Origin of the sequence: Luteimonas sp. RC10 (genome assembly GCF_014192745.1) — a bacterium.
GTDB lineage: Bacteria > Pseudomonadota > Gammaproteobacteria > Xanthomonadales > Xanthomonadaceae > Luteimonas.
The window spans coordinates 1-114,048 of sequence record NZ_JACHYJ010000003.1 but is presented as its reverse complement, the minus strand read 5'-3'; the positions used below and the strand labels follow the sequence as shown (position 1 = coordinate 114,048).

Annotated in this window: 96 protein-coding genes, 3 tRNA genes and 1 pseudogene (1 of these 100 only partly in view); 58 read left to right on the top strand and 42 right to left on the bottom strand. The window is 68.6% G+C overall.

Annotated elements, in window-relative coordinates:
* On the top strand, positions 1-1,055 hold the 3' portion of the coding sequence (fabV, locus tag FHW73_RS07445; RefSeq protein ID WP_183426086.1) for an enoyl-ACP reductase FabV. 157 nt of this gene lie to the left of the window's left edge; the window shows 1,055 of its 1,212 coding nt (coding positions 158-1,212); its start codon lies off the left edge, out of view; its stop codon occupies positions 1,053-1,055.
* A gap of 61 nt (positions 1,056-1,116) precedes the next feature.
* Here the strand turns inward: fabV and FHW73_RS07440 are convergent, their stop codons facing one another.
* Together FHW73_RS07440 and FHW73_RS07435 are read right to left on the bottom strand one after the other, a co-directional pair.
* Positions 1,117-1,332, bottom strand: a complete 216-nt coding sequence (locus tag FHW73_RS07440) for a hypothetical protein (RefSeq protein ID WP_183426085.1) — start codon at positions 1,330-1,332, stop codon at positions 1,117-1,119.
* A 1-nt stretch (position 1,333) separates the two neighbouring features.
* Positions 1,334-1,900: a TlpA disulfide reductase family protein gene (locus tag FHW73_RS07435; RefSeq protein ID WP_183426265.1), complete on the bottom strand. Its 567-nt coding sequence runs from the start codon at positions 1,898-1,900 to the stop codon at positions 1,334-1,336.
* Between the two features lie 457 nt (positions 1,901-2,357).
* Between FHW73_RS07435 and FHW73_RS07430 the strand changes: the two genes are divergently transcribed.
* Positions 2,358-2,984: an alpha-ketoglutarate-dependent dioxygenase AlkB gene (locus tag FHW73_RS07430; RefSeq protein ID WP_183426084.1), complete on the top strand. Its 627-nt coding sequence runs from the start codon at positions 2,358-2,360 to the stop codon at positions 2,982-2,984.
* On the opposite strand, the gene FHW73_RS07425 is transcribed toward FHW73_RS07430, so the two are convergent.
* Both FHW73_RS07425 and FHW73_RS07420 read right to left on the bottom strand, forming a co-directional pair.
* Positions 2,981-5,569 carry a penicillin acylase family protein gene (locus FHW73_RS07425; protein WP_255492799.1) on the bottom strand — a complete coding sequence of 863 codons (2,589 nt, stop codon included), beginning with the start codon at positions 5,567-5,569 and terminating at the stop codon, positions 2,981-2,983. The two genes, FHW73_RS07430 and FHW73_RS07425, sit on opposite strands and share 4 nt — an antisense overlap.
* Before the next feature lie 81 nt (positions 5,570-5,650).
* Complete coding sequence (locus tag FHW73_RS07420) at positions 5,651-7,027, bottom strand: Hsp70 family protein (RefSeq protein WP_183426083.1); 1,377 nt, start codon at positions 7,025-7,027, stop codon at positions 5,651-5,653.
* A 138-nt stretch (positions 7,028-7,165) separates the two neighbouring features.
* Here FHW73_RS07420 and bfr point away from each other — a divergent pair, with 138 nt between their 5' ends.
* A complete protein-coding gene (gene bfr / locus FHW73_RS07415; protein ID WP_183426082.1) occupies positions 7,166-7,663 on the top strand; it encodes a bacterioferritin in 498 nt (165 codons plus the stop codon).
* Positions 7,664-7,695: 32 nt separating this feature from the next.
* On the opposite strand, the gene FHW73_RS07410 is transcribed toward bfr, so the two are convergent.
* Positions 7,696-8,346, bottom strand: a complete 651-nt coding sequence (locus FHW73_RS07410; RefSeq protein WP_183426081.1) for a thiopurine S-methyltransferase — start codon at positions 8,344-8,346, stop codon at positions 7,696-7,698.
* A gap of 45 nt (positions 8,347-8,391) precedes the next feature.
* Positions 8,392-10,635, bottom strand: a complete 2,244-nt coding sequence (gene parC, locus FHW73_RS07405; protein WP_183426080.1) for a DNA topoisomerase IV subunit A — start codon at positions 10,633-10,635, stop codon at positions 8,392-8,394.
* Positions 10,636-10,765: 130 nt separating this feature from the next.
* Between parC and FHW73_RS07400 the strand changes: the two genes are divergently transcribed.
* The 3 genes from FHW73_RS07400 to FHW73_RS07390 all read left to right on the top strand — a co-directional run bounded on the left by FHW73_RS07400 (position 10,766) and on the right by FHW73_RS07390 (position 16,086).
* Positions 10,766-11,539 carry a Crp/Fnr family transcriptional regulator gene (locus FHW73_RS07400; protein WP_183426079.1) on the top strand — a complete coding sequence of 258 codons (774 nt, stop codon included), beginning with the start codon at positions 10,766-10,768 and terminating at the stop codon, positions 11,537-11,539.
* 117 nt (positions 11,540-11,656) lie between these two features.
* The gene (locus FHW73_RS07395) at positions 11,657-15,766 is read left to right on the top strand and encodes a chemotaxis protein CheB (RefSeq protein WP_183426078.1); all 4,110 of its coding nucleotides are present in this window, start codon (positions 11,657-11,659) and stop codon (positions 15,764-15,766) included.
* Between the two features lie 104 nt (positions 15,767-15,870).
* Positions 15,871-16,086, top strand: a complete 216-nt coding sequence (locus FHW73_RS07390; protein ID WP_183426077.1) for a hypothetical protein — start codon at positions 15,871-15,873, stop codon at positions 16,084-16,086.
* Between the two features lie 32 nt (positions 16,087-16,118).
* On the opposite strand, the gene FHW73_RS07385 is transcribed toward FHW73_RS07390, so the two are convergent.
* Positions 16,119-16,352 (bottom strand): hypothetical protein, encoded by a 234-nt coding sequence (locus FHW73_RS07385; protein ID WP_183426076.1) that lies wholly within the window; start codon positions 16,350-16,352, stop codon positions 16,119-16,121.
* A gap of 250 nt (positions 16,353-16,602) precedes the next feature.
* Between FHW73_RS07385 and FHW73_RS07380 the strand changes: the two genes are divergently transcribed.
* The 8 genes from FHW73_RS07380 (at position 16,603) to FHW73_RS07345 (ending at position 24,763) form a co-directional block, all read left to right on the top strand.
* Positions 16,603-16,689, top strand: a tRNA-Leu gene (locus FHW73_RS07380).
* Between the two features lie 192 nt (positions 16,690-16,881).
* The gene (locus tag FHW73_RS07375) at positions 16,882-18,174 is read left to right on the top strand and encodes an MFS transporter (protein ID WP_183426075.1); all 1,293 of its coding nucleotides are present in this window, start codon (positions 16,882-16,884) and stop codon (positions 18,172-18,174) included.
* Between the two features lie 72 nt (positions 18,175-18,246).
* Positions 18,247-18,333 (top strand) — tRNA-Leu (locus FHW73_RS07370).
* Positions 18,334-18,956: 623 nt separating this feature from the next.
* Positions 18,957-21,437 (top strand): ribonuclease R, encoded by a 2,481-nt coding sequence (gene rnr / locus FHW73_RS07365; RefSeq protein ID WP_255492798.1) that lies wholly within the window; start codon positions 18,957-18,959, stop codon positions 21,435-21,437.
* A 78-nt stretch (positions 21,438-21,515) separates the two neighbouring features.
* The gene (rlmB, locus tag FHW73_RS07360; RefSeq protein WP_183426073.1) at positions 21,516-22,280 is read left to right on the top strand and encodes a 23S rRNA (guanosine(2251)-2'-O)-methyltransferase RlmB; all 765 of its coding nucleotides are present in this window, start codon (positions 21,516-21,518) and stop codon (positions 22,278-22,280) included.
* Between the two features lie 66 nt (positions 22,281-22,346).
* On the top strand, positions 22,347-22,613 hold the full coding sequence (locus FHW73_RS07355) for a hypothetical protein (protein WP_183426072.1): 267 nt from the start codon (positions 22,347-22,349) through the stop codon (positions 22,611-22,613).
* A gap of 166 nt (positions 22,614-22,779) precedes the next feature.
* The gene (sugE, locus tag FHW73_RS07350; RefSeq protein WP_183426071.1) at positions 22,780-23,094 is read left to right on the top strand and encodes a quaternary ammonium compound efflux SMR transporter SugE; all 315 of its coding nucleotides are present in this window, start codon (positions 22,780-22,782) and stop codon (positions 23,092-23,094) included.
* 538 nt (positions 23,095-23,632) lie between these two features.
* Positions 23,633-24,763, top strand: a complete 1,131-nt coding sequence (locus tag FHW73_RS07345) for a metallophosphoesterase (protein WP_183426070.1) — start codon at positions 23,633-23,635, stop codon at positions 24,761-24,763.
* On the opposite strand, the gene rnt is transcribed toward FHW73_RS07345, so the two are convergent.
* From rnt to pstS (FHW73_RS07310), 7 genes are all read right to left on the bottom strand, one after another.
* Positions 24,738-25,433 carry a ribonuclease T gene (gene rnt / locus FHW73_RS07340; protein WP_183426069.1) on the bottom strand — a complete coding sequence of 232 codons (696 nt, stop codon included), beginning with the start codon at positions 25,431-25,433 and terminating at the stop codon, positions 24,738-24,740. The two genes, FHW73_RS07345 and rnt, sit on opposite strands and share 26 nt — an antisense overlap.
* Before the next feature lie 64 nt (positions 25,434-25,497).
* On the bottom strand, positions 25,498-26,202 hold the full coding sequence (gene phoU / locus FHW73_RS07335) for a phosphate signaling complex protein PhoU (protein ID WP_183426068.1): 705 nt from the start codon (positions 26,200-26,202) through the stop codon (positions 25,498-25,500).
* A 159-nt stretch (positions 26,203-26,361) separates the two neighbouring features.
* Positions 26,362-27,189: a phosphate ABC transporter ATP-binding protein PstB gene (pstB, locus tag FHW73_RS07330; RefSeq protein WP_183426067.1), complete on the bottom strand. Its 828-nt coding sequence runs from the start codon at positions 27,187-27,189 to the stop codon at positions 26,362-26,364.
* Between the two features lie 52 nt (positions 27,190-27,241).
* Positions 27,242-28,135 (bottom strand): phosphate ABC transporter permease PstA, encoded by an 894-nt coding sequence (pstA, locus tag FHW73_RS07325; protein WP_183426066.1) that lies wholly within the window; start codon positions 28,133-28,135, stop codon positions 27,242-27,244.
* Positions 28,135-29,109: a phosphate ABC transporter permease subunit PstC gene (gene pstC / locus FHW73_RS07320; RefSeq protein WP_183426065.1), complete on the bottom strand. Its 975-nt coding sequence runs from the start codon at positions 29,107-29,109 to the stop codon at positions 28,135-28,137. Before pstC ends, pstA begins: the two co-directional genes overlap by 1 nt.
* Positions 29,110-29,312: 203 nt before the next feature.
* Positions 29,313-30,401 carry a phosphate ABC transporter substrate-binding protein PstS gene (gene pstS / locus FHW73_RS07315; RefSeq protein WP_183426064.1) on the bottom strand — a complete coding sequence of 363 codons (1,089 nt, stop codon included), beginning with the start codon at positions 30,399-30,401 and terminating at the stop codon, positions 29,313-29,315.
* Between the two features lie 497 nt (positions 30,402-30,898).
* Positions 30,899-31,933 carry a phosphate ABC transporter substrate-binding protein PstS gene (pstS, locus tag FHW73_RS07310; protein WP_183426063.1) on the bottom strand — a complete coding sequence of 345 codons (1,035 nt, stop codon included), beginning with the start codon at positions 31,931-31,933 and terminating at the stop codon, positions 30,899-30,901.
* Between the two features lie 295 nt (positions 31,934-32,228).
* Between pstS (FHW73_RS07310) and FHW73_RS07305 the strand changes: the two genes are divergently transcribed.
* A complete protein-coding gene (locus tag FHW73_RS07305) occupies positions 32,229-33,530 on the top strand; it encodes a porin (protein ID WP_183426062.1) in 1,302 nt (433 codons plus the stop codon).
* Positions 33,531-33,790: 260 nt separating this feature from the next.
* Positions 33,791-35,389 carry a M20/M25/M40 family metallo-hydrolase gene (locus FHW73_RS07300; RefSeq protein WP_255492855.1) on the top strand — a complete coding sequence of 533 codons (1,599 nt, stop codon included), beginning with the start codon at positions 33,791-33,793 and terminating at the stop codon, positions 35,387-35,389.
* Positions 35,390-35,537: 148 nt separating this feature from the next.
* Here FHW73_RS07300 and nth read toward each other — a convergent pair whose 3' ends face one another.
* From nth to FHW73_RS07285, 3 genes are read right to left on the bottom strand one after another with little or no spacing between them, the layout of a single operon-like run.
* Positions 35,538-36,230 carry an endonuclease III gene (nth, locus tag FHW73_RS07295; protein WP_183426061.1) on the bottom strand — a complete coding sequence of 231 codons (693 nt, stop codon included), beginning with the start codon at positions 36,228-36,230 and terminating at the stop codon, positions 35,538-35,540.
* Positions 36,227-36,610 (bottom strand): hypothetical protein, encoded by a 384-nt coding sequence (locus FHW73_RS07290; protein WP_183426060.1) that lies wholly within the window; start codon positions 36,608-36,610, stop codon positions 36,227-36,229. The genes nth and FHW73_RS07290 overlap by 4 nt, the downstream gene beginning before the upstream one ends.
* A complete protein-coding gene (locus FHW73_RS07285) occupies positions 36,610-37,392 on the bottom strand; it encodes an enoyl-CoA hydratase-related protein (protein ID WP_183426059.1) in 783 nt (260 codons plus the stop codon). Before FHW73_RS07285 ends, FHW73_RS07290 begins: the two co-directional genes overlap by 1 nt.
* A gap of 181 nt (positions 37,393-37,573) precedes the next feature.
* Here FHW73_RS07285 and FHW73_RS07280 point away from each other — a divergent pair, with 181 nt between their 5' ends.
* From FHW73_RS07280 to FHW73_RS07270, 3 genes and pseudogenes are all read left to right on the top strand, one after another.
* Positions 37,574-38,269 carry an FKBP-type peptidyl-prolyl cis-trans isomerase N-terminal domain-containing protein gene (locus FHW73_RS07280; RefSeq protein WP_183426058.1) on the top strand — a complete coding sequence of 232 codons (696 nt, stop codon included), beginning with the start codon at positions 37,574-37,576 and terminating at the stop codon, positions 38,267-38,269.
* A 119-nt stretch (positions 38,270-38,388) separates the two neighbouring features.
* Positions 38,389-39,197: pseudogene (locus tag FHW73_RS07275) on the top strand (NUDIX domain-containing protein).
* Positions 39,194-40,057 (top strand): sulfurtransferase, encoded by an 864-nt coding sequence (locus tag FHW73_RS07270; protein WP_183426057.1) that lies wholly within the window; start codon positions 39,194-39,196, stop codon positions 40,055-40,057. Before FHW73_RS07275 ends, FHW73_RS07270 begins: the two are co-directional and overlap by 4 nt.
* Positions 40,058-40,100: 43 nt before the next feature.
* On the opposite strand, the gene FHW73_RS07265 is transcribed toward FHW73_RS07270, so the two are convergent.
* The 3 genes from FHW73_RS07265 to uvrA form a co-directional block, all read right to left on the bottom strand.
* The gene (locus FHW73_RS07265; protein ID WP_183426056.1) at positions 40,101-40,856 is read right to left on the bottom strand and encodes an enoyl-CoA hydratase/isomerase family protein; all 756 of its coding nucleotides are present in this window, start codon (positions 40,854-40,856) and stop codon (positions 40,101-40,103) included.
* Between the two features lie 160 nt (positions 40,857-41,016).
* Entirely contained in the window at positions 41,017-41,421 is a 405-nt protein-coding gene (locus tag FHW73_RS07260) for a thioesterase family protein (protein WP_183426055.1), read from the bottom strand.
* Complete coding sequence (gene uvrA / locus FHW73_RS07255; protein ID WP_183426054.1) at positions 41,418-44,468, bottom strand: excinuclease ABC subunit UvrA; 3,051 nt, start codon at positions 44,466-44,468, stop codon at positions 41,418-41,420. Before uvrA ends, FHW73_RS07260 begins: the two co-directional genes overlap by 4 nt.
* 313 nt (positions 44,469-44,781) lie before the next feature.
* On the opposite strand from uvrA, the gene rplU reads away from it, so the two are divergent.
* The 4 genes from rplU (at position 44,782) to cgtA (ending at position 47,286) form a co-directional block, all read left to right on the top strand.
* Positions 44,782-45,102, top strand: a complete 321-nt coding sequence (gene rplU, locus FHW73_RS07250) for a 50S ribosomal protein L21 (protein WP_183426053.1) — start codon at positions 44,782-44,784, stop codon at positions 45,100-45,102.
* Positions 45,103-45,114: 12 nt separating this feature from the next.
* Complete coding sequence (gene rpmA / locus FHW73_RS07245; RefSeq protein WP_183426052.1) at positions 45,115-45,375, top strand: 50S ribosomal protein L27; 261 nt, start codon at positions 45,115-45,117, stop codon at positions 45,373-45,375.
* Positions 45,376-45,452: 77 nt separating this feature from the next.
* On the top strand, positions 45,453-46,259 hold the full coding sequence (locus FHW73_RS07240; protein WP_183426051.1) for a hypothetical protein: 807 nt from the start codon (positions 45,453-45,455) through the stop codon (positions 46,257-46,259).
* The gene (cgtA, locus tag FHW73_RS07235) at positions 46,246-47,286 is read left to right on the top strand and encodes an Obg family GTPase CgtA (RefSeq protein ID WP_183426050.1); all 1,041 of its coding nucleotides are present in this window, start codon (positions 46,246-46,248) and stop codon (positions 47,284-47,286) included. Before FHW73_RS07240 ends, cgtA begins: the two co-directional genes overlap by 14 nt.
* Positions 47,287-47,714: 428 nt before the next feature.
* On the opposite strand, the gene rpsT is transcribed toward cgtA, so the two are convergent.
* Entirely contained in the window at positions 47,715-47,987 is a 273-nt protein-coding gene (gene rpsT, locus FHW73_RS07230) for a 30S ribosomal protein S20 (RefSeq protein WP_047136305.1), read from the bottom strand.
* Positions 47,988-48,159: 172 nt separating this feature from the next.
* Between rpsT and murJ the strand changes: the two genes are divergently transcribed.
* From murJ to drt2, 7 genes are all read left to right on the top strand, one after another.
* A complete protein-coding gene (murJ, locus tag FHW73_RS07225; protein WP_255492854.1) occupies positions 48,160-49,704 on the top strand; it encodes a murein biosynthesis integral membrane protein MurJ in 1,545 nt (514 codons plus the stop codon).
* 114 nt (positions 49,705-49,818) lie between these two features.
* Complete coding sequence (locus FHW73_RS07220) at positions 49,819-50,814, top strand: bifunctional riboflavin kinase/FAD synthetase (RefSeq protein WP_183426049.1); 996 nt, start codon at positions 49,819-49,821, stop codon at positions 50,812-50,814.
* A gap of 68 nt (positions 50,815-50,882) precedes the next feature.
* Complete coding sequence (ileS, locus tag FHW73_RS07215) at positions 50,883-53,699, top strand: isoleucine--tRNA ligase (RefSeq protein WP_221187483.1); 2,817 nt, start codon at positions 50,883-50,885, stop codon at positions 53,697-53,699.
* Positions 53,696-54,187: a signal peptidase II gene (gene lspA / locus FHW73_RS07210; RefSeq protein WP_183426261.1), complete on the top strand. Its 492-nt coding sequence runs from the start codon at positions 53,696-53,698 to the stop codon at positions 54,185-54,187. Before ileS ends, lspA begins: the two co-directional genes overlap by 4 nt.
* Positions 54,188-54,605: 418 nt before the next feature.
* The gene (gene ispH, locus FHW73_RS07205) at positions 54,606-55,556 is read left to right on the top strand and encodes a 4-hydroxy-3-methylbut-2-enyl diphosphate reductase (RefSeq protein WP_183426047.1); all 951 of its coding nucleotides are present in this window, start codon (positions 54,606-54,608) and stop codon (positions 55,554-55,556) included.
* Between the two features lie 36 nt (positions 55,557-55,592).
* Positions 55,593-55,668 (top strand) — tRNA-Thr (locus tag FHW73_RS07200).
* A 626-nt stretch (positions 55,669-56,294) separates the two neighbouring features.
* Positions 56,295-57,563, top strand: coding sequence for an antiviral reverse transcriptase Drt2 (gene drt2, locus FHW73_RS17530; protein WP_183426046.1), 1,269 nt, complete (start codon positions 56,295-56,297; stop codon positions 57,561-57,563).
* Positions 57,564-57,742: 179 nt separating this feature from the next.
* Here the strand turns inward: drt2 and FHW73_RS07190 are convergent, their stop codons facing one another.
* On the bottom strand, positions 57,743-58,801 hold the full coding sequence (locus FHW73_RS07190) for a DUF4238 domain-containing protein (RefSeq protein WP_183426045.1): 1,059 nt from the start codon (positions 58,799-58,801) through the stop codon (positions 57,743-57,745).
* 713 nt (positions 58,802-59,514) lie between these two features.
* Here FHW73_RS07190 and FHW73_RS07185 point away from each other — a divergent pair.
* The 4 genes from FHW73_RS07185 to FHW73_RS07170 all read left to right on the top strand — a co-directional run bounded on the left by FHW73_RS07185 (position 59,515) and on the right by FHW73_RS07170 (position 62,651).
* Positions 59,515-60,780 (top strand): MvdC/MvdD family ATP grasp protein, encoded by a 1,266-nt coding sequence (locus FHW73_RS07185; protein ID WP_183426044.1) that lies wholly within the window; start codon positions 59,515-59,517, stop codon positions 60,778-60,780.
* Between the two features lie 110 nt (positions 60,781-60,890).
* On the top strand, positions 60,891-61,085 hold the full coding sequence (locus FHW73_RS07180; protein WP_183426043.1) for a hypothetical protein: 195 nt from the start codon (positions 60,891-60,893) through the stop codon (positions 61,083-61,085).
* A gap of 92 nt (positions 61,086-61,177) precedes the next feature.
* On the top strand, positions 61,178-61,882 hold the full coding sequence (locus FHW73_RS07175; protein WP_183426042.1) for a hypothetical protein: 705 nt from the start codon (positions 61,178-61,180) through the stop codon (positions 61,880-61,882).
* A 193-nt stretch (positions 61,883-62,075) separates the two neighbouring features.
* On the top strand, positions 62,076-62,651 hold the full coding sequence (locus FHW73_RS07170) for a nucleoside 2-deoxyribosyltransferase (protein WP_183426041.1): 576 nt from the start codon (positions 62,076-62,078) through the stop codon (positions 62,649-62,651).
* Between the two features lie 16 nt (positions 62,652-62,667).
* On the opposite strand, the gene FHW73_RS07165 is transcribed toward FHW73_RS07170, so the two are convergent.
* Entirely contained in the window at positions 62,668-63,723 is a 1,056-nt protein-coding gene (locus FHW73_RS07165; RefSeq protein WP_183426040.1) for a diguanylate cyclase, read from the bottom strand.
* Positions 63,724-63,857: 134 nt separating this feature from the next.
* Between FHW73_RS07165 and radA the strand changes: the two genes are divergently transcribed.
* Both radA and FHW73_RS07155 read left to right on the top strand, forming a co-directional pair.
* Entirely contained in the window at positions 63,858-65,246 is a 1,389-nt protein-coding gene (radA, locus tag FHW73_RS07160) for a DNA repair protein RadA (RefSeq protein WP_183426039.1), read from the top strand.
* A 40-nt stretch (positions 65,247-65,286) separates the two neighbouring features.
* The gene (locus FHW73_RS07155; protein ID WP_183426038.1) at positions 65,287-65,844 is read left to right on the top strand and encodes a hypothetical protein; all 558 of its coding nucleotides are present in this window, start codon (positions 65,287-65,289) and stop codon (positions 65,842-65,844) included.
* A gap of 29 nt (positions 65,845-65,873) precedes the next feature.
* Here FHW73_RS07155 and FHW73_RS07150 read toward each other — a convergent pair whose 3' ends face one another.
* The 5 genes from FHW73_RS07150 to ccsA all read right to left on the bottom strand — a co-directional run bounded on the left by FHW73_RS07150 (position 65,874) and on the right by ccsA (position 71,544).
* Positions 65,874-67,448, bottom strand: a complete 1,575-nt coding sequence (locus tag FHW73_RS07150; protein ID WP_183426037.1) for a DHA2 family efflux MFS transporter permease subunit — start codon at positions 67,446-67,448, stop codon at positions 65,874-65,876.
* Between the two features lie 25 nt (positions 67,449-67,473).
* Positions 67,474-68,661 (bottom strand): efflux RND transporter periplasmic adaptor subunit, encoded by a 1,188-nt coding sequence (locus tag FHW73_RS07145; protein ID WP_183426036.1) that lies wholly within the window; start codon positions 68,659-68,661, stop codon positions 67,474-67,476.
* Positions 68,658-70,148 carry an efflux transporter outer membrane subunit gene (locus FHW73_RS07140; protein WP_183426035.1) on the bottom strand — a complete coding sequence of 497 codons (1,491 nt, stop codon included), beginning with the start codon at positions 70,146-70,148 and terminating at the stop codon, positions 68,658-68,660. Before FHW73_RS07140 ends, FHW73_RS07145 begins: the two co-directional genes overlap by 4 nt.
* A gap of 2 nt (positions 70,149-70,150) precedes the next feature.
* Positions 70,151-70,612: a MarR family transcriptional regulator gene (locus FHW73_RS07135; protein ID WP_183426034.1), complete on the bottom strand. Its 462-nt coding sequence runs from the start codon at positions 70,610-70,612 to the stop codon at positions 70,151-70,153.
* A 143-nt stretch (positions 70,613-70,755) separates the two neighbouring features.
* Entirely contained in the window at positions 70,756-71,544 is a 789-nt protein-coding gene (gene ccsA / locus FHW73_RS07130; RefSeq protein WP_183426033.1) for a cytochrome c biogenesis protein CcsA, read from the bottom strand.
* 118 nt (positions 71,545-71,662) lie between these two features.
* Here ccsA and ffh point away from each other — a divergent pair, with 118 nt between their 5' ends.
* The 7 genes from ffh (at position 71,663) to rplS (ending at position 77,332) form a co-directional block, all read left to right on the top strand.
* Complete coding sequence (ffh, locus tag FHW73_RS07125) at positions 71,663-73,033, top strand: signal recognition particle protein (RefSeq protein ID WP_183426032.1); 1,371 nt, start codon at positions 71,663-71,665, stop codon at positions 73,031-73,033.
* The gene (locus tag FHW73_RS07120; protein ID WP_345776160.1) at positions 73,030-74,109 is read left to right on the top strand and encodes a nitronate monooxygenase; all 1,080 of its coding nucleotides are present in this window, start codon (positions 73,030-73,032) and stop codon (positions 74,107-74,109) included. The genes ffh and FHW73_RS07120 overlap by 4 nt, the downstream gene beginning before the upstream one ends.
* Positions 74,106-74,930 (top strand): aminotransferase class IV, encoded by an 825-nt coding sequence (locus tag FHW73_RS07115; protein ID WP_345776159.1) that lies wholly within the window; start codon positions 74,106-74,108, stop codon positions 74,928-74,930. The genes FHW73_RS07120 and FHW73_RS07115 overlap by 4 nt, the downstream gene beginning before the upstream one ends.
* A gap of 89 nt (positions 74,931-75,019) precedes the next feature.
* The gene (gene rpsP / locus FHW73_RS07110) at positions 75,020-75,280 is read left to right on the top strand and encodes a 30S ribosomal protein S16 (RefSeq protein WP_047136289.1); all 261 of its coding nucleotides are present in this window, start codon (positions 75,020-75,022) and stop codon (positions 75,278-75,280) included.
* Positions 75,281-75,316: 36 nt separating this feature from the next.
* The gene (gene rimM / locus FHW73_RS07105) at positions 75,317-75,844 is read left to right on the top strand and encodes a ribosome maturation factor RimM (protein WP_183426031.1); all 528 of its coding nucleotides are present in this window, start codon (positions 75,317-75,319) and stop codon (positions 75,842-75,844) included.
* A 145-nt stretch (positions 75,845-75,989) separates the two neighbouring features.
* Positions 75,990-76,745, top strand: coding sequence for a tRNA (guanosine(37)-N1)-methyltransferase TrmD (gene trmD, locus FHW73_RS07100; RefSeq protein ID WP_183426258.1), 756 nt, complete (start codon positions 75,990-75,992; stop codon positions 76,743-76,745).
* Between the two features lie 143 nt (positions 76,746-76,888).
* On the top strand, positions 76,889-77,332 hold the full coding sequence (gene rplS, locus FHW73_RS07095; protein ID WP_183426030.1) for a 50S ribosomal protein L19: 444 nt from the start codon (positions 76,889-76,891) through the stop codon (positions 77,330-77,332).
* A gap of 275 nt (positions 77,333-77,607) precedes the next feature.
* Here rplS and FHW73_RS07090 read toward each other — a convergent pair whose 3' ends face one another.
* Positions 77,608-77,934 (bottom strand): PepSY domain-containing protein, encoded by a 327-nt coding sequence (locus FHW73_RS07090; protein ID WP_183426029.1) that lies wholly within the window; start codon positions 77,932-77,934, stop codon positions 77,608-77,610.
* Positions 77,935-78,061: 127 nt separating this feature from the next.
* Between FHW73_RS07090 and FHW73_RS07085 the strand changes: the two genes are divergently transcribed.
* From FHW73_RS07085 to FHW73_RS07060, 6 genes are read left to right on the top strand one after another with little or no spacing between them, the layout of a single operon-like run.
* Complete coding sequence (locus FHW73_RS07085) at positions 78,062-78,373, top strand: PepSY domain-containing protein (protein ID WP_183426028.1); 312 nt, start codon at positions 78,062-78,064, stop codon at positions 78,371-78,373.
* Entirely contained in the window at positions 78,373-79,035 is a 663-nt protein-coding gene (locus FHW73_RS07080; protein ID WP_183426027.1) for a response regulator transcription factor, read from the top strand. Before FHW73_RS07085 ends, FHW73_RS07080 begins: the two co-directional genes overlap by 1 nt.
* On the top strand, positions 79,032-80,372 hold the full coding sequence (locus FHW73_RS17565) for a sensor histidine kinase (RefSeq protein WP_183426026.1): 1,341 nt from the start codon (positions 79,032-79,034) through the stop codon (positions 80,370-80,372). The genes FHW73_RS07080 and FHW73_RS17565 overlap by 4 nt, the downstream gene beginning before the upstream one ends.
* The gene (locus tag FHW73_RS07070) at positions 80,369-80,782 is read left to right on the top strand and encodes an RNA-binding S4 domain-containing protein (protein WP_183426025.1); all 414 of its coding nucleotides are present in this window, start codon (positions 80,369-80,371) and stop codon (positions 80,780-80,782) included. Before FHW73_RS17565 ends, FHW73_RS07070 begins: the two co-directional genes overlap by 4 nt.
* Positions 80,783-80,808: 26 nt before the next feature.
* The gene (locus FHW73_RS07065) at positions 80,809-81,534 is read left to right on the top strand and encodes a YafY family protein (RefSeq protein WP_183426024.1); all 726 of its coding nucleotides are present in this window, start codon (positions 80,809-80,811) and stop codon (positions 81,532-81,534) included.
* 48 nt (positions 81,535-81,582) lie between these two features.
* Entirely contained in the window at positions 81,583-82,209 is a 627-nt protein-coding gene (locus FHW73_RS07060) for a glutathione S-transferase family protein (protein WP_183426023.1), read from the top strand.
* 58 nt (positions 82,210-82,267) lie between these two features.
* Here FHW73_RS07060 and katG read toward each other — a convergent pair whose 3' ends face one another.
* The 4 genes from katG to FHW73_RS07040 form a co-directional block, all read right to left on the bottom strand.
* On the bottom strand, positions 82,268-84,523 hold the full coding sequence (gene katG / locus FHW73_RS07055) for a catalase/peroxidase HPI (protein ID WP_183426022.1): 2,256 nt from the start codon (positions 84,521-84,523) through the stop codon (positions 82,268-82,270).
* Positions 84,524-85,035: 512 nt separating this feature from the next.
* Positions 85,036-87,633: a DNA mismatch repair protein MutS gene (gene mutS, locus FHW73_RS07050; protein WP_183426021.1), complete on the bottom strand. Its 2,598-nt coding sequence runs from the start codon at positions 87,631-87,633 to the stop codon at positions 85,036-85,038.
* A 66-nt stretch (positions 87,634-87,699) separates the two neighbouring features.
* Entirely contained in the window at positions 87,700-88,770 is a 1,071-nt protein-coding gene (locus FHW73_RS07045) for a cytochrome c peroxidase (RefSeq protein WP_255492796.1), read from the bottom strand.
* A gap of 113 nt (positions 88,771-88,883) precedes the next feature.
* Entirely contained in the window at positions 88,884-91,478 is a 2,595-nt protein-coding gene (locus FHW73_RS07040; RefSeq protein ID WP_183426019.1) for a TonB-dependent receptor plug domain-containing protein, read from the bottom strand.
* A 218-nt stretch (positions 91,479-91,696) separates the two neighbouring features.
* On the opposite strand from FHW73_RS07040, the gene FHW73_RS07035 reads away from it, so the two are divergent.
* Together FHW73_RS07035 and FHW73_RS07030 are read left to right on the top strand one after the other, a co-directional pair.
* The gene (locus tag FHW73_RS07035) at positions 91,697-92,161 is read left to right on the top strand and encodes a CinA family protein (protein WP_183426257.1); all 465 of its coding nucleotides are present in this window, start codon (positions 91,697-91,699) and stop codon (positions 92,159-92,161) included.
* A complete protein-coding gene (locus FHW73_RS07030; protein ID WP_183426018.1) occupies positions 92,161-93,840 on the top strand; it encodes an AarF/UbiB family protein in 1,680 nt (559 codons plus the stop codon). The genes FHW73_RS07035 and FHW73_RS07030 overlap by 1 nt, the downstream gene beginning before the upstream one ends.
* Before the next feature lie 48 nt (positions 93,841-93,888).
* Here the strand turns inward: FHW73_RS07030 and metG are convergent, their stop codons facing one another.
* From metG to FHW73_RS07010, 4 genes are all read right to left on the bottom strand, one after another.
* Complete coding sequence (metG, locus tag FHW73_RS07025) at positions 93,889-95,949, bottom strand: methionine--tRNA ligase (protein WP_183426017.1); 2,061 nt, start codon at positions 95,947-95,949, stop codon at positions 93,889-93,891.
* Between the two features lie 116 nt (positions 95,950-96,065).
* Positions 96,066-99,089, bottom strand: coding sequence for a TonB-dependent receptor (locus tag FHW73_RS07020; RefSeq protein ID WP_255492795.1), 3,024 nt, complete (start codon positions 99,087-99,089; stop codon positions 96,066-96,068).
* Between the two features lie 295 nt (positions 99,090-99,384).
* Positions 99,385-99,813 (bottom strand): DUF2147 domain-containing protein, encoded by a 429-nt coding sequence (locus FHW73_RS07015; protein WP_221187471.1) that lies wholly within the window; start codon positions 99,811-99,813, stop codon positions 99,385-99,387.
* A gap of 132 nt (positions 99,814-99,945) precedes the next feature.
* Complete coding sequence (locus tag FHW73_RS07010) at positions 99,946-102,933, bottom strand: TonB-dependent receptor (protein WP_183426015.1); 2,988 nt, start codon at positions 102,931-102,933, stop codon at positions 99,946-99,948.
* A 177-nt stretch (positions 102,934-103,110) separates the two neighbouring features.
* Between FHW73_RS07010 and apbC the strand changes: the two genes are divergently transcribed.
* The 3 genes from apbC to FHW73_RS06995 all read left to right on the top strand — a co-directional run bounded on the left by apbC (position 103,111) and on the right by FHW73_RS06995 (position 105,172).
* A complete protein-coding gene (gene apbC, locus FHW73_RS07005; protein ID WP_183426255.1) occupies positions 103,111-103,971 on the top strand; it encodes an iron-sulfur cluster carrier protein ApbC in 861 nt (286 codons plus the stop codon).
* A gap of 75 nt (positions 103,972-104,046) precedes the next feature.
* On the top strand, positions 104,047-104,622 hold the full coding sequence (dcd, locus tag FHW73_RS07000) for a dCTP deaminase (RefSeq protein ID WP_183426014.1): 576 nt from the start codon (positions 104,047-104,049) through the stop codon (positions 104,620-104,622).
* Between the two features lie 34 nt (positions 104,623-104,656).
* Positions 104,657-105,172, top strand: coding sequence for an RDD family protein (locus FHW73_RS06995; protein WP_183426013.1), 516 nt, complete (start codon positions 104,657-104,659; stop codon positions 105,170-105,172).
* 7 nt (positions 105,173-105,179) lie between these two features.
* Here the strand turns inward: FHW73_RS06995 and FHW73_RS06990 are convergent, their stop codons facing one another.
* Together FHW73_RS06990 and FHW73_RS06985 are read right to left on the bottom strand one after the other, a co-directional pair.
* Positions 105,180-105,608: an HIT family protein gene (locus FHW73_RS06990; RefSeq protein ID WP_183426012.1), complete on the bottom strand. Its 429-nt coding sequence runs from the start codon at positions 105,606-105,608 to the stop codon at positions 105,180-105,182.
* 13 nt (positions 105,609-105,621) lie between these two features.
* Positions 105,622-106,296, bottom strand: a complete 675-nt coding sequence (locus FHW73_RS06985; protein WP_183426011.1) for a dienelactone hydrolase family protein — start codon at positions 106,294-106,296, stop codon at positions 105,622-105,624.
* A 176-nt stretch (positions 106,297-106,472) separates the two neighbouring features.
* Here FHW73_RS06985 and rimO point away from each other — a divergent pair, with 176 nt between their 5' ends.
* Positions 106,473-107,825, top strand: a complete 1,353-nt coding sequence (rimO, locus tag FHW73_RS06980; protein ID WP_183426010.1) for a 30S ribosomal protein S12 methylthiotransferase RimO — start codon at positions 106,473-106,475, stop codon at positions 107,823-107,825.
* On the top strand, positions 107,822-108,226 hold the full coding sequence (locus FHW73_RS06975) for a hypothetical protein (protein ID WP_183426009.1): 405 nt from the start codon (positions 107,822-107,824) through the stop codon (positions 108,224-108,226). Before rimO ends, FHW73_RS06975 begins: the two co-directional genes overlap by 4 nt.
* 43 nt (positions 108,227-108,269) lie before the next feature.
* Here the strand turns inward: FHW73_RS06975 and FHW73_RS06970 are convergent, their stop codons facing one another.
* The 3 genes from FHW73_RS06970 to FHW73_RS06960 all read right to left on the bottom strand — a co-directional run bounded on the left by FHW73_RS06970 (position 108,270) and on the right by FHW73_RS06960 (position 110,884).
* A complete protein-coding gene (locus FHW73_RS06970; RefSeq protein ID WP_183426008.1) occupies positions 108,270-108,800 on the bottom strand; it encodes a hypothetical protein in 531 nt (176 codons plus the stop codon).
* A 90-nt stretch (positions 108,801-108,890) separates the two neighbouring features.
* Complete coding sequence (greB, locus tag FHW73_RS06965; protein ID WP_183426007.1) at positions 108,891-109,397, bottom strand: transcription elongation factor GreB; 507 nt, start codon at positions 109,395-109,397, stop codon at positions 108,891-108,893.
* Positions 109,394-110,884, bottom strand: a complete 1,491-nt coding sequence (locus tag FHW73_RS06960; protein ID WP_183426006.1) for a helicase HerA-like domain-containing protein — start codon at positions 110,882-110,884, stop codon at positions 109,394-109,396. Before FHW73_RS06960 ends, greB begins: the two co-directional genes overlap by 4 nt.
* A gap of 117 nt (positions 110,885-111,001) precedes the next feature.
* Here FHW73_RS06960 and FHW73_RS06955 point away from each other — a divergent pair, with 117 nt between their 5' ends.
* Positions 111,002-112,315, top strand: coding sequence for a hypothetical protein (locus FHW73_RS06955; RefSeq protein WP_183426005.1), 1,314 nt, complete (start codon positions 111,002-111,004; stop codon positions 112,313-112,315).
* Between the two features lie 77 nt (positions 112,316-112,392).
* Complete coding sequence (locus FHW73_RS06950) at positions 112,393-113,952, top strand: transglycosylase SLT domain-containing protein (protein WP_183426004.1); 1,560 nt, start codon at positions 112,393-112,395, stop codon at positions 113,950-113,952.
* Positions 113,953-114,048: the final 96 nt, after the last annotated feature.

Genomic DNA, 114,048 nt, shown 5'->3' with positions numbered 1-114,048 from the left:
ACGGACTGGCGGCGCGCATCAGCGCGGCCTTCGGCTTCGGCGCCGACACGCTGGGCGTATTCTTCGAGAAGCCCGGCACCGAGAAGAAGCCCGGCACCGCCGGCTGGTACAACGCCGCGGCGTTCGACAAGGCCGCCAAGCAGGCCGGTCTCTATAGCCGCTCGATCAACGGCGACGCGTTCTCCGACGCCGCGCGCGAACAGGCGATCGCGCTGATCCGCGACGAGATGGGCGGGCAGGTGGACCTGGTGGTCTATTCGCTGGCCTCGCCGGTGCGCAAGCTGCCCGACACCGGCGAGCTCAAGCGCTCGGCGCTCAAGCCGATCGGCGAGGCCTACACCTCGACCGCGATCGACACCAACAAGGACCAGGTGATCCAGGCGACCGTCGAACCGGCGACCGAGCAGGAGATCGAGGACACCGTGACCGTCATGGGCGGTCAGGACTGGCAGCTGTGGATCGACGCGCTGCGCGATGCCGGGGTGCTCGCCGATGGCGCGAAGACGGTCGCCTTCAGCTACATCGGCACCGAGATCACCTGGCCGATCTACTGGCACGGTGCGCTGGGCCGGGCCAAGGCCGACCTCGATGCGACCGCGCGCCGGCTCGATGCGCAGCTCAAGCGCACCGGCGGCAGCGCCAACGTCGCCGTGCTCAAGTCGGTGGTCACCCAGGCCAGTGCTGCGATCCCGGTGCTGCCGCTGTACATCGCGATCGTCTTCAAGGTCATGAAGGAGCTCGGCCTGCACGAGGGCACGCTCGACCAGCTCGACCGTCTGTTCCGCGAGCGCATGTACCGCGCCGACGGCGCGCCGGCCGAGCTCGACGATGAACACCGTCTGCGTCTGGACGACTGGGAACTGCGCGACGACGTGCAGGCGCAGTGCAAGGCGTTGTGGCCGCAGGTCACGACCGAGAACCTGACCGCGCTGACCGATTACGCGGGCTACAAGCACGAGTTCCTGAAGCTGTTCGGCTTCGAGCGCGACGACGTCGACTACGACGCGGACGTCGATCCGGTGGTCGATTTCGACGTGATCGAACTGCGCGACTGAGCGCGCGCGACCGCGGCGCGTGCCCGGCGCCGGCACTGGCCGGCACCGGGCATGTCCGCACTCAGCCGCAGCAGTAGCACTGCAGCGGCTGGCCGGGGCCGCCGGGCCCGAGCTGCCCGCCGAACGGCGCGCATTCCTGGGCGCAGGCCCACGCGCTGCACGAGGCCTCGCGGTCCTCGCCGTCGTCGGCCATCGCCTGCATCGCACCGAAGCCCATGCAGCCCACGAACAGGGCGGCAGCCGCAGCGTTGCGCATCGTCTTCCAGTACCGTGTCATCTCATCGCTCCTCGACAGTGGCCAGGGCCGGCGACGCATCCGTGCGTTGCAGCGCGGCCAGAAGGTCCTGCATCCGCTCCTTGGTATCGAAGGTGCCCACGCGCGCGTAGCGCAGCCGGCCGTCGCGATCGAGCGCCAGCAGCGCCGGCACGTTGCGCGCGCGAAACAGCATCACGTGGCGCCGGTCGGTCAGTGTGGTCACCGCAAACGGCAGGCGATGGGCATCCGCATAGGCGCGGGCCTGCGCCGGCGTGCAATGGCACACGCCCAGCACCTCGACGTCCGGTCCATGCGCCTGGGCGATGCGCCGCGCGGCTTCGGCCACGCGCGGCAGCGAGCGTCGCGAGTACGGGCAGGTCGGGGTGAAGAAGTACAGCACCTGGAACGTGCCGGAGGGCGCGCCGAGCACGTGCGCGGCGCCGTCGAGCGTGGTCGCCTCGACCTGCGGCACGTACATGCCCAGATAAGGTTCGGTGGTGCGCGTCACGAACCAGCGCCGTTCCTCGCGCAGTTCTCGGTTCTGCCAGGCAAGCACCGCCACCAGCGCGCAGGCGCCCAGCAAGCCCAACCAGATCCATGGCATGCGACGTGGCATGCGACCGCCTCCTGCGTTCGATCGTGCCTAGACCCTGCGCACGCAGCGGCTCGGGGTCAATCGGTGGCTGCGCGATTGACCATCGAAATGGCCGAATTGCACAGGCAGTCACAGTTCCGATGCAATGGCATTGGCGGCCTTGTGACACGGGTGCGGCAGTGCGTCACGGACCTGGCGCTTCGCCACGGCGGGGGGGCGTGCGTTCCAGGTGATGATGGCTGGCATGGCGAAGCGCCGGGTCGATGGGGCCGGTGGGGGCGCCTGCTCGCCCATCGGCGAGGCGTGCTTGGACCCTGTGCGTCGACGATGGCGCGTCGGCACGGCGTGGGGATCGGGCGGATGCGATGTCGCGGGGCGCTGGATCCGATGCGATCGCCCGCGTCGGCCCGAGTGGCTTGCCCGGCGTGTCGGGCGGCCCCATTTCGGGACCATGGATCTGTTCCCGACCGCCGCGCCGCGGACCCTCGTCGACGACGACGAGGGCGGTATCCGCTACTGGGCCGATGCGGTCGATCCGGCAACTGCGGCGGCGTGGTTCGAGGCGCTGCGCGACGGGGCGCACTGGGAGGCCCAGCATCGGCCGATGTACGACCGCGTGGTCGCGGTCCCGCGGCTGCTGGCGTCCTATCGGCTCGATGCGCTGCCGCCTGGCTTGCCGCTGGCTGAGATGTGCGGCGTCGTGCAGCGGTTGGTGCCTGCGCCGTACACCGCGGTCGGGCTCAATCTCTACCGCGACGGCCGCGACAGCGTGGCCATGCACCACGACAAGTTGCACACGCTGGTGCCGGGCCAGCCGATCGCGTTGCTGTCGCTGGGCGGTGCGCGGCGGATGTCGATCCGCGCGAAGGCCGGGGGTGGCAAGGCGATCGCGATCGAACTCGCGCCCGGCAGCGTGCTGGCGATGAGCCATGCCTCGCAGCTGACCCACGAGCACGGGATCGCGAAGACCACGCGTCCGGTCGGACCACGGATCAGTGCAGTCTTCCGTGCGCGCCCGGCCGAGAAGATGGCGGCCGGGCTTTACGGCACCCATTGGCAGGGGGCGCTGGACCGCTAGTCGCGGCGCGCCGCGTCGGGTGGCGCCGCGCGGTGTGCGGGCTGCAACTGCAGCACGTGCGTGGCCGGGCCCGGCAGGAACGGTGAGGCGCGGCCCTGCACCCAGTCGTCATGGCCGGCGCCCCAGAACGGCGACAGGGGATGGCCGCTCTGGCCGCCGGGCATGTGCGCGATGCCGTCGGCTTCATGCCCGGGCGCGACCACCATGCGCTGCGAAGCACCGAACGCCGGCGCCTGCACGCGCGGCACGGTACCGTCGCCGGGCAGCGGCTGCGCCGGCATGCACAGCGCACGCCGGCCGATGAGCGGGATTGCGGCCGCGAGCGGATGACAGATCGCCGCGGTGTTGTGCTCGCCCCAGCTGCGCTGCGCCAGCGGCCCGTCGGCCTGCAGCGTGTCGCGGACCTCGCGCGCGGCGTCCTCCAGCAACGCAGTCCAGCCGTCGGCGATCGGCGCGCAGCGCCCCTGCTGAGTCTGCGGGGTGCAGGCGAAGCGGCGTGGCAGCAGGTGCTCGGGGCGCTGGCTCACCAGCGGCCAGACCACGCCTTCGAAGTTCGGCGGGTCCGGCCAGGCGATCGCGTCGCCTGCGGTTGCGCGTGCGGGTGCGAGCAGGCCGTCGGCGATGCGCGCATGCACCGCCAGCCGCCATGCGCGGACGATGCGGTAGGCGACCGAATCGACCGCGGCGCGGCCGCGCCAGTCACCGCTTGCGTCGGCAAGGGCGCGCAGCGCGGTGGCATCGGCACCGGCCGCGTCGGCTGCGCGGACGAGCAGGGCCTGCCACTGCGTCAGCAGCAGCGCGCGATCGTCGAGCTGGATCGCGAGCAGATCGCGCTCGCTGAAGCGGTTGCGGGCATCGAGTCCCTGACGGATCTGCCAGGCGCGGATGCCCAGGGCCGCACCGCCATCGCCGAGCCGGGCGAAGTCCGCGCCATCGACGACGCGGCTGTTCGCGGTCCACAGCCGCGTCGCGTCGGGCGTGCGCACGATCGGTGAGGTGTCGGTGGCGATCGGCCATGGTGCGCAGACGTTGCCGGCATCGCCCGACGCGCCGGCCCCGGGTGGATGCGAAACTGTGCGGCCATTGCAGCCGGGCGCACGCACCGGGACCGGCCCGAGCAAACGCCAGGCGACCGCGCCGTGCAGGTCGCCGATCACCAGGTTCTGGGTCGGGGTCGCGGTGCGGTCGGCGATCGCGAGTGCGTCGTCGAGGTCGCGGGCGTGGGCGAAGTCCGCCAGGCCGAAGTTCAGCGCGCCGGGCAGGTGCGCCGTCCAGCGCAGCGCCAGCGCGCTGCCATCAGCTTCGCGATGGACGACCGGTCCCCAGTCGCTGTCGTCCACGGTCAGCACCTCCGCCGCGCGACCGGCGATGGCGATGGGTTCGGCATGGCGCCGCAGCGGCGTGCAGCCGGACGCCGGCGGGACGGATGCGTCGCAGGGCACGATGCGTTGCCAGTCCAGCGTGTCGACGTAGCTGTTGGTGAAGCCCCAGGCGATGTGTCCGTTGCTGCCGACGATGACCGCGGGCAGGCCCGGCAGCGTGAAACCGGTGATATCGACGCGGCCGCCCGGCGCGCGGGCATCGGGATAGCGCAACCGCGCACGGAACCACAGGTTGGGCGCGCGCAGCCCCAGATGCATGTCGTCGGCGACCAGTGCGCGGCCGTCGGCGGTCAGTGCACCGCCGACCGCGAAGTTGTTGCTCCCTACGGCAAGATCGGCCGCCGCAGGCGGCCCGCCGTCGTCTCTCCCCCGCACCGCGGGGGAGAGGGGAACCGCTTGCGACGCGAGCGGTGGAGTGGGGGCCTGCGCGGACATCACCGCGGATCGCGCGCCGGCGCTGCCCCCGTCCGTCACGTCCAAGCGGCGCAGATCCACCGCGTCGGCGTCCGGCAAGAGCGCATCGCCGCGCGCTGCGCCCTCCAGTGGAGCATCCCAGCGGCTGCCGTCGTAGGCCACCAGTGCAAGCAACGCGGGTGGCAGGTGCGGGCGCAGCCGATGCATCGCCAGTTCGCGTGCGTTGCTGGCATCCTGCAGGTCGAAGTACATCGAGAAGCCGACCAGCGCCGAGTCGGCCGGCGTCCAGGGCGCCGGCTGCTGACGCAGCAGCAGGTACGGCCAGGGCCGGGCCCGCAGTGCGGCCAGCCCGGCGTTCGCGCCTTGCGTGTAGGCGCGCAGGTGCCGCATGCGCTCTCCGGCGATCTCGGCCAAGGCAGCGTCGACGCGGGCGCGCATGCGGTGCAGGCGATGGCGACGATCGGTGTCGAGCGCGCGCTCGCCGAACAGCGCCGAGAGTTCGCCTGCGGGCAGGCGCCGCATCAGATCCATCTCGAAGTAGCGCTCCTGGGCATGTACCCAGCCCAGCGCGCGCATCGCATCCGCCTCGCTGTCGGCGGTGATCGTCACCGTCCCCAAGGCGTCGCGCTGGATCGTCGCCTGCGCCTCGAGCCCGGGCAGCGTCCGTGTGCCCGCCAGGTCCGGCAGGCTGCCACGCAGTTGCCACCACAGCATCGTGGCGATCGCCAGTGCAGCGACTGCCAGGGCGAGCAGCGCCCGCAGGCTCCAAGTGCGCCACCGGTTGCGCATTGCCGAGCTCCCCTGTCGCGGCCGCCTGCCGCGGTCCGATTGTTTCAGGTTCCGCGCGATGGTGCGGGCGTGCCGCGGCGCTCAGCCCGCGGCGATGGGCGCGTTGTATGCGTGCTCGGCCAGACCCGACACCACGCCCAGCGACGGGTCGCCGCGGACGACCCGGGCCTGCGGGAACCGCGCCCGCGCGGCAGCCTGCACGTAGGGCGCACCGGACATGCCGCCGGTCAGGAACAGCGTGTCGGGCGGCTGCGGCAGGTCGGCGCGGACCTCGTCGAGCAGTCCGCCGATCTGGTCGAGGAAGCGCGCGGCGGCGGCCTCGAGATCGGCGCGCTCGGCGTCCACGCGCAGGCCCGGCTCGATGAAGTCGAGCGGCTGCACCGCCGTGGCGACGTCGCTGAGCCGGACCTTCATGGCCTCGATGCCGCGGTAGAGCCGGGTGGTGCCGCCCTCGTCCTGCAGCGCCTGCAGGCGCGCGCCGTACGGCGCCACGACGTCGCGGTAGTCGTGGCGGTGGAACTCGCGCTGGCGCGGCAGGTCCTGCACGGTCGCGGCCTCGACGAAGTGGTGCACCGGCGTACGCGTGACGCCCTTGCCGAACAGCGGCATCGCGCGGGCCAGGCTCAGCGCGATGTCGACGTCGGTGCCGCCATTGGCGATGCCCCAGGCGCGGTGCACCTGCGGCGCATCGTGGCCGCCGATGCTCGCCAGCGCGATGTCGGTGGTGCCGCCGCCGATGTCGACGACCAGGGTGGTCTGGCGCTGTGGGCTGATCGCGTGGTGATGCAATGCAGCGGCCGCCGGTTCTTCGAGAAAGTGCACGGTGTCGAAACCGGCGATGCCCGCGGCCTCGCGCAGGATCGCCAGCGCCTGCTCGCCGCCGGCCTCACCCATCGAGCTGCGGAAGCGCACCGGCCGGCCCAGTGTCGCCTCGCGCACGACGGTGCCCAACTGGCGGCTCGCGGTGAGCCGGATGTGCTCGAGGATGTGTGCGGCGATGCCGGCGATGGTGGCGCGGGCGCGCGGATGCAGATTGAAACCGAGCATTGACTTGGGCGACTGCACCAGGTTGCCAGTGCCGTCCTCGAGGTAGCGTTCGATCGCCTCCTCGCCGAACACCGCGTCCTGCAGATCGGCGACCGAGGTCTCGGCCTCGCGCATCTGCTGTTCCATCCATTGCCTGCGCACGATGCGCACCGCGTCGCCGCGCAGCTGTGCCTCGCTGCGTGCCGCGGTGCCGGCGCGGGTCTGCGCGGCCTTGAGGTCGCGCACGATCTCGGCGACCTGCGCCTCCATCGCGTCGGTCAGTGCGAAGTCGGCCACGTCGGGCACGGCGCGCGGGAAATACACCGCGGTGCGGAACTGCGCCTGCCCGCCGAAGCGGATGTGTTCGAGGCGGTCGCCGATGCGCGCGGCGGCGGCCGAGTAGCTGGTGCCGAAGTCGATACCGATCTTCATCTGCGCAGGTCGGGAGGCGGAGGGGCGGGCGAGTCTACGTGGCTGGCCCTGAGAATGCGAAATGCATGCATTTGCATCCGATCATCGTCGCGGCCGACTGGGCATACTGCGCCCATTCCCGGACCTGCGAGCCCCCCGATGAAAGGCCATCCCGAAGTCGTCGACTACCTGAAGTTCCTGCTGCGCGGCGAGCTCGCCGCACGCGACCAGTACTTCATCCATTCGCGCCGCTACGAGGATCTGGGGCTGCACCAGCTCTATGCGCGGATCAACCACGAGATGGAGGAGGAGACCCAGCACGCCGATGCGCTGCTGCGCCGCATCCTGTTCCTGGAGGGCGATCCGGACATGCGCCCCGAGGCGTTCGAGCCCGGTCGTACGGTCGAGGAGATGCTGCGCAAGGACCTCGCGCTCGAGTACGCGGTGCGCGACCACTTGGCCCAGGGCATCGCGCTGTGCGAGCGCCATGGCGACTTCGTCAGCCGCCAGGTGCTGGTGACCCAGCTTTCGGACACCGAGGAAGACCACACCTACTGGCTGGAGAAGCAGCTGCGCCTGATCGAGATGATCGGCCTGCAGAACTACCAGCAAAGCCGCATGGGCGAGGCGGAAGGCACGCACGCCGGCGTGGGCTGAAAGCGCCACGCATGCGCGCGCTGCGCGGCGCGTCAGTCGCGTCGCGCGACCTGCCAGACCGCGGTCGACAGCGCGGTCGTGCCGAAGTCCGGCTCGCTGGCGAGGATGTCGCGGTGCTCGACCAGGTTCACATGCCAATCGGCATCGAGCAGCGCATGCACCTCGTCGGCGTCCACCGAGAACGGCGGCCCGGCCTTTTCGTGCTGCGGATACACCAACGTGACCAGCAGTCCACGGCAACCGGCCGGTAGCCGGCGCCACGCGGTCGCGGCGTAGGTCGCGCGCAGGTCCGGCGGCAGCGCGATCATCGCGGCCCGGTCGTAGACCGCCGCGCAGTCGGCCAGCACGCTCGCATCGAGCGCAAAGGCATCGCCGACGATCAGCTCGAACGGGCCGGCGGTGTAGTGCCGGCCAGCCGCGGTGTCGTGGATCTGCGGCGTCAGCCCACGCCCGTCGAAGAACGCCTGGACAGCCAGCTCCGACAGCTCGACTCCGAGCACGCGATGGCCCTGTTCGGCCAGCCACACCATGTCCAGCGACTTGCCGCACAGTGGCACGAAGACGCGGGCGCCGGCCGGCAGGCGCAGGGTCGGCCAGTGCGCGACCAGCAGCGGCAGCGGCGCGTCACGGTGGAAACCGATGCGCTGCGTGCGCCAGCGCTCATGCCAGAACTCGGGATGCATGGCGGTCTTCCGAAAAAAATCGATGGTGGGTGACGGCGCAGGCCGTCACTCCACCGACAGGCCCTCGACCTTCTGCCAGCCGCGCGGCAGCAGGCCGCCGCGGCTGGCGCGCGCGCCGATGTAGGCGTCGAGGTCCTTGAACGCCAGGGTCATCGTGCGCGCGCCCGACTGCACCAGCAGCGCGCCGCCCGGCGACACCACGGCCAGCGCGACGACCTGCTCGGTCCCACGCTTGGCCTTGGGAATCTCGATGATCTTGTTGCCTTTGCCCTTGTCGAGTTCCGGCAGTTCGGCGACCGGGAACGCGAGCAGGTGACCGGCGCTGGTGACCACCACCAGCCGGTCGGCCTGGGCGTCGCGGACCGCCGCCGGCTGCAGCACGGCCGCGCCCGGCGAGAGCGAGAGCATCGCCTTGCCGGCCTTGTTGCGGCCGGTGAGGTTCTCGAACCGGGTCACGAAGCCGTAACCGTGCGAGGACGCAACGACGAAGCGACTGTCGTTGTCGCCAGTGGCGATCGTCTGGAACGCGGCGCCCGCGGCCGGCGAGAAGCGGCCGGTCAACGGCTCGCCGTTGCCGCGCGCCGACGGCAGCGAGTGGGCGATCGTCGAATAGCTGCGGCCGTTGGAGTCGAGGAAGGCGACCTGCTGCGTGCTGCGTCCACGTGCAAATGCCAGCAGGCGGTCGCCCTCGCGGTACGACAGCCCGGCCGGGTCGACATCATGCCCCTTGGCCGCGCGCACCCAGCCCTTCTCGCTGACGACGATCGTCACCGGCTCGCTGGGCACCAGGTCGGTCTCGGCCAGTGCCTGCGCGCTGCCGCGCACGACCAGCGGCGAGCGGCGGGCGTCGCCGAACTTCTTGGCGTCGGCCAGCAACTCGTCCTTGATCAGCTTGCGCAGCTTGGCCTTGCTGTCGAGCGTGGCGATCAGGCGATCGCGTTCGGCCTCCAGCTCCGCCTGCTCGCTGCGGATCTTCATTTCTTCCAGCCGCGCCAACTGGCGCAGACGGGTCTCGAGGATGTAGTCGACCTGCTCGTCGCTGAGCCTGAAGCGCGCCTGCAGCACCGGGCGCGGCTCTTCCTCCGTGCGGATGATGCGGATCACCTCGTCGAGGTTCAGGAACGCGATCAGCAGCCCGTCGAGCAGGTGCAGGCGGCGCTCGACCTTCTCCAGCCGATGGGTCAGCCGGCGGGTGACGGTGTCGGTGCGGAACTGCAGCCATTCGCTCAGCAGCGTCTTGAGATTCTTGACCTGCGGCTTGCCGTCCAGACCGATGACGTTGAGGTTGACCCGGTAGCTCTTCTCCAGGTCCGTGGTCGCGAACAGGTGGCCCATCAGCTGCTCGGCATCGACCCGGTTCGACCGCGGCACCAGCACCACGCGCACCGGGTTGGCGTGGTCGGACTCGTCGCGGATGTCCTCCAGCCACGGCAGCTTCTTGGCGCGCATCTGCGCAGCGATCTGCTCGATCACCTTCGACGGCGAGACCTGGTAGGGCAGGGCGGTGATGACGATGTTCGCGTGTTCCTTCTCGAACGTCGCGCGGGCACGCACGCTGCCGTGGCCGGTCTCGTACATCTGCAGCAGATCGGACGCCGGGGTGATGATTTCGGCGCTGGTCGGGTAGTCGGGCCCGCGCACGTGCTCGCACAGATCGCGCACGCTGGCGTCGGGATCGTCGATCAGGCGCACGCAGGCGCTGACGATCTCGCCCAGGTTGTGCGGCGGCACGTCGGTGGCCATGCCGACCGCGATGCCGGTGGTGCCGTTGAGCAGCAGGTGCGGCAGCCGCGCGGGCAGCCACGAGGGCTCCTCGAGCGTGCCGTCGAAATTGTCGGTCCAGTCGACCGTGCCGTGGCCGAGCTCGGAGAGCAGCATCTCGGCGATCGGGGTCAGCTTGGACTCGGTGTAGCGCATCGCCGCGAACGACTTGGGATCGTCGCTGGAGCCGAAGTTGCCCTGGCCGTCGATCAGCGGATAGCGGTACGAGAACGGCTGCGCCATCAGCACCAGCGCCTCGTAGCAGGCGCTGTCGCCATGCGGGTGGTACTTGCCGATCACATCGCCGACCGTGCGCGCGGACTTCTTGGGCTTGGCGGACGCACCCAGGCCCAGCTCGCTCATCGCGTAGACGATGCGGCGCTGCACCGGCTTGAGGCCATCGCCGATGAACGGCAGCGCACGGTCGAGCACCACGTACATCGAGTAATCGAGGTAGGCGCGCTCGGCGAACTCGCGCAGCGGCAGCTGCTCGAAGCCATGGAAGGCGGGGCGGACGGACTCGGTCATCGGGACTGCGGCTGCGGGGGAGCCGGCGATTCTAGCGGGTGCCGGTCGCAGGGGACGAGCCGCCCCCCTGGCTGGGCCGAACGGGGGGCGAATACAGGAATTGCGCCCGGTCGCGCTATGATGCGGTCCCATGGATACCAAGCTGCGCGCGCGCGGAGTCTCCGACCCCGCCTCCTCTGGCGCCCGCCATCCGCTGTCGGGCTCGCCCCGACGCGCCTCCCACTCGGGCTGCGAAGCCTGCCTGAGCCGGCATCTGGCGGTCTGCGCCGCGCTGCCGGCCTCCGAGACCCATGCCCTGGAGGCCGCGGCCGGCGAGGTCGTGCTGCCGGCCGGCGCCACGCTGGTCCACGAGGGCGGCCCGCGTCGGGACGTCTACACCGTGACCCGCGGCATGCTGCGCCGGGTGCGGCTGCTGCCCGACGGCCGCCGGCTGGTCGCCGGCTTCCTGATGGAAGGCGATTTCATCGGCTTCAGCAGCGCCGCGCACTACAAGCACACGATCGAGGCGATCACCGAGTGCGTGCTGTGCGTGTTCCCGATGCAGAACATGCGTCGGCTGTGCGAACGCTATCCCGAGCTCGAGGCCGGCATGCTCGCGCAGGCCTGCACCGAGCTCGACGCGACCCGCGCCAGTCTCATGCTGCTCGGCCGGTTGGGCCCGAGCGAACGGCTGGCGGGCTTCCTGGTCGACATGGCCGAGCGCCAGCAGCGCCGCGGCGGCCGCGTCGATCGTGTCGATCTGCCGATGACCCGTGCCGACATCGCCGACCACCTCGGACTGACGATCGAGACCGTCAGCCGCAGCTTCACCAAACTGCGTCAGGCCGGCGCGCTCGCCTTCGACGATCCACGTCGTATCGATCTGGTCGACCTGGCGACGCTGCGCGCCACCGCCGGGCTGTAACCGTCCGCAGGCGCCTCACAGGCGCTGCATGGCGATGGCCGCGTCGCGGCCGTGTGTTGGATTTTGACCGCGCTGGCAGCGCATGATGCCGGTCATGACGACCCCGCGTGATTCACGATGACCGACCGCTACACCGGCGTGCCGTACGGGCAGGACGCGGCATTGCGCAGCCACTTGAGCTTTCCGGTGGTGGGCATCGGCGCCTCTGCCGGCGGCCTGGTCGCGTTGCGTCGCCTGTTCGAGCAGGCGCCGGCGACCGGCGGCATGGCCTACGTGGTCATCCTGCATCTATCGCCGCGGCACGAGAGCCAGGCCGATCAGGTGCTGCAGCGTTGCACGCGGATGCCGGTGATCCAGGTCAACACGCCGACCCCGATCGAGCCCAACCACGTCTATGTGATCTCGCCGGCCAAGTCGCTGACGATGAACGACGGCTACCTGCGGGTGAGCGACGTCGACCGGCCGCCCGGGCGGCATATCGCGATCGACCGGTTCTTCCGCACCCTGGCCGATGCGCACATGGATCGGGCGATCGGCATCGTGCTCTCGGGCACCGGCAGCGACGGTACCGTTGGCCTGGCCCGTCTCAAGGAGCAGGGCGGGGTGGCGATCGCGCAACTTCCCGAGGACGCCGAGTACGAGGACATGCCGCGCAGCGCGATCGCCAGCGGCCGGGTGGATTTCGTGCTGCCGGCGGTCGAGATCCCGGGCAAGCTCGTGGAGCTGTGGCGCAATGCCAGCCGGATCCAATTGCCGCGGCCCGAGCCGCAGGCCGAGCACATCCTTCAGACGGCGCCGGCCACCGGCGAGGCCCCCGAGCGGGCGATCCGCGACATTCTGGAGATCCTGCACAGCCGTACCGGGCACGATTTCCGCCACTACAAGCGCGCCACCGTGCTGCGTCGGATCGAGCGGCGCATGCAAGTCAGCCTGCAGAGCGACCTGTCGGCCTATTGCGAGCACCTGCGCCGGGACATCGACGAGCCGCGGGCACTGCTCGACGACATGCTGATCGGCGTGACCAACTTCTTCCGCGATCGCGAGGCCTTCGAAGCGCTCGAGCGCGACGTGGTGCCCGGCCTGTTCGACGATCGCGAAAGCGGGCCACGGGTCTGGGTGCCCGGCTGTGCCACCGGCGAGGAGGCCTACTCGATCGCGATCCTGCTGGCCGACCATGCCGACAGCCTGGCATCGCCGCGGGGCTTCCAGGTCTTCGCCAGCGATATCGACGAACACGCGATCGCGACCGGCCGAACGGGTCTCTACCCCGAGGCGATCCTGACCGACGTGCCGCCGGCGCGGCTGCGGCAGTTCTTCTCCAAGGAACAGAACCGCTACCGGGTCAACAAGGCGATCCGCGACCGCGTGCTGTTCGCGCTGCACAACGCGCTGCGCGACCCGCCGTTCTCGCGCGTGGACCTGATCAGCTGCCGCAATCTGCTGATCTATCTCGATCGCGACATCCAGATGCGTCTGCTGGAGCTGTTCCACTTCGCGCTGCGTCCTGGCGGGCTGCTGTTTCTGGGCAGTTCCGAATCGGCCGACGCGGCGGCGCAGTACTTCGAGGTCGTGGACAAGCGCAATCGGATCTTCCGCGCGCGCGCCCAGGCCCGCGGCACGCGTCCGTTGGCGATGCCGCCCTCGCGGGTGGTCGAGGCCGGCCCGTTGCAGGAGGCGCCGCCACGGACCCGGCGCAAGGAATTCTCGTTCGCCGACGTGCACCAGCGTGTGCTCGAGGCCTATGCGCCGCCGAGCCTGATCGTCGATGCCGACTCCAACATCCTGCACATGTCGCCCGGTGCGGGCCGCTACCTGCGATTTGCCGGCGGCGAGCCCAGCAGCAACCTGATGGCGGTCATCGACCCGGCGCTGCGCCTGGACCTGCGCACGACCTTCTACCAGGCCCTGCACAGCAACGGCCGGGCCGAGACCATGGTGCGGCTCGACGCGGGCGAGACAGGCGATGCGCCGGCGCGGCAGCTGTGTCTGTCCGCGCAACCGTTCCGCGACCAGACCGCCGGTGCGGATTTCCTGCTGGTCATGTTCGACGAACGCGATGCGGCCCAGGCACCGCCGCCCGCGGACGATCGCCGGGCCGACGACGGTGGGGCCTTGCTGCACCTGGAGCAGGAACTGCAGCGCACCCGCGACCGGCTGCAGGCCACGATCGAGCAGTCCGAGGCCTCGAACGAGGAGCTCAAGGCCTCCAACGAGGAACTGCAGTCGATCAACGAAGAACTGCGCTCGGCGACCGAGGAACTGGAGACCAGCAAGGAGGAGCTGCAGTCGGTCAACGAGGAACTGATCACCGTCAACCACGAGCTGAAATCGAAGGTCGAGGAAACGGCGAAGATCAACGACGACCTGCAAAATTTCATCAGCTCCACCGATATCGCCACCGTGTTCGTCGATGCCGGGCTGCGCATCAAGCGCTACACGCCCAAGGCCGAGCTGATCTTCAACATCATTCCCGGCGATGTCGGCCGCTGCCTGCTCGACATCACCCACCGGCTGGAGTACCCGGAGCTGGCCGATGACGCCGGCAATGCGTTCGAGACCCTGCAACTGATCGAGCGCGAGATCCGCAGCACCGACGGCAAGTGGTACGTCGCGCGCGTGGTGCCCTACCGCACCGCCGAGAACCGGATCGATGGCGCGGTGCTGACCTTCGTCGACACCACCAGCCTGCGCCCGGCCGGCGAACGGCGCGGCCAGGCCGACGCCAGCGTCCTGGCCCCGACCGATGTCGCGGTGCTGGTCGCCGATGGCCAGCGACAGGTGATCTCCGCCAGCGGTGGCGTCGTCGATCTGCTGGGTTACGGCGAGCGCGAATTGCTGGGCATGCGGGTCGATGCGCTCTACGGCGAGGAGGAACGCGACAGCGGACAACCGGAGCACGACTTTGCCCAGGCTGGCGCCGGCATGGCGGTCGAGGGCTTGCGCTGGTACCGCAATCGCCGCGGCGACCGCACCCAATGCCGGGTCGCGCTCTCGGCGATCCGCGCGCAGGATGAGGTCGTCGCTTATGTATTGCTGCTCGGCGCCAGGCGCAAGGGCGGCGCGCCATCGTGGGCGGGGCGCTACGAGGCCGAGGCCTCGGTCACCTTGCGCGACGAGTTCCTGGCGGTGATGTCGCACGAGCTGAAGAATCCGCTGAACCTGATCAGCGTCAACACCGAGCTGATGGCCCGGCTGCCGGGCGTGCGCGAGTCGTCGAGCGCGATCGCCTCGATCGAAACCGTGCGACGTGCCATCCGCAGCCAGACCAAGATCATCGACGACCTGCTCGACATGTCGCGCATCCGCACTGGCAAGCTCGCGCTCAAGCCCGAGCCGGTCGACGTGGGCATGGTCGTCACCGAGCTGGTGGAGGTCGCGCGGCTCGATTCGGCGTCGGTGGGCATCGAGTTCCGGATGCAGATCCCCGACGCACCGATCATGGTGCGCGGCGATGCATCGCGGATCGAGCAGATCGTCTGGAACCTGCTCAGCAACGCGATCAAGTTCACCCCGCAGGGCGGGCAGATCTCGCTGGTAGTCGGAGTCGAGGAAAACTACGTGCGCCTGTGCGTGCAAGACACCGGGCAGGGCATCGATGCGCAGTCGCTGCCGCGGATCTTCGACCTGTTCGGGCAGGGGACCGGTCGCGCGGTCGGTCGGCGCGGTGGCCTGGGCATCGGGCTGTCGCTGGTGCGCCAACTCGTGGACCTGCACGGCGGCCGGATCGAAGCCCATTCCGACGGCCCCGGGCGGGGCGCCACGTTCACCTTGTGGCTGCCGCGTTTCACCTATCCGCTGTTCGGGCCGGGCGAGTCGGATGGTCGACACGATGCGATGCGCTGGGACGGACTGCGGCTCCTGGTCGTCGACGACGATGTCGGCACGGCCGACGGATTGGCGCAGTTGCTGGAACTGCAGGGCGCCTCGGTCGTGGTCTGCCACGATGCGGCCCAGGCGCTTGAACGGCTGGGAGCGCAGGCCTTCGATGTCGTGCTGTCGGACATCGGCATGGACGGCATGGACGGCTATGCCTTCGCCCGCAAGGCGCGCGCGCTGGCCGGTGCCGACCGGCTCGCGCTGGTGGCGCTGAGCGGCTATGCCCGGCCCAGCGACATCCAGGAGGCGAGTGCCTCGGGCTTTGATGCGCACCTGAGCAAGCCGCTGTCGATGGATGCACTGGCGGCGGCGATGCGCGACGTGCTGGCCAAGCGCCAACCGCAGGCCTGAACCTGCGCAGCAATTGCAGCCTGCGGCGGCGTCGGCGGCGCGCGTGTCACCTGCGCTCGCGCCGCCTGCCCGACGATGGCGGCTCCTGCCGACGGAGGTCCATCATGGGCCGTGACGAATCCAATGATGGCCGGCGCGGGCCGCTGGAACGCGACCGCGCGCCGGACGGGCCGCGCGCGCCCGGCGAGTCGCCCGCCAAGCGCGACCAGGACGACCACAACGATCCGGCGGTGCAGCCCGGTGCGGTCGACGGCGCCCCGCCGCGGGGCGATGCGGGCGCTGCACGCGGCCTGCGCAAGCCCACGCGCGACGCCGGCTGAGCCGTCGCGCCGGCCTGGCACGGCCGCGAGTGCTACGACGACGCGTCTGATTCGTCTTCGATCGGCGCGCGTACCAGGGCGAGCAGGTGCGCGCAGCCACGCTGCGCGCGCGCAAGGCTGCGGACGACGGCTGGGCGATCGTCGTGCTGGAGCAACAGCTCGATCATCTCCAGCGCGATGCCGACACCATTGGCCGCATTGCGCAGGTCGTGCAGCCAGGCGGCGTGCCTGGCTTGTGCATCCATCGGTGGCTGTGGCGGCGCCATCGGGTCGTCCTGTGGCCGGGGGGAGGGCGCGTCGCCGGCGGCGCGCGACGGCACATCCACCACTGCGGTGTAGCGGCGGCCATGTCGCCGGTGCGTGCAGCGCCGTTCGCGTGCACGGTGACTGCCGGAAGCCATTGCAAACCGACCTTCCGCGTGCGCCTTGCGCCGGGGCTGCGCGAGCGCGCTCGAACGCCGCGCGCAAACGCGTTGACAAGCCGTGCGCGGATCGACAACATACGCGCCCTGACCTGCCCAGGTGGCGGAATTGGTAGACGCACTAGCTTCAGGTGCTAGCGGGGGCAACTCCGTGGAGGTTCGAGTCCTCTCCTGGGCACCAGGTCATCGCAGCCTTACCGACTGCGACAACGAACCCGCCAAGTGCGGGTTTTTTTGTCCCTGCCGTTCCTGACACGCGCCTGCGGCGGCGGCCAGGAAGGGCGTCGCGACACGCGCCGGGCGTGTCCGACGGCGATCGTTCTGCCGACCGGTCCGCACGGTCCCGGCACCGGTGGACAGGAGCGCGCGCGTCGTGTCCCGAGATTTGCTGAAGCTGGTGCTGGGCCCCCTGCTGGGCTTGTTCATCGTCTGCCTGGGCAACGGCTTCGTCTCGTCGCTGACGGCGTTGCGGCTGGACGCGGCGGGCGTGTCGGACACGATGATCGGCATCGTGTCCTCGTCGTATTTCGTCGGCCTGGCGCTGGGCGCGATGTTCAGCGACCGGCTGATCGCACGGATCGGGCATATCCGCGCCTACAGCAGCTTTGCCTCGCTGACGGCGGTGACATTCCTGCTGCAGGGGCTGGTGTTCGATCCCTGGGCCTGGTTCGTGTTCCGGCTGATCAACGGCTGGGCGATCGTCGGCATCTTTCTGGTGGTCGAGAGCTGGTTGCTGCTCGCCGGCGATTCGCGCATGCGTGGGCGCCTGCTCGCGGTCTACATGATCGCGCTGTACGGCTCGGGCATGCTCGGCCAGCTGCAGCTGGGGATCATCAACGGCTGGGGGGCGATGGCGCCGTTCATGGTTGCCGGCATGCTCGGCTCGCTGTCGGTGTTGCCGGTGGTGATCCTGCCGCGGGTTTCGCCCGAAACCGGGGCGATCGAGCCGCTGACGCCGCGCGATCTGCTGCGGGTGACGCCCTCGGGCGTGCTCGGCTGCTTCGGCTCGGGCGTCGCGATCGCGGCGATCTACACCCTGCTGCCGATCTACTTGCAGCGCGTGGGCATGGACGTGGCCGAAGTCGGTCAGTTGATGGCCTGCACGATTCTCGGCGCGATGGTGCTGCAGTACCCGGTCGGCCGTTGGTCGGACCGGCAGAACCGGCAGGTGGTGTTGCTGGTGCTCAGCCTGGCGTGCGCGGTACTGGCGTTGGCGATCCTGTGGTTGCCCGACGCGCGTTGGTTGCTGGCGGCCTTGCTGTTCCTGCTCGGCGGTGGCGTGTTTGCGATCTATCCGGTCGCCGTCAGCCATTCGGCCGACCGCGCCGCGTCCGACGAGTTGGTGCGGCTGATCCAGGGCCTGCTGCTGGTCAACTCCGTCGGCGCCGCACTCAGCCCACTGGTCATCGCGCCGGTCATGAACCGGGTCGGCGCGCAGGGGCTGTTCTGGTCGTTCCTGGTGCTCAATCTGCTGTTGGCCTGCGTGTTCCTGTGGCGACGCAGCACGTCGCCGGCACCGCTGCCGGCCGCCCCGTTCGAGCCGGTGGTGCAGGTCTCGCCGATCGGTGCGGAGTTCCGGGTCAGCGAGGCGATGGTGCAGGCCTCGCTCGATCGCGAGCAGCAGGAGGAGGATGCGTCGCGGGCCGACGATGCACCGCGCGCCTGATGCCCTTGGCGAACCGGTCGACTTGGTGCGTTGACAGCAGCGCACGCGCACCGCAGAATGCGCGTCTGACCTGCCCAGGTGGCGGAATTGGTAGACGCACTAGCTTCAGGTGCTAGCGGGGGCAACTCCGTGGAGGTTCGAGTCCTCTCCTGGGCACCAGGTCACGCAGCCTTACCGACTGCGACAACAAACCCGCCAGGCGCGGGTTTTTTTGTGCCTGTCTCCCGGCGTTGGGGAGCGTTCGGTGGTTGCCCAAGCTTCTCCGGTGGCTCTGGTCCTTCTCCAGTGCCGGGGGACTTCGGTGGGGCATCGGCCCGCCGCCCGGTCGCCGCTCTCCCCTCGCTCAGAGCCACTTCGCGATCCGGCACGCGAAGTACGGGTGGCGTTCGCATCGGTGCGTTGGCGTGCGCGGAACGTCCTTCGCTCACGTGTGCCTGCTATCTCAGCTCGGCCCAGCACGGTTGCCGAAAAAGGCGCATGACGTCCGCCCCAGCATGCGATGTTTCATCGACCCGAAGTCGGGGGGGGCAGCCGTCCTGAGCAGCAGACTGACGGCCGGTGGCCGCGTCAAGCGCGCCAAGGATGGCGCGCGCCCGAGTCAAGGCAGGATGCCTTGACCGAGGGGAGAGCGGCTTCCGGCCGACAGGCGGCTGCCCATCCGAAGTGAACCCCTCCCGCACTCGAGAGCGGAAACTCACTTCTGTTCTTAACCGTATCCCCGCGCGCAGCGGCGAGGCCGCTCTCGACGCGGGCCTCGCAGCGCCGGGTGTACCATGGCCGGAATGGCAAAACCTCCCAGCAAGCACGGCAGCCGCCGCGATTCCGAACGTCCCGCCCCCGCCGCCAAGCGCGGCGACGCCGGCGGATCCTCACGTAGCGGCAAGCCGGCGGCCCCGCTGCCGCCATGGATGCCCGATCCCGGTCTGCAGCGTGCGTTGCGGTCGGGTGCGCGCCCCGGAGCGCGCCCGCCTGCCGAACCCACCCCGCCGGCTCCACGCCCGCCGGTGTCGCGTGGCGGCCGGATCGACGATCCGCATGCCAACCGCGAAGCGGCCCGCTATGCCAACCCGATCGCCAGTCGCGAGGCGATCCTGCAACTGCTCGCCGACGCCCCCGGACCGCAGACCGCGACCGAACTGGCACAGGCGCTCGATCTGACCGATCCGGAGCGCTTCGACGCGCTCGGCAAACGGCTCGCGGCGATGCTGCGCGAGGGCCAGTTGCTGCAGAACCGCCGTGGCGGGCTGGTGCCGGCCAAGCGGCTGGACCTGATCCCCGGCACGGTGATCGCCAACCCCGAGGGCTTCGGCTTCCTGCGCCCCGACAGCGGCAGCGGCGATGACCTGTTCCTGCCGCCGGCCGAGATGCGCAAGGTCATGCATGGCGATCGCGCGATGGCCAGCCTGACCAACGTCGACGCACGCGGCCGCCGCGCCGGGGTCATCGTCGAAGTGCTCGAACGCCGCACGACCCGGCTGATCGGCCGGTTCTCGGTGGAGTCGGGGATCAGTTTCGTGGTGCCCGACGACCGCCGGATCCAGCGCAACGTGCAGATCCCGCAGGACGCGCGGCTCGACGCGCAGGACGGCCAACTGGTGGTCTGCGAGATCGTCGCCCCGGGCGACGCGCGCCGACCGCCGATCGGCAAGGTGCTCGCGGTGCTCGGCGACGCGCTGACCCCGTCGCTGGTGGTCGAGGCCGCGATCCACGGCCACCATCTGCCGCACGAGTTCCCGCAGCCGGTGCTCGAGGAAGCCGCGGCGGTGCCGCTGACGGTCGAAGAACGCATGCTTGGCGACCGCGTCGATCTGCGCGCATTGCCGCTGGTGACGATCGACGGCGAGGACGCCAAGGACTTCGACGACGCGGTGTACTGCGAGCCCAACCGCGACGGCTTCCGTCTGGTGGTGGCGATCGCCGACGTCTCGAACTATGTGCGGCCGGGCACGCCGCTCGACGATGAAGCGCAGCTGCGCGCGACCAGCGTGTATTTCCCCGGTTTCGTCGTACCGATGCTGCCCGAGACGCTGTCCAACGGCATCTGCTCGCTGATGCCGCGGGTCGACCGCATGTGCTTCGTCTGCGACATGCAGGTCGGTCGCGACGGCGAGGTGAGCGGCGCGAAGTTCTACGAGGCGGTGATGAACTCGCACGCCCGTCTGACCTACACCCAGGTGTGGAAGGCAGTGGGCGAGCAGGACGAGGATGCGCGCGCGTCGATCGGCGCGCTGCTGCTGCCGCAGGTCGAGCACCTGCACCAGCTGTTCCGCGTGCTGGCCAAGGCGCGGGCCAAGCGTGGCGCGATCGAGTTCGAGAGCTCGGAAGTGCGCTTCGTGCTCGACAACCGTGGCGAGGTCACCCAGGCCGGCATGCTGGTGCGCAACGACGCGCACAAGCTGATCGAGGAATGCATGATCGCCGCGAATGTGGAGGCCGCGCGCTTCCTGCTCGAGGCCGGCATTCCGGCGCCGTACCGCGTGCACGACAAGCCGCCGGAGTCCAAGTACACCGATCTGCTGGAGTTCCTGAAGGAATTCGCGCTGCGCATGCCGCCGTGGGCGAAGGTGCAGCCCAAGGACTTCACCAATCTGCTCAAGAAGATCCGCGATCGCAGCGATGCGACGCTGCTCGAGTCGGTGCTGCTGCGCAGCCAGAGCCAGGCGGTCTACTCGACCGAGAACCTGGGCCACTTCGGCCTGGCGCTGGCGGCCTATGCCCACTTCACCTCGCCGATCCGCCGCTACCCCGATCTGCTGGTCCATCGCGCGATCAAGCACGTGCTCTCGGGCAAGCCGCTGGCGAAATTCGACTACACCCCGCGAATGATGGAAAGCCTGGCGCTGCAATGCTCCGAACGCGAGCGCCGCGCCGATGAGGCCGAGCGCGAAGTCGACGAGCGTTACCGCGCGGCGTGGATGGAAAAGCATGTCGGCGGCCAGTTCGACGGCGTCATCAGCGGCGTGACCAGCTTCGGGCTGTTCGTCGAGCTCGACCAGTCGAAGGTCAACGGCCTGGTGCACGTGACCCAACTGCCGAACGATTTCTACCGCTTCGATCCCATCCGCCGGATGCTGATCGGCGAGCGTGCCGGCCGCGAGTTCCGGCTCGGCGACCGCGTGCGCATCCTCGTGCTCAAGGCCAGCCTGGAAGACCGCAAGATCGACTTCCGTCTGGTCGAGGACGGCACGCCGCAGCCCGGCGAGCCGAGACCGCCGCCACCGCGCGGCAAGCCGGCGAAGCGCGAGAAGGCGCCCTACCGGTAGAATGGACGCCCTTTCGGGGCCGGGGCCCGCGCCTCGGCCCCGAAACGTTTGAGCCCTCCTGAGCCCGAAGCCCGACGCATGAGCAGCAAACAGACCCAGTGGATCGTCGGCATCAATGCCGTCGCCGCGGCCGTCGAACACGACGCCGAGAACGTACGCGAAGTGCTGCTCGAGGCGGGAGCCAAGAACCCGCGGATCGTGGAGATCGAGACCGCCGCGCGCCGGCGCGACATCGACGTGCGCCGGGTCGCGCAGCAGGCGCTCGACGGCGTCGCCGCCGGCCTGCGCCACCAGGGCGCGGTCGCACGCTACGCAGCGGCCCGGACCTGGGACGAGAACGAACTCGAGGGCTTGGTGGAAGCGGCCGAAGGCCGCGCGCTGCTGCTGGTGCTCGACGGCGTGCAGGACCCGCACAACCTCGGCGCCTGCCTGCGCAGCGCCGCGGCGGCCGGGGTCACCGCGGTGCTGATCCCCAAGGACAAGGCGGTCCAGGTCAACGCGACGGTGCGCAAGACCTCGGCCGGCGCCGCCGACCATGTTCCGGTCGTGCGCGTGACCAATCTCTCGCGCAGCCTGCGCGACCTGCAGAAGCTCGGCGTGTGGATCTACGGTCTGGCCGGCGAGGCGAGCGCCTCGTTGTATGGCCTGGACCTGCGCGGCAACGTCGCGCTGGTGCTCGGCGGCGAGGCCGATGGTCTGCGTCGGCTCACCCGCGAGCATTGCGACCAGTTGGTGACCATTCCGATGCCCGGCGCCGATGCCGCGGGCGGCGTGGAGAGCCTGAACGTGTCGGTCGCCTCGGGTGTGGTGCTGTTCGAAGCGGTGCGCCAGCGCCTGGGGTGAGCCGTGCTTGCCCGCCGGGGCAGGCAGGCGGATGATGCGGTCGGTTTCCGCGTAGAGGAGAACGGCATGGACCTGCTCTGGCACCAATGGTGCGGCATCGTCGGTGCGTCGCTGATCGTGCTGGCGTACTTCCTGCTGCAGGTCACGCGGCTGTCGGGCGCCGGCCTGCCGTATCTGCTGCTGAATCTGTTCGGCGCCATCGGCGTGGTGCTTTCGCTCTACGGCGGCTTCGATGTGACCGTGCTGGCGATGCAGCTGGCGTGGATCGCAATCAGCCTGTTCGGCATCGTCCGCACGCTGAGCGCCCGCAGCCGGGCGACCGGTCCGCACTGACGGCGACGCGTCCGATCACGGTGCGTCCGATCTTGGCGGCGGCGGGTCAGGCCGCGGTCATCCCTCGCGTCATGGCCTGCGCCAGAATGCCGCGCAGGAAGCGGGGACGACCCCGCCGCTCCATCCACATCCGGGGACGGCCCCATCGCCACGATGGAGGTGCATCATGTCCTGGATCATTCTTGTGCTGGCCGGTCTGTTCGAGATCGCCTGGGCGATCGGCCTGAAGTACACCGAAGGCTTCACCCGGTTCTGGCCCACAGTGGGCACGGTGGCATCGATGGTGATCAGTGTCGGTCTGCTTGGCATCGCGATGCGCGCGTTGCCGGTCGGCACCGCGTATGCGGTCTGGGTCGGCATCGGCGCGGTCGGCACCGTCATCCTGGGCATCGTGCTGATGGGCGATGCAGCGAGTCCGGGGCGCCTGATCAGCCTGGCGCTGATCGTCGCCGGCATCATCGGGCTCAAGCTCGCCAGCTGATCTGCGCGGTTCGCGTCGAAGTGAGGCGCTGCTCTTTAATGCGGGAGAGGGCGTTTCACTTCGAGTGGGCAGCTGCCTGCCAGCCGGAAGCCGCTCTCCCCTCGGCAAGGCCGCTTCGCGGTCCGGCCACGCGAAGCACGCGTGGCGTTCGCATGGATACGCGGCAGTGCCGCGCACGCCATCCATGCTCACCCTGCCTTGACTCGGGCGCGCGCCCGCTCCGCTTCTCGGATCGGTCCGGCCCGGCGCAGCGCGCCGGGCGTTCGCCCGCTCGCGCGGCATGCCGCGCGAGCTAAAGCGGGCTCACCCATGGCGCGCTCGACGCGGCCACCGACCGTCAGTCCGCTGCTGCGGACGTATACAACCCGACTTCGGATAGAGGCAAAGTCGCCCGCTGGAAGAAGTCGAGCGCCTTCGGCCTCAGTGCATCGCGATCGCCGCCGCGCCTCTGGCACCGGCGCCCCGCATCGAAGACCATAGCCAGCCCCCACGTCGGCACGTTGCGCACGCGCCGGCCCACCGCTGCCTGGAATCCGTCGTGCTCAGTGTCGTCGCCCTCCTGCTCGCGTCCTATCTTGCTCTGCGGCTGGTACTGCCCTTGCGCTGTGCTTGGCCGCTGCGCGTCGTATTGGCGGCGCTGATCTACGGGTTGGCGCTGCATCACCGCATCGTCGCGCGCTTCGCCGGCAGCATGGCGTCGCCCGAACTGCCGAAGCTGGTCATCGCCGCGCTCGGCACCGGTTTCGTGGCGCTGCTGCTCACCGCGCTGCTGGTGCTGCTGCTCGACCTCGCGACGCTCGCGAGCTGGGCATTGCGCCGTCGCCGTGCGTTGTCGGCATTGCGTGCACGCTGGCTGCGGCCGGGTGCGGCGGCGCTGGCGTTGCTGCTGTCGCTGTACGGCACCTGGCAGGCGATGGTGGTGCCGCAGGTGCGCCAGGTCGAGATCGCGATCGCCGACCTGCCGCCGGCCTTCGAGGGCTATCGTCTGCTGCAGCTGACCGATATCCACACCAGCCGCTTGCTGACCGGCGACTGGGTCGCCGAGGTCGTCGCGCGTGCGAATGCGCAACGCCCGGACCTGATCGTCATCACTGGCGACCTGGTCGACGGCAGCGTGCATGCGCGCAGGGACGACGTACGTCCGCTCGCCGACTTGCGCGCCCCCGACGGAGTCATCGCGATCACCGGCAACCACGAGTACTACGGTCAGTACCGCGCATGGATGGATGCGTTTGCTGCGCTGGGCATGACGGTGCTCGAGAACGCGCACCTGCGCATCGCGCGCGGGGATGCCGCGCTGACCATCGCCGGCGTGACCGATCCGGTCGCCGAGCGCTATGGCATGCCCAAGCCCGATGCTGCGGCTGCACTGGCTGGCGCCGATCCGGATGCGCCGGTGATCCTGCTCGATCACCGCCCGCGCGAGGCCCGCGGACATGCCGCGCGCGGGGTCGCGCTGCAGCTCTCGGGCCACACGCATGGCGGCCACATCATCGGCATGGATCGCGTGATCGCGCGCGCCAATGGCGGCTTCGTATCCGGGCTCTATCCAGTCGACGGCATGCAGCTGTATGTCAGCAATGGTGCCGGGCTGTGGCCGGGCTTTGCGACCCGGATCGGCGTGCCGTCCGAGATCACGCTGATCACGCTGCGTCGGGCGGCGGACTGAGCGCCGCCGGCGCGTCGGTGTCGGCGGGCGCGGCCATGGCCGGCCAGGCATTGGCGATGCGGCAGAACAGCTGCGCGGTCAGTGTCGTGTCGTACAGCGCCGAGTGCGCCTGCGACTGGTCCCAGGTCAGGCCGGCAGCCTGCACCGCGCGCGCCAGCACGGTCTGACCGTAGGCCACGCCGGCCAGGGTCACGGTATCGAACACGCTGAAAGGATGGAACGGGTTGCGCTTGTGGCCGCTGCGCTCGACTGCGGCATTAAGGAAACCCAGATCGAAATGCGCGTTGTGGCCGACCAGGATCGCGCGCTGGCACTGGTGCCGTCGCACCGCCGCACGCACGTGGGCGAACACGTGCTCGAGCGCATCGCGCTCGGGCTTGGCGAAGCGGAACGGGTGATGGATGTCGATCCCGGTCACTTCCAGCGACTTGGGATCGATCGTCATGCCCGGCGCCGGCTCGACGTGCGCATGTGCCGATTCGCCAGGGAACAGGCGACCGTCGGCGTCGAGGTCGAGCGGGATCGCGGCGATCTCCAGCAGCGCGTGCCGGCGCGCGTCGAAGCCGCCGGTCTCCACGTCGACCACGACGGGCAGAAAGCCGCGGAAGCGGCGGGCCATCGGCGGAAGGGTAGTGGGGGCGGCAGCGGCCGGCGCGTCGATCTCAGGCATGCGCGCAAGCCTAGCAGAGCGCCGCCCGCGGTTCGGCCGCCGCAGCGGTCCCGCCGCCCTCCGTTCAGACGACCGTGTTGGTCCCGTCGCGCTTCTCGCGCGGCGGCAGGCCATCGTCGCCGTGCTCGAGGAACCAGATGTTCTCGGCGATGTTGGTCGCGTGGTCGCCGATGCGCTCGATGTTCTTGGCCATGAACAGCAGATGGGTGCTCGGCGTGATCGCGCGCGGATCTTCCATCATGTAGGTCAGCAGTTCACGGAACAGGCTGGTGTAGACCGTGTCGATCTCCACGTCCTGGGCACGCACGCGCTGCGCCGCCTCGGCATCGGTGTCGCGGAACGCGGCCAGCACTTCGCGCACCTGGCGCACGGCCAGTTCGCCCAGCACCGCCAGGCCGCGGGTATGCGGCAGCGGCGGGGCGAGATTGAGCGCGGTCGAGCGCTTGGCCACGTTCGCCGCGTAGTCGCCGATGCGCTCGATGTCAGCGGCAATGCGCAGTGCGGCCAGGATTTCGCGCAGGTCGCGCGCCATCGGCCCGCGCAGCGCGAGCTTCATGACGTCCTGGCTGATCTCGCGCTCGAGGATGTCGATCGCATCGTCGTTGGCGACGATCCGGTCGGCCGCGCGGTCGTCGCGGCGCTCGACGACGTCCAGCGCCGATTCGAGCTGCGCGGCCGCCATCTCGCCCATGCGCAGGATCTCGCCGGTCAGCCGGCTGCGTTCTTCGTCGTAGCTCTTGACGATGTGGTCGTGCGGTTGGGTGGGCATGGTGGTTACCTGGAAAGGAAGGCGCAGAAGCAATCGTCTTGGGAAGGGCGTCGCCATCCATGGCGGGGTGTCGCCGGCGTCGGATCGACCGGCCCGGCCATCCCTGGCCAGGCGTTCGGGGCGCGGTCGAGGCCGGAGGGCCTCGACCACGCGCGCCCCTCACCCAAACCGGCCGGTGATGTAGTCCTCGGTCTGCCGCTTGGAGGGGTTGGAGAAGATCGTCTCGGTGGTGTCGTGTTCGATCAGATCGCCCAGGTACATGAAGGCGGTGTAATCGGACACGCGCGCGGCCTGCTGCATGTTGTGGGTGACGATGACGATCGTGTAATCGACCTTCAGTTCCTCGACCAGTTGCTCGATGCGGCTGGTGGAGATGGGGTCGAGCGCCGACGTCGGCTCGTCGAGCAGCAGCACGTCGGGGCGCAGCGCCACCGCGCGTGCGATGCACAGGCGCTGCTGCTGGCCGCCCGACAGGCCCAGCGCGTTCTGGCCGAGCTTGTCCTTGACCTCGCCCCACAGTGCGGCTTGGGTCAGGGCCTGCTCGACGCGGTCGGCGAGCTGGCCCTTGGAGAGCTTTTCGTGGTGGCGGATCGCATAGGCGACGTTCTCGAAGATCGTCATCGGGAACGGCACCGGCTTCTGGAACACCATGCCGACCTTGGAGCGCAGTCGGTTCATCGGGTAGCGCGGCGAGAGGATGTTCTCGCCGTCGAGCAGCACTTCGCCGCTGGCCACCAGCTTGGGGTACAGCGCATAGATGCGGTTGAAGATGCGCAGCAGCGTCGACTTGCCGCAGCCCGAAGGGCCGATCAGCGCGGTCACGCGCTTTTCGGGAATCTCAAGGTCGATGCCCTTGAGCGCGTGGAAGTCGCCGTAATGGAAGTCCAGGCCGCGCGCGGCGATCTTGACCGGCCGCGGGGCCAGCGCTTCGCGGGCATGGGTCGCCAGCTGGATGCGTTGCGACGGCGCGGTATGCAGGTCGTTCATGGCCGGATCCGGTGTAAAGGAGGGTGCAGGGTCGGGAAGGCGGGGCGCCACGTCAGTCATGCGTCACCCGGTTGCGCAGCAGGATCGCGCGGGCGCCCAGGCTCACCAGCAGCACGAAGCAGGTCAGCACCAGCGCGCCGGCCCAGGCCAGCTGCTGCCAGGATTCGTAGGGGCTGCCGGCGTACTGGTACATCACCACCGGCACGCTCGCCATCGGGCGCAGCACGTCGCTGTTCCAGTACTGATTGCCGAACGCGGTGAACAGCAACGGTGCGGTTTCGCCGCTGATGCGCGCCAGCGCCAACAGCACGCCGGTGACGATGCCGGCCGACGCGCTGCGGTAGAGCACCTGCACCACCACCTTCCAGTGCGGCACACCCAGCGACAATGCGGCTTCGCGCATCTGCGTGGGCACCAGTTGCAGCATCTCGTCGGTGGTGCGCACCACGACCGGCAGCACGATGAACGCCAGCGCGATCGCGCCGGCCAACGCCGAGAAGCGGCCGCCGGTCTGCATCACGAACAGCGTGTAGACGAACAGGCCGAGCACGATCGACGGCGCCGAGAGCAGGATGTCGTTGATGAAGCGCACGACCACGCCGGCCTTGCGTGCCCGGCCGTACTCCGACAGCCAGGTGCCGGCGGCCACGCCCAGCGGTGTGCCGATCGCGATCGCCAGTGCGCACATCACTGCACTGCCGAAGAACGCATTGAGCAGGCCGCCGTCCTGCATCGGCGGCGGCGTCATCTGCGTGAACAACTGCAGGTTGATACCGCCGGCGGCCTTGCTGACCAGCGTCCACAGGATCCAGCCCAGGAAGAACAGGCCGAACGCGGCGGTCAGACAGCCCATCAGAATCGCGATGCCGTTGCGCACGCGGCGGCGCGCGTACAGGTGGTCTGCGACCTGGCGTTCGCGCTCGGTGACGGTAGCGACAGCGGTCATCACTTGCCCTCCCGGCGGGCGAGTTGCATCAGCATCAGGCGGGCGATCGCGAGCACCACGAAGGTGACGATGAACAGCACGAAGCCCAGCAGCAGCAGCGCCGAGCGATAGGTCTCGGTGGCTTCGCCGAAGTCATTGGCGATCAGTGCGGCGATCGTCGTGCCCGGCTCCAGCAACGACGGCGTCAGCCGCACCGAGTTGCCGATCACGAAGGCCACCGCCATCGTCTCGCCGAGCGCGCGGCCCAGCCCGAGGAAGATGCCGCCGATGACCGCCGAGCGGGTGTAGGGCAGCACGATGTCCCAGCTGACCTCCCACTTGGTCGCGCCCAGTGCGTAGGCCGATTCCTTCAGGCGTGTCGGCACGGTCAGAAAGACTTCGCGCATTACCGCCGAGATGAAGGGGATCACCATGATCGCGAGCACGAAGCCGGCGGTCAGCGTGCCGATGCCCAGTGGCGGGCCCTGGAACAGCAGGCCGATGCCCGGCAGCGTGCCCAGGTGGTCGTTGAGCCAGGGCGTCACCCAGGTGGTCATCACCGGCACCAGCACGAACAGGCCCCACATGCCGTAGATGATCGAGGGGATACCGGCGAGCAGTTCGATCGCCGTGCCGACCGGGCCGCGCAGCCAGCGCGGCGCGACCTCGGTCAGGAAGAACGCGATGCCGAAGCTGACCGGCACCGCGATGATCATCGCGATCAGCGCGGTGACGATGGTGCCGGCGATCGGTGCGAGCGCGCCGTAGCGGTTCTCGACCGGGTTCCAGTCGGCGCTGGTGAAGAACGACAGGCCCTGCGAGGCGAGCGCATCGCGTCCGCCCCAGAGCATCGACAGCGCAGCGCCGGCCAGCGCGAGCATCACCAGCACCACGGTCGTGGTCAGGACGAAGCGGAACAGGCGATCGGCACGCGCGTCGCGCAGGTCGCGGTCGCTCGGAGCAGGAAGCGCGGCAGAAACAGTGGCGGCGTTCATGGGGAGGTCCGAAAGCAGGTGGGGCCGCAGGTGGCGGGTGCCGTCATGCCCGCGCAATGCGGGAAACGCGCTTCAACGGCTGGTCATCCAGGGACTTGGGGCATCGTCGCGACCGGCCCGCGTGGTATCGACACCCCGCGCGACCCGCATCGCCACGATGACGCGCCGTGTCCGCGCCCGCTCGCACGGGCGCGGACGGACCATCACTTGAACTCGGCGGCCCAGTAGGCCTCGATCTGCTGCACCAGTTCCGGCGGCAGCGGCACGTAGTGCAGTTCGCTGGCCTGTGCCTGCCCCGACTCGAATGCCCACTTGAAGAAGTCGCGCGTCGCCTGGCTGCGCGCCGCGTCCTTGGGCTGCTTGTGCATCAGCATGAAGTTGGTCGCGGTGATCGGCCAGGCGTCGGCGCCCGGCGCGTTGGTGATCACCAGGTTGAAGTCCTGCGCGCTGGCCCAGTCGGCGGTCGCGGCGGCCGCGGCGAAGCTCGCTTCGCTCGGCTGCACCCAGTTGCCGGCCGCGTTCTGCAGCGAGGCGTACGGCATGCCGTTCTGCAGCGCGTAGGCCAGTTCGACATAGCCGATCGAGCCCTTGATCTGCTGCACGTACGAGGCCACGCCCTCGTTGCCCTTGCCGCCCACTCCGGTCGGCCACTGCACCGAGGTGCCTTCGCCGACCTTGGACTTCCAGTCGGGGCTGACCTTGGACAGGTAGTTGGAGAAGTTGAACGTGGTGCCCGAGCCGTCGGAGCGGTGGACGATGCTGATCTTGCCGGCCGGCAGCGTCACGCCGGGGTTGAGCGCGGCGATCGCCGGATCGTTCCAGGTCGCGACCTTGCCCAGGAAGATGTCGGCCAGCAGGGCGCCGGTGAGCTTGAGCTGGCCGGGGGCCAGGCCCTCGACGTTGAGGACAGGCACCACGCCACCGATCGCCGAGGGAAACTGGCCCAGGCCCGCGGCCTGCAGTTCGGCGCTGTCGAGCGGCTTGTCGGACGAACCGAAATCGACGGTGCCGGCCTTGATCTGCGCGATGCCGCCGCCCGAGCCGATCGACTGGTAGTTGACCTTGTTGCCGGTGGCGGCGTTGTAGTCGGCCGACCACTTGGACACCAGCGGGTAGATGAAGGAAGCGCCGGCGCCCGAGATCTCGGCGGCGACGCGATCGCGCGCGCCCTGCTGCGCGGCAGGCGCACCATCGGCGGTCTGGCCCGCCGAGGTGTCGTTGCCGCCGCAGGCGGCGAGGAAGAGCAGGGAAGACAGCGCGAGTGCGCCGATGCGGGCCGGGTGACGGGACATGCGCAAGCTCCAGGTGGGGGGAGGCGACGCAGCGCGCCGCCGGGGTGCGCTCATGAAATGATGTTTTTGTTACAGGCGTATGACGTCGGGGGCGGACGCGGATGGACGCTTGGATGTGTCGCGTCGGGTATCGGCCCAAGTGGTGGCGCGGACGGGGTTTGCCCCCACCCGACACGCTGCGCGCGTCGACCTCCCCCGCGTGCGGGGGAGGTGAGCAGTTGGTCGCGGCCCTTGAAGCCCGCCTCCACGTGCGGGGGAGGCGAGCAGTTGGTCGCGGCCCTTGAAGCCCTCCCCCGCGCGTGGGGGAGGCGAGCAGTTGGTCGCAGCCCTTGAGCCCTCCCCCGCGTGCGGGGGAGGGTTGGGTGGGGGCGCTCGCTGGCGCAATGAAAAACGGGCCCGAAGGCCCGTCGAGGAAGGAAGGACGCAGCGCGCAGCCACGGGCCGGCTGGGAGAGGACAACCGGCCCGCGGTGTCGCCAGCGCGATGCGTCGAAGACGTCAGTACCGCGCGTTCTGGGTCCAGTAGCGCTCGATCTGCTGCACCAGCGAGGCCGGCAGCGGCACATAGCCGAGCTGGCGGGCCTGGGGGCCGCCGTTGGCGTAGACCCAGCGGAAGAAGTCCTGCGCATTCTTGGCGCCGGCACGGTTCCTCGGCTCGCGGTGCATCAGGATGAAATTGGTCGCGGTGATCGGCCAGGCGTTCTCGCCCGGGGCGTTGGTCATGACCAGGTGGAAGTCGCGCGTTGAGGCCCAGTCGGCGCTGGCGGCTGCGGCCGAGAAGGTCTCTTCGCTCGGATTGACGAAGTTGCCCGCGGCATTCTTCAGGCGCGAATAGGCCAAGCGGTTCTGCACCGCATACGACAGTTCGACGTAGCCGATACCGCCCTTGATCTGCTTGACGTACGCCGCGACGCCCTCGTTGCCCTTGCCGCCGATGCCGACCGGCCACTTGACCGTCGTGCCTTCGCCCACGCCGTTCTTCCACTCCGGGCTGACCTTGGACAGGTAGTTGACGAAGTTGAAGGTGGTGCCCGAACCGTCTGAGCGGTGGACGACGGTGATGCGCGCATCGGGCAGCGCCAGGCCGCCGTTGAGCGCGACGATCGCCGGGTCGTTCCAGCGGGTGATCTTGCCCAGGAAGATGTTGGCCAGGGTCGCGCCGTCGAGCTTCATCGCGCCGGCGGCGATGCCTTCGACGTTGACGATCGGCACCACGCCGCCGATCACCGACGGGAACTGCACCAGGCCGGACTTCGCCAGGTCCTCGGGCGAGAGCGGTGCGTCCGAGGAGCCGAAGTCCACGGTGCCGGCCTTGATCTGGGCGATGCCGCCGCCCGATCCGATCGACTGGTAGTTGACCTGCTTGCCGGACGCGGCGCGGTAATCGGCCGACCACTTGGTCATTGCCGGATAGACGAACGAGGCGCCGGCGCCGGTGACATCGTTGGCCAATGCGGGCGCGGCGAATGCGCTTGCCAGCAGGGTGGTCGACAGCGCGAAGGTCGCGACCCGGTTCTTGAGCAGTGCGTACATGAGGTTCCCTGGAGTGATGGACGGCCCACAGCGCCGTGCGGCGTATTTCACGCATGCCGCATGACGCTCCGGCTTCAATCCCGTGACCGTGCGATGACGGCGACCGGGAGCGAGCGCGGCGCGCTCTGGGGGTGCGCTGTCATCGGACTGTCATCGGGTTGCCATCGGCCTGTCAGCGAGCCCGCGCAGTCTGCGCAGCGTCGCTAACGGGCGCTTAACGCCGGAGCGGGTCACGCGAGGCGTGACGCACGGAAGGGCGCTTCGACACCTCTCACTCTCTCCACGGGAATCCACCATGCGTCATTCCATCCTGGCCGCGTCCGTCGCCCTCGCCGTCGCGTCCGTTTCCTTCGCTGCCGCCGCACAGTCCCCGCGCGATGCGGAGGTCGCCGCGCTGCGCGCGCAACTGGCCGAACTGCAGGCCAAGGTCGACGCGCTGGAAGTGCGCACCGACGCGCAGTCGGACATCAACATCGGCACCCAGGAGAGCCTGGACAAGATGGCGACCACGATGCCGGTCGTCGACACCAAGGGCGGGCTGAAGGTCATCTCGGCCGACAAGCAGTTCGAGTTCTCCGCCGGCGGCCGCCTGCACTTCGACGCCTACGCCTTCGATCGCGACCAGGCCTCGACCACCGGCACGACCGAGTTCCGCCGCGCACGCATCACGTTGCAGGGCAAGGCCTATGGCTGGGACTACAAGTTCGAGCAGGACTTCGCGGCCGGCAGCGGCCTGGATGGCTTCCGCGATGTCTACATTGCCAAGTCGGCGCTGGGCGGCAAGTTCACCATCGGTCACTTCAAGCCGTACCGCTCGATGGAAGAGCTCACCAGTTCCAACGAGATCCTGATGATGGAGCGGCCGTTCGCCTCGGCCACCGGTCTGTTCAACGGCCGCCAGTTCCAGCAGGGTGTGGGCTATCTGCGCGCCGATGGCAATTACACCGCCGGCCTGTCGGTGTTCAACCTGCGCAGCGCCTCGGGCAGCCGCAACGAAGGCGTGGGCGCCGCCGGGCGCGTCACCTTCGCGCCGATCAACACCGCCGACAGCACGCTGCACTTTGGCGGCTGGGTGAGCCAGGAAAACCTCAACCAGGGCTCGGCGGACTTCTCGGCGTCGGCCAACTACGCCGGTCGTCGCGGCCCGTCGCAGACCATCGCCACCACCACCGGCGCCAGCCGCAACCAGGTCACCGCGGTCGGTGTCGAGGCCGCGGGCTCGTTCGGGCCGCTGTTCTTCCAGGGCGAGTACGCCAATGCCACGTTCGGCCAGCCGGTCGGCCCCGATCAGGACGTCGCGACCTGGTACGTGCAGGGCAGCTGGCTGCTCAACGGCGGCCACAAGGCCTACAAGCCGGGCAACGGCATCTTCGCCTCGCCCAAGGTCGCCGACCGCGGGCTGTGGGAGCTGACCGCGCGCTACGACACGATCGAGAACAAGGACGTGCGCAACATGGACGTCAGCAGCTGGATCGTCGGCATGAACTACTACGTCAATCCGAACCTGCGCTTCATGTTCAACTACACCAAGGGCGACAACACGCTCACCGGCGATGAAACCGGGCAGTACGCGCTGCGCACGCAGTTCGCGTTCTGATCCACACGATCTGCGCCATGCATGAGGCCCGCGGCGAATGCCGTGGGCCTCATGCGTTCCGGGCGCCTGCGATCGGCAGCATGCACGCGGCGTGTCGACAGGAGCGGGGGCGCGCGGGATACGCCGCGACCCGCGGCTGCGGTTAGCATGGCGGTCCGGCGCCGCGGGGACGGTGCCGTCGCCGGCCCGTCCTTTGTGCGGGCCTTCGTTCCGCAGTCCCGGGGAGTCTTGTGAGTACGCAATCCAACGTTTTCCGCCTGTTGCAGGCGGCACTGGCCGCCGTCGTCCTGGTGCCGGCGCTGGCGTCTGCCCAGGCCATCGAGCCGGTCGACCTCGATGTCGTGGCCCGGATCCGCCATGAAGCCTTCCACCGCTCGCAGGCGGCCGCCAATCTCAAGGAACTCACCGAGACCGTCGGGCCGCGACTGACCAATTCGCCGGCCTACGTGCGATCGAGCGAATGGGCGCGCGACAAGCTGCGCGGCTATGGCCTGAGCCGGGTGCAGGACGAGGTCTACGATCCGGCGTTCGGCCGCGGCTGGGACTTCCGTGCCTCGCGCGTGGAGATGATCGCGCCGCGCGAGCTGCCGATCCATGCGCTGCCCAAGGCCTGGACGCCTGGCACCGATGGCCCGGTTGAAGGCGAAGTGGTGCTGGCGACGTTCAAGACCCTCGAGGACATCGACAAGCAGCGCGGCAAGCTCGCCGGCAAGATCGTGCTGCTGGATGAGGCGCGCGCCTACAAGCCGGCCGACAAGCCCGACTTCCGCCGCTACACCGAGGAAGACCTGGGTGAGTTGCAGACCTTCCCGGTACCGCAGGACCCGGCTGGCGACGCGCAGGACAAGCGCCTGGAGGAGTACCGCAAGCGCCAGGCGCTCAACCGGGCGCTCAATACGTTCTTCGCCGAGGAAGGCGTGCTGGCGACGCTGTCGATCAGCTCCTGGGACAACGGCATCGTCCGGGTGATGGGCGGCGGCGCGCGCAAGGCTGGCGAGCCGGTCGGCGTGCCGGATCTGGTCGTCGCCGCCGAGCACTACAACCAGTTGGTGCGTGCGGTCGAGCGCGGACAGGCGCCGCGGCTGCGGGTCGATGTCGATGCGCGCTTCACCAGCGATGGCGACCTGCCAGCGAGCAACACCTTCGCCGACCTGCCCGGCAGCTCGAAGGCCGATGAACTGGTGATCATCGGTGCCCATCTCGACTCCTGGCACACCGGGACCGGCGCGGCCGACAATGGCGCTGGCGTGGTCGTGATGATGGAGGCGATGCGGATCCTCAAAGCGATCGACGCGCGCCCCAAGCGCACCATCCGCATTGCGCTGTGGGGCGGCGAGGAGCAGGGCCTGCATGGCTCGGCCGGCGACGTCTCCAGGCACCTGGCGGCCTATCCCGAACCGACCGATCCCGAGCAGCGAGCGCTGCCGCAGTCGTTCCAGCGTGGCACCGGTCCGCTGCAGCGCCAGCGCGGCTACGACCGCTTCTCCACGTACTTCAACTTCGACAACGGCACCGGCCGCATCCGCGGCATCTACGCGCAGGAGAACCATGCCGCAGTGCCGATCTTCCAGGCGTGGCTGGCGCCGTTCGCCGATCTGGGCGCGAGCATCGTCACCACGCGCAATACCGGCAGCACCGACCACATCTCGTTCGATCGCGTCGGCCTGCCAGGCTTCCAGTTCGTGCAGGACCCGGCCGACTACTTCAGCCATGTCCACCACACCCATCTGGACACCTACGACCACGTGGTGCCCGAGGACCTGAAGCAGGCGGCGGCGATCATCGCCTCGTTCGCCTATCACGCCGCGATGCGCGAGCAGCGGTTGCCGCGCAAGCCGTTCGTCGAACGCGACGAGTGATGCGCCAACGCGGGCCGGCCCATGTGCCGGCCTGCGTGTTTTCGGTCGATCGCGCCCGATCGTCCTGTCATCCGGCCCACCGTTTCTTGCCCCGGGCGGACACCGTGGGCGCTCGGGGCGGGCGCACGCGGGCGAGACGGTGGCGCGGTCAGTCCGGCGTGCCCGGCGTCTTGTCCTTGAACCGGCACAGGTCGCGGATCACGCACTTCGGACAGTCGGGCTTGCGCGCCTTGCAGGTGTAGCGGCCGTGCAGGATCAGCCAGTGGTGCGCACCGAGCAGGAATTCCTCGGGCACCACGCGCAGCAGCCGGTCCTCGACCGCGCGCACGTCCTTGCCCGGTGCCAGGCCGGTGCGGTTGGACACGCGGAAGATGTGCGTGTCGACAGCGATCGCCGGCTCGCCGAACACGGTGTTGAGCACGACGTTCGCGGTCTTGCGGCCGACGCCGGGCAAGGCCTCGAGCGCGGCGCGATCGTGCGGGACCTCGCCGCCGTGCTGCTCGACCAGGATCCGGCAGGCCGCGATGACGTTCTTGGCCTTGGCGTTGAACAGCCCGATCGTCGCAATGTGGCGCTTGAGGCCGTCTTCGCCCAGGTCGAGGATCGCCTGGGGCGTGTTGGCCACCGGATACAGTCGTCGCGTGGCCTTGTTGACGCCGACATCGGTGGCCTGCGCCGACAGGATCACCGCGATCAGCAGCTCGAACGGGGTGGTGTACTCGAGCTCGGTCTTGGGCTCGGGATCGAGCGCGCGCAGGCGCGAGAACAGCGCGTGGATCTCGGCCCGGGTCAGCGTCGGGCCGCGGCGCCGCGGCGGGGTGGGTTGGGCATCGGCGCTCATGCGCTGCCGCCTGCGCGCGCCTTGGCGCGGGCCAGGATCGCCGCGGCGCTGGCCGGCAGCGCCGGCCGCGGCGGGGCGGCTTCCGTTTCAGTGGCAGGGGTGGCGACGGGTGCCGGCGCGCGTGCCGCCTCTCTTGCAGCCGCGCGCCGTGCGCGCCGCGCCTCGCGTTCGCGATAGCGCGCGCGTGCGTCCCAGGCGATCTGCAGCCGGGCGCGCGTATCGAGCAGTAGCCGGCGCGCCTCGTCGTCGAGCGCGGCCAGCGCCGTGTCCGGCCAGGCGGCCATCAGGCCGGCCTCGATCGCGCCATCGACATCGTCGTGGCGCAGCAGCGCGACCAGGTGGTGTACAGGAGCAGGGCTGGCAGTGGGCTGGCCGGGCATTAATGGTTTCCGAAACTGGGCTTGCGCCGTTCCAGGAACGCGCGTGTCCCTTCGCGCATGTCCTGCGTCGAGAACGCCAGGCCGAACTGCGCAGCCTCATAGGCCAGGCCTTCGTCGAGCGCGGCTTCGCCGCCGACGAGGACGCAGTCGAGGATGCCGCGCAGCGCCAGCGGCGCCGCCTGCGCCAGTTGTGTGGCCAGCGCCATCGTCTCGGCTTCCAGCGCATCGGCCGGCACCACGCGGTTGACGAGGCCCAGCGCCTGCGCACGGGCCGCGTCGATCGGTGCGCCGGTCAGGCACAGCTCGAGGGTCGCCGCGCGGCCGGCCAGGCGCAGCAGGCGCTGGCTGCCGCCAAATCCCGGAATCAGGCCGAGATTGATCTCCGGTTGTCCGAGTTTGGCGGTGTCGGCGGCCAGGCGCAGGTGACAGGCCATCGCCAGCTCCAAGCCGCCTCCGAGCGCGAAGCCGTTGACCATCGCGATCACGGGCTTGGGCATCGTCTCGATGCGGCGCATCGTGCGCTGGCCGCGCAAGGCGAAATCGCGCCCTTCGACCGGGCGCAGATCGGCCATTTCGGCGATGTCCGCACCCGCGACGAAGGCCTTCGGGCCGGCGCCGGTCAAGACCACCACACGCACCTCGGGTGCCTGCGCGGCGGCCTCGAAGGCCTCGAACAGTGCGTCGAGCGTCGCCGAGTTCAGCGCATTCAGTTTTTCCGGGCGGTGGACGGTGATCACGCGGATGCCGTCGCGATCGTCTATCAGCAGCGGGGAGTCGGCCATACGGGCTCCTGGCGCGGAACCCGGCGCCTGGAACTCGCCGGACCGCGCGCGGTCGGATAGGGAGGTCGTCAGTGGCGGTTAAGCCCTGCGACCGCTATCCTAGCGCGTCAAGAGGGGCGGTTCGACCGCCCTTTCTCGTACAGGCGATATCGAAAAATCTGACCTAGCGGAGAACCAGGGAATGAAGTTGCGTTTTATTGCGGCCGCCGTGGCGGCCATCACGTTCAGCGGTTCCGCGTTCGCACAGCAGCAGGCCGCAGCTCCCGCGGCATCGGCGACCGACAGGACCACGCTGAGCTATGCGCTGGGGTTCGATCTGGGCAATCGCCTGGCCGAGACCGGTGAGTCGGTCGACGTCAACACGATCATCAAGGGCCTGCAGGACGGTCACGGCAAGCGCCAGCCGACCTACACCCCCGAGCAGATGGGCGCGGCCTACAACGGCTTCCAGCAGCGCATGCAGCAGAAGATCGTCGCCGAGCGTCGCGCGGCGCTGACCGAGAACGAAGGCAAGGCCTCGGCGTTCCTGGCCGAGTACAAGGCGCGCGAAGGCGTGGTGTCGCTGCCCAGCGGCGTGATGTACCGCGTCGTTGAGGCCGGTTCGGGTGCCAAGCCGACCGCGTCGAGCCAGGTTGAGATCGCCTATCAGGCGCTGATCGTGCCGGTCGGCATCGGCGTCAGCGCCGAGGACAAGACCGCACCGTTCCGCGTGTCGGAGGCCCAGATCACCGGTCTGCGCGAAGTGCTGCCGCTGATGCCGCTCAACGCGGTCTACGAGATCGTGCTGCCGCCGGGCAAGTTCGTCACTGGGCAGAACGCGCAGGAGATCGCCAAGCAGCCGGTCGGTGTGATGGTGAAGCTGCTCAGCATTCGCTGATCACGGTTTCGCAAGCGTGTCCCACGACGCCGACGTGCCCCGCACGTCGGCGTTGTCGTGTCCGGGGCCCACATCATCAAGCGCACGCGGCGCGTGCGTCGCGCCGCTAGAATGGCGCGATGGATGCTTCCTTCCGCGCCGTGCCGACGTCGTGCACCGGCGTGTGCACGCTCGACGACCAGGGCCGTTGCCACGGCTGCCTGCGCAGCACCGAGGAGATCGGGCGCTGGCTGCAGATGAGCGACGCCCAGCGCCGGCACCTGATGGAGGTGGTCTTGCCCGCCCGCCAGGCCGCGCGCGCATGACGCCACCTGTCCTCGCAGCACGCCTGCGCCGGGTGTTGCATCCCCTCGACGGCGCGCCGACCACACGCGGCTGGAATGCCGACGAGCTCGAGGGCCTGCTTGGGCCGGACGCGACCTTGCGCGAGGCCGCGGTGCTGGTCGGGCTGGTCGAGCGTGAGCATGGCCTGCAGGCGTTGCTGACGCGGCGGACCGACACGCTGCGCCATCACGCCGGCCAGGTCAGCTTCCCCGGCGGCCGGCTCGAGCCCGAGGATGGCGGCCCGCTGCAGGCCGCATTGCGCGAGGCGAACGAGGAGATCGGGCTTGCGCCCACCCAGGCTGCGCCGCTGGGCTTTCTCGATCCGCTGGCGACTGTCACCGGCTACCGCGTAGTGCCGGTGGTGGCGATGCTCGATCCCGATTTTGCGCCCGTGCCCGATCCGGGCGAGGTCGCCGAGGTGTTCGAGGTGCCGCTGGATTTTCTGATGTCGCCGGCGAAGCTGCGCCGGGTCGACATCGTCTTCGCTGGACGCACGCGCCATGTGCTCGAGTACGAGACGCTGCCCGATGCGCCGACCCACCGCATCTGGGGCGTGACCGCATCGATCCTGTTGAACCTGCGTCGTCATCTGGAGCGCGCATGAGCACCGAGTGGCGCACGCTGGTATCTGCCGAGGCGCTGGCCGCAGCGCTCGGACGCGAGGATCTGCGCGTGGTCGATTGCCGGTTCTCGCTCGCGGCCTCGGCCGCGGCCGTCGATGCCGGCGAACGCGCTTGGCGCGCTGCGCACGTGCCCGGCGCGGTGTACGCGCATCTCGATCGCGACCTGTCGGGGCCACACGGTCCGGGCCGCGGCCGCCATCCCTGGCCGACGGCAGCGGCGTTCGCGCAGGTGCTGGGGCGCTGGGGGATCGATGCCGCCACCCAGGTCGTGGCCTGCGACGACGGCGACGGCGCATTTGCCGCGCGGCTGTGGTGGCTGTTGCGCAGCTTCGGCCATCGCCGGGTCGCGGTGCTCGACGGCGGTTGGGCACGCTGGACCACGCTGGGGTTGCCGGTCGAGGCGCAGACGCCGGTGCATCTGCCGCGTGAGGTCGCCGGCGCCTTCGACGCCGATGTGCTGCTGCACACGGCCGATGATGTGCAGCGCCACGTCGCCACGGGTGGCCTGCTGGTCGATGCCCGCGCGGCGCCCCGGTTCCGCGGCGAGGTCGAACCGATCGATCCGCGCGCCGGCCACGTACCCGGCGCGATCAACCGGCCGTATATGGACAACCTGCTCGACGGTCGGTTCAAGCCTGCCGATGCACTGGCGCGCGAGTTCGATGCGCTGCTCGACGGCCATCCGCCTTCGGCGCTGGTCGCGATGTGCGGCTCGGGCGTGACCGCCTGCCATCATCTATTGGCAATGGCGCATGCCGGACTCGACGGTGCGCGGCTGTACACCGGGTCATGGAGCGGCTGGATCGACGATCCCGCGCGTCCGGTGGCAACCGGACCCTAGACCCTGCGCTCGCGCGACGCGTGTACCGTCGTTGCGCGACGCGTCAGCGCCCCAGCCGCGCCACCAGGGCGCGCAGCCCGGCCTGGGTGTCGGGCGCCTGCCAGGCGGCGAGTTGGCGGTCGAGATCGAGCCGGTCGGGCAGCAGCGCGTCGATAAGATCGGCGCGTGCGATCCGGCGCGTTTCGCGCATCGGCGCCTGCGGCAATGCCAGCAGCGAGCGCAGCCAGCTGCAGGCGGCCGGCACTGTGTCCTCGGGCTCGGCCAGGGCGTCGACCAGCCCGAGCCGCAGGGCCTCGTCCGGATCGACCTGCAGGCCGCCCACCAGCAGGCGTTCGGCCTGGCGCTGGCCTACGGTGCGCCGCATCAGCTGCTGGATCCCGATCGGCGCGACCAGCCCGACCTGGGTTTCGTTGAGGCCGATCCCGAACTCGCCGCGTGTCATCACCCGGTAGTCGCAGGCCAGCGCCAGCACACAGCCGCCGGCCGGCGCGTGGCCGGTGATCGCCGCCGCAATCGGGACAGGCGAGGCCGCGATCGCGCGCACGGCGTCGAAGAAACCGTCCCAGGCCGCGCGCAGCGCGGTCGCATCGAGCGTCAGCAGGTAGGGCACGTCGAGCCCCGCGGAGAAGAACCGCGGCTGGCCCGACAGCACCAGACCGGCGACGCCGTCGTCGGCCGCCGCCTCGACGGCCTCGCGCAGCGCCCGGCACAGTGTCGGGTCGAGCGCATTGACCGGCGCGCGTGCGAGCCGCAGCTCGCGGATCGGGCCATGGGCGAGGATCTCGATCGGGGACGGCATCGCGGACCTTCCGGCAGATGGAGCGGCGATGGTAGCCGATGCCGCCGGCGCGCCCGATCGGCCGGCCCGCTGTATGCGGCACGTCACCCCGCGTGCGTGCCTTCCGGGCCGAGCGAGCCATCGCAGTGGCCCCGATCCGCAGGGACACGCAGCCTTCGACTCAGGCCAGCGCCTTGGTCCGCACCGACTCGGGCAGTGCCGTTGGCCGTCCGGTCGCGCGGTCGATCCACACCACGACCACGTGGCCATCGGCATGCAGCGTGGCGCCGTCCTCGGACACGATGCGGTGGCCGACCGTGACGCTGGTCGTGCCCACGCGCTGCGCCGACAACTCGACGACGATGCGCGAGGGGTAGGGGATCGGCTGCCGGTAGTTCATCTGCACCGCCGCCAGCAGCGGCGCGGTGGCATCGGTGACCCAGGGTTCGCCGACCGAGTCGAACCAGCGGATGCGCGCTTCCTCCAGATAGGTCATGAAGGTCGCGTTGTTGACGTGGTCGAACGCGTCGAGGTCGCGCCAGCGCAACTCGATCGGCACGCGGATCAGCACCTTCGCTTCATTCATGCCTTGGCTCCCTTGGCCTTGGTCGTCTTGCCGGCCCGCTTGGCCGCCGGCTTCGCCTTGGGCTTGGTGTCGGTCTTGCGCAATTCCGCGCGGACCGCAGCGTCCGCCTCGGCGGCCTTGGTCGAGGCGCCCTTGCGCGGGAGCGGCTTGGGCAGGTGCGCGGTCGACTTGCGGGCCAGCTTGCGCGCCGCCCGCGGCTCGGCGGCCTCGGCCGGCACGGTCTGCAGCAGGCGCGCGAGGAACTGGCCGGTATGCGACTGCGGCATCGCGGCGACCTGCTCGGGCGTGCCTTCGGCGATGATCTGCCCGCCGCGGTGACCGCCCTCCGGGCCGAGGTCGATCACCCAGTCGGCGGTCTTGATGACATCGAGGTTGTGCTCGATCACCACCACCGTGTTGCCGTCGTCGCGCAGCTTGTGCAGCACGCTGAGCAGGTGCTCGATGTCGTGGAAGTGCAGGCCGGTCGTGGGCTCGTCGAGGATATAGAGCGTGCGTCCGGTGTCGCGGCGCGAGAGCTCCTTCGACAGCTTGACACGCTGCGCCTCGCCGCCCGACAGCGTGGTTGCGCTCTGCCCCAGCTTGACGTAGCTCAGACCGACATCGACCAGCGTCTCGAGCTTGCGCGCGATCGGCGGCAGGTGCTCGAACAGCGCCAGCGCGTCCTCGACCGTCATCTCCAGCACGTCGTGGATGCTGTGGCCCTTGTAGAGGATCTCCAGCGTCTCGCGGTTGTAGCGCTTGCCCTGGCACACGTCGCAAGGCACGTAGACGTCGGGCAGGAAGTGCATCTCGACCTTCAACAGGCCGTCGCCCTGGCAGGCCTCGCAGCGACCGCCGCGCACGTTGAAGCTGAAGCGGCCCGGCGAGTAGCCGCGCGCGCGCGCCTCGGGCACCTGCGCGAACAGTTCACGCAGCGGCGTGAACAGGCCGGTGTAGGTTGCCGGGTTGGAGCGCGGCGTACGCCCGATCGGCGACTGGTCGATGTCGACGACCTTGTCGAACAGGTCCAGACCCTCGATCTCGCGATAGGGCGCGGCCTTGTGCGAGGCGCCGTTGATCTCGTTGGCGGCCAGCGAGTGCAGGGTGTCGTTGATCAGCGTCGACTTGCCCGAGCCCGAGACGCCGGTGATCGCGGTGAACAGCCCCGAGTGGATCGTCAGGTCGACGTTCTTGAGGTTGTTGCCCGATGCGCCCAGCAGCCGCAGCTGCATCTTCGGGTTGGGCGTGTGGCGCTTGGCCGGGATCTCGATCCGACGCTTGCCCGACAGGTACTGGCCGGTCAGCGAGCGCGGCGCCTTGAGCACGTCATCGTAGCTGCCCTGCGCGACGACCTCGCCACCGTGCACGCCGGCGCCCGGGCCGATGTCGACGATGTGGTCGGCCAGGCGGATCGCGTCCTCGTCGTGTTCGACCACGATCACCGTATTGCCCAGGTCGCGCAGGCGGGTCAGCGTGCCGAGCAGGCGCTCGTTGTCGCGCTGGTGCAGGCCGATCGACGGCTCGTCGAGCACGTACATCACCCCGACCAGGCCGGCGCCGATCTGCGAGGCCAGCCGGATGCGCTGCGCCTCGCCGCCCGACAGCGTGTCGGCCTTGCGCTCGAGGGTCAGGTAGTCGAGGCCGACGTCGACCAGAAAGCTCAGCCGCTCGCCGATCTCCTTGACGATCTTGGCCGCGATCTCGCCGCGCCAGCCTGGCAGTTCCAGGCCTTCGAAGAACGCCAGCGCCTCGTCGATCGGCAGCACCACCAGCGACTGCAGCGGCCGGTCGGCGACGAACACGTTGCGCGCCGAGCGGTTGAGCCGCGCGCCGCCGCAGTCGGGGCACGGGCGCTCGCTGATGAACTTGGCCAGCTCCTCGCGCACCGCGGCCGACTCGGTCTCGCGATAGCGCCGCTCGAGGTTCGGCACGATGCCTTCGAACCGGTGCTTGCGCTGGGTGCGCGCCCCCGAGTCGGTGATGTAGGTGAAGGTGATCGTCTCTTCGCCGCTGCCCAGTAGCACCGCGTCGCGCGAGGCCTGCGGCAGGTCCTGCCACGGCGCGTCGACGTCGAACTTGTAATGGCGGGCCAGCGACTGGATCAGCTGGAAGTAGTAGGCGTTGCGGCGGTCCCAGCCGCGCACCGCGCCGGCGGCCAGCGACAGCTCGGGATGCACGACCACGCGGTCGGGATCGAAGAACTCGCTCATGCCCAGACCGTCGCAGGTCTGGCAGGCACCCATCGGCGCGTTGAACGAGAACAGCCGCGGCTCGAGTTCGGGCAGCGCGTAGTCGCAGACCGGGCAGCTGTACTTGGACGAGAACAACTGCGGCGGAATCGACGCATCGTCGATCGCCTGCACCGAGGCCATGCCCTCGCCGAGCTTGAGTGCGGTCTCGAAGGATTCTGCCAGCCGCTGCTTCATGTCCTCGCGCACCTTGAAGCGGTCGATGACCGCTTCGATGGTGTGCTTCTGGCGCAGCGCCAGCGTCGGCAGCGCATCGATCTCGTACAGCTCGCCGTCCACGCGCACGCGCACATAGCCCTGCGCGCGCAGTTGCTCGAAGACCTGCGCATGCTCGCCCTTGCGATCGCGCACGACCGGCGCCAGCAGCATCCAGCGCTGCTCCGGGTCCAGGCCCAGCACCTGGTCGACCATCTGGCTGACGGTCTGCGCCTCGAGCGGGTAGCCATGGTCGGGGCAGCGCGGGCTGCCGACCCGCGCATAGAGCAGGCGCAGGTAGTCGTAGATCTCGGTGATCGTGCCGACGGTCGAGCGCGGGTTGTGCGAGGTCGACTTCTGCTCGATCGAGATCGCCGGGCTCAGGCCCTCGATGTGATCGAGATCGGGCTTCTCCATCACGCTGAGGAACTGCCGGGCGTAGGACGACAGCGACTCGACGTAGCGGCGCTGGCCTTCGGCGTAGATCGTGTCGAACGCCAGCGACGACTTGCCCGAGCCCGACAGGCCGGTGATGACGATCAGCTGGTCGCGCGGCAGGTCGAGATCGATGTTCTTGAGATTGTGGGTACGGGCACCGCGAATGCGGATGGTGTCCATCGCCATCGACGTCAGGTCCGGTTGGAGGGCGGGGGAGGCACGCACGCACCCCAAGGGGGCGCGGGAACGGGCAATCGGTCAGACTACCGAGCCGGTCATTTGGGGGCAAATCGGCCGAACGCCAGTGTGACGGGGGCCGGTCGCAGACCGTGAGACGAGGCGGTTCAGGCGCCAGGGCCGGCTCCTGGCCCGCCAGGCGCCGCCCGCGCGCGTCCGGGCTGGGGCGGTTTGACCGCAAGCCGCTGATCGCATTACAATTCCGCTTCTGTCCGCCCTCGATGGCGGCAGCGACCACAATAACTACAGAGGAAGTCTGGTCATGAGTTATGCAGTCCTGGTGACGGGCGGCAAGCAGTACCGCGTGATGGCGGGCGAGACGCTGCGCGTCGAGAAGCTCGACGGCGACGTCGGTAGCGAGATCAAGTTCGACAAGGTGCTGCTGCTCGGCGACGCCGACGGCGTGAAGCTCGGCGATGCGCTCGCCGGCGCCAGCGTCAGCGCGACGATCAAGTCGCACGGCCGCGCCGAGAAGATCCGCATCATCAAGTTCCGCCGCCGCAAGCACCACATGAAGCGGCAGGGGCACCGTCAGCACTACACCGAAATCGAGATCACCGGCATCGCCGGTGGCAGCAAGTAAGGAGCAGCAGGCATGGCACACAAGAAGGGCGTAGGTTCCTCGCGCAACGGCCGCGACTCCAACCCGAAGTACCTCGGCGTCAAGATCTACGGTGGCCAGGCCATCGAAGCGGGCAACATCATCGTGCGTCAGCGCGGCACCCAGTTCCATCCGGGCAGCGGCGTCGGCCTGGGTCGCGACCACACGCTGTACGCGCTGGTCGACGGCAAAGTCGAGTTCACGACCAAGGGTCCGAAGAACCGCCGCACCGTCAACGTCGTCGCCGAGGTCTGAGCATCTTCGCTTCGAGGCATGTTGGACCCGGAAAGCCCCGCGGACAGCGGGGCTTTCCGTTTGTGGTGCGGACTGTCGTGGCGAGCGCGGGTCTGCTGCTCCTGGTATCGGGCGTTTCCTGCGTGCGCGCGGCAGATGAGGCCGCGATCGACAGCCGCGCGGCGATGGGTCTGCCCGAGGTGGTGGCTGGTGTCTATGCGCAGCGCTTCGTGTTCAATGGCGCATCGTCGATGTTGCAGGCGGTCCAGGATGCGCCCGAGGGATGGCTGCCGCCGGATGATGCGGCACTTGTCGAGGCGGGCGGGGAGCGCAACGCGCATCGCTTCGGATTCGATCGTGACGGCTGGCTGGTATCGAGCGATCTGACATGGCTTGGCGATGATGGCTGGCGGATATCGCTGCGTTGGCAGCGACCGGGCCGTGCGCCGCCGAACGAGGTCCGGATGCTGATGGTGTCACCCGACGGCGTCGAGCACCGCATCGGCCGCGGGGACATCGTCCATCGCGGCGGAGTGGAGCAGGTGCTGACGATGGATCTGGATCATCCCGTCCAGGGACGCGGTCATTTCAAGCGAGTCGAGCGTTTCGATGCCGATGGCCGGTTGTCGTTCGACGAGGGCATCACGCGCTATGCCGATCGCGTGGAGCGGCACGTGCTCAAGGTGGTCGAGCGCGACGCTCGTGGGTTCATCGTCCGCAGTCGCGATCTGATCGACGGTGTCTGGTTCGACGTGGGCACACGCTATTACGGTGCCGATGCGCACGGTTTGCCGGCGCGTTCGCTCAAGTCATTCTTCGAGGTCGATGCAGACCCGGCGCGCGCGACTGTAGCGCGCGCCGAACTCACTTTTTACGAGTACCAATACGACAATGAAGCTCGTTGACGAAGTCGAAATCACCGTCACTGCCGGCAACGGCGGCAATGGCTGCGTCGGGTTCCGGCGTGAGAAGTTCATTCCGCTCGGCGGCCCGGACGGCGGCGATGGCGGCGACGGTGGCAGCGTCTGGCTGGTCGCCGACGAGAACCTCAATACCCTGGTCGATTTCCGCCACCAGACTATGTACCGCGCGCAGCGCGGTGAGAACGGCATGGGCCGGCAGATGTACGGCAAGGGCGGCGACGATCTGGTGATCGTGGTGCCGGTGGGCACCGTCGTGCACAACGTCACTACGGACGAGGTCATCGGCGATCTGACCGCGCACGGTCAGCGGCTGCTGGTGGCGCGCGGCGGCAAGGGCGGCCTGGGCAACATGCACTTCAAGAGTTCGACCAACCGCTCGCCGCGCCAGTCGACGCCGGGCGAGGGCGGCGAGGAGCGCACGCTGCGGCTCGAGCTCAAGCTGCTGGCCGATGTCGGCCTGCTGGGCTTCCCGAATGCCGGCAAGAGCACGCTGATCCGCGCGGTCTCGGCGGCGACGCCGAAGGTGGCCGATTATCCGTTCACCACGCTGTACCCGAACCTGGGCGTGGTCAGCGTCGAGCCGGCGCGCAGTTTCGTGATCGCCGACATCCCGGGCCTGATCGAGGGTGCGGCCGACGGGGCGGGCCTGGGGGCGCTGTTCCTGCGTCACATCCAGCGCACCCGGTTGTTGCTGCATCTGGTGGAGATCGCGCCGCTCGATGGCAGCGATGCGGTCGATCAGGTGCGTGCGATCGAGCATGAGCTCGGCAAGTTCGATGCGGCGCTGCTCGACAAGCCGCGCTGGCTGCTGATCAACAAGGCCGACACGCTGCTGCCCGAAGAGGCGCAGGCTGAGGCGGCGCGGATTATCGAGACGCTGGCGTGGACGGGCCCGTGGTTCCTGATCTCGGGTCTGGCCCACGAGGGCACGCGCGAGGTGATGCTCAAGGTGCAGGCCGCGCTCGATGAGCTCGATCGGCAGGCGCGCGAAGCGGCCGACGCGGTCTAGTCTGTCGCCAGCATTTGCCTCCTTTGAAGCCCGGCCTCTGGCCGGGCTTTTTCTTGTGCAGGCTTGTGTGGTGAGCCTTCGATCACGGTGAGGGTGGGCTTCGGTGACAGCGTTGCGCCTGCCGGGGGTTGCTTCTCGGCTCGGTCACTCATCCATGACTGACTCGCCGCCGCGGGCCATCCGTGGCCCGCTCTCCGCAATCCCCGGCAGGCGCAACGCACTGCGGCTCCAGGATCATGGCTTTCTGCAAACCGGGGTCAGAGTGCAATTTCGCAAGACGAAATTGCACTCTGACCCCGGTTTTGCGAGCCGTCGACTTCAGGGGTTGTGTTGGCCGAAGCAGGATTTCCTGACTTGGCGAACACCAACAAAAAACCCGGCCGGAGCCGGGTTCTTTCGCATCGACCGCCGAGGCGGCCGGGCAGGGCTCAGGCAGCGGCCTTGAGCGCCTTGATGCGGGCCGACAGGCGGCTCTTATGGCGGGCAGCCTTGTTCTTGTGGATCAGGCCGCGCGAGCTGAAACGGTCGAGGATCGGCTGGGCGACATTGAATGCCTCCTGCGCGCCGGCGGCGTCGTTGGCGTCGAGCGCCTTGAGCACCTTCTTGACGGCGGTGCGGAGCTGCGAGCGCTGGGCGGAGTTGCGCGCGTTGCGCACGACGGTCTGCTTGGCGCGCTTCTTGGCGGACTTGATGTTTGCCACGATGGATTCCTGGAAGCTGGACGTGTGAAAATCCGGCTTGGCCGGACCAATGGAAATTTGAGCAGGAAATTATGGTGCTTTCATATACTTGCGTCAACAGGCCCGGCCTGAACGGACTGCGGCGGTGACCGCGCCCGATCCGGTGGCCGCCGCCCCCAAGGCCCGAGGCGGGCTGCTGCGCTCGAGCGCGGTGTTCAGCGCGATGACCCTGCTGTCGCGCATTGCCGGCTTCGCCCGCGACATGTTGCAGGCGACCCTTTTCGGGACCGGCGGGGCGATGAGCGCCTTCATTGTCGCCTATCGCATCCCCAATTTCCTGCGCCGGGTGTTTGCCGAGGGCTCGATGGCGATGGCCTTCGTGCCGGTGCTCAACGAGATCAAGGAGCGCGGCGACCGGGCGGCGCTCAAGTCCTTCGTCGACCACATGGCCGGTGCGCTGTGCGCGGTGGTGCTGGTGGTCTGCGCGGCGGGCATGCTGCTGGCGCCACTGGTCGCGCGGCTGTTCGCGCCCGGCTGGGCCGACCAGCCCGAACTGCTGGCACAGACCGCGCAGATGCTGCGGATCACCTTCCCGTATCTGTTGTTCATCTCGCTGATGTCGCTGGCCGCGTCGATCCTCAACAGCCACGGCCGCTTCGGCTTGCCGGCGTTCACCCCGGTGCTGCACAACCTGACGATGATCGCCGCGATGCTGTGGCTGGCGCCGCGCTTCGCGCTGCCGCCTCAGGGCCTGGCCTGGGGTGTGCTGATCGCCGGATTCCTGCAGTTGGCGCTGCTGTGGCCGGCGCTGGGCCGGCTGGGCTTGCGGCCGCGGCTGCGGCCGGGCTTCGGCCATGCCGAGGTGCGCAAGGTCGGGCGGCTGATGCTGCCGACGCTGTTCTCCTCGTCGGTTGCCCAGGTCAACCTGATCGTGGGCACCGCGTTCGCCTCGCTGCTGGCCAGCGGCAGCGTCGACTGGCTGTACTACTCGGATCGGCTGATCGAGTTCCCGCTCGGCCTGTTCGGCGTCGCGCTGGGCACGGTGATCCTGCCGCACCTCTCGCGCCGGCACGCGGCCCAGGACGCGCAGGGCTACAGCCAGTCGCTGGACTGGGGGCTGCGCATGGCGCTGCTGGCCGGCGTGCCGGCCGGTCTGGGCCTGCTGCTGCTGGCCGAGCCGATCACCGCGACCGTCTACAACTACGGCGCGTTCGGCGCCTACGACACGCGGATGGCCGCAGTCAGCCTGACCGCGATGAGCCTGGGCGTGCCGGCGTTCATGCTCAGCAAGGTGCTGGCCCCGGCGTTCTACGCTCGCCAGGACACCAAGACGCCGATGCGTGCGGCGATCTGGACGGTCGCGGCCAATGTCGCACTCACCGTCGCGCTGACCACGCCGCTGTGGTTCTACGCGGTGCCCGGGGCGCACGGCGGTATCGCGCTGGCGACGGCGCTGGCGGGCGTGGTCAATGCGGCGCTGCTGTGGCGCTACCTGCGCCGTCGCGCGATCTTCGTGCCCGAGCCGGGCTGGGGGCGCTACCTGCTGCGGCTGGCCGGCGCCTGCGTGGCGATGGCCGCGGTGGTGCTTGCACTTCGCGGTTGGATCGGCGAGTGGACCGCGATCAGCGGCTGGCAGCACCGCATCGCCTGGCTGGCGCTGGTGATCGGCGCCGGTGCGGCCGCCTACGGCCTCGCAATGGTGGCGTTGGGCTTGCGGCCGCGGCACCTGCGGCACTGACTGTCGCAGCGAGCGGGCCCATGCGGTCCGCGGCGCGGCGGCCGCGCCCGCTATAATCTCCGGTCACCTTCCGGAATGCGGTGCCTGGCGCCGCTTCCGCCCCGACGAGACGCCATGAGCAGGCTGTTCCGCGACATCGCCGGCGGGTCCGAGTGTGCCGACGGCAGCGTGGTCTGCATCGGGGCGTTCGACGGCCTGCACCTCGGACACCAGGCGCTGGTGCGCCACGCGGTCGCGCGCGCGCGCGCGCTGGGCGTCGCGGCCGCGGCCTTGAGCTTCGAACCGCTGCCGCGCGAGTTCTTCGCCGCCGACGCGCCGCCACCGCGGCTGGGGCCGGTGCGGGCGAAGATCGAGGGCCTGCGCACGCTCGGTGCCGACGTCATCGGGCTGCTGCGCTTCGATGCGCGGATGGCGGCGATGTCGCCCGAGGCCTTCGTCGAGCAGGTACTGCTGGCGCGGCTGGGTGCACGCGAGGTCTGGGTCGGACCGGGCTTCCGGTTCGGGCACCGGCGCGCCGGCGATCTGGCGACGCTGCAGGCACTGGGGTGCGAGGCCGGCTTCGTCGCCGGCGAGATCGCGCCGCTGGCGATCGATGGCGAGCGGGTATCGAGCACGCATATCCGGGCCGCACTCGTGGCCGGCGATTTCGTCCATGCCGCCCGCTTGCTCGGACGGCCGTATGCCGTCTCCGGTCGCGTGGTGCGCGGCCAGCAGCTCGGCCGCACGCTCGGCTATCCGACTGCGAACCTGCGCTTCGGCGGCAAGGTGCCGGCGCTGCGCGGCATCTACGCCACGCGCGTGCATGGCGTCGGCAGCGATGCCGATCGAAGCCGGCCGTGGCCGTCGGTGTCGAGCTTCGGCACCCGGCCCACGGTCGGCGGCGTCGAGCCGCTGCTCGAGGCCCATCTGTTCGATTTCGACGGCGACCTGTACGGGCGCAGGATCGAGGTCGAGTTCGTCGCGCGACTGCGCGATGAGGAAAAGTTCGACGACCTGCCCGCCCTGGTCGCGCAGATGGATCTGGACGCCGTGCGCGCCCGGGCCCTGCTCGCCGAGGCGACCGCCGGCGCCCCTCCACGACAAGAACCGCAACGACAGGACGACGCGTGAGCGCCCAGGCCGACAATTCCCCGAACCCCTACAAGTCGACGATCCACCTGCCGGCGACCGACTTTCCGATGCGCGGCGATCTGCCCAAGCGCGAGCCGGCGATGCTGGCGCGCTGGGAGGAGGACGGCCTGTACGCCCAGTTGCGCGAGCATGCGCGCGGCCGTCCGCTGTTCGTGCTGCACGACGGCCCGCCTTACGCGAACGGCACGATCCACCTTGGCCATGCGGTCAACAAGATCCTCAAGGACATCATCGTCAAGTCCAAGGGCATGGCTGGCTTCGATGCGCCCTACATCCCGGGCTGGGACTGCCACGGCCTGCCGATCGAGATCGCGATCGAGAAGAAGTGGGGCAAGGTCGGGGTCAAGCTCGATGCGGTCGAATTCCGGCGCAAGTGCCGCGAGTACGCCAACGAGCAGATCGATATCCAGCGCCGCGATTTCAAACGCCTGGGCGTGATCGGCGACTGGGACAACCCCTATCGCACGCTGGACTTCCGCTTCGAGGCCGATGAGATCCGCGCACTGGCGAAGATCGTCGACAACGGCCATCTGACCCGTGGGGTCAAGCCGGTGCACTGGTGTTTCGACTGCGGTTCGGCGCTGGCCGAAGCCGAGATCGAATACGCCGACAAGGTCTCGCCGGCGATCGACGTCGCCTACGTCGCGCGCGATGCCGCGGCGTTCGCACGCGCCTTCGGCGCCACGCTGCCTGCCGGTGTCGAGGTCGCGCTGCCGATCTGGACCACGACGCCGTGGACACTGCCGGCGTCGCTGGCCGTGTCGCTGGGCGCCGAGCTCGAGTACGCGCTGGTCGAAGGGCCGGCCGCGCAAGACGGACACCGCCGCTGGCTGGTGCTGGCCGATGCGCTGGCCGAGAACGCGCTGCGTCGCTACGGCGTCGAGGGCGACGTCGTCGTGCACGGCCGCGTGGCCGGCAGCGCGCTCGAGCACCTGGTGCTCGGCCATCCCTTCTATGCCGAGCGCGATATCCCGGTGATCCTCGGCGATCACGTCTCGGCCGAGGACGGCACCGGCGCGGTCCACACCGCGCCCGGCCACGGCCAGGAGGACTACGTCGTCGGCAAGGCCTACGGCCTGCTCGAGCGCTACAGCGCCGCGCAGCTCAACCCGGTCGATGGCCGCGGCGTCTACCTGCCGTCGACGCCGCCGATCGGCGACACCGCACTGGCCGGGCTGCACATCTGGAAGGCCAACGACGTCATCGTCGACGCGCTGCGCGCACAGGGCAGCCTGCTGGCGTTTGCGAAGCTCGAACACAGCTATCCGCACTGCTGGCGCCACAAGACGCCGATCGCGTTCCGCGCCACACCGCAGTGGTTCATCTCGATGGAGCAGGGCGGGCTGCGCGCCGATGCGCTCGCCGCGATCGAGGGCGTGACCTGGTACCCGGCCTGGGGCCAGGCGCGCATCGCCGGCATGGTCGAAGGCCGCCCGGACTGGACGATCTCGCGCCAGCGCACCTGGGGCGTGCCGATCGCGCTATTCGTGCACCGCGAAACCGGCGAGCCGCATCCGCGCACGGTCGAACTGATGCGTGCGGTCGCCGACCGCGTCGAGCAGCACGGCGTCGACATCTGGTACACACTCGATGCGACCGAGCTGCTCGGCAGTGATGCCGCCGACTACGACAGGATCACCGACATCCTCGATGTCTGGTTCGACTCGGGCGTCACCCATGAAGCGGTGCTGCGCGCGCGCGGCTACCCCAAGCCAGCCGACCTCTACCTCGAGGGCTCCGACCAGCACCGCGGCTGGTTCCAGTCCTCGCTGCTGACCGGCGTGGCGATCGACAAGGCGGCGCCGTACCGGCAGTGCCTGACGCATGGCTTCACCGTCGACGAGCACGGCCGCAAGATGTCCAAGTCGCTGGGCAACGGCATCGAGCCCCAGGACATCATGAAGACGCTGGGCGCCGACATCCTGCGCCTGTGGATCGCCTCGGCCGACTACAGCAACGAGATGTCGCTGTCGCAGGAGATCCTCAAGCGCACCGCCGACGCCTACCGCCGCATCCGCAACACCGCGCGCTTCCTGCTCGGCAACCTCGCCGGGTTCACGCCGGCGAGCGATCTCGTCGCGCCGCAGGACATGGTCGCGCTCGATCGCTGGATCGTGCATCGCGCCGCCCAATTGCAGACGCGCATCGAGGACGCGTACGCGCGCTACGACTTCGCCGAGATCGTCCAGGCGCTGTCGAACTTCTGCAGCGTCGACCTGGGCTCGTTGTACCTCGACGTGACCAAGGATCGCCTGTACACGATGCCCGAGCACTCGGTCGGGCGGCGCAGCGCGCAGACTGCGATGTACCACATCGCTGAGGCCTTCGTGCGCTGGATCGCGCCGGTGCTCAGCTTCACCGCCGACGAGATGTGGGGCTATCTGCCCGCGCCGGCGCAGGGCACGCGCGAGGCCAATGTGCAGTTCGCGATCTGGTACACGGGCCTGAGCTTGCTCGACGGCGACGCCGACTGGGGGCCGCAGGACTTCGAGCGCGTGCTGGAACTGCGCGAGCGTGTGGCCAAGGTGCTCGAGCCGATGCGCGCCAGCGGCGAGATCGGCGCTGCACTCGATGCCGAGATCGAACTGCGCTGTGGCGTTGCCGATGCCAACTGGCTCTCGCCGGTGGTCGACGAATTGCGCTTTCTGCTGATCAGCGGCGACGTCACGCTCGTCGACGCGGGCGACGCGACCACGATCGGCGTGTCGGCGCGCGCGACCGACAAGCCCAAGTGCGTGCGCTGCTGGCAGCGCCGTGCCGATGTCGGCGCGCATGCCGAGCACGCGGGGCTGTGCGGCCGGTGCGTGGAGAACATCGCGACCGATGGCCGCGATGGCGGTGGCGAGACCCGGAGGTGGTTCTGATGGCCCGTCCCGTCCCCAACGCGCTGCCGTGGCTGACGCTATCGGTGGTGGTGATCGCACTCGACCAGCTGACCAAGTGGTGGGTGCTGACCTCGCTGCCCGAATACACCGCGATCCCGGTGATCGAGGGCGTCTGGAACTGGTACCGCACCTACAACACCGGCGCGGCGTTCAGCTTCCTGGCCGATGCTGGCGGCTGGCAGAAGTGGTTCTTCACGATTCTGGCGATCGTCATCAGCGGCGTGCTGGCCGTCTGGCTGGCCAAGACCCCGCGGCGCGACTGGCGCACCGCACTGCCGTTCGCGCTGGTGATCGGCGGCGCACTGGGCAACGTCATCGACCGCCAGATCCACGGCCACGTCGTCGACTTCATCCAGTGGCACTGGCGCGACCACTACTGGCCGGCGTTCAACCTCGCCGACGCCGCGATCGTCGGCGGCGCGATCGGCATTGCCCTGTTCGGCTTCTTCCCGGCGAAAAAGAAGTAGCCTCCGCCGTCAAGCGAATGACGTGGTCAGCGTTTTTTCGCGGGATCTGACACGCCGCGATTGCCGCCCCTTCCCCCGTAGGCGGGGGAAGGCTGGGATGGGGGCGAACGATCCGTTTGCGCGCAAGCTGAGCCACCCGAAGCTCAAGAAGAAGTGGCCCCGCCGACAGCGAGGTCGCGCGACGCTCGCGATTGCCGCCCCTTCCCCCGCCCGCGGGGCATTGCACCCTTTACGGGCGGAAGGCTGGGATGGGGGCGCACTTGGTTCGCATCGGTCCGGGAGGTCGCCAGCGCAGCCAACCGCCCGGGGCGGGGGAAGGCGCTCACCGCGCCACCGAGCGTTCAGCGTGGCGCAGAAGACACGCCGTCCTGCCGCCGTTCCGCTTCCGAACCGCCGCCTCCGGTAGACTGCGCATCTCATGGATATCGTCCTCGCAAACCCCCGCGGCTTCTGCGCCGGCGTCGACCGCGCGATCGAGATCGTCAAGCGCGCGATCGAGACGCTCGGCGCACCGATCTACGTGCGCCACGAAGTCGTGCACAACCGGTTCGTGGTCGAGGACCTCAAGCGCCGCGGCGCGATCTTCGTCGAGGAACTCGACGAAGTGCCCGACGGCGTGACCGTGATCTTCAGCGCACACGGCGTCTCGCAGGCCGTGCGCGAGGAAGCCGCCCGGCGCCGACTCAAGGTCTTCGACGCGACCTGTCCTTTGGTGACCAAGGTGCACTTCGAGGTCGCGCGCCATTGCCGCGCCGGCCGCGACGTGGTGCTGATCGGCCACCAGGGCCATCCCGAGGTCGAAGGCACGATGGGCCAGTGGCGCGCCGAGGCCGGCGCCGGCAGCATCTACCTCGTCGAGGACGAGGCTGATGTGGCCGCGCTCAACGTCGGCCAGCCCGAGAACCTGGCCTACACGACCCAGACCACGCTGTCGGTCGACGACACCCGCGGCGTCATCGCTGCGCTGCGCGAGAAGTTCCCGGCGATCCAGGGCCCGAAGAACGATGACATCTGCTACGCCACGCAGAACCGCCAGGACGCCGTGCGCGACCTGGCGAAGGAATGCGACCTGGTGCTGGTCGTCGGCTCGCCCAACAGCTCCAACTCCAACCGCCTGCGCGAACTCGCCGAGCGCGACGGCGTGGAGGCCTACCTGATCGACGGCGCCGACGAGATCGACCCCCGTTGGGTTGAAGGCCGCCACCACATCGGCGTCACCGCCGGCGCCTCGGCCCCGGACGTGCTGGTGCAGGGCGTGCTCGACCGCCTGCGCGAACTGGGCGCCAACGGCATGCGCGAGCTCGCTGGCGAGCCGGAAAGCATGGTCTTCGCCCTGCCCAAGGAACTGCGCCTGCGCCTGGTCGATTGACGGCCGGCCCCGCGCTCCCTAGAATTCGCGTCCCAAGCCGGAATAGCTCAGTTGGTAGAGCGGCGCATTCGTAATGCGTAGGTCGTAGGTTCGATTCCTATTTCCGGCACCAGCGTCATCGAAAGCCCCGGCCTTGGTCGGGGCTTTTTGTTGTGCTCGTCTAGGCCTGGTGCACCTGTTGTCTACGTCTCAGCAGCCGTCTTTCGGCCTGGACGGACGCAGACGATGCGGGGGATGCATCGCGTGCGCACGCGCGCTTGAGCTGCTCGGATGTCGACACGACTGGTCTGCGGTGCTAGTGTCGGGCGGGTTGGGCTGATCGGGGGAAAGCCCGACCGGATACGTCTTTTCCGCCGCGGCATTTGATTTGCCGCATGCAACGAGAGGCAAGGAAGGACGGCCGTAGAAAAGCCTTGTGACCGCGCGACGGTGATGATAAAAATGTGCTGCCCGTCTAATTTGTAGGCGGGGCTGTCCTTATCACGCGTGGGCAGTGTGCGCATGCGCACACCATCCAGCGGAGCAATGTGGCTAGGATGATCCGTGTCAATATGACCATGATCGTCTCCATAAGTTCCTCCGTGAGCAAGGTGTACAAGTATCTTGTATATGCGTGGCTAAACCCTGGCACTGACTAGGGTGGGTAGGATCTCCTGAGATGGGATCTGTGCATTACCAGCAGGGGGGGCAATTGGTCGCCACAGCCAGCTCCACCCTGTAGAAATTGAGGGATCGAAGGTGCGGAAGAGGACTCCCCCTGGCTCAGCGCTGGAAGCTGCGCTTCAGAAAAAGCAGGGCTATAAGCACTTCGACGTTCCTTTGACTGCGAAGCAATGCGAGCGTCTGGTCTCGGATCCGGCGGCGGTGAGTCGACACGCTTTTTTTCCCTTCCTGCGCTTAGACATAGTCCGTCCACGCATCAAAAGATTGGCTACGGGGCGATTGCTCAAGAGCAGCAAGGTCCGCGATATCCGCTATGCGGCGCATGCTGACGCCTCGATCTATGCCTACTACAACTTCCTTCTCTCGGAACTTTACGAGCAGGCGTTGAAGATTGCTGGGTTAGACGAGTGTGTCATCGCGTTTCGCTCACTCGGCAAGTCCAACGTCGAGTTCGCCAAAGAGGCGTTTGATTGGATCTCCGAACACACGCCGTGCGTCGCGCTCGGGTTTGACGTCAAGGATTTCTTCGGTTCCTTGGATCACTCATTGCTCAAGCAGGGGTGGGCTGAGTTGCTTGGAAAGCCGAAGCTGCCAGCGGATCACTACGCTGTTTTCCGGTCTCTGACAAAGCATGCTTCTGTAGAACTGATCGCAGCGCGCAAAGCGGTTGGCCTGAGTCGTAGCGCTTTGGAAAATCGAGAGAAGATCTGCGACCCAGCAGAGTTTCGAGGCGTAATCCGAGCTGGCGGATTGGTCGAGGTGAACAAGGCTGGGAAGGGCATCCCTCAAGGTTCGCCGATGAGCGCGTTGATCTCTAATATCTACATGCTTTCCTTCGACAAGGAAATGAGCGAAGCCGCACACCATCTAAGCGGGTACTACCGACGCTATTGTGACGACATCTTGGTGGCTGTGAAGGACGAGCATGTAGCGTATTTCAAGCACCTTGTGGAGGACAAGTTGGCTGCTCTTCGGCTGACTATGCAGGCCGCAAAGACGCTTGAATGTGCCTTTATGCCGTTGGCGGAAAAGCCCCTTCAGTACCTGGGGTTGGTTTTCGATGGAGAGCGCATTCTGCTGCGATCATCCGGTGTGGCGCGCTACTTCAAGAAGATGCGGGCAGGTGTTCGCCAACACACCAGGGCGAGGAGCAGGGATGGGAAGACGCTTCTTTCGGTGCAGCGGCAGAAGTACCTGTTGCGGCAGTACACAGAGCACGCGCCAGACCATCAACGAAGCTACCCGAGCTACGTCAAGCGTGTGTCCATTGCGACAGGATCGCCAGCAATCCTGAAGCAGCTTAGGCAGCACCGAAAACGCTTCAGAAAGCTCATGCAGGAGTAAAGGCTGTGCAGGATTGAGTTCCGATTAGCTACGTACAGCCGTTATGGCAGCCACAATCTCCGCCTGCTTTGGTAGCTTGGATAGCCACGGGATAGCCGCTGCGATTGTGTCCGTTTCGGCAAAGAGCTGTGCTGAAATCGTTCCATGGCGAGAACTAGCGTACAACAATCACCGGTGAGTTAGTCCGTTTCCCTGAGCATCCGTCTCATGTCGTCGTCGCTAACAATGGGGACGCGCGAACCAATGCTGGAACGCAGCTCGGTCAATGCGTCGTCGTCAGGCATACTGCTCACGAAGAACTCATGGGACAGTGAGGCGCTGATCTGATTGAGATCCGCCACTGAAAGCGTGTGGGTGAAGCCAGCCTCCTGCCCGACGATGCAGCGAGTGGGCGAGATTGGCAGGAACACCGCGCACGCATGCGTCTCATCCTCGATCGAACCCAGCGCCAGGCGAGGCTGCCCGTCAGTAAAAAGGGCGATGGGACCGCAATCGCCAAGAATGAAGCGCTCTACATCGGTTGCTTCCCAGACCATGAACTTCATTTCCTCGACCATGCGCATTATCCGAGGGGTCGTGGCCGGCACACGTGATAGAGCGCCGAGAAACGCCCGGTTAGCCAGTGTCTCTGCTTCCTGCTCGACCTTCGTCATGAGCTGGTCGATGACGGTGTGTGTCTGATCCACGAAGTTCTGCTGGTGCTGGGCCACAAGTGCCTTCCACTTCGGGAGCATCTTCGAGTAGAGCTGCGCCTGCTGCTCCCGGCTGAAATGGGGGTTCTCTTTGCGGAGCCGCTCGTAAATCAGTCGGCGACGCGTAGCGGGGTCATGCATGCTCTTGTCGAGCTCCGCGTAGAGCTCTCGCCCATCGAAGAGGCGTTCGCGCACTATCTCCAAGATCACCGGGAAGGTCTCTATCAGCGCATTGCGCATCCCCTTCGTACGAAAACTCAATGCGCAGATCAGCCTTGCGCAAGCCTCGGGCTCAATAGGTTCTTGCGCGTTAAGACGGTTGACCGTGATGCTAAGTTCCCGCTCGGCTTTAGTCATTGCGTCGTCGAGCGACGTGTCTTCAGGACCGCCATAGAAGTCCAGTTCTTGGCCCAGTTCCATGACGTTGGTGCCGTAGGTTCCATGTGCGCGATGGTGTGCGTAAACGTAGAAGTGCTTCCCGCGCTGCTGATACGCGAAGGGGCGCTGCAGAAATCTGGGGAGGTAGTGGTGCTTGCGGCCGGCCATGGGGTGATGCCTTCAGAAGCAGTAGGTTGTATGAGATGTCGGCCGAGTTGGCCAGTTCTGCCCATTCTGAGGACGTTGCGGCTCATCTCCTAAGACCGGGAAGGGGGCTGCCCCATTTCCACGGACGGTTTGACTACGTCTGAAAACTACTGATCGATCATAGTCGCCCAGCGTCGGCGTCCGGTCGGCCTCAGCCTCTGCTGTCATCTGCTCCTGATGCACAGCCCCACCGTCTGGGCCTGTAGTGAAGGACGAACAGTGCGGCTTTCCGATAAGCCTCCGTCTTGGACTGCTGGCTGGTGGGGTCGAAGTTGCACCGTGGCAGGTCGGGAACGCTGCGCGATACGCCGTCGACCATCTTCCGGCTCCGGATCTGGTGGTACGCCGCCCGTTCTGCGATCGTGGCGTTGACGTTGGGCTTGGTCTTATGTCGGGCCGTGAGCGCGTCCTCTTGACGCGATTTTGTCCCATAAATTTGTCCAGAATTCAATAAGGCGTTGATACTTAAGGGTTGAAAGCCGCATTCGTAATGCGTAGGTCGTAGGTTCGATTCCTATTTCCGGCACCAGTGTCATCGAAAGCCCCGGCCTTGGTCGGGGCTTTTTGTTGTGCTCGTTTCGGCCTGGTGCACCTGTTGTCTACGTCTCAGCAGCCCGTCTTTCGGCTTGGATGGATGCAGACAATGCGGGGGATGCACGCTTGCGCACGCGCGCTTGAACTGCCCGGATTTCGACACCACCAGTCTGCGTGCTAGTGTCGGGCGGCTTGGGCTGGTCGGAGCATTCATCGCGGATGCGTGTGTTTCGCAGTGGCACTGCGTGTGCCGCATGCAGCGAGAGGCAAGGGCGGACTTTGCTTGCAGGAGGGCGGGCTTGGAGACAGACGATGGGCGCGGTGCGCGCCGTGACGAAGCGACTGGCGGCACGCGCTGCGTGCTGATCCACACCGTGGAAGGCGATTTCCATGCGGCCGTGGCCGGGCATGCGCTGCGGTTGCGGGGGCATGAGGTCGTCCGCTGGCGGGGCGACCACTATCCCGAATTCAGCGCCAGCACGATGCGCTTCGGACGAGAGGGCATGCAGGGCACGCTGGTCTGCGATGGGCGGACGGTGTCGTCGGATGCGATCGATGTGGTCTGGTATCGCCGGCGGCGTCTGGTGTCGTCGCCGGACTACGTGGATCCGCGCGACCAGGCGTTCTGCACCGAGGAGCTGCGGATGGCGGAGCGCTCGCATCCCGAGGCCTTCGCCGATGCGTTCTGGATCAACCCGCCGGCCGCGTCCCTGCTGTGCGAGGTCAAGGCGCATCAGTTCCGTCATGGGCTGGCGGCCGGACTCACGGTGCCGCGCACGTTGATCAGCAACGACCCGACGACGATCCGGGACTTCATCCTCGAGGTCGAGGACTGCATCTACAAGCCGCTCGGCGGCTACATCTGGAAGGAAGACGGGGCGAGTCTGAAGACCTACACCGCGAAGGTCGGGGTGGACGATCTCCCGGCCGATGCGTTGTTGCGTGCAACGCCTGGCATCTTCCAGGAGAAGGTTGCGAAGGCCTATGAGGTCCGCGCGCAGTTCTTCGGGCACAGCTGCTTCGCAATCAGGATCGACTCCAACACGCTCGAAGGCGGCGACCTGGACTGGCGGCTCGACCAGAGATCGATCCGGCGTTGTGAGCCGGCGCAGTTGCCTGGCGCGGTCGAGGCGGCCTGCATCGCGCTCATGGCGCGGCTGGGCATCGTGAGCGGAGGATTCGATTTCATCGTCACGCCGGAGGGCGACTGGCAGTTCCTGGAGGTCAATGAGGCGGGCCAGTTCTTCTTCATCGAGTCCTGGTGCCCGGACCTGCCGGTACTCGATGCGTTCTGCCAATTCATCGAAACCGCGCGTGCGGATTTCAGGTATTCGGCGCCCGGGAAGCCGACAACTTTGACGCAGGCCACGGTTTCGGCCCATGCGCACGGGCTAATCTCGAAATGACCTTCGAAGTCCAAGGATCGCAGGAGCCGCTCAGCGCGGCCTCTTTCGATGTCGCGGCGGTACGTCGTGGCAATGATGTGATGTGTCCCATCCAATCATGAGGAGTGGTTATGTCCAGGAAGTCCGAAGAGCGTACGGCCGCGGCCGTGGAAGGCCGGGTGTTGGCGCGCGTGCTGTCCCGCGAGGAAATTGCGCACGTCAGTGGCGGGGCAGGCCCGTTGGCCGAACCGACCGATTCGTGGGTCGACCATGGCACCTGCACGCCCAAGAGCGATCCGCCGCTGGTGTCGGATCCGCATCTGTGAGTCCATCGTGCGTGCGCGTCTGAGGATTTCGCGGGCGCCGATCCTGGCGGCGATTCAATCGCCGCCGGGGTTTTATGGTCTGGAGTGATCGCATGCAGGCGCGTCTTGCGGGGGCGTTGCTGGTGTTGGCCTGCGATGCCGCACTGGCCGCGGCGGGAACGTCATCCCCGTCGGATCCCTATATCGAGTTCCTGTGGTCCAAGACGCCCGAGGGCGCGCTGGCCAGACAGGAGACGCGGTCGTTCGTGCTTGGCGAGCGCTTCGGGCATCAGGTCTGCGTCGCGGTGCTCGATGCCGACGCCACGACATCGGGGCTGACGATCGAGATGCGTGACACGGCGGGGCGCGTGGTCGCGCAGCAGGCGCATCCGGATTTCGATGGCAGCAAGCGCTGCTTTCCCGCGCAATTGCCGCCGGACGCGACGCCAGGGACGTGGCGTGTGGTGGTCTACCTGGATGGCGCCGCGGCGCCGGCCGGCAGCCGCGAAGTCGAGGTGTATCCGACGCTCGATGCGCTGATCGCGGCCACGCCCCAGGACATGCCCTATGTGCTGGGGCGCCCCAACTACGACGCGACGATCGCGCCCGAAGCGTTTGTCGGTGAACTGGCCTGGGTCATGCACATCGCGCCTGACGGCAGCGTCGACCGGGTGGAGATCGAGCGTGCCGAGGGCATTGGTCTGCAGATCCGCGATCGCGCCATTCGCGCTGGCGAGATCTCGCTGTTTCCGCCGCGTTCGGGGACCGACTCGACTTCGACCTTTCGCCGGCAGTTGTCGTTCCGGAACGACGAGTAGCCAAGCGATCTGGCGCACGGGCAGGGTGCTTGAGGCGTCGTTGCCGCGCCCGCCGCTCGCCCGCGCAGCAAGCATCGCGGAGGCAGTCGCCGAGCCGGTCTGTCCGCGCTGCCCAAGGTCAGCGGCATCGGGTCGCATTCCCGATGTCGGCCGGCGCCGCGACAATGCGGTCCCTGCCGTCGGACTTGCTGCGATGATCCGTTCCCTGTACCTCGCCGGACCCGATGTGTTCCGGCCCGATGCCCGCGCGCGCGGGGCCGCGCTCAAAGCGCTGTGCGCGCGCTTCGGCATCGAGGGCTTGTATCCGCTCGATCAGGACGTGCCGGCGGCGCTTGTCGATCCGGGCGAGCAGGCGCGGTGGATCTACCGGGCCAACATCGGTTTGATCGAACGCGCCGATGCGGTGCTCGCCAATCTGGATTTCTTCCGCGGACCGGAGCCCGACAGCGGCACCTGCTTCGAGGTGGGCTATGCGGTCGCACGCGGCAAGCCGGTGTACGGCTATATCCCCGAGGGCGGCACGCTGGCCCAGCGCATCCGCCAGCGCCATCCCGAGGCGATTGGAGCCGACGGCGTGCTCGATGTGCACGGCTGGAACATCGAGGAGTTCGGGCTGCCGCTGAATCTGATGCTGTCGGTGCCGGCACCGCTGGTGGTCGGCGATGCGGCGATGGCGTTGGCGCAGTTGACGCGTCGCGGCGAGAGGTTGCTGATGCCGGTGGAGGCGCCACGTGCGTCCGAACGCCAGGGCGGCGTCGCCAGTCCCTAGGCGAATACGCCGGGGCTCAGGCCACTGTCACCCGATTGCGCCCGGCGGCCTTGGCGCGGTAGAGCGCGCTGTCGGCATCGCGCAGCCAGTCGGGCGGCGAGCCGAACTCCGGGCGTGTCGTCGAGACGCCGATACTGGCCGTGCACGCCAGCGTCGGATGGCCGTCGAAACCGAGGGCGGCAATGCCGGCGCGGACGTACTCGGCCACCGCGGCCGCGCGCGCCGGCCCGGCGGGGGCGAGCAGGATCGCGAACTCGTCCCCGCCGATCCGGGCCGGCGTATCGGTGGCGCCGGCGGCGGTGCGCAGCACATCGGCCACCCGTCGCAGCACGAGATCGCCGACGCCGTGGCCGTAGTGGTCGTTGATCGACTTGAAGGCGTCGATGTCGATCATCAGCAATGTGGCCGGATCACCGTGCCGATCGAAGCGCGACAAGGCATCGCGCACCCGGACGTCGAAGTGCCGCCGGTTGGGCAGGTCGCTGCCCGAATCGGTTCGGTTGCTGCGCTCGAGCTCGCGGTTCTGTCGGGCGATCGTCCTGCCCAGCCGGTAGGTCACCAGGCTCAACGCGATGGGGTAGCCGACCAACAGCGGAATGCAGGCGAGGAGGGTGCGCGACGAGGTCTCCGGCGCGAACGGATAGCCGGCGAGCGCCCAGCCGGCCACGAAGGCGAGCGCGAACACGATGGCGGCTCGCCAGAACAGGCGCCATCCGCCGGCGGCCAAGCGATCGGAGGCCAACACCGACGCGATGGCCACCGTCGGCAGCAGGTTGACCGCGATCGCCGCGATCCACAGGCCGCCGACCACGGCATCGACGAGGAGATTGCGGTACTCGGTGGCGACCGGGTCATGCGCGCGTTGCGCGCGCAGCCAGGCCAACTGCGGCCACAGCACGGCGTTGATCGCCAGCGCGATCCAGAGCCAGGCCGGTGCACCGCGTTCGGCCAGGACCGAGGTGATCGGCAGCGCACACAGCACCGCACCGAGCATCCGCATACGGCGGATCCGGGACGGAAACAGCAGAGCGGCGGCACGCGCCCGGTGGTGGAGGTCGTCGCGGTCGGGCATCGGGAGCGGCCCCCCAGGGCCCGTTGTCCGAGGCGATTGTAGCGGTGCCCGATGGCTGCGTGCGGGTGTGTGCGTCTCCGTTGCTGCGACCGCCCTCGGCTATCCTGCCGGGCCCCGCAACGGACCGATCGCCGATGGCCAAGCCCGCCGCCAAAGCCCGAACCGCCTTCGTGTGCAGCGAGTGCGGCGCCGACTACAACAAGTGGCAGGGGCAGTGCAGCGCCTGCGGCGCCTGGGACACGATCGCCGAGATCGTGCTCGAGAGCGCGGCGTCGGTCCGCTCGCCCGCGGCGCGCCGCTCGGGTTGGGCCGGCAAGGTCGATGCGCCCAAGGTCATGGCGCTCAAGGACGTGCAGCAGGGCGAGGACGTGCGCGTGTCGACCGGCATCGGCGAGTTCGACCGGGTGCTGGGCGGCGGTCTGGTCGAGGGCGCGGTGGTGCTGGTCGGTGGCGATCCCGGCATCGGCAAGTCCACGTTGCTGCTGCAGGCGCTGGCGCGGATGGCGCATACGCTGCCGGGGCTGTACGTCACCGGCGAGGAATCGCTGGCCCAGGTCGCCGGGCGTGCGGTCCGGCTGGGACTGTCGCTCGACGGCCTGCACGCATTGGCCGAGACCGGCATCGAGCGCATTCTCGAGCACGCCTCCAAGCTCAAGCCCGGGCTGATCATCGCCGACTCGATCCAGACCCTGTGGACCGAGTCGCTGACCGCAGCCCCCGGCTCGGTGAGCCAGGTCCGCGAGTCGGCCGCGCGCCTGGTGCGTTATGCCAAGGAGACCGGCACCGCGGTGTTCCTGGTCGGTCACGTGACCAAGGAGGGCGGCATCGCCGGCCCGCGTGTGCTCGAGCACATGGTCGATGCGGTGCTGTATTTCGAGGGCGACAGCGGCAGCCGCTTCCGGGTGATGCGCGCATTCAAGAACCGCTTCGGCGCGGTCAACGAACTGGGCGTGTTCGCGATGGGCGAGAAAGGCCTCAAGGAGGTCGCCAACCCGTCGGCGATCTTCCTGTCGGGCGCCGGTGCCCAACAGCCGGGCAGCTGCATCATGGTCACGCGCGAGGGCACCCGGCCGCTGCTGGTCGAGGTGCAGGCGCTGGTCGATGCCTCGCCGCTGTCCAACCCGCGGCGTGTCGCGGTCGGCATGGAGGGCAACCGGCTGGCGATGCTGCTGGCGGTGCTGCATCGGCACGGCGGCATCATGACCGGCGACCAGGACGTGTTCGTCAACGTCGTCGGCGGCATCCGCGTGCAGGAGACCGCGGCCGACCTGCCGGTGCTGCTGTCGGTGCTGTCGTCGCTGCGCGACATCCCGTTGCCGGAGAAGACCATCGCCTTCGGCGAGGTCGGCCTGGCCGGCGAGATCCGGCCGGTGCCCAACGGCGAGGAACGCCTGAAGGAAGCCGCCACGCACGGCTTCGTGCGCGCGATCGTGCCGCGCGCCAACGCACCCAAGGCCGGGGCCTACAAGGGCATGGAGGTCATCGCGGTCGAGCGACTCGCTGAGGCGCTCGAGCATGTCTGAGTGCGGGGCCGTTCGCCCGGCCATGACGGCCTGAGTGTCGGTGACGCGGCTCGCCCGCATCGTCTCGATCGCCCTGCATCCGTTCGCCGTGTTCGCGGCGCTCGCGTTGCTGGCGACCTGGCGTGTCGATCCCGACGCGCTCGGTCGCACCGCGCTGGGGCTCGTCGCCGGGGTCGCGATCGTCGCGGTCTTCATCTGGCAGCGGCGCCGCGGCGGGCACTGGGAAACGGTCGATGCCTCGCGGCGGCAGGAGCGGCCGCTGCTCTATGCGCTGCTGCTGATCGTCGCCGGTGGCTACTGGCTGTGGATGGGCGGCCGGGGTTCGGCCACTTCCACCGGCGTGCTCGCGGCGGCACTGATGTTGTGCGCGGCCGGCCTCGCCAATCGCTGGATCAAGCTGTCGTTGCACATGGCAAGCCTGGCGTTTGCGGGTGTGGCGGTCTGGCCGCTCTCGCCCGCGGTCTCGGTGACGGCGCTGCTGGCCTTGCCGGTCTTGGGCTGGTCGCGGCTGCGTCTGGCACGGCATACCTGGCCGGAGACGATCGGCGGCACCGCGCTCGGTTTGGCGACGGGTCTGGCGCTGCTGGCCGTGGGCTGACAACGCGCGCCCAGATCGCGCGCGCGTGCTCAGTGGCCGCCGGAAGCCGCGCCGCCGATCTTCGCCGCGAACGGGGGCCGCGCCATCCAGACGAACGCGATCACCAGCAGGAACAGGATGCCCAGCAGGTGGAAGATCTCGTTGAAGCCGATCTGGGTCGCCTGCTGGGCGATCATCTGATCGAGCATCATCGCGCCGCGTTGCACATCGCCCTGGCCGAGCGCGGCGACCGTCTGTTGGATCGCAGGATCGTGTGCGGGGATGTGCTCGGTCAGCTGCGCATGGTGGATGGTGCTGCGCTGGTTCCAGGCCCAGGTGGTCAAGGAGGCGGCGAAGCTGCCGCCGAGCGTGCGCACGAAGGTCGCCAGGCCCGAGCCGGCGGCGATCTCGTGCGGTTCGAGGTCCGACAGCAGGATGGTCAGCACCGGCATGAAGAACAGCGCCACGCCCAGGCCCTGCCACAGCTGCACCATGGCCACGTGCTGGAAGTCGACCTCGAGATTGAAGCCCGAGCGGATGAAGCTGGTGAAGGCCATCACCATGAACGCGAACGTCGCCAGGATGCGCAGGTCGAAGCGGGTCGCGTACTTGCCCACCAACGGGGTGAGCAACACCGGCAGGATGCCGATCGGCGCGGTCGCAAAGCCCGCCCAGATCGGCGTGTAGCCCAGGTTGCGCTGCAGCCACAGCGGCACCAGCAGGCCCACGGCGAAGAAGGCCGAGTAGCCAAGCACCATCGCGAGCGTGCCGAAGGCGAAGTTGCGATGGCGGAACAGCCGCAGGTTGACGATCGGGTCCTTCTCGGTGAGCTCCCAGATCAGGAACACCGCCAGGCCCAGTACCGAGGTGATCGCCAGCCACACGATCTTGGTCGACTCGAACCAGTCTTCCTCATTGCCCAGGTCGAGCAATGTCTGCAGCGCGCCGACACCGATGATCAGCGTGATCAGGCCGACGTAGTCCATCTTCGGTTTCTCGAGCTTCTCGGGGCGTCCGCGCAACTGGCTGGCGACGACGAGGCTGGCGAAGATGCCGATCGGCACGTTGATGAAGAAGATCCATTCCCAGCTGTAGTTGTCGGTGATCCAGCCGCCGAGGATCGGGCCGCAGATCGGCGCGACCACGGTGACCATCGCCAGCAATGCGATCGCCTGTCCGCGTTTGGCCGGGGGATAGATCGAGATCAGCAGGGCCTGGGTCACCGGATACATCGGGCCGGCGACGAAGCCCTGCAGCGCGCGGGCGGCGACCAGAAACCCCATGCTCGACGCCAGGCCGCACAGCAGCGAGGCGATCACGAACGCGAACGTTGCCCACACGAACAGCTTGCGCTCGCCGAAGCGGCGGGTCATGAAGCCGGTCAGCGGCAATGCGATCGCATTGCTGACCGCGAACGAGGTGATGACCCAGGTCGCCTGGTTCGAGCTCGCGCCGAGGTTGCCGGCGATCGTCGGCAACGAGACGTTGGCGATCGTGATGTCGAGCACCTGCATGAACGACGCCAGCGCAAGGCCGATCGTCGTCAGCGCCAGGTTCGGCGGACGGAAGGCGGAGGCAGCGGCCGGGGCGGGAGCGCCCGGCGCGTCGGCGGTGGTCGTGGACATGGCGGCCTCGGTGCCGGGAGTCGGCTCAGCGGCGGGCGGCGAGCTGAGGCAGGTTGGCCTCGATCGTGCGCGTGATCAGCGCATCGGCCTGGGCTTGCTGCTCGGCGTAGGCATCGGTCGACAGCAGCGGTGCGGCGCGCTTGGCCTGCGAGCTGGCCAGCACCGGACCGTTCTGGTCACGCACCGCGACATCGACATGCATGCTCAGGCCCAGGCGCAGCGGATGCTCGGCGAGCTGCGCGGGATCGAGTTCGATGCGCACCGGCACACGCTGGACGATCTTGATCCAGTTGCCGCTGGCGTTCTGCGCCGGCAGCAGCGAAAACGCGCTGCCGGTGCCCATGCCGAGGCTGGCGACCTTGCCGCTGTAGCGCACCTTGCTGCCGTAGAGATCGGCGCGCACCTCGACCGGCTGACCGATGCGCATGCCGGTGAGCTGGGTCTCCTTGAAGTTGGCCTCCACCCACACCTGTTCCAGCGGCACGATCGTCATCAGCGTGTTGCCCGGCTGCACCCGCTGGCCGAGCTGCACCTCGCGGCGGGCGACGTAGCCCGACACCGGGGCGACGATGGCCATGCGCTGCAGGTCGAGCCAGGCGCGGCGCAACTGCGCGGCGGCGGCCTGGACCTGCGGCTGGCTGGCGACCTCGGTCGCGTCCACCAGCGCGCGGCTACGCGAGAGTTGGCCTTGCGAGGCCAACAGCGCGGCTTCGGCGCCGGCCAGCACGTCGCGGGCGTGGGCCAGTTCCTCGCGCGAGACCGCACCGCTGGCGACCAACCCCTCGCGGCGGCGCACATCCTCGCGGGCCTGGCGCACGGCGACCTGTCGCGCCGCCAGTTCGGCCTGGCCGGATTCGACGCTGCTGTAGAGGCCGCGCACCTGCCGGACCGTGCCGGCCAGATTCGCGGCCGCCTGGTCGTAGGCGACCTGCGCGTCGTTGGGGTCGAGGTGCACCAGCGCTTGGCCGGCCTCGACGCGCATGCCTTCGTCGGCATCGATCGAGACCACCGTGCCCATCGTCTGCGGCACGATGCTCACGACGTTGCCCTGCACATAGGCGTCATCGGTGTCCTGATGCCAGCGCGCGACGAGCAGATACCAGGCCGCCCAGCCGACCCCGGCCAGGATGGCGACAGTGGCCAGGATCGCGAGCGCGCGGCGGCGCTTGCCAGTCTTCTGCGGCGGGTTGGCGGTGTTGGATTCGGAGGTCATGGCGTGGTCGCCCTGGCTTGGGTCTGCGTGGAAGGGGTGGGCGCGGCGAGCGTCAGGCCGCCGCCGAGTGCGCGGTCGAGATCGACCGCGGCGCCGAAGCGCTGCGCGCGCAGCGTCGCGAGTTGCTGTTCGAGCTGGAACAGCGGCCGCTGGGCGGCGAGCACATCGAGCTGGTTGCCGATGCCGGCGCGGTAGCGGGTGTCGGCGAGCACGAACGCCTGACGGGCGGCCTCGGTCGCATCGGCGACAGTGTCGATCTGCGCATCGAGCGCGCGCGCCGCCTGCAAGGCGTCAGTGACCTCGCGCAGCGCGACGACCAGCGTCTGGTCGTAGCTCGCGACCGCGGTGTCGTAGTCGGCGTCGCGCTGGGCGAGGCCGGCGCGCAGCCGGCCGCCATCGAAGATCGGCAAGCTCAGCGCGGGGCCGCCGAAGCCCAGCACCGCGTCGCTGCCGAACAGGTCCGAGAGGTTGCCCGCCGCCAGGCCGACCAGCGCGCTGAGGTTGACGCTGGGCTTGAAGGCGGCCTTGCCGGCGTCGACGCCGCGGGCGGCGGCCTCGACGCGCCAACGCGCGGCGACGACATCGGCGCGATGGCCCAGCAGCTCGCTCGGCAGCACCGCGGGCACCCCCGGCGGCGGCGCCTGCAGCAGGCGTGGACGGGCGATGTCGAGGCCGCGGTCGGGGCCCTTGCCCAGCAACGCGGCCAGCGCATTGCGCGCCGCATCGATCTGCTGCTGCGCGGCCTGCGCCTGTTGACGTGCGATGCCGATCGCGGTGTCGGCATTGCGCAGCTGCAACTGGTTGTCGAGGCCAGCCTCCACGCGCTGCTGCGCGAGGTCGCGCAACCGGCTGGCGCGGTCGATCTCGCGCTGCGCCACATCCTGCGTGTCGAAGGCCTGCGCCAGCGCGATGTAGCCGCGCGCGACATTCGACGACAGCGTCAGGCGCGCGGCCTGCGCATCGACTTCGGCAGCGCGCGCCTGGCCAGCAGCCGCCTCGAAGGCCGCACGCTGGCCGCCCCACAGGTCGGGCGCCCAGGCGAAGTCCAGCATCAGCACGCCACTGGCCTTGAAGTCGCCGCCGATCGGGTCTGGCGCGAGGGTTTCTGGCAACTGCACGCCGCTGACGCGCGCGCTGGCGCCGAGGGTCGGCCGACGCTGCGCATCGGCGAGCCCGGCCTGCGCCTGCGCGCTGCGGGTGCGGGCGTCGGCGGCGGCCAAGGACGGGCTGTCGCGCAGCGCCTCTTGGATCAGTGCATCGAGTTGCGGGTCGCCGAACGCGGTCCACCAGTCGCTGCGCGGAAAGTCGGCAGCGCTGAGCGGGGCGCCGGCCAGGCTGCGGCCTGCGGCGAGCGTGTCGGCATCGCTGGGCGTGAGTTGCGGCGCAAGGCCGCGACTGCTGGCGCAGCCTGCCAGCAGCAGCGCGGCGACGATCGGCAACACCGCAGCCGGCGCCCGTCGCCGGGCGCGTGTCGTGGGAGAAGGCATGGTCACTGTCCCGGGAAGGAGAGGTTGTCGCGAACCTGTTCGAGAAGCCGGATGAACTGCTGCCGCTGGGCGTCGTCCATGCCCGACATCGCGCGCTCGCGCACGCGGTTGCCGCATTGGTCGATGTCGCGCCAGATCGCCTCGCCCTGTGCGCTGAGTCGGATGCGCACCACGCGGCGGTCGTCGGGATCGGCATGGCGCTCGACCAGACCGCGGTCGATCAGCTTGTCGATCAGGCGCGTCATCGCGCCGGGGTTGAGTTCGGCCGCGCGGGCAAGATCGGTGGCGTTGCTGGTGCCCATCGCCAGCTTCTTGATCGTGATGTATTGGCTGAAGCTCAGCTCATGCCCGGACTGAGCGAGCTCGTCGGCCATGCGCGCCCACATCGCGTCGCGGACCTGCCGGAACAGCAGGCCCAGCGACGAACCGCTGGCGGAAGCGCAAGGGCGGGGAGCGTTGGACATGGCGGCGCATATTCCTCGCCGCTGCAATTGTTGTCAAGGCAAGTATTGCCGCTGCAAGCGCTGTTCAGGCGGACGGCTGGCATCGGTTCAGTGTTGGGCGATCTCTGGGCGCAGCCTGCCTTCGAGCAGGCAGGCCGGTTGGATCAGGCGGGCCGGCGCAGCACCAGCTCCAGGACGAACTTGCTGCCGAAGAACGCCAGCACCAGCAGCGCCATCGCTGCCAGCGTCCAGCCGACCGCGCGGGTGCCGCGCCAGCCGTGGCGCCAGCGGCCCAGCAGCAGCGCGCCGAAGGCCAGCCACGACAGCACGCTCAGCACGGTCTTGTGGATCAGGTGCTGTGCGAAGAAGTCGTCGACGAACAGCACGCCGGTGACCAGCGTCGCGGTCAGCAGCGCGAATCCGACCCAGATCGTGCGAAACAGCAGCGATTCGAGTTCGGTCAACGGCGGCAGCGCGCGCAGCCAGCGATGGAATTCGCGGCGTCGCAGCGCGCGTTCCTGCGCCCACAGCAGCAGCGCGACCAGCGCGGCGATCGCGAGCGTGGCGTAGGACAGCAAGGCACACCAGGCGTGCAACTGCAGGCGCCAGTCCGGCACGCTGGACGCGACGTGTGCGCCCCGGCCGTAGGAGATCAGTGCCGCGGCGGCGATCGGAAACACGATCACGCCCAGCGCGGCCATGCGTCCGCGGATGTCATAGAGCATCGTCAGCACCGCCATGCCCAGACCGACCAGCGACAGGGCGGCGTAGAAATGCAGCTCGGTGCCCACGTCGCGCCACACCAGCATGTGCGCGGCGGCATGCAGCGCGACGGCCGCGCCGGCCGGCACTGCCCACCACGCGTTTGCGGGCGCAGGGTCGCGCCCGACGCCGTGCACGAGCGCGACGGCAGCGGCCAGGTAGAGCAGGGCTGCGATGAGAACCATTGTCATCGCGGAAGTGTCGCACAGGAACGCCCCGAACGCGCCTGCCGCCGATCGACGCGGGCCGGGGCGCCGGGGCGTGCGGGGCTATAATCGCCGACCGTTTTCAAGCCAGCCCGAGTCCCGCATGTTCGAGTCCCTGACCCAGCGCCTGTCCGGCACCATCGAGCGCCTGCGCGGGCGCGGCCGTCTGACCGAGGAGAACATCCGCGAGGCGACCCGCGAGGTGCGCATTGCGCTGCTCGAAGCCGATGTCGCGCTGCCGGTGGTGCAGGCACTGATCGAGCGGATCAAGGTCCGTGCGGTCGGCCAGGAAGTGCTCAAGTCGCTCACCCCGGGCCAGGCGCTGATCAAGGTCGTGCGCGACGAGTTGACGGCGGTCATGGGCGCGCAGGCGACCGACCTCAATCTCGCCGTGCCGGCGCCGGCGGTCGTGCTGATGGCCGGCCTGCAGGGCGCGGGCAAGACGACCACCGTCGGCAAGCTCGCCAAGCTGCTGAAGGAAAAGCGCAAGAAGAAGGTCATGGTCGTCAGCGCCGACGTCTACCGTCCGGCCGCGATCGAGCAGCTGCGCACGCTGGCCGAGCAGGTCGATGTGCGCTTCTTCCCGTCGGAGGCGTCGCAGCAGCCGGTCGACATCGTGCGCGCGGCGATCGCCGATGCGCGCAAGTCGTTCATCGACGTGTTGCTGGTCGACACTGCCGGCCGCCTGGCGATCGACGAGGCCATGATGGCCGAGATCAAGGCGCTGCACGCCGCGGTCAATCCGGTCGAGACGCTGTTCGTCGTCGACTCGATGACCGGCCAGGACGCGGCTAACACCGCCAAGGCCTTCGGCGAGGCGCTGCCGCTGACCGGTGTGGTGCTGACCAAGACCGACGGCGATGCCCGCGGCGGCGCGGCGCTGAGCGTGCGCTACATCACCGGCAAGCCGATCAAGTTCGTCGGCACCGGCGAGAAGGTCGACGGTCTCGATGTCTTCCATCCCGAGCGCGTCGCCAGCCGCATCCTCGACATGGGCGACGTGCTGTCGCTGGTCGAGCAGGTCGAGCACCAGGTCGACAAGGACAAGGCGGCCAAGCTCGCGCAGAAGGTCGCCAAGGGCAAGAAGTTCGACCTCAACGACATGAAGGACCAGCTCGAGCAGATGCAGAACATGGGCGGCATCGGCAGCCTGATGGAGAAGCTGCCGGGCCTGGGCCAGGTGCCCGAGCATCTCAAGCAGCAGGTCCAGCAGAACAAGGAAGTGCCGCGGATGATCGCGATCATCGACTCGATGACCAAGAAGGAGCGGCGCAACCCGACCCTGCTCAACGGCTCGCGCCGCGCGCGCATCGCCGCCGGCTCGGGCACGACCCCGGCCGACGTCAACAAGCTGATGAAGCAGTACATGCAGATGGAAAAGATGATGGGCAAGATGGCCCGCGGCGGCATGAAGGGCATGATGCGCGGCCTGCAAGGCATGATGGGCGGCATGGGCCGCATGCCGTTCCGGTGAGCACGGGCGCGCATCCGGCGCGCCGGCGGGCCGACGCGTTCTGTGCGCGCTTCGGCCTGCGGATTCCGGTCCTGATGGGGCCGATGGCCGGCGCCTGTCCGCCGGCGCTGGCGGCGGCGGTCGCCGAGGCAGGCGGCATGGGCGCGATGGGCGCGGTGCTGTCGCAGCTGGCCGACATCGAGACCTGGATGCGCGCGTTCCGCGACCGCACCGCGGGCCCGGCGCAGGTCAACCTGTGGATTCCCGATCCGCCACCGGCGCGCGATGCAGATGCCGAAGCGGCGACCCGGGTGTTGCTCGAGCGCTGGGGGCCGGCGGTGCCGGCGTCCGCCGGCGACGCCACGCCGGCCGATTTCGATGCGCAGTTCGACGCCTTGCTGGCGGCGCGGCCGGCGGTGGCCTCGAGCATCATGGGGGTGTTTTCTCCGGCGCAGGTCGAGCGCCTGAAGGCGGCCGGGATCGCCTGGTTCGCCACTGTGACCACGCTCGATGAGGCGCGTCAGGCGCAGGCCGCCGGCGCCGATGCGGTGGTCGCACAGGGCGCCGAGGCGGGCGGGCACCGCGGCGCCTTCGAGGCCGCCGAGGCCGAACACCGGATCGTCGGGCTGTTCTCGCTGGTGCCACGGCTGGCCGACGCCCTCGAGGTGCCGGTGATCGCCGCCGGCGGCATCGCCGATGGGCGTGGCGTCGCGGCGGCCTTGTTGCTGGGGGCGAGCGCGGTGCAGGTCGGCACCGGCCTGTTGCGCACGCCCGAGGCGACCATCGCGCCGGCCTGGGCAGATGCACTGGCGAGCGCCGAGCCGGAGGCCTGTTGGCCGACGCGGGCGTTCAGCGGCCGGCTCGGCCGTGCGCTGGCGACCGGTTACGTGCGCGCAGCCGCGGCCGACGACGCACCGCCGCCGCGGCCATACCCAGTGCAGCGCGGACTCACCGCCCCGATGCGCGCTGCCGCGGCCCGCGATGGCCGTCTCGACGCGATGCAGGCCTGGGCCGGGCAGTCGGCCTGGCTGGCGCAGGCGCGGCCGGCGGGTGAACTCGTGCAGGACTGGTGGCGCGACGCGCAGGCGTTGCTGTGACACGCGCTGCGCTTGCTGTCAGCCACTGGATCGATGGCCGGCCGGCCGAGGTGGCCGACCTCGCCGCAGCCCTCGTCAACTACGGGCATTTCTCCACATTGCAGGTGCGCGGACGCGCAGTGCAGGGACTGGACCTGCATGTGACGCGGCTGCAGGCCGGCAATCTGGAACTGTTCGGCAGCGCGCTGGCGTCGGACGCCATCCTGGCCGCGATGGCCTCGGCGCTCGCGGCCGCCGACATCGACGATGCGACGTTGCGCATCGCGGCGTTTTCGCGCGATATGCCAGCCGTCGAGCGCGGAGAGGCGGTGCCGGTGGTCTTGCTGGTCGCGTTGTCGCCCCCGCGGCAGCCGCCGACCGCGCCATTGCGGCTGGCCTCGCATGTGTACGTCCGCGCGCTGGCCCATCTCAAGCACGCGGCCACGTTGCCGATGCTGCATGCACGCCGGCAGACGGTGCTGGCCGGCTACGACGATGCACTGCTGGTCGATGCCGACGGCACGATCGGCGAGGGCGCGCTATGGAATGTCGGCTTCGTGGCCGGCGATACCGTGGTCTGGCCGATCGCACCGGCGTTGCGGGGCACGAGCGAACGCCTGCTGCAGCGCGCGCTCGAGACCGCGGGCATCGCGCAGCGCCACGCCCGTGTCGGCCTGGCCGATTGCGCGGGCTTCGAGGCCGCATTCGCCTGCAACAGCGGCGGGTTGCGTGCGGTGGCCGCGATCGACGGCTGGCGCTTCGATGCCGACTCGGCGGTGCCCGGGCGCCTGCGCGCGTTGCTCGCCGCGCAGCCCTGGATGCCGCTCGAAGGCGCGCACTGACCGGTGCTTGCGCCGGCGGCCGCCGCTTCCGCTATAATCGCCGGCTTACCTCGCCACCCTGGCGACTGGGCAACACAGGAAGCAAAGCAATGGTCAAGATCCGTCTGACGCGCGGCGGCGCCAAGAAGCGTCCGTTCTACCACATCATCGTGACCGACTCGCGCAGCGCGCGCGACGGCCGCAACATCGAGCGCGTGGGCTACTACAACCCGGTCGCGACCGGCGGTGAGCAGCGTGTCGTCCTCGACACCGAGCGCGTCGACCACTGGGTCAAGAACGGCGCCCAGATGAGCGACAAGGTCCGCGCCCTGTACAAGGAAGCGGGCAAGGCTGCGGTCGCCGCTGCCTGACCCATGGGCCGCGCCTGCGGGCGCGGCCATGCCGATATGAACGACCCGACGCGCCAGCCTCCCCAGCGGATGATCCAACTGGGCAAGGTCCATGGCGCGTTTGGCGTGCGCGGTGAAGTGAAGCTCGAATCGTTCACCGAGCCGCGCAGCGCGATCTTCCGCTACCAGCCCTGGGTGCTGCGCGACGGCCGCGGCGGCGAGCGCACGCTGTCGGGCGCGCGCGGTCGCGAGACGCCCAAGGGCGTGGTCGCCACGCTGCCCGACATCGCCGACCGCGATGCCGCCGAGGCCGCACGCGGGCTCGAGGTCTGGGTCCCGCGCGAGGCGCTGCCGCCGCCTGCACCGGGGGAGTATTACTGGGTCGACCTCGAAGGCCTGCGCGTGCGCAATGTCGACGGCGTGGACCTGGGGACGGTGTCCCATCTGTTTTCGACAGGCGCCAATGACGTGCTGGTCGCCCAGAGCGAACGCGAGCGCATGATTCCGTTCATCGTGCCCGACTACATCGTCTCGATCGATTTCGATGCCGGTCTGGTGACGGTCGACTGGGACGCGGACTTTTGAAGGCGGCGCTGCGCGATTGGTGATGGGGCAGCGCAGGTCATGGCCTGCAAAGCTGCGCCACACCCTGGATCGGCAACCGGAAAGGACCGTCATGTCGTCCGAAACGCAAACGCAGCCCGCATCCCGAACCGCCGGTCACGGTGCCATCCGCATCGATGTCGTCAGCCTGTTTCCCGAGTTCATCGACCAGGCGGCGGCGGTCGGCGTGGTCGGGCGGGCGCGTGAGCGCGGGCTGGTCGCGTTGCAGGGCTGGAATCCGCGCGACTATGCGCAGGGCAACTACCGCCGGGTCGACGACCGGCCGTTCGGTGGCGGGCCGGGCATGGTGATGCTGATCGAGCCGCTGCGGGCTGCGCTCGCTGCCGCGCGTGCGGCCGATCCGGCGCCGGCGCGCACGATCTACATGAGCCCCCAGGGCCGGCCGCTGACCCAGGCCAAGGTGCGCGAGCTGGCCGCACTGCCGCGGCTGATCCTGCTGTGCGGCCGCTACGAGGGCGTCGACGAGCGGCTGCTCGAGGCCGAGGTGGACGAGGAGCTGTCGATCGGCGACTACGTGCTGTCGGGCGGGGAACTGGCCGCGGCGGTCGTCGTCGATGCGGTGGCCCGGTTGCAGGACGGGGCATTGAACGACGCCGATTCGGCGGTGCAGGACAGCTTCGAGGGCGATGGCCTGCTCGATTGCCCGCACTACACCCGGCCGGTCGAGCATGCGCTGGGACGGGTGCCCGATGTGCTGTTGTCGGGCAATCACGCCCAGATCGCCGCCTGGCGCCGGCAGCAGTCACTGGGCCGCACCGCCGAGCGGCGCCCGGATCTGCTCGACGAGTCCGCGTTGGGCAAGGCCGACCGGCGGCTGCTCGCGGCCTGGCGGGCCGAGCGGGGCCAGGACCCGGACGCCTGAGCGCCGCCGCGCCGGCAGTGGCATTCGCCGGGCGGCTGGGCCTATAATGCGCGGCTAACCAAAACAACGGGCCATCGCGCCCGCCATGCCAGAGCGTGCGTCCACGTGCACCACGCCTACAACGACTCCAACAGGCCAAGACCATGACCACCAAGCCCTCCCTGAACACCCTGCTGCAGGAATTCGAAAGCGCCCAGACCGCGCGCGAGCTTCCCGACTTCGGCCCCGGCGACACCGTCGTCGTCAACGTCAAGGTCAAGGAAGGCAACCGCGAGCGCGTGCAGGCCTACGAAGGCGTGGTCATCGGCAAGAAGAACGCCGGTCTGAACTCCGCGTTCACCGTCCGCAAGATCTCGCACGGCTACGGCGTCGAGCGCGTGTTCCAGAGCCACAGCGCGCAGATCGAGTCGGTCGAAGTCAAGCGCCGCGGCAAGGTCCGCGCCGGCAAGCTGTACTACCTGCGCGGCCTGGAAGGCAAGAAGGCCCGCATCAAGGAAGACCTGTCGGCCTCGGCGAAGGCCAAGAACGAGAAGGCACGCGCCGACAAGGCCGCTGCCGCCGCCGCACCGGCGCCGGCTGCCGAGTAATTCCGGCCCGGTTTCGATGTCGCACGACGGCCGCCGCAAGGCGGCCGTCTGCGTTTGCGGCGTCCGGAAAACAGGGGGTCTCCACATGTGGGAAGGTCTGCCTCGGATGGGCAGCGGCCTGCCAGCCGGAACGCCGTTCTCCCCACGGTCAAGGCCACGTCGCGGCCCTGCCATGCGATGCGATCGGACACGCGCGCAATCTGACCCGCGCGAATGAGGGCGCCGGATTTGCGTCCGGCGCCCTGCAGATCACGACGATGTCGTGCCTGCCGCGCTCAGTCGTAGTCGGTGTCGAGCAGACGGCCGGTGCGCGCGGAGTACTCGAGTTCCACGATCCGCCCGTCGTTCTGGCGGATCTCGACGTCGTACTCCCCGTCGTCGTAGGACACCTCGATGACGCGGCCCGGATGCCGGCGCTGGGCGTCGGCCAGGATGCGGTCGAGCGAGGCCGTATTGGCGTCAGAACGCGGGTCGGCCTGCGCGGCTGCGGCCGCGTGCAGGCGATCGCCGCGATCATCGCGGTTCTGTGCCAGTGCGGCGGGCAGGGCAACAGCGGCGCCCGCGGCGGCGATCAGGCAGGCGATGGCGAGACGGTGCTTCATGGGAGGTCCTCGTGGTCGATGATGGGCCGGTCGGCGACCGGTCGAGGCGCAGTGTCCCGATCGCGCCTAACCGGGGTCTGATCGACACGTTCATCGCATCGTTAATCCGTTCCCCCACACTGGCGCCATGCAACGCCTCCTGTTTCCGCTCCCGCTGCTGTTCGCCGGCCTGCTGGCCGCTCCCTTGCATGCCGATTCGCCCGACACCCGCCGCGGTGCCGACTATGCCCGCGACGGAGTGCGCAGCGGCGAGTTCGTCCGCCTGGAGCGGATGCTGGCCGATGCCGAGCGGCGCTTCCCGGGGCGCGTGCTCGAGGTCGAGCTCGACACGGACGACGACGAGTACGAAATCGAGATCCTGATGGGCGACGGCCGCGTCGTCGAGCTCAAGTACGATGCGCGGACCGGGCGCCTGCTCAAGGTCGAGATCGACGACTGATGCGCATCCTGCTGGCCGAGGACGATGCCGAGCTCGTCGCACGGGTGGCTGCCGCTCTCGCCGCAGCCGGGTTCGCGGTCGATTGCGTCGACGACGGCGTGGAGACCGAATTCCGTGGCCAGACCGAGGCCTACGATGCCTCTGTGCTGGACCTCGGCCTGCCTGGGCTGGATGGCGTTTCGGTGCTGCACCGCTGGCGTGAGGCCGGGCTTGCGTTACCGGTCCTGGTGCTGACCGCGCGCAGTCGCTGGCACGACAAGCTCGCCGGCTTCAATGCCGGCGCCGATGACTACCTGACCAAGCCCTTCCAGATCGAGGAACTGGTGCTGCGCGTGCAGGCGTTGATCCGCCGCAGTACCGGCCATGCCTCGCCGAGGCTGCGTTGTGGCGCGCTCGAGCTCGACGCCCATGCGGGCCGTTTCGCCCTGGACGGCGATCCACTGGCACTGACGGCGCGCGAGTACCGCATCCTCGCCTATCTGATGCATCACGCAGGACGTGTCGTCAGCCGCGCCGAACTCGGCGAGCACGTCTATGACAACGGCTACGATCCCGATTCGAACGTGCTCGACGTACTGGTCGGGCGCATCCGGCGCAAGCTGGGGGTCGCGCTGCTGCACACCGTGCGCGGGCAAGGGTTTCGGCTGTCGGAGGCGCCGTGAGTCGCACCGGCGTGTTGTCGCTGCGCTGGCGCCTGTGGCTGGCTGGCGCGCTGGGCGTGGCGATCTCGGCCGCGATCGCAGGCGGCCTGCTCGGTGCGATGTTCGCGCGCTCCGGCGAGCGTGCACTCGACCGCCGCCTCGATGATGACTTCGCGACACTGGCCGGGCTGATCGAGGCGCGGCCCGATGGCGGCTGGAAATTGCGCCGCCAGCCGGCCGATGAGCGCTGGGCTCGGGTGTTCTCCGGTTGGTACTGGCGGATCGGCGATGGCGACGCGGCAATCGGCTCGCGCTCGCTGTGGGATGGCGACCTGCCGGTCGCGTCGGTCGCGCGCGGCTCCGCGCTGCGGTTTGATGCCGAGGGCCCGCGCGGGCAGCGGCTGCGGGTGCGCGCCCAGCAACTGCGCCTGCCTGATGTGGCGGCCTCGATCCCGATCTACGTGGCTGCGGACCGCGGCGACGTGATCGCCGAGACGCGGGAGTTCCGGCGGACGGCGATGCTGGCGTTCGCAGGTGCGGCGGCCGTGCTGCTCGCGCTGCTGGCTTGGCAGGTCGAGTGGGGGCTGCGTCCGCTGCACCGCATGCGCGGCATCCTGCGACGCGTGCGCGACGGCGACGACGTGCGCTTCGGCGGCGAATGCTGGCCGGCCGAGGCGGCGCCGCTGGCCGAACAGATCGACGACCTGCTCGACGAGCATGCGCGCCGCGTCGCGCGTGCGCGACACGCGGCCGAAGACCTTGCCCACGCGCTCAAGACGCCGCTGGCGGTGCTCTCGGCCGAGGCGCAAGCGCCGAGCGATGACATTGCCGGCGTGGTCGCCGCGCAGGTGCAGCGCATGCGCGGCGAGGTCGAGCGCCGGCTCGTCGGCGGCTTCGCGTTCGATCCGCGTCAGCGCACGCCGGTGGCGCCGGTCGTCGAGGCGCTGCGTACCCTGCTTGCACGCAGTGCCGATGGCCGGCTGCGCCTGACGACTGAGATCGCACCGGCGCTGGTGTTCGCCGGTGCGCGCGAGGACCTGGAAGAGATGCTCGGCAACCTGCTCGACAATGCGGTGAAGTGGGCTTGCACGCGGGTGTATGTCCATGCGTCGCGCGAGGGCGAGCGTCTGCGCATTGCCGTCGATGACGATGGGCCGGGCATGCGGCCCGAGACGATGGCGCAGGCCCTGCAGCGCGGTGTGCGGCTCGACAGCCGGGTCCCAGGTCATGGCCTGGGGTTGTCGATCGTCGAGGGGATCGTCGCCGGCTATGACGGAAGTCTGGTCCTCGACAACCGCCCGGGGGGCTTTCGCGCCGTGCTTGATTTGCCGGCCGGCGCACCGATATCGGATCGATGAACCAAGCCCCTGGCGCCCATGCCGCCGACAGCGTCCGCCTCGACCTCTGGTTGTGGGCGGCACGCTTCTTCAAGACCCGTGCCTTGGCCAAGCAGGCGATCGAGACCGGCAAGGTCGATGTCGGCGGCCAGCGGGCCAAGCCCGCGCGTGCGGTGCGCCTCGGCGATGCGCTGCGTGTGGCGCGGGGCGAGGAAGTGTTCGAGGTCGTCGTGGCCGGGTTGTCGGACACGCGCGGACCGGCCAGCGTGGCGCAGGGGCTGTATGCCGAATCCGAGGACTCGCGTGCTGCGCGCCTGGCGCGCGTCGCCGAACAGCGTGCACAACGCGCCGGTTATCGCGCGCCCGAACACAAGCCCGACAAGCGTGCGCGGCGGTTGATCCGGGCCTTGGGCGATATCGACGCGCTGTAGCTCCGGCGCGCCAGGAAGGCAGGACCATGTCCGAACGTGCAACACGGCTGCTGCGCCTGCTCGATGACCTGCGACGACGGCGCCGGCCTGTTCCCGGACGCGAGCTGGCCGACCGGTTGGGCATCAGCCTGCGCACGCTGTATCGCGACATCGAGGCCTTGCGCGGGCAGGGTGCCGAGATCCACGGCGATCCCGGCCTGGGCTATTTGTTGCGCCCCGGGTTCCTGCTGCCCGCGATGATGTTCTGCGATGAGGAACTCGAAGCGCTGGTGCTGGGCGCGCGCTGGGTCGGCAGCCATGCCGATCCGGAACTGGCGGCCGCGGCCACCCGCGCACTCGACCGCTTGGTCGGCGTCCTGCCTGCTGCATTGCGCTTGCAGGTGGAGACCAGCGGTCTGTTCGCCCCGCACTGGGCGCCATCGGAGCCCGAGCCTTGGCTGCCGATCCTGCGGCGCGCGATCCGGGGCGAACGCGCGTTGCGGATGCACTACGCCGACGCCGCAGGACGCGGCAGCGAGCGCACGATCTGGCCGTTCGCGATGGCCTTCCTGTCCGATACCCGCCTGCTCGCCGCCTGGTGCGAGACGCGCGGCGATTTCCGTCATTTCCGTGCCGACCGGGTGGTGTCGTTGGAGGACACCGGGGTGCGTTACACCGTGCGTCGCCACGAGCTGCTGCGCAGATGGCATGCCCAGCGGCGGACCGTGCGGCATGCGACACCGGGCGGCGACGACGCTGCTGACAACCAATGACAGCGGCGCCGCGGAGACTGGGCGCTCCTTCCGGACCGAGCAAGCCCGATGACCGAAACGCTGACCTTCTACACCCATCCGATGTCCCGTGGCCGGGTGGCCCGTTGGATGCTGGAGGAAACGGGATTGCCCTATGAGGAGGTGCTGCTGACCTACGAAGGCAGCATGAAGTCGCCGGCATACCTGGCGATCAATCCGATGGGCAAGGTGCCGGCGATCCGGCATGGCGATACGGTCGTGACCGAGAATGCGGCGGTGTGCGCCTATCTCGCCGAGCTGGTGCCCGACAGGCAACTGGCGCCACCGCCCGGGTCGCCCGAGCGGGGCAGTTACTACCGGTGGCTGTTCTTCCTGGCCGGGCCGCTCGAATCGCTGCTCACCGCGCAAGAAGCCGGCGCGCTCGCACCGGCATGCGCGGCCGGCTACGGCAACGCGGACGATGTGATGCGGACCTTGGAGCAGGCGGTGACGGGCAGACAGTTCCTGGCCGGCGAGCGGTTCAGTGCGGCGGATCTGTATATGGCCGCCGTATTGGGCTACTACATGCGGATCGGCGCGCTCCCATCGCGGCCGGCCTTTGTCGAGTTCGTGCGCGTCCACGCTGCACGCCCGGCGGCGCAGGCGGCTGCGAAGCGAGACGACGCCCTGGCCGCGCAGGCGTCGGCAGCGAGCTGACGCGCAACCGCGGACGGCCGCATTGCGCGGCCGTCCGCGTTGCCTGCGCCGATGCAGATCAGCGCAGGTCGAAGCGGTCGAGCTCCATCACCTTCGTCCAGGCCGCGACGAAGTCATCGACGAACTTGTCCTGGGCGTCGTTGCTGGCATAGACCTCGGCGAGCGCACGCAGCACGGCATTGGACCCGAACACCAGGTCGACGCGGGTGCCGGTCCACTTGCGCGCGCCGCTCCGACGATCGCGACCCTCGAACACATCACGCGCCTTGGAGCGGGGCGACCAGGCGGTGTCCATGTCGAGCAGGTGGACGAAGAAGTCGTTGCTCAGCACGCCGGGTCGGTCGGTGAACACGCCGTGCCGGGCGTCGTCGACGCCGATGTCGAGCACACGCAGTCCGCCAATGAGCACGGTCAGTTCGGGCGCGGTCAGCGTCAGCAGTTGCGCCCGATCGATCAGCAGCGCTTCGGCGGGAATCGCTGACGCGCCGGACAGATAGTTGCGGAAGCCGTCGGCGTGCGGCTCGAGCACCGCAAACGACGCGACATCGGTCTGTGCCTGGGACGCGTCGGTGCGACCGGGCGAGAACGGCACGGTCACCTCGCGTCCACCGGCCTTCGCCGCCTGCTCGATGCCGGCATTGCCCGCGAGCACGATCAGATCGGCCAGCGAGATCTGCTTGCCACCCGGCGCGTCGAGATTGAACGCGCGCTGGATGCGCTGCAGGACGTCGAGCACCCGCGCCAGTTGGTCGGGGCGATTGACCGGCCAGTCCTTCTGCGGCGCCAGACGGATGCGTGCACCATTGGCGCCGCCGCGCTTGTCGCTGCCGCGGAACGTGGACGCCGAGGCCCACGCAGTGCCCACCAGCTCGGACACCGTCAGGCCAGACGCCAGCACCTGGGCCTTGAGCGTGGCGACGTCGGCCGCGTCGATCAAGGGGTGCTCGGCCTCGGGCAGTGGGTCCTGCCAGAGCAGCGTTTCCTTCGGGACCTCGGGGCCGAGGTAGCGTGCGCGTGGTCCCATGTCGCGGTGGGTCAGCTTGAACCAGGCGCGGGCGAAGGCGTCGGCGAACGCCTGTGGGTTTTCGAGGAAGCGGCGCGAGATCTTGCCGTACACAGGATCGAAGCGCAGGGCCAGGTCGGTGGTCAGCATCCGCGGGCGGTGCTTCTTTGCCGGGTCATGGGCGTCGGGCACGATATCGCCGGCGTCCCGGGCGACCCACTGGTGCGCGCCGGCCGGGGACTTCTCCAGTTCCCATTCGAAGCCGAACAGATGTTCGAAGAAGTTGTTGCTCCACAGTGCCGGCGTCGTCGTCCAGGTCACTTCCAGGCCGCTGGTGATCGTGTCGCCGCCCTTGCCCGAGCCGAAGCTGCTGCGCCAGCCCAGGCCCTGTTCCTCAAGTTCGGCCGCTTCGGTTTCCGCACCGACATGCTCGGCCGGGCCCGCGCCGTGCGTCTTGCCGAAGGTGTGGCCGCCGGCGATCAGCGCGACCGTTTCCTCATCGTCCATCGCCATGCGGCCGAAGGTGTCGCGGATGTCGTGCGCGGCGAGCAGCGGATCGGGGTTGCCGTCCGGGCCTTCGGGATTGACGTAGATCAGGCCCATCTGCACCGCGGCGAGCGGACGCTCAAGCCGGCGCGTGTGGACATCGCCGTCGGCATCGTCATCGGAGACGAGGACTGCCGCGTCCCCGGGCTTCTCGACGCCATCCGAGCCATGCGCGTAGCGCACGTCGCCGGCGAGCCAGGTCGTCTCGCGGCCCCAGTACACATCCTGGTCGGGTTCCCAGGTGTCCTCGCGCCCGGCGGCAAAGCCGAATGTGCGAAAGCCCATCGTCTCGAGCGCCACGTTGCCAGTGAGGATCAGCAGGTCCGCCCACGAGATTCGCTGGCCGTACTTGCGCTTGATCGGCCACAGCAGGCGGCGGGCCTTGTCGAGATTGACGTTGTCGGGCCAGCTGTTGAGCGGGGCGAATCGCTGCTGGCCCCGGCCGCCGCCACCGCGGCCGTCGCCGGTGCGGTAGGTTCCGGCCGCGTGCCAGGCCATGCGGATGAACAGTGGGCCGTAGTGGCCGAAGTCGGCCGGCCACCAGTCCTGGGAATCGGTCATCAGTGCGCGCAGATCGCGCTTGAGGCCGTGATAGTCGAGTTTCTCGAACTCGGCCGCGTAATCGAAATCCGGCCCCATCGGATCGGACTTGGACGAGTGCTGGCTGAGCAGATCGACGCGCAACTGGTTGGGCCACCAGTCGCGATTGCTCGTGCCCTGGACCGCGGCGTCGTGATGGAAGGGGCATTTGGCTTCGGTGGACATGGGGCTACCTTGTCGGTCGGTGGCGCGCGGCGCGATTGCGGGACGGGCGCGTGGGAGTTCGGACGGGTCGGGCGGTGCCATGCAGGCAAGCCGGGTCGGGGACTCAGTCGCCGGCGTGCGGCGCTGGCGACGCCGTGGCACCGGTAAGGGGCGAGGGCGCAAGGTGCATGGTGGCGGGCCAATCTGTGCAGGAGAGCCCGCAGATTAGGCGCGTCGATCAAGAAGTTGAAATCGATTGTTTTCCTGATTCCGATAGGTTTCAGCTATCGGGCAGGGTCCCTGGCCGCTCGCGCGACGGTCATTTCGTCGCGGACGGCGGCGCGTGGACAGGCGCGTCAAAGCACGGTATCCGCTTGGGCGCCCGCTGGGCACCGCGGCCATTGCGGCCCGAGCGCCGCGGGAAGTCGCCGCGCCCGACGAGCGCCAGGTGCGCGTGCGACAGCAGCTCCGGACGCGGCATGCCGCGCCCTTGCGTGACGGCGATCCCCGATCGATCGCGCGGACGATGCCGCTTACAACAGGGTCTTGAGCCGGTACAACGCCTCAAGGGCTTCGCGCGGCGTCAGCGCGTCGGGATCGATTCCGGCCAGTGCCTCCACCGCAGCCGACGGTGGCGCAAACAGGCCGATCTGCTGCGGGGTGCCGAGCGTGTCGGCCGACATCGGTGGCGCGGGCGTGTCGTTGCGCCGTTGCTCGAGCTCGGCCAGCCGCGCGCGGGCATCGCGCACGACCTGCCTGGGCAGGCCGGCCAGTGCCGCGACCTGCAGGCCGAAGCTGCGGTCGGCCGGCCCGTCCTTGACGGCGTGCATGAACACCAGCGTCTCATTGCCCTGCTGGTCGCGATGCTCGACTGCGTCCAGATGCACGTTGGCGATGCCACTGCCGGGCTGCGCCAGCGCGGTCAGTTCGAAGTAGTGGGTCGCAAACAGCGTGTAGCTGCGGTTGCGCCCTGCGAGATGGCGCGCGCAGGCGTCCGCCAGTGCGAGCCCGTCGTAGGTCGAGGTGCCGCGGCCGATCTCGTCCATCAGCACCAGGGATTCGTCGGTGGCGTGGTGGAGGATGTAGCTGGTCTCGGCCATCTCGACCATGAAGGTCGACTGGCCCTTGGCGAGATCGTCGCCGGCGCCGATACGGGTGAGGATGCGGTCGATCGGGCCGATCGTCGCGCGGGCCGCCGGCACGAAGCTGCCGATGTGCGCGAGCAGCACGATCAGCGCGTTCTGGCGCATGTAGGTGCTCTTGCCGCCCATGTTCGGGCCGGTGATCACCAGCATGCGCCGGTCACCGAACTCGGGACCGTCGCCGAGCACCAGATCGTTGGGCTCGAAGGGTTCGCGCCGCACCGCTTCGACCACAGGATGGCGACCGCGCTCGATACGCACGCCAGGGTGCGCGTCGAGCTGCGGGCGCGACCAGTCCAGTGCCTGTGCGCGCTCGGCGAAGCAGGCGAGCACGTCGAGTTCGCTGAGCGCGCCCGCGCACTGCTTGAGGGTCTCGAGGCTGGCGTTGAGCGCGTCGAGCAACTGCTCGTAGAGCAGGCGTTCGCGGGCCAGCGCACGCTCGCGCGCCGATAGCACCTTGTCCTCGAACTGCTTGAGTTCCTCGGTGATGTAGCGCTCGGCATTGGTCAGCGTCTGCCGCCGGGTGTAGTGCGCGGGGGCCTTGGCCGCGTGCGCCTTGCCGATCTCGATGAAGTAGCCATGCACGCGGTTGTAGCCGACCTTGAGCGTGGCGATGCCGCTGGCCTCGCGTTCGCGCGCCTCCAGGTCGACGAGGAACTGGTCGGCGTTGGTGCTCAACCGGCGCAGTTCGGCCAGCTCGGCATCGTAGTCGTCGGCGAACACGCCACCGTCGCGCGCGAGCACCGGCGGCTGCTCGACCAGGGCCGTGGCCAGCAGATGGGCCTGCTCACCGTGTTCGCCGAGGGCGTCGTGCAATGCGCGCAGGCGCGGCGAGTCGATTGCCTGCAGTGTGGTGCGCAGGTCGGGCAGCAGCGCCAGGCCGTCGCGCAGCGTCGACAGGTCGCGCGGCCGTGCCGATCGCAGCGCGATGCGCGTGAGCACGCGTTCCAGATCGCCGAGCGCACGGAAGCGCTCGCGCAGTGCGACATCGGCGCCGCCTTCGATCAGTGCCTCGACCGCATGCAGGCGCTCGCCCAGCACGCCGCGGTCGCGCAGCGGGCGGTGCAGCCAGCGGCGCAGCAGGCGTCCGCCCATCGGCGTGACCGTGCTGTCGAGCACGCCGAGCAGAGTGTTGCGGGTGTCGCCGTCGACGCGGGTATCGAGTTCGAGATGCCGACGCGTGGCGGCGTTCATCGCGATCGCGCCATCGCCGCTTTCCACCGCGATCGAGGTCAGGTGCGGCAGGCGCTGCTTCTGGGTCTCCTCGACATAGCCCAGCAGCGCGCCGGCTGCGGCAATCGCCAGCGGCCGGTCGTCGATGCCGAAGCCGGTGAGGTCGTGCAGGCCGAAGAACTGCAGCAGCTGGCGGCGGCCCGAATCGGCATCGAACAGCCACGGCGGCCGCCGGCGCATGCCGCTGCGCTCGCCCAGGAACGCCGGCCAGCCGTCCTCGTCGGGCACCAGCAGCTCGGCCGGATCGAGCCGCGCGAGCTCGGCCTCCAGCGTGTCCTCGTTCGCGCATTCGCAGACGAAAAAGCGCCCACCGGCCAGATCCGCCCAGGCCAGGCCATAGTGGCCGGCACGATTGCGTGCGACCGCCATCAGCAGCGTATCGCGACGCTCCTGCAGCAGCGCCTCGTCGGTCACTGTGCCCGGCGTCACGATGCGCACCACCTTGCGCTCGACCAGCCCCTTGCTCGCGGCCGGGTCGCCGATCTGCTCGCAGATCGCCACCGACTCGCCGAGCGCGACCAGCCGCGCCAGATAGCCTTCGGCCGAATGGTGCGGCACTCCGGCCATCGGGATCGGCGCGCCGGCCGAGTTGCCGCGCTGGGTCAGCGTGATGTCGAGCAACCGCGCCGCCTTGCGGGCGTCGTCATAGAACAATTCGTAGAAATCGCCCATACGGAAGAACAACAGCACGTCCGGGTGCTCCGCCTTGGCGGCGAAGAACTGCTGCATCAGGGGCGTGTGTTGGGGGGCGGTCATCGCGTCTCGAAAGGGGCCAGCCGGCCGGCCATTTTGCCTCAACGCCCGATTCCTCGCCGCCGGCCGCTAGACCTGCTCGAGGAAATCGACGATCGCCTCGATCTCTTCGCGCTGCAGTTTGAGCGGCCGCAGCAGCGGGTCGGGGCGCGGAAACGTCGGATCGTTGCGCTGGGCGGGCGACGGGCGCGGCGCCGGCATGCCGGCGTCGTACGCGCGCACGACGCCAAGAAGATGCGGGAACAGACCGTTGTGCATGTACGGCGCAGTACGGGCGACACCGCGCAGTGACGGGGTGCGGAACTGTCCTGCGTCCGCCGGATCACCGGTGACCTCGTAGCGGCCTAGGTCCTGGCGGCGACGGCCGTGGAAGTGCAGGCCGAGGTTATGGAAGCCGTGGTCGGTCATCTCCGGACCGCTGTGGCAATTCATGCAGCGCGCATGCGTGCGGAACAGGTGCAGGCCCCAGAGCTGGCGGTCGTCGAGCTGGTCCGTGCGGCCGGCGAGGAACCGATCCAGCCGCCCGGTGCGCGGTGCGAGGCTGCGCTGGAACGTTGCCAGCGATCTGGCGATCGACTGCGCGTCGATGCGATCGCTGCCGTAGGCGGCCGCGAAGGCGGCGCGATACGCCGGATCGCGCCGCACGCGTCGGATGGTGGGAGCCAGCGACCGGTTCGCCATCTCGCGCCCGTCGACCAGCGGGTGCAGTGCCTGGTCTTCGAGCGACGCCGCGCGCCCGTCCCAGAACAGCGTGCGCATCCAGGCGCTGGTCGCCACCGAGATCGCATTGCGTCGGCCAGTCTGGCGGTCGTGCCCGAACGACACACTGCGCCCGTCGGCCCAGCCCAATTGCGGATCGTGGCAGTTCGCGCACGCGATCTGGCCCGAGCGCGACAGTCTCGGATCTTCGAACAGTCGCTTGCCGAGCGCGACGCGTTCGGGCGTGGATGGATTGTCGGCTGGCGTCGGCGGCGTGCGCGGCAGCGGTGCCAACTCTCGCCAGGTCACGCCCGGATCGACGTGCGGCGCCGGCCAGCGTTCGCTCGGCTGCGCATAGACGCGGCGCAGGCAGGCGAAGTCGACAGGGGGACCGTCGGTGCGCAGGCGGTCGGTGCAGGCGGCCCCTCCAGGCGCCTGCATGGCCTCGCCTGCCGCGACCGGCATCCACGCGCCGAGCAACACAACAAGCGCGCAGCAAGACACCCGCGCGGTCCTTCGACGGCGCGGGCGCGCAGGGGCCTGCGTCATCGTGCTCAGAACCGATAGCCGAGTTCGAGCCAGTAGCTGCGGCCGGGCTCGTAGTAGGTGCCGGTGGCGGTCGTACCAACAATCCGGTTCATGCGGTTGAACACGTTGGTTGCCTCGACCCTGACGTATGCATCGATGCGAGGGATCGGCAGGTCGTACTCGATTGTGGAATCCCAGGTCCAACTGCGCGGATAGTCGACATCGTCGTAGACATCAAGAGAGGCGCCGTCGACCTCAGCCTCGTCGACGATTCCGACGTCGCGGTATCCAGCCCGATAGCGAAGGAAGTTGCTCCAGGAAAGACCCAGTGCCTCGAAGCGGGTCTGTGTGGAAAGGCGTGCGGTCCAAGGACGATTGAAGTTCGTTGCCGGGATGTCGTACCTGGAGATCACATTACCCTTATAGACGATCAGTTCGTTGAATGTATCTTCATTCCAGATCGTATCGTAGTCGTTGTAGTTACGGCGGACATCGCTCTGGTCGAGCGCAAGCGTGAAACCGGTGCTCGAGCCGAAAGCATTCAAACGTACGGTCGGCGTGACAGTCAGAGAATAGATGCCGCTGGCACTGCGTCCGTTGTTGTTGTACTCGTAGACGTTGGTCTTGTAATAGCCGGTCGAGTCGTCACTGCGGACGCTCTGGCGAAGCACCTGTCTACGGCTTTCGCGGTTCACATATTTGAGGTTGAAGTCGAAGCCGGACAACTGCTGGCGGATGCCGATCGTCCACTCGTCGGTGTAGGGAATGTCCAGGTCTGAGATTCGGTTGTCTGTGGTCTGGACGGTCCCGGCGGCCTCTTCCCACCGCTGCACGGCACTGGTCCGCCTCTTTTCCGTCGCGAGCTTGCCACGTGCTTCACGCATCAGATACGTAAAGAAATTCCTGCCGTAGTAACGATTCACACCGCCTGTCAGTATGCTCCTGCCGTCGCCGAGGACGTCCCATGACGCGGACAGGCGCGGCGCGACAGATGGGCGGCCCCAGATACTGTCGTCGTCGAATCGCAGGCCTGGTCGGACGCTCCAGTTGCCCATCTGGATATCGTTTTGGACCCACGCGTTCCACTCGTCACCTTCGACCTCGATGCTGCCGGCGCGGTAGATGACCGCGCGTGCGAGGTATTGGCCTTGACCGGTGACGACCTGAGCGCGCGACTCCGTGACTGGAGCCAGTGAACAGGTATCGAGGTCGATTGTGCCGTCGGACAGCGTGCAGCTGGTCGTGGCGGTGGGGGTGTAGTAATAGCTGTGGACGTTCGGACGCTCGTAGAACGCCTTGCGTCGCTGATAACCGAAGCCGCCGCTGAGCGTGTGCTCGATCCCACCGAGCATGAAGCTGTCACGCACGGCACTGAATTTGTACGCGACCTTGCGGTCGTGCTGGTTGATGTTGCCGCCGCTGCCTTCGTTGTTGGTACTTGCCGAATTCCAGTACTTGTCCTCCGAGCGGGCCCAAGACTTCCAGTAGTCCACGGGCGTGGCGCGCGAACTCTCGACGTCGCTGTAGCTGATGGCGTTGCCGAAGCGCCAGGCGCCGTGCTCGACATCAGCTCGGAACGACATCACCGGCCCCCCCGATTTCAGGTCCATCCAGGAGTCCTTCTGGTTGACGATGAAGTACCGATCTTCGCTCGGCGCGTGTTGCAGCGAAGCACTGAGTGACACGCCATCGTCATGGGCCCAATCGACGTTGAGCGAGATTGCGGTGTTCTTGCGCGTTTGTTCCTTGGTATTCGCGTCTGCAATGCTTTCGGTGGTGCTGTAGGCCTTGAGCGGAATTGTCGAGCGAGTCTGGGTGATCGTGCCGATGATGCCGAGCCCCTGCTCGGTGCGGCCTTCGAGCCGCAGGCCGAACTTCTGCTTGTCGTAGTCCGGTTGCCGAATATAGGTCGTGGAATCGGCAAATGCGGCTTCATTGCCCTCGGCGATCAGGATTTCGTCCCAGGCAGAACGGGCGATGCGGAACCAGGCCTTGCCGGAGAACGCATCGCGTGCCCGGCGTGTACGCGCGTCGACCACGCCGCCGGTGAATCCGCCAAAACTGGCCGGCACGTTGCTGTCGTAAACGTCGAGCCCTTCGATAAGCTCGGTGTCGAGCGCGATGCCTTGGCCACTGCTGGGAATATCGAAGAAGTGATTCACCACCACACTGCTCGAGCCGTAGATCGTGTTTCCCGGATCGATGTCGTTGTTGAAGCTGGCACCATCGACGATGAAGAGGTTCTGGTAGTACGGAGCGCCATTGATGCTGATGTCGGCGGGGCGGATCTCGCCGCCATTGCGCGAAGTGCGCGCGGTATCAGCGAACTGCACGGCGGGGTTGATCCGCAGCAGTGTTGCCAAGTCGCCATCGGCGGTGTTCGTATTGCGAATGTAGTCCTCGCCCAGCGCCATCCCCTCCTGGTAGCGGAGCACGCGCTGGCCGGGCACGCGCAGTGGGCCGAAGCGAAGGGCCGTGGTGGGGAGGAGATCGTCGCCGGTTGCGGCTGGAGCGGCGTCGGAACGATCGGGCGGAGCGGAGATGACGTCGTTGGACTGTCCGGCAGCGTGCGCGGACATGGCGAGCAGGCCGATCGAGACGGCCAGGGCGAGGCGATGCATGCAAGGTTCCTGTCAGCGGTGAAACGGGCGGGATGCCCATGTGCTGGCGAGGAAACCTGGCACGGCCCTGATGCTGGCGGCGCGGCATGATCGCGCGATGGCGACGGCGGGTCAATTCCCTGAATGCGCGACGCGCGCGTGCGGATGCGGTAAAACAGGCCTTTGAACAGGCATGCAGGACGATGAGCGCAATTCCCGATGACGCGACATTGCAGACGATGGCCGCCAGGCTGGGCGGACTGCTGCATGACCGCCACCATCGCCTGGTGACCGCCGAAAGCTGCACCGGCGGCTGGATCGCCAAGGCGATGACCGATATCGCCGGTTGCTCGGACTGGTTCGATTGCGGCCTGGCGGCCTACAGCTACGAGGCCAAGCAGGCGTTGCTGGGCGTCAGTCTGCAGACGCTGGAAACGCATGGCGCGGTCAGCCGCGAAACCGCAATCGAGATGGTGTCCGGCGCGTTGGTCAATTCCGGCGCCAGCATCGCGGTTGCGGTGACCGGCATCGCCGGGCCCGGCGGCGGCAGCGACGACAAGCCGGTCGGCACGGTGTGGATCGCGTGGAAGCGGCGCGGCGACTATGCGCGCGCGCAGATCCATCATTTCGAAGGCGACCGTGAGGCGGTACGGCGACAGACCGTCGCGGCGGCGCTGCGCGGGCTCGAGGCGACGCTCGACTGATGTGGGAGACGCTCGCCACCGTCCGCGATCTGGGCCGCATCCAGGAGATCGCCTCGGTCCTGGTGCGCTATGGCTTCGGCGATGTCGTGCAGCGCATCGGCATGGCCGGCGCGCTCGAGCGTGCCGGTCGCCTGTTGCATCTCCACGCGGCCGACACCGCGCGCATGACCCAGCCCGAACGGGTCCGCCATGCGCTGCAGGACCTGGGACCGACATTCGTCAAGCTTGGGCAGATCCTCGCCACGCGCGTCGACCTGCTGCCGCCGGACTGGATCGAAGAACTGGGCCGACTTCAGAGCCAGGTGCCGCCGGTGCCGTATGCGGCGATCCATGCCCAGCTGATCGAAGACCTGGGCGAGGCGCCGGACACCGCGTTCGCACGCTTCGAGCCTGAGCCGATCGCCGCCGCCTCGCTCGCGCAGGCGCATCTGGCCTGGCTGCACGACGGCACGCCGGTGGTGCTGAAGGTGCGGCGCCCCGGCATTCGCGAGATCGTCGAAGCCGACCTGCGCCTGCTCGCGCGTTTGGCCGAGATTGTCGAGTCGCAGGCGCCGGACCTGCGCCGCTATCGGCCGGTCGAGGTCGTGCGCCAGTTCGATGCTTCGCTGCGGAGCGAGTTGGACTTTGCGGCCGAGTGCCGCAACGCCGAGCGCATCGCAGCGAATTTTGCCGACGATCCAGCTGTGCTTGTGCCCCGGGTGCACTGGCAATGGACCTGCGAGCGGCTCAATGTGCAGGATCGCGTGGTCGGCATTCCCGGCGGCGACCTGGCCGGCATCGAGGCCGCAGGCCTGGACCGCCACGCGCTTGCGCTTGCGGGCAGTGCCATCGTCATGAAGATGGTGTTCGAGGACGGCCTGTTCCATGCCGACCCGCATCCGGGCAACCTGTTCTTCCTGCCCGATGGTCGCATCGCATTGATCGACTTCGGCATGGTCGGCCGCGTGCTGCCGGAACTGCGCTACCAGGTCGCGCGACTGCTCCATGGGTTGGTCTCCCAGCAGCCGCAGAGCGTGTGCGATGTGCTGCTGGACTGGACGACGAGCGATGCCGAGGTCGACGAGGGGCGGCTGCAGAACGAGATCGACAGCTTCGTCGACCAGTACCGCGGGCTGCCGCTGCGCGATCTGCGGATGGGCGCGATGCTGGCCGACATCACCGGCCTGCTGCGCCGGCACGGATTGATGCTGCCGCCCGATCTTGCGCTCTTGATCAAGGCGTTCCTGACACTCGAGGGCCTGGGCCGCCAACTCGATCCCGGGTTCGACATGACCAGTACCGCCCAGCCGTGGCTGGAGCGGGTGATGCTGCAGCGCTATTCGCCACGCGCGCTGGCGCGGCGCGGGCAACGCACGCTGTCGAGCACGATCGATCTTCTGGCCGACCTGCCGCGCGATCTGCGCCGCCTGCTGCAGACCGCGCGCCGTGGCCGCCTGCGCGCGCAGATCGAGGTGACCTCGCTCAAGTCATTCGGCGATCAGGTCAACGCCGCGGCCAATCGGCTCACGGTCGGCGTCGTCACCGCCGCGCTGATCATCGGCTCGTCGATCGTCATGAACAGCGTGAGCGGCGGCGCAACGCACCGCTGGCTGATGGCGCTGGGCGTGCTCGGTTTCGTCGGCGCGGGCCTGAGCGGTGTGTGGATCCTGCTGTCGATCTGGCGCAGCGGCCGCAAGTAGCGCGCATGTTGTCTGGGCGGCGCTGCTGCACGCCGCCTGATCATGCGATCAGCGCACCGGCATGCCCGGCTGCGCGCCGTCATCGGCCGCCAGCAGCGCGAGCGCGCCGCCATCGAACCCGGCCGACAGGATCATGCCTTCGCTCAGCCCAAAGCGCATCTTGCGCGGCGCAAGGTTGGCAATGAACACCACATTGCGGCCGACCAGCGCCTCCGGCTCGCCGTAGCTGGCGCGGATGCCGGAGAAGATCTGGCGCTTGCCCAGTTCGCCGGCATCGAGTTCGAAACGCAGCAGCTTGTCCGAGCCTTCGACGGCCTCGCACACCAGGACCTTGCCGATCCGCAGGTCGAGCTTGGCGAAGTCGTCGATGCCGATATACGGGGCGTCGGTGCTCGCGGGCGCGGACGTTGCGGGCACCTTCGTCTCGGTCTTGTTCGGGGCGGCAGGCGCAGGGGCGGCGAGCGTGTCCTTGGAGGCTTCGGTCATGGCGGTGAGCAGAGTCGGGTCGATACGGGTGAACAGCGGAACATAGGCCTGGATCGTCCGGCCCGTCAGCGGCTGGTCGAGATCCTGCCAATGGGAGACGGGCGCTGCGAGGAATGCCGCGGCCTGCGTACTGGTGCGCGGCAGGATCGGCTGCAGCGCGCCGGCGAGGATGCGGAACAGGTTCAGGCCCTGGGTGCAGACGGCCTGCAGTTCGGCATCGGCACCCGCCTGCTTGGCGATCACCCAGGGCTTGCGATCGTCGATGTAGCGGTTGGCCTCGTCGGCGAGCGCCATGACCTGGCGGATCGCACTGGCCGGGTCGTTGCGCGCATAGGCTTCGCGCACGCCCGACAACGCGGCGACGAAACGATCGTACTGGGCCGGATCGGGTAGCGCGTCTGCCAGCCGCGCGTCGAAGCGCTTGTGGATGAAACCGGCGCAGCGGCTGGCCAGGTTGACGAACTTGCCGACCAGGTCGGCGTTGACGCGCGCGACGAAGTCCTCGAGGTTGAGATCGAGGTCGTCGACGCCGCCCGAGGACTTCGCCGCGAAGTAGTAGCGCAACGCCTCGGGGTCCAGGCCCTGGTCGAGATACGTGCGCGCCATGACGAACGTGCCGCGCGACTTGGACATCTTCGCGCCGTCGACCATCAGGTAACCGTTGACATGCAGCCGCGTCGGTACGCGCAGGCCGGCGCCGTGCAACATCGCCGGCCAGAACAGGCCGTGGAAATTGACGATGTCCTTGCCGAGAAAATGGTGCAGCTCGACATCGCCGTCGGGCGACAGCCAGGCATCGAAGTCGATGCCATCGCGCTCGCACAATGTCTTGAAACTGCTCAGGTAGCCGATCGGCGCATCGAGCCAGACGTAGAAGAATTTGCCCGGGTGCCCGGGGATCTCGAAGCCGAAGTACGGTGCATCGCGCGAGATGTCCCAGGCGCGCAGGCCACCTTCGCCATCCAGCCATTCCGCAAGCTTGGCCTTGACGCCGGGCACCGCGACGTCACCGGCGAGCCAGTCGCGCAGCACGTCCTGGAAATGGCCGAGCTCGAAGAAGAAATGCTCGGACTCACGCACCTCGGGCGTCGCGCCGCTGACCACCGACTTCGGTTCGATCAGGTCGCTGGGCGCATAGGTCGCACCGCAGTGCTCGCAGTTGTCGCCGTACTGGTCCGGCGTGCCGCACTTCGGGCAGGTGCCCTTGACGTAGCGGTCGGGCAGGAACATGCCGCGCACCGGATCGTAGAGCTGCGCGACGGCGCGGCGTGCGATATGCCCACCGCGTTCCAGGCGCGCATAGATCGTCTCGACCATCGCGCGGTTGGCCGCCGAGTGGGTCGAATCGTAATGGTCGAATGCAACACCGAACGCGGTGAAGTCGCGCACATGCCCCGCGTGGATCTCGGCGATGAACGCCTCGGGCGTGGTTCCCGCCTTCTCGGCCGCCAGCATGATCGGCGTGCCATGGGTGTCGTCGGCGCAGACGAAATGCGCAACATCACCCGCCATACGCTGGGCCCGGACCCAGGTATCGGCCTGGATGTACCCGACCAGATGGCCCAGGTGCAGCGGACCGTTGGCGTAGGGCAGGGCAGCAGTGACGAGCAGCTTGCGCGACATGGCGATGGCAACGGCAGGAACGGGGCCGGATTATCGCATGCCGGTCCGGCGCCCGGTCCTCGCCAAAAAAAAGGAGCCCGGCGTAAGCCGGGCTCCTTCATGACGCAACAAGCGGATTAGAACTTGTAGGTCGCACCGAGGTACACGAACCGGCCGACGCTGTCGTAGAACGCGTGGCTGGCTTCAGCACCGAAGTAGTTCGCCGGCGGGTCCTTGTCGAACAGGTTGTCCGCGCCGATGTACACCTTGATGCCCGAGTCCGGGAACGTGTAGCCGACCTGGGCGTTGTGATAGGTGTACGAACCATTGCGGATCGGGCTGGTCTGGCCCGGGTTGCTCTGGTAAGACGCCGGCTCGACGCGCAGGTTGTGATGCATGTAGCGGGCCGTCCACGAGACGTCCCAGTCGCCGCGCCGGTAGGCGGCTTCCAGGTTGCCGCGGAAGCGCGGATCGGAGACCGCGGTCACCCATTCCTTGTACTCGTTCGGGAAGTCCTGGAACTCCCATTCGCGAGACTGGATCAGGCGGGTGCCGACCATGCGCGTGACCATGTTGCCGCCCATGAACTCGAAGCGGTAGTCGACTTCGAAGTCGACGCCGACACGGCGGGACTTGGCCAGGTTCTCATTCAATGCGCGCCAGCTGTAGATGCTGTGCTCGGGGAAGAAGCGCCCCGACGGGTCGGTGTAGCCGCCCGGACCTGCACGCAGGATCTGGTCGCAGAAAATGTTGCTCGTCACGCCACCCGGGGAGTCCGCGCAACGGGTTGCATTGGTCTGACCCGTCACCGCGCCGATCGCATCATCAAGCGTGATGCGCCAGTAGTCGACCGACACGCCCAAGCCCTTGACGAACTCCGGCTGCCAGACGGCACCGAACGACACAGTCTCAGCCGATTCCGGACGCAGGTTCGGATTGCCACCGCTCACGCCGGGACGGCTGGCGGAATAGCTGTCCTGCCAGCCGACCGGAACGCCGAGGGCCGAGCAGTTGGCCTGGCGCAGCGCCTGGTCTGCAGCGGTGCCCGGGCGGTTCGAGTTCGTCCCTGAGTAGTTGCAGGGATCGTTGATCGTCGCAAAGTTCTCGGACTGCGGGTTGAACAGCTCGCCGATGCTCGGCGCACGGACGGCCTTGGCGGTCGTGCCGCGCACACGCAACGACGGGATCACCTGCCAATCGAAACCGATGTTCCAGGTCTTGGTCGAACCGATGGTGTCGTAGTGCGAGTAGCGGCCGGCCAGATCGAGCGACAGACGCTCGACACCCGGCAGGTCGGCCAGCAGCGGGATCGTGGTCTCGAGGAAGACCTCGCTCACGTCGTACTCGCCACCACGGCTGGGGATCGCGTTGAGGAAGGTCAGACCCTGGGCGGCCAGCGGATCGGTGTTCTCCTGGCTGCGCTCCTGGCGATGCTCGACGCCCGCGGCGAAGCCGACGTCACCGGCCGGCATCGAGAACAGCGCGTTGTTGGCGACCGATGCGCTGTAGACCGTCTGCTTGAGCTTGGAGCGGTTGAGCGAGTCGACGTTGAACCAGGCTGCCGCGGCGGGATTGGCTGCGACCGCACCGTTGCCGAAGACCGAGAACGGCACGCAACCAGCCACCAGGTCGGCGCGATACTGCCGGCCGGTGTGGATGTTGAAGGCGTTCGGGTCAAGCGTGCTGCGGCAAACGATGTTGCCGTTGGCGTCGAGGACCGTATCCAGGCCGGCGTGCCAGCGCTCGTTGATGCGGTTGTTGAGGTTCAGGCGGGAGATCGACGACTCGCCGTAGTTGAACGAGGTCTCGTAGGTCCAGTTCTCGCCGAAGAAGCCTTCCAGGCCGACCACGATGCGCTTGGTGTCGCGCTCGATCTGCTCGCCGCGACGACCTGCGTCGACGTTCATGCGACCGATCTCGAAGTACTCGGCCGGCGCGCCGTTGAGCGTCGTCGTCCGCAGCAGGCCGGGGTTGGCAGCCATCAGCGCACGCAGTTCGGGCGTGATGTAGGCATTGTCGGTGCGGATGCGCAACTGCGAGTCGAACGCCGACTGGCCGTAGAAGTGTGCTTCGGTCCTGCTGTACTTCGCCTCGGCGAACACGCGATGGTTGTCGTTGATGTCGAAACCGAAGATCGCATTGACGCTGGTGCGGTCGAATTCCGGCTCAAGGTCAGCCAGCGAGTTGAGGTCGGTGAAGTCGCAGTCGATGCACGAGGTACCGGTCGCGTTGTACCAGCCGTCGTAGCGGTTTCGCGAGAAGCTGCCGTCGGAATTGAAGTGATAACGCTGCGTCGGATCGAACGGATTGCTGTTGGCGTTGATCACGCCGCCGGTGTAGAACGAGCCGCCGAAGGAGATCGAGTGGTTGCCACCCGGACCTGCGAGGATGTTCTGCGGATTCGCCTCGCTCGAGGGCTTGGAGGGATCGTAGTTCGGGTTGGGACGCGTCACCAGGTAACGACGGCCGATCTCACGGCTCGTGCGGCTGAAGCGGTCCTGCTCGCTGCGCTCAACGGAGAACGCGACATTGCCGCGGCCGTCGGAGAAGTTGCTGCCAGCCGAGAAGCTGAGGAACTGACGGCCGAAGCCGCCTTCACTCGCTGCGCCCTTCTGGCCGCGCAGCTCGAAGCCCTCGAAGGACTTCTTGGTGATGAAGTTCACGACACCCGCGACTGCGTCGGCGCCATAGACGGCCGAGGCGCCACCGGTGATGACCTCGACGCGCTCGATCCACTCGACGGGGATGGTGTTGGTATCGACCGCGGTCGAGCCCGGAGTCGCGCCGACATGGCGGCGGCCGTTGACCAGGACCAGCGTGCGTGAGGTGCCCATGCCACGCAGGTCGAGCAGGCCGACGCCCGCGGTGCCGATGAAGCGGGTCGAGTTGCCCAGCGTGTAGGTCGCGCTGAGCGCCGGCAGCTTGGTCATCAGGTCGCCGATCGTGATCGCACCGGTGGCGCGGATCTCTTCGGCAGTGATGGCCGTCACCGGCGAGGGGGTCACGAAGCCTTCGCGCGCAATGCGCGAGCCGGTGACGTTGACCCGGTCCAGGGTCTGGGTGTCCGTATCGGGCGCCGCGTCCTGGGCATGGGCAGCTGCCGTGGCCAGCAACGACAGCGCGATGGCCGCACAAAGCGGTGCGGTCTTGTTAGAAATCATCAACATACATCCCCTTGGTAAAAAAAAGCCCGCCAAGTTCGACCTCGGAGGGCGCCCGGAATTAACTCCGAGTTAACCTATTTGCCATAGGTTCGTAACGAAATCAAGACTTGCGGTCGTGTGCAACGACTGCTCTCACGTGACTCGGAACGAGGGGATGCGACTGAATGCGCGCGATTCCGACAGCGCTTTTTTTGCTGAATACGCCAAGAAGGCGCGCAAGCACGCGCCTGATCCGTGAGGATCAGGCGGTTGCGGCATAAAGAATCCAGGCCGTCGCTGGTGCGAAGGGAGCTTACTCCCGCTGCCAGACCTGTTCGCGGCAGATGAAGGCGATACAGCCCGACACGCCGAGCCGGTTGGCATCGATCAACTTGGCCTTCGATCGATAGGTCTTGCCGTTGGCAGGGTCGAGGATCGTGCCGCCCGACCATTCATTGCCGTCCGGCTTGAGGTCCCAGAGGATCGTCATGCCGGTGATCGGCTGGTTGCGGCGTTCGCCGGTGCACTTGTCGCAGGTGGGGTTCGGCCCGCGATCGGAATGCAGCACCTCGACCACCTTGCCGCTCAGCGTGCCATTGCTGACCTGACTGATCTCGACGATCGATTTCACGCGCCCGGTCTCGTCGTCGATCGTCTTCCAGCGGCCCGCCGGAGACTGCGCCAGGGCCACGAACGGAATGGACAGCAAAGCGGCGGCGAAGGCGATTGGCATCTTGCGCATGGGACACCTCGTTGACGGGCTGGTGGCGCGAGTCTATAGCGCTGCTTCTCGGAAAGGCAGCTTAGACGTGAGCCAGTTCAAAAGTGAACGAGGGAGGCCCCGGCCAGGGCCGGGGCCTCCTACGTGTGCCGCTTACTTGAACTTGTAGTTAAAGCCGGCGTAGTAGTACCGGCCGATGTTGTCGAAGAGCGCCGATTCGGCGGTGTCGCCGAACAAGCCACGCGGCGGCGAGCGGTCGAACGCGTTGTCGATACCCAGATAGATATCCCAGCCGGTTCCCGGCACTTCGTATCCGAACTGGAAGTCGCTATAGGCCATCGACCCGGTCCTAATCTCGTTGCGCTGGAACGGATTGGTGTTATAGCTCTCCTTCGCCACGCGCAGCATGCTATCGACGTAGCGCAGCTCCCACGACGCACGGAAGCCGTTCTGGATGCGATACGTGGTCGACAGGTTCGCCCGCCAGCGAGGCGTACCGATCGTCGTCACATCTTCGATGAACTCACCCGGATCGTCCTGGAACGCGAACGTGCGCGCCCGCAGCATCCGGGTGCCGACGAAGCGCATGTCGAACTGCCCCGGACCCCACGGCTTGCGGTAGGACATCTCGACGTCCACGCCCGAACGCTCGAGCTTGGAGACGTTCTCGAGCAGTGCTCGGACGAAGGCGATCTCGTACGCCGGGAAGCCACCGCCGCCGCTGGCGCCGGCGCGATCGATCTGATCGCAGAACCGGTTGTTAATGCCCGACGGCGAATCCACGCAACGGTTGGCGACCTGTTGCCCGCTGACCGACGAGATGGCATCGGTCAGGCTGACGCGCCAGTAATCGAGGGTGACGCCGAAGCCCGGGATGAAATCGGGGGTAAAGACCAAACCGGCGCTCAGGGTCTTTCCTTCTTCTTGCGCCAGATCAGGATTGCCGCCGCTCAGCCCCGGACGCGTCGACTGAACGGTCGAGATGTAGTTTGCGGGGATGCCGAGCGCGGCGCAGTTGGCCGCGCGCAGCGCCGGATCGCCGGCAGTGGAGATCCCGCGGCCGGGACGGGAGTCGCAAGGATCGGAGATTGTGAAGAAGTTCTCCGACTGCGCGCCGTAGAGCTCACCGATGTTGGGTGCTCGCACCGCCTTGGAGTACGTGCCGCGCAGACGCACCGACGGAACGACCGTCCAGTCCAGGCCGGCCCGCCACGTAGTGGTGCTTCCGATCGTGTCGTAGTCGGAGTAGCGGCCTGCGAGGTCGAAGATCAAGCTGTCCACGCCCGGGAGATCGGCAAGCAGCGGCACGCTGAACTCGGTGAAGACTTCCTTCACAGAGTACTCGCCGCCTTCGCTCGGGATCGCGTTGAGGAACGTGAGGCCTGCGTTGGACAGTTCGTCGGCCTGGGTCCGGCTCCGCTCGCGGCGGTACTCGGCGCCGGCCGAGAACCCAACCCCGCCTGCGGGAAGCGTGAACAGTGCAGAGTTCGACACCGACCCGCTGAAGACGGTCTGGCTCAGCCGCCCCTTGCTGACGGTATTGGCATTGAACCAGGCGCGGGCCTCGTCACTGACCGCGCCATCGCCGAGGATGCTGAACGGCACGCAGCCGTTGGCACCGAACGGGGTGACCGGCAGACCGGTGTGCGGATTGATCGAAGTCGGATCGATCGACGAGCGGCAGACGATCTGGCCGCTGGCCGGATCGATCACCGCATCCAGACCGGCGTAGAATCGCTCAGTGATGCGGTTGTTGACATTGATCCGGCGTTCCTTCGTCTTGCCGTGGACCAGCGAGACCTCGTAGGTCCAATCCGGCGAAAGCGAGCCTTCGAACCCGATGACCGCGCGCATGGTGTCGCGCGTGACGTCTTCGCCGCGCTGTCCGGCATCGGTGTCGAATCGATACACGTAGATGCCAGGCGGCGTGCCCACGACATTGGTGTCCTGATCCCACTCCAGGGCGTACGAACCCGACTGATCGATGAAGTCGCGAAGCTCCGACGACAGATAGGGATTGTCGCGGGTGATGGAATACGGAATCGGGCTGCTGAAAGCGGGCTGGCCGAGGTACTTCGACTTCGTCTGGGCGTACTTGCCTTCGAAGAAGAACCGGTGATTCTCGTTGAAATCAAAATTGACGATCGTGTTGATCGAGCCGCGGTCGAAGCCGGGCTGCAGGTCGGCGACGCGGTTGAGGTTGAGATAGTCGCAGTCTTGGCAGCCGTTGGGGTCGTTGACCGTGCCAAAGTCCTGCGGCCGGAACTTGCCGCCCGCTGTCAGCACGTACGGGTTATCGTCCCCATCGTAAAAAATGCCGCCTTCAGTGAAGCTGTTCAGACCTGCGTTGGGAAGCAGCAGGCTCTGATAGTTGTCCGGGCCTGCAGGGCGACTGGGGTCGTAGTTCGGATTCTGGATCGTGCGGTACGAGGTCCGCCCGATTGCACGATCCGAGAAACGGAACCGATCCTGGGTGCTGTACTCGACCGAGACACCCACATTGCCCTGGCCTTCTGCGAACTGGGTGCCGGCGGTGATGCTGCCAAACGAGCGCTTGAAGCTGCCTTCATCCGAGATCCCCGTCTGGCCGCGCATCGTCACGCCATCGAACGAATCACGCAGGACGAAGTTGACGACGCCCGCGACTGCGTCTGCGCCGTAGACTGCCGACGCGCCGCCGGTGATGACTTCGACGCGCTCGATCCATTCGACAGGAATGGTGTTGACGTCGACCGCGCCGGAGCCGGGCGTGCCGCCGACGTGGCGGCGGCCATTGACCAGGACCAGGGTCCGGTCGGTGCCAAGGCCGCGCAGGTCGAGGAGGTTCAGGCCGACCGTGCCGATGAAGCGCGACGAATTGCCGAGCGAGAAGGTCGTGGCGAGCTGCGGCATCTCGTTCATGAGATCGCCGATCGTGACCGCGCCGGTGGTGCGGATCTCTTCAGCGGTGATCGCGACGACCGGGGATGGCGTCACGAAGCCCTGGCGAGGAATGCGCGAGCCGGTGACCGTGATCTTGTCGAGCTCGGTCGTCTCGGACTGGGGGGCGGTCTGCGCAAAGGTCGCTGCCGGCGCACATGCCAGGGCCGCGAAGATGGCGGTCGCAAGGTGGGAGCACCTCGCCTGGGTCCTAGATCTCATCGATATCCCCTTCGAAAGCGTTGATAGGCGGACGGGTGTCCGTTGGCCGATTTAACGCCAAAATTACGAAGTGTTCAACTTGGGTTCATTGCGTTCCTCTTGACCTAAGTCCTCGCCGGGGGAAGACCGCTCGGCGACAATGGGCTCCTCATTGCAACGAAGACGTGCCTCATGTCGATGCCCAGCGCCACGCCGATCCCTGCCCGCGCCGTCCAAGGCGCCCTCCACCCACACCCGCGCATCCGCAACATCATCGCGGTCGGTTCGGGCAAGGGCGGGGTCGGCAAGTCGACGACGTCGGTGAACCTGGCGCTCGCGCTTGCGGCCGACGGTGCCCGGGTCGGCGTGCTGGATGCGGACGTCTACGGCCCGAGCATTCCGACGATGCTGGGCCTGTCGGGCAAGCCGGACAGTCCTGACGGCAAGTCGATCCTGCCGCTGCAGGCCCATGGCATCGAGGCGATGTCGATCGGCCTGCTGGTCGATCAGGACACGCCGATGATCTGGCGTGGACCGATGGCGACCTCGGCCTTGCAGCAGTTGCTCAACGACACGCGCTGGGGAGGCGAGGAAGGCCTGGACTACCTGTTGGTGGATCTGCCGCCCGGCACCGGCGACATCCAGCTCACGCTGGCGCAGAAGATTCCGGTTGCGGGGGCGGTGATCGTGACCACGCCGCAGGAGGTCGCCACGCTCGATGCCCGCAAGGCGCTGAAGATGTTCGAGAAGGTCGAGGTCGCTGTGCTCGGCCTGGTCGAGAACATGGCCCAGCACGTGTGCTCGAACTGCGGGCACGTCGAGCATCTGTTCGGGGCGGGCGGTGGCGAGCGCATGGCCGAGCGCTATGGAGTGCCATTGCTGGGCGCGTTGCCACTGGAGATCGGGATCCGCGAGCAGGGCGATGCCGGTGCGCCGATCGTCGCCTCCGCGCCGGACTCGGCGGCTGCCACAGCCTACCGGACGGTCGCGCGGGCCCTGGTCGCCGAGCTCGAGAAGCGCCCGCGCGCGCCGATGTCGATTTCCGCGTCCCTGGTGTGATCGCGGCGGGGTGCGGCGGGCCGGTGCCGGCCCTACAATGCGTATTCACTGCCGCATCCGCCCCGGGAACACCGTATGAGCATCAAAAGCGACCGCTGGATCCGCCGCATGTCCGAGCAGCCGGGGGGCATGATCGAGCCGTTCGAGGCCGGGCAGGTCAAGCACGTCGACGGCCAGCGCATCGTCAGCTACGGCACCTCGAGCTACGGCTACGACGTGCGCTGCTCGCGCGAGTTCAAGGTGTTCACCAACATCAACTCGACGATCGTCGACCCCAAGCGGTTCGACCCCAAGAGCTTCGTCGACGTGGTCGGCGACGAGTGCATCATTCCGCCCAATTCGTTCGCGCTGGCGCGCACGGTCGAGTACTTCCGCATTCCGCGCGACGTGCTGGTGGTGTGCCTGGGCAAGAGCACCTACGCGCGCTGCGGCATCATCGTCAATGTGACGCCGCTCGAGCCGGAATGGGAAGGTCACGTGACGCTGGAGTTCAGCAATACCACCCCGCTGCCGGCCCGCATCTACGCCAACGAGGGCGTCGCGCAGATGCTGTTCTTCCAGTCCGATGCTGACGACGTCTGCGAGACCTCGTACAAGGATCGCGGTGGCAAGTACCAGGGCCAGACCGGAGTGACGCTGCCGCGCACCTGAGTGGCCTGTCGCTTTCTTCCAACAAGGACGTGTGATGCAAGACCAAGACATCAATCCCTATCAGGCTCCGGCGGCCGAGTTGCAGGGCGAAACCGACGAGGTGCTGGCCGAGCGCGGCACGCGGCTGGGCGCGGCGGTCATCGATGGCCTGATCGGCTTGGCCATCATGACGCCGGTGATGTGGCTCGGCGGCTACTGGTCCGCAGCGATGGCGGCGGCCCAGCGCGGTGAGCAGGTCGGGTTCGGCCTGCAACTTCTGTGGATGGGGATCGGCCTGCTGATGTTCGCGGCGATCCACGCCTGGCCGCTGCATGTCGGCGGCCAGACCTGGGGCAAGCGGTGGCTGGGAATCCGCATCGTGACGCTCGATGGCCGGCCGGTGACCTTGGCGCGGGCGCTGTTCGCGCGTTACTTTCCGTTGCAGGTCGTCGGGGGCATCCCGTGCCTCGGGGCGCTCGCGGTCCTGGTCAGCGTGTGCATGATCTTCCGCAAGGACCGGCGCTGCGGCCACGACTTCGTGGCCGGCACGCGTGTGGTCAAGGTGCGTTGACGCGCACTCAGCCCGGTAGCACGGCCTGCAGGCGGTTGATGCGCTCCACCAGCAGTTCGGGCGAGTAGGGGCGGGCCGCGACGCGGCCCCAGACCGGGGCAGGCCAGGCAGGGTCGTTCTGGTTACGACCGATCACGTGCACGTGCAGTTGCGGCACCTGGTTGCCCAGCGCCGCGATGTTGAGCTTGAACGGCCGGAACGCGTCACGGATCGCGCGCGCCACGATATCGATCTCCTCGGTCAGCAGGCTGCGCTGTTCGCTGCCAAGGTCGATCAGTTCGCGGGCGTCGGGCAGGCGGGGGACGAGGATCAGCCACGGATAGTTGGCATCGTCCATCAGCCGCACCTCGCTCAGTGCGAGCGTGGCGACCGGGTGGGTGTCGTCGGCCAACTGCGGGTGCAGGACGTAGCGGGCAGGGGCGGCGGTGTCCGGCATCATCGGCCTCCGGTCAGCGCAGCGCTGCGGCGAGGAACTTCATCGTCTGCCGGCGCGCTTCGGCGGCGCTGTCGGGGTGGTAGTGGGCCGGATCGACGTCGCGGTTGAAGGCGTGGCCGCCCGGGTGGACATGGATCTCCGCGTCCGGCTGCCGCGCGCGATGGGCGGCGATATCGGCTTCGGGAATGCTGGCGTCGTCGGCGCCGAAGTGGAACAGCATCGGCGCCTGCAGCGGTTCATCGAGGAACGGCACAGTGCGCGCGCCGTAGTAGCTGACCGCGGGAAGCCCCAAGCGGGTGTTGGCCAGGAAGGCGAGGCTGCCGCCCCAGCAGAAGCCGACCACGCCGATCTGGCGATGGCCTTCGCCGCGCAACAGGTCGCGCGTGGCGCGGACGATGCCGACGGCGCGGTCGAAGCCGAGCTCCGTGGCGAGCGCACGGCCGCGCTCGAAGTCGCCGGCCTCGTAGGTCAACTCGACATTGCGTGCGACCGGGTCGAACAGCGCCGGGGCAATCGCGACATAACCGGCCGCCGCGTAGCCGTCGGCGACGCTGCGGATGTGGGCGTTGACGCCGAAGATCTCCTGCAGTACCACGATCGCGCCTTTGGCGGCGGCGCCATGCGGCGGGTCGGCCCGCCAGGCGTTGACCGGCCCCGACGCGGTGGCGACGACGATGTCCCGGCCCATGGCGGCGTCCTGTTCACATGATCGGCCCGAGTCTACCCCAGGCCGGTGGCCGCAGGACCGCCCCGGCCGCCGCCGCTATACTGCGCGGCCCCTCGCGCCCGCAACCGCGGACCGGTCCATGCCGGTCGCCCGGCGGTGCGCCTGGGCTCCTCCCTCCTGCACCCGCCACGGTTCCCATGTCCGCAGCCAGTCCCAAGGTCGGTTTCGTCAGTCTCGGCTGTCCGAAGGCCCTCGTCGATTCCGAACGCATCCTCACCCAGTTGCGGGTCGAGGGCTACGACATCGTGCAGAGCTACGACGATGCTGACGTGGTCGTCGTCAACACCTGCGGCTTCATCGATTCGGCGGTGGCCGAATCGCTCGATGCCATCGGCGAGGCGATGGCCGAGAACGGCAAGGTGATCGTGACCGGGTGCCTGGGCAAGCGCGAGGAGATGATCCGTGGCGCGCATCCGGGCGTGCTGTCGATCAGCGGACCGCAGGATTACGGTTCGGTGATGGGCGCGGTGCACGCGGCCCTGCCGCCGCGGCATGATCCCTTCGTCGACCTGGTGCCCGATACCGGCGTCAAGCTGACGCCGCGGCACTATGCGTATCTGAAGATCTCCGAGGGCTGCAACCACCGCTGCAGCTTCTGCATCATTCCCTCGATGCGCGGCGACCTGGTCTCGCGCCCGGTCGACGATGTGCTGCGCGAGGCCGAGCGGCTGGTGCGCGGCGGCGTGCGCGAACTGCTGGTGATCTCCCAGGACACCTCCGCCTACGGCGTGGACGTGCGCTATGCCGAGCGGACCTGGCGCGAGCGCGCCTACCAGACCCGGATGAAGGCGCTGTGCGAGGGCCTGTCGGAACTGGGCGTGTGGACGCGGCTGCACTATGTGTATCCGTACCCGCACGTCGACGACATCATCTCGCTGATGACCGAGCGCCATGCCGACGGCAGCCGCAAGCTGCTGCCGTATCTCGATGTGCCGCTGCAGCATGCCAGCCCGCGCATCCTCAAGCTGATGAAGCGGCCGGGCGCGATCGACCGCACCCGCGAGCGCATCGCGCGCTGGCGTGAGATCTGCCCGGACCTGACGATCCGCAGCACGTTCATCGTCGGCTTTCCCGGCGAGACCGAGGACGATTTCCAGCAGTTGCTGGACTTCCTCGACGAGGCCCAGCTCGATCGCGTCGGCGCCTTTGCCTATTCGCCGGTCGAGGGCGCGACCGCAAACCTGTTGCCCGATGCGGTGCCCGAGGCGGTGAAGCAGGAACGGCTGGCGCGGTTCATGGACAAGCAGGCGGAGATTTCCGCAGTCCGGCTCGAGGCCAAGGTCGGCACCGTGCAGTCCTGCCTGGTCGATGTCGTTGACGGCGACCTGGCGATCGCGCGGACGATGGGCGATGCGCCCGAGATCGACGGCGTGGTGCAGATCCAGGACGGCCGCGAAGCCGGTCTGCGCCCTGGCGATTTCGTCGAGGTGGCGATCATGGGCAGCGACGAGCATGATCTCTATGGCGAAGTCGTGGAGACGGATGCATGAGGCGATGGGCGAGCGGGATTGCGACCGGACTGCTGCTGGCGTTCGTGGCCGGCACCGCAGGCGCGGCGGACGGACTGAGCGGGACCTATCGGCCGGTGGACGAGGATCCGGCGACGTCGCCGGCCGACGCCCAGCTGACGCTGCGGGCCGAGGGCCGCGGCTGGCTGGCGATGTTCCGGGGTGAGGGGCTGGCGATGCTGCCGCTCAGCGGGCGCGAGCAGGCAGCACTGTTTCCCGGCGTCGCGCCCGAGGCCGGACTGCAGTGCGCGTCGTCGAGCGCGTTCCTGATGTGCCGCGTCGCACCGGGCACCGTGTTCCCCGATCAGAAGTTCACGTCGACGACCGGGTACTTCAGCGCGTTCTCGGACACACAGATCCACGAGCTGCAGCGCATCGACTGAGCGCCCGGCGGGGTGCAGGCCCGGCGCGCGCCCTTCGGCGTATCTACGGCGCAGGCGCTGCCTGGGCAGCCGCCTCGACATAGGCCCAGGTCGCCGCCTCGATCGCGTCGATCGCCGCGATCGCGCCGGGCAGCAAGGCCCGTCCGCCGTCGCCACCATCGTCACGCATCCGCCCCGAGGCGTTGTAGTCCACCAGGGCCTGCCAGGCCGGCAGGCGCGCGTCGACGGTCGCAAGCAGCCGTCGGAGCGCGGCATCCGCAGCCGCGTGCCCGGCACCATTCTCGTGCGCCGCCAGTGCGGCCTGCGCCCGCGCGCGGAACGCGGCGTCAAAATGGTGGGTGTCGGCCCGGGCCTTCCAGAACGCGCCGAGCCGGAAGCGCTCGTCGTCGGCGGCGCGCGCGCTGCGCCCGGAGGGGCCCGTGCCACGTTCGATCAGGAACGGCCGCAGCCGCGCGGCGAGCGCGGCATGGGCGTCGGTCGCCGCGTCCGCAGAATCCGGGACGGGCGCGGCTGCCGGCGACGTGGCGGTGGGGGCGGGGACTGGACTGCAGGCGGTGAGGGCGGCGGCCAGCAAGATGAGTGCGGCGCCGGTGCCGCGCGCGCGGAGCCTCTTGTTCGCAGCAGCCGCAGCCGCCCGGCCTCCGTGTCGGCGATCGCGGCCCATTCAGTCGGCAGCGTAGTCGATCGAGATGATCGCGAACGTACGCGGCCCGCCCGGCAGTTCGACCGCGACCTCGTCGTCGACGCGCTTCTTCAGCAATGCGCGCGCCAGCGGCGAGTCGATACTGATCCAGCCTTCGCGTGCATCGGTTTCATCGGGGCCGACGATGCGGTAGCGATTGCACTGCCCGCTGTCGAGGTCTTCCAGTTCGATCCAGGCGCCGAAGAACACCGCCTCGGGATCGGTCGGCACGGTGTCGACCACGCGCAGCGCTTCGAGCCGCTTGCCGAGGTAGCGCACGCGGCGGTCGATCTCGCCCAGCTGTTTCTTGCGATACGTGTACTCGGCATTCTCCGAACGGTCGCCTTCGGCTGCGGCGGCCGACAGTGCGCGCACGACCTCGGGCCGGCGCACCCGCCACAGGTCGTCGAGCTCGGCCTTGAGCCGGGCGTGGCCGCCCGGGGTGATCAGCGCGGTGCTCTTCTCCGGTGGCGGGCGCCAGCGGCTCATCGGCGCCCGATCCCGCCCAGCAGGTTGCGCACGATCCGGTTGGTGATCGTGCGCACCGCCTGCTTGCCGGCAGCCTGGACCGCGCCCTGGCGCCGCTTGGTGCCGAACAGGAACTCGTTGAGCTTCTGGCCCAGGCCGCCCTCGCTCGCATCGGCATCGCGGGACTTCGCCGGCGGCGCGTCGCCGGCCGCAGTCGAGGCTTGCGCACGCTGGGCCAGCAGTTCGGCGGCCGATTCCCGGTTGACCGCGGCGTCGTACTTGGCGCCGACCGGGCTGCCGGCGCGCACGCGCGCGCGCTCGGCCTCGGTGATCGCGCCCATCCGGCAGCGCGGCGGCGCGATCAGCGTGTGCTCGACCGGTGCCGGCGCGCCGCCGGCCTGCAGCATCGACACCAGCGCCTCGCCGGTCTTGAGCGTGGCGATCGTGGCGGCGACGTCGAGCGCGGGGTTGGGCGCGAAGGTCTGCGCGGCGGTGCGTACGGCTTTCTGATCGCGCGGCGTGTAGGCACGCAGCGCGTGCTGCACGCGATTGCCGAGCTGGCCGAGCACGGCCTGCGGCACGTCGTCGGGGAACTGCGAGCAGAAGTAGACGCCCACGCCCTTGGAGCGGACCAGGCGCACCACCTGTTCGATGCGTTGTTGCAGCGACGCCGGCGCGTCGCCGAACAGCAGATGCGCCTCGTCGAACACGAACACCAGCCGCGGCTTGTCGAGGTCGCCGACCTCGGGCAGCGTCTCGAACAACTGCGACAACAGCCACAACAGGAACGTCGCGTACAGCCGCGGCTTGAGGATCAGCCGGTCGGCGGCGAGGATACCGATCACGCCGCGGCCGTCGCTGCGGGTGCGCATCAGATCGTCCAGGGCCAGTGCCGGCTCGCCGAAGAACGGCGCGCCGCCGTCCTGTTCCAGCCGCAACACTGCGCGCTGGATCGCCGCGACCGATGGCGCTGAGACCAGGCCGTACTCCGACGACACCGCCTTGCGCTCCTCGGCAACCAGGCCCAGCAATGCGCGCAGGTCGTCGAGGTCGAGCAGCAACAGGCCGCGGTCATCGGCGAGCTTGAACACGATGTCGAGCACGCCGGCTTGGGTGTCGTTGAGTTCGAGAATGCGCGCCAGCAGCGTCGGCCCCATCTCGCTGACCGTCGTGCGCACCGGATGGCCGGACACGCCGAACAGATCCCAGAACACCACCGGGCTGGCCTCGCCGGCGTAGTCGGGTACCCCGATGCGCGCGGCGCGCTCGCGCAGTGCGTCGCCGATCTCGCCGGGCACCGCCAGACCCGCGACGTCGCCTTTCACGTCGGCCATGAACACCGGCACGCCGATGCGCGAGAACCCCTCGGCCAGCGTGGTCAGCGTGACGGTCTTGCCGGTGCCGGTCGCGCCGGCGACCAGGCCGTGGCGGTTGCCCAGCGCAGGCAGCAGGTGCACGGGGCCACCGTCGGGCGTGGTGACGGCCTTGCCGATGAGGATCGGGTCCATGGATTCAGAGCGCTTGGAGGAAGCCGCGATTCTAGGACCTCGTCGTTGCCGGTGCCGCGCCGTCGCCGAGGTGGGTGGCGCGCGCACAATGGGCGAGTGTTCTCAAGGAGCGTCGCCATGCCCTCACGATTCCCGTCGCGTCTGCTCTGCCTGATCGTCGCGGCCTTGCCCGCGCTGGCCTTTGCCTGCGCGCTGCCTGCGCCGGACGGGCCGCTGCCGGTGGGCCAGCAGCGCTTCGAACTGGCCGACCCGACGCGGCGTGGGGTGGCGGGCGAGGCGCCCGATGCGGTGCGCACGCTCCCCGTCGTCGCCTGGTACCCCGCCGCGCAGGCCGCGCCGCCACGCCCGTATCTGCCGCAAGACGAGGCGGTGCGGCTGTTGCCGGCGCTGGCGCGCAATCTGGGCTACGCCGTCGACGACACCCGCGCGATCGCCGCCTGCACTGCCGCAGGCGCTGGGACGGGCGTGGCGCCGCGGCCCGAGCGCGGCTTCCCGTTGGTGGTCCTGAGCCACGGCTTCTTCCTGTATCCGGCGCAGAACACCGCGCTGGCGCAGTCGCTGGCCAGCCACGGCTACGTGGTGGTGGCGCTGGGGCACCCCGGCGACGCGGTGGACCTCGCGCTGTCCGATGGTCGGGTGGCGCCGACCGACATGCGCGCCGAGGCGCCCGCGCTGCTGGAATGGCGCCGACGTTTCCATGCCGCCGACGATCACGCCACGCGCGCCGCGTTGATCGACGGCTACGCACAGGCGCTGGCCGGCAGTCGGCTGGGCGCCAGCCAGGCAACCTGGCGCGAGGACGTGCTGTTCGCGGTGCACGCGTTGCAGGCCGGGCACGTGCCGCCGGCGTTCGCGCCCGTGCTCGCCGCGACCGACCCGCAGCGGCTGGCGATCGCCGGCATGTCCTTCGGCGGTTCGACCGCGGCGACTGCCTGCCATCGCCTGCCGACCTGCCGCGCGGCGGTGAGTCTGGACGGGTTGAATTTCGACCCCGGACTCTACGATGCCGACCTCGGTCGGCCGCTGCTGGCGCTGACCAGTGACTGGGTGCGGTTTCCGCTCTACGACGGCACGCCTGTCGACCCTGCGTTCCACCACAACGATTACGCCTACGCGCGCTGGACGCAGGTCGGGCTGGCGCCGGAGGTGATCCGGCTGCGCGTGCCCGGGACCCGGCACATGGCCTTCAGCGACCTGCCGCTGCTGATGACCGGACCGTCGCACGAAGCGCGCTTCGGCGATGCGGATGCCGCCGCGACCGCGCGCGGGATCGCCGCGGTGACGCGCGCGTTCCTGACCCACCATCTCGACGCCGCGCCCGCGGCCGACCTCGATGCGGCGATCGACGCAGCCGGCTTCGCCCGCCACGACCCGGCACAGACCCGCGACTGGGCCCGCTCGCAGGCCGGGGCCGGGCAGCCGGACGGCTGAGCCCGGCGACCGTCGCTCGCCTTGCCGCGGCGCGATGGCCGGGGCTACCCTGCCGGCCCCTCAGAGCGAAGTCCCGCATGCCCGAGTCCCGGTTCTCCCCTCGTTTTCCGCTCGCGCACCTGGGTGCGCTGGCGCTGGCGCTGGTTCTGTCCAGTCACGCCACCGATGCGCAGGCGCAATCGCGCCGCGACCGCGAGGCAGCCGAGGCGCTGAATCAGCGCATGCTCGATGCCGAGGGGCGCTACCGTGAAGCGCTGGTGCGCATCGCCAACGACGACCCGGCGGGCGTCGAGGCGAGCAATGCCGCGCTCGAGGACATGGAAGACGTGATGGTGGCCTGTGAGAAGCAGCGCGGCTGCAGCGTTCCGCAGCTGTTGACCAGCTACAAGCGCCTGCTCAAGGCCGATGCCGACGCGCAGGCCGGGCAGGGCGAGGACGACGCGCCGGTCGATGCGCCGGACGGCAGCCTGCCGACCGCCGATGTGCCTGCCGCTGCCAGCGCTTCGGCGCTGCTGAGCGAGGACGAGCGGTTCAAGCGCATGGTCGAGCTCAATCCGGCCGTCCAGGCCGGCATCCGTCGCTGGCTCACCGACATGCGTGTGTCGCTGATCACCAGCCATGAGAACTACCAGTACATGCGGCATCTGATGTCGCCGGCCTTCAAGCGCAGCGGCCTGCCCGAGGCGCTGCTGTTCGGCATCATGGCCAAGGAATCCAACGGTCGGGTGCACGCGCGTTCGCGCGCCGGCGCCGCCGGGCCGCTGCAGTTCATGCCGGCGACCGGCCGCCGTTTCGGCCTGGGCCCCGACGGCAGCGGCTTCGACACGCGCTATGACCCGCGCCAAGCGGCCGATGCCGCGGCGGTGTACCTCAACGAGCGGTTCGCCCAGCACGGCGACGAGATCGAGTACTGGCTGGCGGCCTACAACGGCGGCGAGGGGCGCGCGCTGCGCGTCTACCGCGAGGCCGCGGGCCGGCGCTTCTGGGACCCGGACGTCTACAACCAGTTCCCGCCCGAGACCCGCGACTACGTGCCGATGGTGATCGCCGCGGCGTGGCTGTACCTGCACCCGCAGGAGTACGGGCTGACCTTCCCGAAGGTCGATGCCCGGCCGGCCACGTTCCGCCTCGAGCGGCCGGCGTCGATCTACGAGCTGACGATCTGCCTGGGCAACGGCAACACCCGCGATGGCTATATGCGCGCACTGCGCAACCTCAATCCCAGCTATGAAGCCGAGAGCCTGCTGCCGGTCGGCACCGTGCTCAACGGCACCGTGCGCATGGCCGGGCTGTACCGCCAGTGGTGCGTGCGCGGTGCGCGCGCCGATCTGGCGGCCGAACTGGTGAACAGCGATCCGCGCGCGGCGATCGTGCGCACCGGCGCGATCGAGGTGCTGCCCGACGCGAACGCCGAGGCGCCGGCAGCCCTGCCGGCCGCGCCTGCCGCCCCGCGGCCGCCACAGGCCGCACCCGCGCCTGCGCGCAGCCACCGCGTCGCGCGCGGCGACACGCTGGGCAAGATCGCGCAGCGCTATGGCTGCAACATCTCGACGCTCGCGCGCGCCAACGGTCTGCGCGCACCGGCGTACGCGCTCAAGCCGGGACAGACCCTGACGTTGCAGGGCTGCGCGCGCTAGATGTGTAAAGCCAGCACGTTGTTCACAGGCATCGGAATTCTGGAGATAGGCGGCTTGTAGTCGAGGCTGGCATGCGGACGATGCCAGTTGTAGGTA

What these genes read in the sequence shown, in the direction of transcription:
- pstC (WP_183426065.1), bottom strand. Translation starts at nt 29,109, where the DNA reads ATGAACGCCGCCACTGTTTCTGCCGCGCTTCCTGCTCCGAGCGACCGC.
- nth (WP_183426061.1), bottom strand. Translation starts at nt 36,230, where the DNA reads ATGAGCGCCGATGCCCAACCCACCCCGCCGCGGCGCCGCGGCCCGACG.
- rlmB (WP_183426073.1), top strand. Translation starts at nt 21,516, where the DNA reads ATGAGCAGCAAACAGACCCAGTGGATCGTCGGCATCAATGCCGTCGCC.
- FHW73_RS07420 (WP_183426083.1), bottom strand. Translation starts at nt 7,027, where the DNA reads ATGAAGATCGGTATCGACTTCGGCACCAGCTACTCGGCCGCCGCCGCG.
- uvrA (WP_183426054.1), bottom strand. Translation starts at nt 44,468, where the DNA reads ATGGCGATGGACACCATCCGCATTCGCGGTGCCCGTACCCACAATCTC.
- FHW73_RS06975 (WP_183426009.1), top strand. Translation starts at nt 107,822, where the DNA reads ATGAGGCGATGGGCGAGCGGGATTGCGACCGGACTGCTGCTGGCGTTC.
- radA (WP_183426039.1), top strand. Translation starts at nt 63,858, where the DNA reads ATGGCCAAGCCCGCCGCCAAAGCCCGAACCGCCTTCGTGTGCAGCGAG.
- rimM (WP_183426031.1), top strand. Translation starts at nt 75,317, where the DNA reads ATGAACGACCCGACGCGCCAGCCTCCCCAGCGGATGATCCAACTGGGC.
- FHW73_RS07045 (WP_255492796.1), bottom strand. Translation starts at nt 88,770, where the DNA reads ATGCAGGCGCCTGGAGGGGCCGCCTGCACCGACCGCCTGCGCACCGAC.
- sugE (WP_183426071.1), top strand. Translation starts at nt 22,780, where the DNA reads ATGTCCTGGATCATTCTTGTGCTGGCCGGTCTGTTCGAGATCGCCTGG.
- FHW73_RS07015 (WP_221187471.1), bottom strand. Translation starts at nt 99,813, where the DNA reads ATGCGCAAGATGCCAATCGCCTTCGCCGCCGCTTTGCTGTCCATTCCG.
- FHW73_RS06985 (WP_183426011.1), bottom strand. Translation starts at nt 106,296, where the DNA reads ATGGGCCGGGACATCGTCGTCGCCACCGCGTCGGGGCCGGTCAACGCC.
- parC (WP_183426080.1), bottom strand. Translation starts at nt 10,635, where the DNA reads ATGACCGAGTCCGTCCGCCCCGCCTTCCATGGCTTCGAGCAGCTGCCG.
- FHW73_RS07140 (WP_183426035.1), bottom strand. Translation starts at nt 70,148, where the DNA reads ATGCCTTCTCCCACGACACGCGCCCGGCGACGGGCGCCGGCTGCGGTG.
- pstS (WP_183426064.1), bottom strand. Translation starts at nt 30,401, where the DNA reads ATGTCCCGTCACCCGGCCCGCATCGGCGCACTCGCGCTGTCTTCCCTG.
- FHW73_RS06960 (WP_183426006.1), bottom strand. Translation starts at nt 110,884, where the DNA reads ATGGACCCGATCCTCATCGGCAAGGCCGTCACCACGCCCGACGGTGGC.
- rpmA (WP_183426052.1), top strand. Translation starts at nt 45,115, where the DNA reads ATGGCACACAAGAAGGGCGTAGGTTCCTCGCGCAACGGCCGCGACTCC.
- ispH (WP_183426047.1), top strand. Translation starts at nt 54,606, where the DNA reads ATGGATATCGTCCTCGCAAACCCCCGCGGCTTCTGCGCCGGCGTCGAC.
- greB (WP_183426007.1), bottom strand. Translation starts at nt 109,397, where the DNA reads ATGAGCCGCTGGCGCCCGCCACCGGAGAAGAGCACCGCGCTGATCACC.
- FHW73_RS07085 (WP_183426028.1), top strand. Translation starts at nt 78,062, where the DNA reads ATGCAACGCCTCCTGTTTCCGCTCCCGCTGCTGTTCGCCGGCCTGCTG.
- FHW73_RS07385 (WP_183426076.1), bottom strand. Translation starts at nt 16,352, where the DNA reads ATGGCGCCGCCACAGCCACCGATGGATGCACAAGCCAGGCACGCCGCC.
- FHW73_RS07220 (WP_183426049.1), top strand. Translation starts at nt 49,819, where the DNA reads ATGAGCAGGCTGTTCCGCGACATCGCCGGCGGGTCCGAGTGTGCCGAC.
- rnr (WP_255492798.1), top strand. Translation starts at nt 18,957, where the DNA reads ATGGCAAAACCTCCCAGCAAGCACGGCAGCCGCCGCGATTCCGAACGT.
- FHW73_RS07135 (WP_183426034.1), bottom strand. Translation starts at nt 70,612, where the DNA reads ATGTCCAACGCTCCCCGCCCTTGCGCTTCCGCCAGCGGTTCGTCGCTG.
- katG (WP_183426022.1), bottom strand. Translation starts at nt 84,523, where the DNA reads ATGTCCACCGAAGCCAAATGCCCCTTCCATCACGACGCCGCGGTCCAG.
- FHW73_RS07400 (WP_183426079.1), top strand. Translation starts at nt 10,766, where the DNA reads ATGGATACCAAGCTGCGCGCGCGCGGAGTCTCCGACCCCGCCTCCTCT.
- FHW73_RS07065 (WP_183426024.1), top strand. Translation starts at nt 80,809, where the DNA reads ATGTCCGAACGTGCAACACGGCTGCTGCGCCTGCTCGATGACCTGCGA.
- ffh (WP_183426032.1), top strand. Translation starts at nt 71,663, where the DNA reads ATGTTCGAGTCCCTGACCCAGCGCCTGTCCGGCACCATCGAGCGCCTG.
- FHW73_RS07305 (WP_183426062.1), top strand. Translation starts at nt 32,229, where the DNA reads ATGCGTCATTCCATCCTGGCCGCGTCCGTCGCCCTCGCCGTCGCGTCC.
- FHW73_RS07270 (WP_183426057.1), top strand. Translation starts at nt 39,194, where the DNA reads ATGAGCACCGAGTGGCGCACGCTGGTATCTGCCGAGGCGCTGGCCGCA.
- ileS (WP_221187483.1), top strand. Translation starts at nt 50,883, where the DNA reads ATGCGCGGCGATCTGCCCAAGCGCGAGCCGGCGATGCTGGCGCGCTGG.
- FHW73_RS07190 (WP_183426045.1), bottom strand. Translation starts at nt 58,801, where the DNA reads ATGGCCGGCCGCAAGCACCACTACCTCCCCAGATTTCTGCAGCGCCCC.
- dcd (WP_183426014.1), top strand. Translation starts at nt 104,047, where the DNA reads ATGAGCATCAAAAGCGACCGCTGGATCCGCCGCATGTCCGAGCAGCCG.
- FHW73_RS07080 (WP_183426027.1), top strand. Translation starts at nt 78,373, where the DNA reads ATGCGCATCCTGCTGGCCGAGGACGATGCCGAGCTCGTCGCACGGGTG.
- pstA (WP_183426066.1), bottom strand. Translation starts at nt 28,135, where the DNA reads ATGACCGCTGTCGCTACCGTCACCGAGCGCGAACGCCAGGTCGCAGAC.
- FHW73_RS07180 (WP_183426043.1), top strand. Translation starts at nt 60,891, where the DNA reads ATGTCCAGGAAGTCCGAAGAGCGTACGGCCGCGGCCGTGGAAGGCCGG.
- metG (WP_183426017.1), bottom strand. Translation starts at nt 95,949, where the DNA reads ATGTCGCGCAAGCTGCTCGTCACTGCTGCCCTGCCCTACGCCAACGGT.
- FHW73_RS07355 (WP_183426072.1), top strand. Translation starts at nt 22,347, where the DNA reads ATGGACCTGCTCTGGCACCAATGGTGCGGCATCGTCGGTGCGTCGCTG.
- rimO (WP_183426010.1), top strand. Translation starts at nt 106,473, where the DNA reads ATGTCCGCAGCCAGTCCCAAGGTCGGTTTCGTCAGTCTCGGCTGTCCG.
- pstS (WP_183426063.1), bottom strand. Translation starts at nt 31,933, where the DNA reads ATGTACGCACTGCTCAAGAACCGGGTCGCGACCTTCGCGCTGTCGACC.
- FHW73_RS07030 (WP_183426018.1), top strand. Translation starts at nt 92,161, where the DNA reads ATGTGGGAGACGCTCGCCACCGTCCGCGATCTGGGCCGCATCCAGGAG.
- pstB (WP_183426067.1), bottom strand. Translation starts at nt 27,189, where the DNA reads ATGAACGACCTGCATACCGCGCCGTCGCAACGCATCCAGCTGGCGACC.
- FHW73_RS07040 (WP_183426019.1), bottom strand. Translation starts at nt 91,478, where the DNA reads ATGCATCGCCTCGCCCTGGCCGTCTCGATCGGCCTGCTCGCCATGTCC.
- FHW73_RS07010 (WP_183426015.1), bottom strand. Translation starts at nt 102,933, where the DNA reads ATGAGATCTAGGACCCAGGCGAGGTGCTCCCACCTTGCGACCGCCATC.
- cgtA (WP_183426050.1), top strand. Translation starts at nt 46,246, where the DNA reads ATGAAGCTCGTTGACGAAGTCGAAATCACCGTCACTGCCGGCAACGGC.
- FHW73_RS07070 (WP_183426025.1), top strand. Translation starts at nt 80,369, where the DNA reads ATGAACCAAGCCCCTGGCGCCCATGCCGCCGACAGCGTCCGCCTCGAC.
- FHW73_RS07170 (WP_183426041.1), top strand. Translation starts at nt 62,076, where the DNA reads ATGATCCGTTCCCTGTACCTCGCCGGACCCGATGTGTTCCGGCCCGAT.
- apbC (WP_183426255.1), top strand. Translation starts at nt 103,111, where the DNA reads ATGCCCAGCGCCACGCCGATCCCTGCCCGCGCCGTCCAAGGCGCCCTC.
- FHW73_RS07260 (WP_183426055.1), bottom strand. Translation starts at nt 41,421, where the DNA reads ATGAATGAAGCGAAGGTGCTGATCCGCGTGCCGATCGAGTTGCGCTGG.
- FHW73_RS07410 (WP_183426081.1), bottom strand. Translation starts at nt 8,346, where the DNA reads ATGCATCCCGAGTTCTGGCATGAGCGCTGGCGCACGCAGCGCATCGGT.
- FHW73_RS07175 (WP_183426042.1), top strand. Translation starts at nt 61,178, where the DNA reads ATGCAGGCGCGTCTTGCGGGGGCGTTGCTGGTGTTGGCCTGCGATGCC.
- rpsP (WP_047136289.1), top strand. Translation starts at nt 75,020, where the DNA reads ATGGTCAAGATCCGTCTGACGCGCGGCGGCGCCAAGAAGCGTCCGTTC.
- FHW73_RS07440 (WP_183426085.1), bottom strand. Translation starts at nt 1,332, where the DNA reads ATGACACGGTACTGGAAGACGATGCGCAACGCTGCGGCTGCCGCCCTG.
- phoU (WP_183426068.1), bottom strand. Translation starts at nt 26,202, where the DNA reads ATGCCCACCCAACCGCACGACCACATCGTCAAGAGCTACGACGAAGAA.
- FHW73_RS07280 (WP_183426058.1), top strand. Translation starts at nt 37,574, where the DNA reads ATGAAGTTGCGTTTTATTGCGGCCGCCGTGGCGGCCATCACGTTCAGC.
- FHW73_RS07090 (WP_183426029.1), bottom strand. Translation starts at nt 77,934, where the DNA reads ATGAAGCACCGTCTCGCCATCGCCTGCCTGATCGCCGCCGCGGGCGCC.
- FHW73_RS07390 (WP_183426077.1), top strand. Translation starts at nt 15,871, where the DNA reads ATGGGCCGTGACGAATCCAATGATGGCCGGCGCGGGCCGCTGGAACGC.
- FHW73_RS06950 (WP_183426004.1), top strand. Translation starts at nt 112,393, where the DNA reads ATGCCCGAGTCCCGGTTCTCCCCTCGTTTTCCGCTCGCGCACCTGGGT.
- FHW73_RS07020 (WP_255492795.1), bottom strand. Translation starts at nt 99,089, where the DNA reads ATGATTTCTAACAAGACCGCACCGCTTTGTGCGGCCATCGCGCTGTCG.
- FHW73_RS07290 (WP_183426060.1), bottom strand. Translation starts at nt 36,610, where the DNA reads ATGCCCGGCCAGCCCACTGCCAGCCCTGCTCCTGTACACCACCTGGTC.
- FHW73_RS07035 (WP_183426257.1), top strand. Translation starts at nt 91,697, where the DNA reads ATGGCCGCCAGGCTGGGCGGACTGCTGCATGACCGCCACCATCGCCTG.
- FHW73_RS07395 (WP_183426078.1), top strand. Translation starts at nt 11,657, where the DNA reads ATGACCGACCGCTACACCGGCGTGCCGTACGGGCAGGACGCGGCATTG.
- FHW73_RS07165 (WP_183426040.1), bottom strand. Translation starts at nt 63,723, where the DNA reads ATGCCCGACCGCGACGACCTCCACCACCGGGCGCGTGCCGCCGCTCTG.
- ccsA (WP_183426033.1), bottom strand. Translation starts at nt 71,544, where the DNA reads ATGACAATGGTTCTCATCGCAGCCCTGCTCTACCTGGCCGCTGCCGTC.
- FHW73_RS07425 (WP_255492799.1), bottom strand. Translation starts at nt 5,569, where the DNA reads ATGCGCAACCGGTGGCGCACTTGGAGCCTGCGGGCGCTGCTCGCCCTG.
- rnt (WP_183426069.1), bottom strand. Translation starts at nt 25,433, where the DNA reads ATGCCTGAGATCGACGCGCCGGCCGCTGCCGCCCCCACTACCCTTCCG.
- bfr (WP_183426082.1), top strand. Translation starts at nt 7,166, where the DNA reads ATGAAAGGCCATCCCGAAGTCGTCGACTACCTGAAGTTCCTGCTGCGC.
- FHW73_RS07285 (WP_183426059.1), bottom strand. Translation starts at nt 37,392, where the DNA reads ATGGCCGACTCCCCGCTGCTGATAGACGATCGCGACGGCATCCGCGTG.
- mutS (WP_183426021.1), bottom strand. Translation starts at nt 87,633, where the DNA reads ATGACCGCCCCCCAACACACGCCCCTGATGCAGCAGTTCTTCGCCGCC.
- FHW73_RS06955 (WP_183426005.1), top strand. Translation starts at nt 111,002, where the DNA reads ATGCCCTCACGATTCCCGTCGCGTCTGCTCTGCCTGATCGTCGCGGCC.
- rplS (WP_183426030.1), top strand. Translation starts at nt 76,889, where the DNA reads ATGACCACCAAGCCCTCCCTGAACACCCTGCTGCAGGAATTCGAAAGC.
- FHW73_RS07150 (WP_183426037.1), bottom strand. Translation starts at nt 67,448, where the DNA reads ATGTCCACGACCACCGCCGACGCGCCGGGCGCTCCCGCCCCGGCCGCT.
- rplU (WP_183426053.1), top strand. Translation starts at nt 44,782, where the DNA reads ATGAGTTATGCAGTCCTGGTGACGGGCGGCAAGCAGTACCGCGTGATG.
- FHW73_RS07430 (WP_183426084.1), top strand. Translation starts at nt 2,358, where the DNA reads ATGGATCTGTTCCCGACCGCCGCGCCGCGGACCCTCGTCGACGACGAC.
- FHW73_RS07060 (WP_183426023.1), top strand. Translation starts at nt 81,583, where the DNA reads ATGACCGAAACGCTGACCTTCTACACCCATCCGATGTCCCGTGGCCGG.
- FHW73_RS06995 (WP_183426013.1), top strand. Translation starts at nt 104,657, where the DNA reads ATGCAAGACCAAGACATCAATCCCTATCAGGCTCCGGCGGCCGAGTTG.
- FHW73_RS07145 (WP_183426036.1), bottom strand. Translation starts at nt 68,661, where the DNA reads ATGACCTCCGAATCCAACACCGCCAACCCGCCGCAGAAGACTGGCAAG.
- FHW73_RS07265 (WP_183426056.1), bottom strand. Translation starts at nt 40,856, where the DNA reads ATGCCGTCCCCGATCGAGATCCTCGCCCATGGCCCGATCCGCGAGCTG.
- FHW73_RS06990 (WP_183426012.1), bottom strand. Translation starts at nt 105,608, where the DNA reads ATGCCGGACACCGCCGCCCCTGCCCGCTACGTCCTGCACCCGCAGTTG.